Origin of the sequence: Cohnella boryungensis, assembly GCF_042651945.1 — a bacterium.
GTDB classification, from domain to species: domain Bacteria; phylum Bacillota; class Bacilli; order Paenibacillales; family Paenibacillaceae; genus Cohnella; species Cohnella boryungensis.
This window is the reverse complement of the sequence record NZ_JBHSED010000074.1, coordinates 130,444-245,786: the sequence shown is the minus strand read 5'-3', so window position 1 is coordinate 245,786 and position 115,343 is coordinate 130,444. Positions and strand designations below refer to the sequence as shown.

At 55.0% G+C, this 115,343-nt stretch carries 114 protein-coding genes (1 of these 114 running past the window's edge); 103 read left to right on the top strand and 11 right to left on the bottom strand.

The features are described 5' to 3' along the window. The 71 genes from fliR to ACFO1S_RS28160 all read left to right on the top strand — a co-directional run. Positions 1–348, top strand: the end of a protein-coding gene (gene fliR / locus ACFO1S_RS28510; RefSeq protein WP_204603135.1) for a flagellar biosynthetic protein FliR. It extends 444 nt beyond the left edge of the window; the window shows 348 of its 792 coding nt (coding positions 445–792); its start codon lies off the left edge, out of view; the stop codon is at positions 346–348. Between the two features lie 47 nt (positions 349–395). Next, a complete protein-coding gene (gene flhB, locus ACFO1S_RS28505) occupies positions 396–1,463 on the top strand; it encodes a flagellar biosynthesis protein FlhB (protein ID WP_204603186.1) in 1,068 nt (355 codons plus the stop codon). A 141-nt stretch (positions 1,464–1,604) separates the two neighbouring features. Next, positions 1,605–3,638: a flagellar biosynthesis protein FlhA gene (flhA, locus tag ACFO1S_RS28500; protein ID WP_204603134.1), complete on the top strand. Its 2,034-nt coding sequence runs from the start codon at positions 1,605–1,607 to the stop codon at positions 3,636–3,638. Further along, the gene (flhF, locus tag ACFO1S_RS28495) at positions 3,635–5,065 is read left to right on the top strand and encodes a flagellar biosynthesis protein FlhF (RefSeq protein WP_204603133.1); all 1,431 of its coding nucleotides are present in this window, start codon (positions 3,635–3,637) and stop codon (positions 5,063–5,065) included. Before flhA ends, flhF begins: the two co-directional genes overlap by 4 nt. Beyond that, positions 5,058–5,924 carry a MinD/ParA family protein gene (locus tag ACFO1S_RS28490; protein WP_204603132.1) on the top strand — a complete coding sequence of 289 codons (867 nt, stop codon included), beginning with the start codon at positions 5,058–5,060 and terminating at the stop codon, positions 5,922–5,924. The genes flhF and ACFO1S_RS28490 overlap by 8 nt, the downstream gene beginning before the upstream one ends. 45 nt (positions 5,925–5,969) lie before the next feature. Continuing rightward, positions 5,970–7,442 carry a protein-glutamate methylesterase/protein-glutamine glutaminase gene (locus ACFO1S_RS28485; RefSeq protein WP_204603131.1) on the top strand — a complete coding sequence of 491 codons (1,473 nt, stop codon included), beginning with the start codon at positions 5,970–5,972 and terminating at the stop codon, positions 7,440–7,442. Positions 7,443–7,483: 41 nt separating this feature from the next. Continuing rightward, positions 7,484–9,559 carry a chemotaxis protein CheA gene (locus ACFO1S_RS28480; RefSeq protein WP_204603130.1) on the top strand — a complete coding sequence of 692 codons (2,076 nt, stop codon included), beginning with the start codon at positions 7,484–7,486 and terminating at the stop codon, positions 9,557–9,559. A 29-nt stretch (positions 9,560–9,588) separates the two neighbouring features. Further along, positions 9,589–10,050 (top strand): chemotaxis protein CheW, encoded by a 462-nt coding sequence (locus ACFO1S_RS28475; protein ID WP_204603129.1) that lies wholly within the window; start codon positions 9,589–9,591, stop codon positions 10,048–10,050. A gap of 3 nt (positions 10,051–10,053) precedes the next feature. Further along, positions 10,054–10,671, top strand: a complete 618-nt coding sequence (locus tag ACFO1S_RS28470; protein WP_204603128.1) for a chemotaxis protein CheC — start codon at positions 10,054–10,056, stop codon at positions 10,669–10,671. Further along, positions 10,671–11,165, top strand: a complete 495-nt coding sequence (locus ACFO1S_RS28465; protein WP_204603127.1) for a chemotaxis protein CheD — start codon at positions 10,671–10,673, stop codon at positions 11,163–11,165. Before ACFO1S_RS28470 ends, ACFO1S_RS28465 begins: the two co-directional genes overlap by 1 nt. A gap of 1 nt (position 11,166) precedes the next feature. Next, entirely contained in the window at positions 11,167–11,580 is a 414-nt protein-coding gene (locus tag ACFO1S_RS28460) for a hypothetical protein (RefSeq protein ID WP_204603126.1), read from the top strand. Positions 11,581–11,596: 16 nt separating this feature from the next. Then, complete coding sequence (locus ACFO1S_RS28455) at positions 11,597–12,385, top strand: FliA/WhiG family RNA polymerase sigma factor (protein ID WP_204603125.1); 789 nt, start codon at positions 11,597–11,599, stop codon at positions 12,383–12,385. Positions 12,386–12,400: 15 nt separating this feature from the next. Next, positions 12,401–13,816 carry a DUF342 domain-containing protein gene (locus ACFO1S_RS28450; RefSeq protein WP_204603124.1) on the top strand — a complete coding sequence of 472 codons (1,416 nt, stop codon included), beginning with the start codon at positions 12,401–12,403 and terminating at the stop codon, positions 13,814–13,816. A gap of 25 nt (positions 13,817–13,841) precedes the next feature. Beyond that, entirely contained in the window at positions 13,842–14,159 is a 318-nt protein-coding gene (locus tag ACFO1S_RS28445; protein ID WP_204603123.1) for a hypothetical protein, read from the top strand. A 35-nt stretch (positions 14,160–14,194) separates the two neighbouring features. Beyond that, positions 14,195–14,818, top strand: a complete 624-nt coding sequence (locus ACFO1S_RS28440) for a DUF6115 domain-containing protein (protein WP_204603122.1) — start codon at positions 14,195–14,197, stop codon at positions 14,816–14,818. Further along, entirely contained in the window at positions 14,811–15,389 is a 579-nt protein-coding gene (locus ACFO1S_RS28435; RefSeq protein ID WP_204603121.1) for a hypothetical protein, read from the top strand. Before ACFO1S_RS28440 ends, ACFO1S_RS28435 begins: the two co-directional genes overlap by 8 nt. Before the next feature lie 205 nt (positions 15,390–15,594). Further along, positions 15,595–16,293: a 30S ribosomal protein S2 gene (gene rpsB / locus ACFO1S_RS28430; protein ID WP_204603120.1), complete on the top strand. Its 699-nt coding sequence runs from the start codon at positions 15,595–15,597 to the stop codon at positions 16,291–16,293. Positions 16,294–16,434: 141 nt separating this feature from the next. Continuing rightward, entirely contained in the window at positions 16,435–17,085 is a 651-nt protein-coding gene (gene tsf, locus ACFO1S_RS28425) for a translation elongation factor Ts (RefSeq protein WP_204603119.1), read from the top strand. A 253-nt stretch (positions 17,086–17,338) separates the two neighbouring features. Next, complete coding sequence (gene pyrH, locus ACFO1S_RS28420) at positions 17,339–18,067, top strand: UMP kinase (protein WP_204603118.1); 729 nt, start codon at positions 17,339–17,341, stop codon at positions 18,065–18,067. Next, positions 18,067–18,621 (top strand): ribosome recycling factor, encoded by a 555-nt coding sequence (frr, locus tag ACFO1S_RS28415; protein ID WP_204603117.1) that lies wholly within the window; start codon positions 18,067–18,069, stop codon positions 18,619–18,621. Before pyrH ends, frr begins: the two co-directional genes overlap by 1 nt. 162 nt (positions 18,622–18,783) lie before the next feature. Beyond that, positions 18,784–19,512 carry an isoprenyl transferase gene (locus tag ACFO1S_RS28410; protein WP_204603185.1) on the top strand — a complete coding sequence of 243 codons (729 nt, stop codon included), beginning with the start codon at positions 18,784–18,786 and terminating at the stop codon, positions 19,510–19,512. 4 nt (positions 19,513–19,516) lie between these two features. Next, complete coding sequence (locus ACFO1S_RS28405; protein WP_204603116.1) at positions 19,517–20,308, top strand: phosphatidate cytidylyltransferase; 792 nt, start codon at positions 19,517–19,519, stop codon at positions 20,306–20,308. 45 nt (positions 20,309–20,353) lie between these two features. Continuing rightward, positions 20,354–21,496: a 1-deoxy-D-xylulose-5-phosphate reductoisomerase gene (locus ACFO1S_RS28400; RefSeq protein WP_204603115.1), complete on the top strand. Its 1,143-nt coding sequence runs from the start codon at positions 20,354–20,356 to the stop codon at positions 21,494–21,496. A gap of 109 nt (positions 21,497–21,605) precedes the next feature. Continuing rightward, entirely contained in the window at positions 21,606–22,871 is a 1,266-nt protein-coding gene (gene rseP, locus ACFO1S_RS28395; RefSeq protein WP_204603114.1) for an RIP metalloprotease RseP, read from the top strand. A gap of 65 nt (positions 22,872–22,936) precedes the next feature. Next, on the top strand, positions 22,937–24,385 hold the full coding sequence (proS, locus tag ACFO1S_RS28390) for a proline--tRNA ligase (RefSeq protein WP_204603113.1): 1,449 nt from the start codon (positions 22,937–22,939) through the stop codon (positions 24,383–24,385). Between the two features lie 259 nt (positions 24,386–24,644). After that, the gene (locus ACFO1S_RS28385; protein ID WP_204603112.1) at positions 24,645–28,955 is read left to right on the top strand and encodes a PolC-type DNA polymerase III; all 4,311 of its coding nucleotides are present in this window, start codon (positions 24,645–24,647) and stop codon (positions 28,953–28,955) included. Positions 28,956–29,149: 194 nt separating this feature from the next. Beyond that, positions 29,150–29,611 (top strand): ribosome maturation factor RimP, encoded by a 462-nt coding sequence (gene rimP / locus ACFO1S_RS28380; RefSeq protein ID WP_204603111.1) that lies wholly within the window; start codon positions 29,150–29,152, stop codon positions 29,609–29,611. 76 nt (positions 29,612–29,687) lie between these two features. Next, a complete protein-coding gene (nusA, locus tag ACFO1S_RS28375; protein WP_204603110.1) occupies positions 29,688–30,785 on the top strand; it encodes a transcription termination factor NusA in 1,098 nt (365 codons plus the stop codon). A gap of 11 nt (positions 30,786–30,796) precedes the next feature. Continuing rightward, positions 30,797–31,114 (top strand): RNase P modulator RnpM, encoded by a 318-nt coding sequence (gene rnpM, locus ACFO1S_RS28370; RefSeq protein ID WP_204603109.1) that lies wholly within the window; start codon positions 30,797–30,799, stop codon positions 31,112–31,114. After that, a complete protein-coding gene (locus ACFO1S_RS28365) occupies positions 31,098–31,430 on the top strand; it encodes a L7Ae/L30e/S12e/Gadd45 family ribosomal protein (protein WP_204603108.1) in 333 nt (110 codons plus the stop codon). The genes rnpM and ACFO1S_RS28365 overlap by 17 nt, the downstream gene beginning before the upstream one ends. Beyond that, positions 31,423–34,533: a translation initiation factor IF-2 gene (gene infB, locus ACFO1S_RS28360; protein ID WP_204603107.1), complete on the top strand. Its 3,111-nt coding sequence runs from the start codon at positions 31,423–31,425 to the stop codon at positions 34,531–34,533. Before ACFO1S_RS28365 ends, infB begins: the two co-directional genes overlap by 8 nt. A 29-nt stretch (positions 34,534–34,562) precedes the next feature. Further along, positions 34,563–34,919, top strand: coding sequence for a 30S ribosome-binding factor RbfA (rbfA, locus tag ACFO1S_RS28355; protein ID WP_204603106.1), 357 nt, complete (start codon positions 34,563–34,565; stop codon positions 34,917–34,919). Between the two features lie 22 nt (positions 34,920–34,941). Next, positions 34,942–35,928, top strand: a complete 987-nt coding sequence (locus ACFO1S_RS28350) for a DHH family phosphoesterase (protein WP_204603105.1) — start codon at positions 34,942–34,944, stop codon at positions 35,926–35,928. Next, positions 35,925–36,884 carry a tRNA pseudouridine(55) synthase TruB gene (gene truB / locus ACFO1S_RS28345; protein ID WP_204603104.1) on the top strand — a complete coding sequence of 320 codons (960 nt, stop codon included), beginning with the start codon at positions 35,925–35,927 and terminating at the stop codon, positions 36,882–36,884. The genes ACFO1S_RS28350 and truB overlap by 4 nt, the downstream gene beginning before the upstream one ends. Before the next feature lie 15 nt (positions 36,885–36,899). Continuing rightward, on the top strand, positions 36,900–37,880 hold the full coding sequence (locus ACFO1S_RS28340) for a bifunctional riboflavin kinase/FAD synthetase (protein ID WP_204603103.1): 981 nt from the start codon (positions 36,900–36,902) through the stop codon (positions 37,878–37,880). A gap of 197 nt (positions 37,881–38,077) precedes the next feature. Continuing rightward, positions 38,078–38,347, top strand: coding sequence for a 30S ribosomal protein S15 (rpsO, locus tag ACFO1S_RS28335; RefSeq protein ID WP_120976316.1), 270 nt, complete (start codon positions 38,078–38,080; stop codon positions 38,345–38,347). Between the two features lie 199 nt (positions 38,348–38,546). Further along, positions 38,547–40,628, top strand: coding sequence for a polyribonucleotide nucleotidyltransferase (gene pnp, locus ACFO1S_RS28330; protein ID WP_378128065.1), 2,082 nt, complete (start codon positions 38,547–38,549; stop codon positions 40,626–40,628). Positions 40,629–40,800: 172 nt separating this feature from the next. Beyond that, positions 40,801–41,796, top strand: coding sequence for a polysaccharide deacetylase family protein (locus ACFO1S_RS28325; protein WP_204603101.1), 996 nt, complete (start codon positions 40,801–40,803; stop codon positions 41,794–41,796). A 65-nt stretch (positions 41,797–41,861) separates the two neighbouring features. Further along, positions 41,862–43,139 (top strand): M16 family metallopeptidase, encoded by a 1,278-nt coding sequence (locus ACFO1S_RS28320; RefSeq protein WP_204603100.1) that lies wholly within the window; start codon positions 41,862–41,864, stop codon positions 43,137–43,139. 7 nt (positions 43,140–43,146) lie between these two features. Next, a complete protein-coding gene (gene dut, locus ACFO1S_RS28315; protein ID WP_378128063.1) occupies positions 43,147–43,548 on the top strand; it encodes a dUTP diphosphatase in 402 nt (133 codons plus the stop codon). Between the two features lie 239 nt (positions 43,549–43,787). Further along, positions 43,788–44,687, top strand: a complete 900-nt coding sequence (dpsA, locus tag ACFO1S_RS28310; RefSeq protein ID WP_204603184.1) for a dipicolinate synthase subunit DpsA — start codon at positions 43,788–43,790, stop codon at positions 44,685–44,687. Further along, positions 44,684–45,280, top strand: a complete 597-nt coding sequence (locus ACFO1S_RS28305) for a dipicolinate synthase subunit B (RefSeq protein WP_204603098.1) — start codon at positions 44,684–44,686, stop codon at positions 45,278–45,280. The genes dpsA and ACFO1S_RS28305 overlap by 4 nt, the downstream gene beginning before the upstream one ends. Before the next feature lie 36 nt (positions 45,281–45,316). Continuing rightward, the gene (locus ACFO1S_RS28300) at positions 45,317–46,357 is read left to right on the top strand and encodes an aspartate-semialdehyde dehydrogenase (RefSeq protein ID WP_204603097.1); all 1,041 of its coding nucleotides are present in this window, start codon (positions 45,317–45,319) and stop codon (positions 46,355–46,357) included. A gap of 80 nt (positions 46,358–46,437) precedes the next feature. After that, positions 46,438–47,670, top strand: coding sequence for an aspartate kinase (gene dapG, locus ACFO1S_RS28295; RefSeq protein WP_204603096.1), 1,233 nt, complete (start codon positions 46,438–46,440; stop codon positions 47,668–47,670). Between the two features lie 14 nt (positions 47,671–47,684). After that, on the top strand, positions 47,685–48,569 hold the full coding sequence (gene dapA, locus ACFO1S_RS28290) for a 4-hydroxy-tetrahydrodipicolinate synthase (RefSeq protein ID WP_204603095.1): 885 nt from the start codon (positions 47,685–47,687) through the stop codon (positions 48,567–48,569). Positions 48,570–48,768: 199 nt separating this feature from the next. Beyond that, complete coding sequence (locus ACFO1S_RS28285) at positions 48,769–50,448, top strand: ribonuclease J (protein WP_204603094.1); 1,680 nt, start codon at positions 48,769–48,771, stop codon at positions 50,446–50,448. 118 nt (positions 50,449–50,566) lie between these two features. Then, entirely contained in the window at positions 50,567–51,313 is a 747-nt protein-coding gene (locus tag ACFO1S_RS28280) for a ClpP family protease (RefSeq protein WP_204603093.1), read from the top strand. Further along, complete coding sequence (locus ACFO1S_RS28275) at positions 51,310–51,558, top strand: YlzJ-like family protein (protein ID WP_204603092.1); 249 nt, start codon at positions 51,310–51,312, stop codon at positions 51,556–51,558. Before ACFO1S_RS28280 ends, ACFO1S_RS28275 begins: the two co-directional genes overlap by 4 nt. 64 nt (positions 51,559–51,622) lie before the next feature. Beyond that, positions 51,623–54,355 carry an FtsK/SpoIIIE family DNA translocase gene (locus ACFO1S_RS28270; RefSeq protein WP_378128024.1) on the top strand — a complete coding sequence of 911 codons (2,733 nt, stop codon included), beginning with the start codon at positions 51,623–51,625 and terminating at the stop codon, positions 54,353–54,355. A 149-nt stretch (positions 54,356–54,504) separates the two neighbouring features. Continuing rightward, positions 54,505–55,290, top strand: a complete 786-nt coding sequence (gene sleB, locus ACFO1S_RS28265) for a spore cortex-lytic enzyme (protein ID WP_204603090.1) — start codon at positions 54,505–54,507, stop codon at positions 55,288–55,290. A gap of 197 nt (positions 55,291–55,487) precedes the next feature. Beyond that, positions 55,488–56,771: an EF-P 5-aminopentanol modification-associated protein YfmF gene (yfmF, locus tag ACFO1S_RS28260; protein ID WP_204603089.1), complete on the top strand. Its 1,284-nt coding sequence runs from the start codon at positions 55,488–55,490 to the stop codon at positions 56,769–56,771. A gap of 1 nt (position 56,772) precedes the next feature. After that, positions 56,773–58,053: an EF-P 5-aminopentanol modification-associated protein YfmH gene (gene yfmH, locus ACFO1S_RS28255; protein ID WP_204603088.1), complete on the top strand. Its 1,281-nt coding sequence runs from the start codon at positions 56,773–56,775 to the stop codon at positions 58,051–58,053. After that, positions 58,050–58,784 (top strand): elongation factor P 5-aminopentanone reductase, encoded by a 735-nt coding sequence (gene ymfI / locus ACFO1S_RS28250; RefSeq protein WP_378128021.1) that lies wholly within the window; start codon positions 58,050–58,052, stop codon positions 58,782–58,784. The genes yfmH and ymfI overlap by 4 nt, the downstream gene beginning before the upstream one ends. Before the next feature lie 110 nt (positions 58,785–58,894). Next, positions 58,895–59,149 carry a DUF3243 domain-containing protein gene (locus ACFO1S_RS28245; RefSeq protein WP_204603087.1) on the top strand — a complete coding sequence of 85 codons (255 nt, stop codon included), beginning with the start codon at positions 58,895–58,897 and terminating at the stop codon, positions 59,147–59,149. A 229-nt stretch (positions 59,150–59,378) separates the two neighbouring features. Next, complete coding sequence (locus ACFO1S_RS28240) at positions 59,379–60,149, top strand: DUF3388 domain-containing protein (protein WP_204603086.1); 771 nt, start codon at positions 59,379–59,381, stop codon at positions 60,147–60,149. A 53-nt stretch (positions 60,150–60,202) separates the two neighbouring features. Continuing rightward, complete coding sequence (locus ACFO1S_RS28235; protein WP_204603085.1) at positions 60,203–61,048, top strand: helix-turn-helix domain-containing protein; 846 nt, start codon at positions 60,203–60,205, stop codon at positions 61,046–61,048. 116 nt (positions 61,049–61,164) lie between these two features. Next, positions 61,165–61,656, top strand: coding sequence for a YajQ family cyclic di-GMP-binding protein (locus ACFO1S_RS28230; protein ID WP_204603084.1), 492 nt, complete (start codon positions 61,165–61,167; stop codon positions 61,654–61,656). An 84-nt stretch (positions 61,657–61,740) separates the two neighbouring features. Beyond that, positions 61,741–63,069: a 30S ribosomal protein S12 methylthiotransferase RimO gene (gene rimO / locus ACFO1S_RS28225; protein WP_204603083.1), complete on the top strand. Its 1,329-nt coding sequence runs from the start codon at positions 61,741–61,743 to the stop codon at positions 63,067–63,069. Continuing rightward, positions 63,066–63,644, top strand: coding sequence for a CDP-diacylglycerol--glycerol-3-phosphate 3-phosphatidyltransferase (gene pgsA / locus ACFO1S_RS28220; protein ID WP_204603082.1), 579 nt, complete (start codon positions 63,066–63,068; stop codon positions 63,642–63,644). The genes rimO and pgsA overlap by 4 nt, the downstream gene beginning before the upstream one ends. A 41-nt stretch (positions 63,645–63,685) precedes the next feature. Then, a complete protein-coding gene (locus ACFO1S_RS28215; RefSeq protein ID WP_204603081.1) occupies positions 63,686–64,945 on the top strand; it encodes a competence/damage-inducible protein A in 1,260 nt (419 codons plus the stop codon). A gap of 481 nt (positions 64,946–65,426) precedes the next feature. Further along, positions 65,427–66,488, top strand: coding sequence for a recombinase RecA (gene recA, locus ACFO1S_RS28210; protein ID WP_204603080.1), 1,062 nt, complete (start codon positions 65,427–65,429; stop codon positions 66,486–66,488). 87 nt (positions 66,489–66,575) lie between these two features. Continuing rightward, entirely contained in the window at positions 66,576–67,427 is an 852-nt protein-coding gene (locus ACFO1S_RS28205) for a regulatory protein RecX (RefSeq protein WP_204603079.1), read from the top strand. Positions 67,428–67,680: 253 nt separating this feature from the next. Further along, positions 67,681–69,225 (top strand): ribonuclease Y, encoded by a 1,545-nt coding sequence (rny, locus tag ACFO1S_RS28200; protein ID WP_378128016.1) that lies wholly within the window; start codon positions 67,681–67,683, stop codon positions 69,223–69,225. Positions 69,226–69,314: 89 nt separating this feature from the next. Further along, positions 69,315–70,109 carry a TIGR00282 family metallophosphoesterase gene (locus ACFO1S_RS28195; protein ID WP_204603078.1) on the top strand — a complete coding sequence of 265 codons (795 nt, stop codon included), beginning with the start codon at positions 69,315–69,317 and terminating at the stop codon, positions 70,107–70,109. Between the two features lie 170 nt (positions 70,110–70,279). Next, a complete protein-coding gene (gene spoVS, locus ACFO1S_RS28190; RefSeq protein ID WP_027084382.1) occupies positions 70,280–70,540 on the top strand; it encodes a stage V sporulation protein SpoVS in 261 nt (86 codons plus the stop codon). 169 nt (positions 70,541–70,709) lie between these two features. Further along, positions 70,710–71,645, top strand: coding sequence for a dipeptidase (locus ACFO1S_RS28185; protein WP_378128014.1), 936 nt, complete (start codon positions 70,710–70,712; stop codon positions 71,643–71,645). A 190-nt stretch (positions 71,646–71,835) separates the two neighbouring features. Continuing rightward, positions 71,836–73,572: a 2-oxoacid:acceptor oxidoreductase subunit alpha gene (locus ACFO1S_RS28180; RefSeq protein WP_204603076.1), complete on the top strand. Its 1,737-nt coding sequence runs from the start codon at positions 71,836–71,838 to the stop codon at positions 73,570–73,572. A gap of 2 nt (positions 73,573–73,574) precedes the next feature. Next, positions 73,575–74,441 carry a 2-oxoacid:ferredoxin oxidoreductase subunit beta gene (locus ACFO1S_RS28175; protein WP_204603075.1) on the top strand — a complete coding sequence of 289 codons (867 nt, stop codon included), beginning with the start codon at positions 73,575–73,577 and terminating at the stop codon, positions 74,439–74,441. A 99-nt stretch (positions 74,442–74,540) separates the two neighbouring features. Continuing rightward, positions 74,541–75,125, top strand: coding sequence for a phosphate propanoyltransferase (gene pduL, locus ACFO1S_RS28170; protein WP_204603074.1), 585 nt, complete (start codon positions 74,541–74,543; stop codon positions 75,123–75,125). A gap of 246 nt (positions 75,126–75,371) precedes the next feature. Further along, complete coding sequence (gene miaB, locus ACFO1S_RS28165; protein WP_204603073.1) at positions 75,372–76,934, top strand: tRNA (N6-isopentenyl adenosine(37)-C2)-methylthiotransferase MiaB; 1,563 nt, start codon at positions 75,372–75,374, stop codon at positions 76,932–76,934. Between the two features lie 40 nt (positions 76,935–76,974). Beyond that, on the top strand, positions 76,975–77,463 hold the full coding sequence (locus ACFO1S_RS28160) for a YlbF family regulator (RefSeq protein ID WP_204603072.1): 489 nt from the start codon (positions 76,975–76,977) through the stop codon (positions 77,461–77,463). A 117-nt stretch (positions 77,464–77,580) separates the two neighbouring features. Here ACFO1S_RS28160 and ACFO1S_RS28155 read toward each other — a convergent pair whose 3' ends face one another. Both ACFO1S_RS28155 and ACFO1S_RS28150 read right to left on the bottom strand, forming a co-directional pair. Continuing rightward, positions 77,581–78,186 carry a hypothetical protein gene (locus tag ACFO1S_RS28155; RefSeq protein WP_204603071.1) on the bottom strand — a complete coding sequence of 202 codons (606 nt, stop codon included), beginning with the start codon at positions 78,184–78,186 and terminating at the stop codon, positions 77,581–77,583. A gap of 147 nt (positions 78,187–78,333) precedes the next feature. Further along, positions 78,334–78,966 (bottom strand): biotin transporter BioY, encoded by a 633-nt coding sequence (locus tag ACFO1S_RS28150; RefSeq protein WP_204603070.1) that lies wholly within the window; start codon positions 78,964–78,966, stop codon positions 78,334–78,336. A 100-nt stretch (positions 78,967–79,066) separates the two neighbouring features. On the opposite strand from ACFO1S_RS28150, the gene ACFO1S_RS28145 reads away from it, so the two are divergent. The 3 genes from ACFO1S_RS28145 (at position 79,067) to ACFO1S_RS28135 (ending at position 83,026) form a co-directional block, all read left to right on the top strand. Next, positions 79,067–79,960, top strand: a complete 894-nt coding sequence (locus ACFO1S_RS28145; protein WP_204603069.1) for an energy-coupling factor ABC transporter ATP-binding protein — start codon at positions 79,067–79,069, stop codon at positions 79,958–79,960. Further along, positions 79,932–81,644, top strand: a complete 1,713-nt coding sequence (locus tag ACFO1S_RS28140; protein ID WP_204603068.1) for an ATP-binding cassette domain-containing protein — start codon at positions 79,932–79,934, stop codon at positions 81,642–81,644. Before ACFO1S_RS28145 ends, ACFO1S_RS28140 begins: the two co-directional genes overlap by 29 nt. 173 nt (positions 81,645–81,817) lie before the next feature. Next, positions 81,818–83,026 carry a TerD family protein gene (locus ACFO1S_RS28135; protein ID WP_204603067.1) on the top strand — a complete coding sequence of 403 codons (1,209 nt, stop codon included), beginning with the start codon at positions 81,818–81,820 and terminating at the stop codon, positions 83,024–83,026. A 57-nt stretch (positions 83,027–83,083) separates the two neighbouring features. Here the strand turns inward: ACFO1S_RS28135 and ACFO1S_RS28130 are convergent, their stop codons facing one another. After that, the gene (locus ACFO1S_RS28130) at positions 83,084–84,322 is read right to left on the bottom strand and encodes an MFS transporter (RefSeq protein ID WP_204603066.1); all 1,239 of its coding nucleotides are present in this window, start codon (positions 84,320–84,322) and stop codon (positions 83,084–83,086) included. Between the two features lie 239 nt (positions 84,323–84,561). On the opposite strand from ACFO1S_RS28130, the gene ACFO1S_RS28125 reads away from it, so the two are divergent. From ACFO1S_RS28125 to ACFO1S_RS28105, 5 genes are all read left to right on the top strand, one after another. Next, a complete protein-coding gene (locus tag ACFO1S_RS28125) occupies positions 84,562–85,032 on the top strand; it encodes a WapI family immunity protein (protein ID WP_204603065.1) in 471 nt (156 codons plus the stop codon). After that, positions 85,014–85,874, top strand: coding sequence for an aminoglycoside phosphotransferase family protein (locus tag ACFO1S_RS28120; protein ID WP_204603064.1), 861 nt, complete (start codon positions 85,014–85,016; stop codon positions 85,872–85,874). Before ACFO1S_RS28125 ends, ACFO1S_RS28120 begins: the two co-directional genes overlap by 19 nt. Positions 85,875–85,908: 34 nt before the next feature. Then, positions 85,909–86,529 carry a LysE family translocator gene (locus tag ACFO1S_RS28115; protein WP_204603063.1) on the top strand — a complete coding sequence of 207 codons (621 nt, stop codon included), beginning with the start codon at positions 85,909–85,911 and terminating at the stop codon, positions 86,527–86,529. Positions 86,530–86,617: 88 nt separating this feature from the next. Beyond that, positions 86,618–87,424, top strand: a complete 807-nt coding sequence (locus ACFO1S_RS28110) for a phosphotransferase family protein (protein WP_378128008.1) — start codon at positions 86,618–86,620, stop codon at positions 87,422–87,424. Positions 87,425–87,454: 30 nt separating this feature from the next. After that, the gene (locus ACFO1S_RS28105) at positions 87,455–87,916 is read left to right on the top strand and encodes a GNAT family N-acetyltransferase (RefSeq protein WP_204603061.1); all 462 of its coding nucleotides are present in this window, start codon (positions 87,455–87,457) and stop codon (positions 87,914–87,916) included. A 44-nt stretch (positions 87,917–87,960) separates the two neighbouring features. Here the strand turns inward: ACFO1S_RS28105 and ACFO1S_RS28100 are convergent, their stop codons facing one another. Then, on the bottom strand, positions 87,961–88,311 hold the full coding sequence (locus ACFO1S_RS28100; RefSeq protein WP_204603060.1) for a ribosomal protein L7/L12: 351 nt from the start codon (positions 88,309–88,311) through the stop codon (positions 87,961–87,963). A gap of 177 nt (positions 88,312–88,488) precedes the next feature. Between ACFO1S_RS28100 and ACFO1S_RS28095 the strand changes: the two genes are divergently transcribed. The 11 genes from ACFO1S_RS28095 to ACFO1S_RS28045 all read left to right on the top strand — a co-directional run bounded on the left by ACFO1S_RS28095 (position 88,489) and on the right by ACFO1S_RS28045 (position 98,625). After that, positions 88,489–91,593 (top strand): efflux RND transporter permease subunit, encoded by a 3,105-nt coding sequence (locus ACFO1S_RS28095; protein ID WP_204603059.1) that lies wholly within the window; start codon positions 88,489–88,491, stop codon positions 91,591–91,593. 78 nt (positions 91,594–91,671) lie between these two features. After that, positions 91,672–91,860: a hypothetical protein gene (locus ACFO1S_RS28090; protein WP_204603058.1), complete on the top strand. Its 189-nt coding sequence runs from the start codon at positions 91,672–91,674 to the stop codon at positions 91,858–91,860. Positions 91,861–91,887: 27 nt separating this feature from the next. Further along, complete coding sequence (locus tag ACFO1S_RS28085) at positions 91,888–92,571, top strand: response regulator transcription factor (RefSeq protein ID WP_204603057.1); 684 nt, start codon at positions 91,888–91,890, stop codon at positions 92,569–92,571. After that, the gene (locus ACFO1S_RS28080) at positions 92,564–93,922 is read left to right on the top strand and encodes a sensor histidine kinase (RefSeq protein ID WP_204603056.1); all 1,359 of its coding nucleotides are present in this window, start codon (positions 92,564–92,566) and stop codon (positions 93,920–93,922) included. Before ACFO1S_RS28085 ends, ACFO1S_RS28080 begins: the two co-directional genes overlap by 8 nt. Before the next feature lie 12 nt (positions 93,923–93,934). After that, complete coding sequence (locus ACFO1S_RS28075; protein WP_204603055.1) at positions 93,935–94,390, top strand: hypothetical protein; 456 nt, start codon at positions 93,935–93,937, stop codon at positions 94,388–94,390. 622 nt (positions 94,391–95,012) lie between these two features. Beyond that, the gene (locus tag ACFO1S_RS28070; protein WP_204603053.1) at positions 95,013–95,468 is read left to right on the top strand and encodes an NlpC/P60 family protein; all 456 of its coding nucleotides are present in this window, start codon (positions 95,013–95,015) and stop codon (positions 95,466–95,468) included. Positions 95,469–95,647: 179 nt separating this feature from the next. Continuing rightward, positions 95,648–96,199: a nucleotidyltransferase family protein gene (locus ACFO1S_RS28065; protein WP_204603052.1), complete on the top strand. Its 552-nt coding sequence runs from the start codon at positions 95,648–95,650 to the stop codon at positions 96,197–96,199. A gap of 32 nt (positions 96,200–96,231) precedes the next feature. Then, positions 96,232–96,657, top strand: a complete 426-nt coding sequence (locus tag ACFO1S_RS28060; RefSeq protein ID WP_204603051.1) for a GNAT family N-acetyltransferase — start codon at positions 96,232–96,234, stop codon at positions 96,655–96,657. Positions 96,658–96,697: 40 nt separating this feature from the next. Next, positions 96,698–97,153: a GNAT family N-acetyltransferase gene (locus tag ACFO1S_RS28055; RefSeq protein WP_204603050.1), complete on the top strand. Its 456-nt coding sequence runs from the start codon at positions 96,698–96,700 to the stop codon at positions 97,151–97,153. A 69-nt stretch (positions 97,154–97,222) separates the two neighbouring features. Further along, positions 97,223–97,675, top strand: coding sequence for an SRPBCC family protein (locus ACFO1S_RS28050; RefSeq protein ID WP_204603049.1), 453 nt, complete (start codon positions 97,223–97,225; stop codon positions 97,673–97,675). Positions 97,676–97,689: 14 nt separating this feature from the next. After that, entirely contained in the window at positions 97,690–98,625 is a 936-nt protein-coding gene (locus tag ACFO1S_RS28045) for an ADP-ribosylglycohydrolase family protein (RefSeq protein ID WP_204603048.1), read from the top strand. Positions 98,626–98,830: 205 nt separating this feature from the next. Here ACFO1S_RS28045 and ACFO1S_RS28040 read toward each other — a convergent pair whose 3' ends face one another. From ACFO1S_RS28040 to ACFO1S_RS28025, 4 genes are read right to left on the bottom strand one after another with little or no spacing between them, the layout of a single operon-like run. Continuing rightward, entirely contained in the window at positions 98,831–99,130 is a 300-nt protein-coding gene (locus ACFO1S_RS28040; RefSeq protein WP_204603047.1) for a metal-sulfur cluster assembly factor, read from the bottom strand. A 31-nt stretch (positions 99,131–99,161) separates the two neighbouring features. Beyond that, positions 99,162–100,394 carry a hypothetical protein gene (locus tag ACFO1S_RS28035; protein WP_204603046.1) on the bottom strand — a complete coding sequence of 411 codons (1,233 nt, stop codon included), beginning with the start codon at positions 100,392–100,394 and terminating at the stop codon, positions 99,162–99,164. Between the two features lie 13 nt (positions 100,395–100,407). Then, positions 100,408–100,959, bottom strand: a complete 552-nt coding sequence (locus ACFO1S_RS28030; protein WP_204603045.1) for a DUF2249 domain-containing protein — start codon at positions 100,957–100,959, stop codon at positions 100,408–100,410. 38 nt (positions 100,960–100,997) lie between these two features. Beyond that, positions 100,998–101,231 carry a DUF2249 domain-containing protein gene (locus ACFO1S_RS28025; RefSeq protein WP_204603044.1) on the bottom strand — a complete coding sequence of 78 codons (234 nt, stop codon included), beginning with the start codon at positions 101,229–101,231 and terminating at the stop codon, positions 100,998–101,000. A gap of 335 nt (positions 101,232–101,566) precedes the next feature. Between ACFO1S_RS28025 and ric the strand changes: the two genes are divergently transcribed. Further along, on the top strand, positions 101,567–102,283 hold the full coding sequence (gene ric, locus ACFO1S_RS28020; protein WP_204603043.1) for an iron-sulfur cluster repair di-iron protein: 717 nt from the start codon (positions 101,567–101,569) through the stop codon (positions 102,281–102,283). Between the two features lie 20 nt (positions 102,284–102,303). On the opposite strand, the gene ACFO1S_RS28015 is transcribed toward ric, so the two are convergent. Beyond that, a complete protein-coding gene (locus ACFO1S_RS28015; RefSeq protein ID WP_204603042.1) occupies positions 102,304–102,999 on the bottom strand; it encodes a Crp/Fnr family transcriptional regulator in 696 nt (231 codons plus the stop codon). A gap of 159 nt (positions 103,000–103,158) precedes the next feature. Here ACFO1S_RS28015 and ACFO1S_RS28010 point away from each other — a divergent pair, with 159 nt between their 5' ends. Beyond that, on the top strand, positions 103,159–103,899 hold the full coding sequence (locus tag ACFO1S_RS28010; RefSeq protein WP_204603041.1) for a YwiC-like family protein: 741 nt from the start codon (positions 103,159–103,161) through the stop codon (positions 103,897–103,899). 85 nt (positions 103,900–103,984) lie between these two features. Here the strand turns inward: ACFO1S_RS28010 and nrdD are convergent, their stop codons facing one another. Beyond that, positions 103,985–105,916: an anaerobic ribonucleoside-triphosphate reductase gene (gene nrdD, locus ACFO1S_RS28005; RefSeq protein ID WP_204603040.1), complete on the bottom strand. Its 1,932-nt coding sequence runs from the start codon at positions 105,914–105,916 to the stop codon at positions 103,985–103,987. A gap of 21 nt (positions 105,917–105,937) precedes the next feature. Further along, positions 105,938–106,612, bottom strand: coding sequence for a radical SAM protein (locus ACFO1S_RS28000; protein ID WP_204603039.1), 675 nt, complete (start codon positions 106,610–106,612; stop codon positions 105,938–105,940). Positions 106,613–106,969: 357 nt separating this feature from the next. Here ACFO1S_RS28000 and ACFO1S_RS27995 point away from each other — a divergent pair, with 357 nt between their 5' ends. The 11 genes from ACFO1S_RS27995 to ACFO1S_RS27945 all read left to right on the top strand — a co-directional run. Next, the gene (locus ACFO1S_RS27995) at positions 106,970–107,740 is read left to right on the top strand and encodes an alpha/beta fold hydrolase (RefSeq protein ID WP_204603038.1); all 771 of its coding nucleotides are present in this window, start codon (positions 106,970–106,972) and stop codon (positions 107,738–107,740) included. 211 nt (positions 107,741–107,951) lie between these two features. Further along, a complete protein-coding gene (locus tag ACFO1S_RS27990; protein WP_204603037.1) occupies positions 107,952–108,449 on the top strand; it encodes a hypothetical protein in 498 nt (165 codons plus the stop codon). Positions 108,450–108,615: 166 nt separating this feature from the next. Then, positions 108,616–108,855: a helix-hairpin-helix domain-containing protein gene (locus ACFO1S_RS27985; RefSeq protein ID WP_204603036.1), complete on the top strand. Its 240-nt coding sequence runs from the start codon at positions 108,616–108,618 to the stop codon at positions 108,853–108,855. Then, entirely contained in the window at positions 108,845–109,402 is a 558-nt protein-coding gene (locus ACFO1S_RS27980; protein ID WP_204603035.1) for a GNAT family N-acetyltransferase, read from the top strand. The genes ACFO1S_RS27985 and ACFO1S_RS27980 overlap by 11 nt, the downstream gene beginning before the upstream one ends. A gap of 39 nt (positions 109,403–109,441) precedes the next feature. After that, a complete protein-coding gene (locus ACFO1S_RS27975) occupies positions 109,442–109,828 on the top strand; it encodes a hypothetical protein (RefSeq protein ID WP_204603034.1) in 387 nt (128 codons plus the stop codon). Positions 109,829–110,025: 197 nt separating this feature from the next. Then, complete coding sequence (locus ACFO1S_RS27970) at positions 110,026–110,451, top strand: GNAT family N-acetyltransferase (protein ID WP_204603033.1); 426 nt, start codon at positions 110,026–110,028, stop codon at positions 110,449–110,451. 190 nt (positions 110,452–110,641) lie between these two features. Beyond that, on the top strand, positions 110,642–111,436 hold the full coding sequence (locus ACFO1S_RS27965; protein WP_204603032.1) for an ABC transporter ATP-binding protein: 795 nt from the start codon (positions 110,642–110,644) through the stop codon (positions 111,434–111,436). Between the two features lie 138 nt (positions 111,437–111,574). After that, positions 111,575–111,886, top strand: coding sequence for a DUF4870 domain-containing protein (locus ACFO1S_RS27960; protein WP_204603031.1), 312 nt, complete (start codon positions 111,575–111,577; stop codon positions 111,884–111,886). 103 nt (positions 111,887–111,989) lie between these two features. Next, positions 111,990–112,805 (top strand): GNAT family N-acetyltransferase, encoded by an 816-nt coding sequence (locus tag ACFO1S_RS27955; RefSeq protein WP_204603030.1) that lies wholly within the window; start codon positions 111,990–111,992, stop codon positions 112,803–112,805. Positions 112,806–113,028: 223 nt separating this feature from the next. Further along, a complete protein-coding gene (locus ACFO1S_RS27950) occupies positions 113,029–113,541 on the top strand; it encodes a hypothetical protein (RefSeq protein WP_378127997.1) in 513 nt (170 codons plus the stop codon). Between the two features lie 283 nt (positions 113,542–113,824). Next, positions 113,825–115,343, top strand: a 1,519-nt coding sequence (locus ACFO1S_RS27945) for a family 10 glycosylhydrolase (RefSeq protein WP_378127995.1), incomplete at its 3' end; no start/stop codon positions are given.

Sequence of the window (115,343 nt, the reverse complement as noted above, 5' to 3'; positions counted from 1 at the left end):
TATAAGTGGTTGCCTTTGGACAACCAGCTTTTCCAGGTGTATTACAGCGGGAATGTGACGGAGTTTCTGACCCGGACATTCGCGGATACGTTTCTGCTGGCATTGCAGATATCCGCTCCGATCGTCGTAGCCATGTTCCTGACGGACTTCGGTCTGGCCCTGCTGGCTCGCGCGGCGCCGCAGTATAACGTATTTGTCATAGGCTTGCCGCTAAAAATTATAGTCGGTCTGGTGTTGCTCATTTTATTGATTCCGGGATTCGGAACGTTGTTTCAAATCGTGTTCGACCGCATGTTCGAGGCGCTGGAGCATTTGTTCTCGATTCTCCAAAGGTCTTCCACAGCCTAGTCGGCGCAGTTCTGGGAGGTGGCGTTGTGCCTCATAATCGGTTAATCATGGACCTGCAGCTGTTTTCGGGCGAGAAAACCGAGAAGGCCACCCCGAAGAAGCGCCAGGACAGTCGTCAGAAGGGGCAGGTATCCAAAAGCGCGGAAATTCCCAGCTCGCTGATTCTTCTTTCGTGTATTTGTTTCCTGGTCATGCTGGGGCCTTTCATGGAGAAGCAATTGATGGCGCTGGTGGGAGACGCATTTCTTCATCGCTTGACCATGGACGTGACGGACAGCAGCATCCTTGCCTTGTTTAACCATTATCTCATTCAAATCATGATTTTGCTGGCGCCGATCTTCCTGATCGTTGTGGTTGTCGCTTTCGCCAGCACTTACGTGCAGATCGGATGGCTGTTTACGCTAAAGCCGCTGGAGCCCAAATTCTCGAAGCTGAATCCGCTAAGCGGAGCCAAAAGCATATTCGGGCCGCGAGCCATCGTCGAGTTTCTCAAGAGCGGATTAAAGCTTCTCGTTATCGGTTTGATCGTGTATTCGGTGTTATGGTCGGAGAAGGAGCGCCTGATGGATTTGGCGCACCTGTCCATTCCGGACATTTTTTCTTTCGTTACGAGCATTACCGTGCGTCTGGGCATTCTGATCGCCGTCGTACTGTTTGTTCTAGCGATAGGCGATTTCATGTACCAACGCTATGAATACGAAAAAAAATTGCGGATGAGCAAGCAAGACATTAAGGACGAGCACAAGAACTCCGAAGGCGATCCGCTGATCAAAGGAAAAATCAAAGAACGCCAGCGCAGGATGGCGCTCATGCGAATGATGCAGGAGGTGCCGAGCGCGGACGTCGTCATTACGAACCCGACGCACTTCGCGGTAGCACTGAAGTACGATTCGACCAAGATGGACGCTCCCACGGTCGTCGCAAAGGGACAGGATTATTTGGCTCTCCGAATTCGCGAGATCGCCAAACAGAATGACGTCATTACGATGGAAAACAAGCCGCTCGCCCGCGCCCTGTTCGACAAGACGGAGGTGGGACACAGCGTTCCCGCCGATCTCTTCCAGGCAGTCGCGGAAGTACTGGCATATGTATATCGGCTCAAGGGCCGGAGGTAACCGATTGTAGTGTAACAACCGGATGGTGCAAGCGATAGAGGAAAGGGGATCGCTGCGGAGAGGTCAGCACGCCGGAGCGGAGAGTCTTTTCCGTCGCAAGCAGACACATAAGAGGATGTATGGAGAGGGGAGGAACGGGTCATGAAAATTCGGGACTTAAGCATTCTTGTTGGCGTCATCGGCATCGTCCTGATGATGGTCGTTCCAATTCCCCCAGGGCTATTGGACGTCTTGCTTATTATCAATATTTCCATAGCTATTATGATTTTGCTGATTGCGATGAATACCCAGGACGCGTTGCATTTCTCGATTTTTCCTACGCTGTTGCTGATCACCACGGTATTCCGACTCGCGCTTAACGTATCGACAACGAGACTGGTTCTTTCCGAAGCCGAAGCCGGACACGTCGTGGAGACGTTCGGCCGTTTCGTGGCCGGAGGGGAAATCGCGATCGGCTTTGTCGTCTTCCTGATACTCGTCGTCGTGCAATTTATCGTTATTACGAAAGGCTCCGAACGGGTAGCGGAAGTCGGCGCAAGATTTACGCTCGATGCCATGCCCGGAAAGCAGATGAGTATCGACGCGGATTTGAATGCCGGACTCATCAACGAGCAGCAAGCGCGCGAGCGCCGTGAGAAAATCGAGAAGGAAGCCGACTTCTACGGCGCGATGGACGGTGCCAGCAAATTCGTTAAAGGGGATGCTATTGCATCCATTATCATCGTTCTGATCAACCTGATCGCCGGCTTTGTCGTCGGGATGGTTTTCCACGGAATGGACGCGATGACCTCGCTGGAGACGTATTCGATTCTGACGATCGGTGACGGTCTCGTCAGCCAAATTCCGGCCCTTCTCATCAGTACCGCAGCGGGTATCATCGTCACGAGAGCGGCGTCGGATGGCAATATGGCCGACGATCTGAGCAAGCAGCTTCTTCGCTATCCGCGCCTTCTATACATTGTGGCAGGCACAGTCGCTCTTCTGGGAATCGCCACTCCTATTCCACTGCTGTCCACTTTCCCTTATGCGATCATTCTGGCCGTTGCCGGTTATCGCTTGCAAATGAACATGAATCGCAAGCAGCAAGAAGAGGAGCTTCTTGTCGAAGAGAAGCAGATCGAGGAAGTTCGAAGTCCGGAAAGCGTCATCAGCTTATTGCAGGTCGATCCGATCGAGTTCGAGTTCGGGTACGGGCTGATTCCGCTTGCGGATACCCAGCAGGGCGGCGATTTGCTCGACAGAATCATCATGATTCGACGCCAATGCGCCCTGGAAATGGGGTTAATCGTCCCTGTTATCCGAATTCGCGACAATATTCAACTAAAACCGAACGAATATGTCATTAAGATGAAAGGAAATACCGTAGCTCGCGGCGAATTGTTAATACACCATTATTTGGCCATGAGCCCTGGTTTTGACGACGACTCCGTAACAGGGATCGAAACTCAGGAACCGGCGTTCGGGCTGCCGGCGCTCTGGATCGACGAAGCGACGAAGGAACGGGCCGAAATGGCCGGTTACACGGTCGTCGATCCTCCGTCTGTAGTGGCGACTCATCTCACGGAAGTCATCAAGAAGTATGCCCACGAGCTGATCGGACGCCAAGAAACGAAGGCTCTCGTGGACAGCGTCAAAGAAACGTATCCAGCGTTGGTCGAAGAGCTCATTCCGTCGATCGTCGGCGTCGGAGACGTGCAGAAGGTATTGTCCAAGCTGTTGAAGGAGAAAATCTCGATTCGCGACCTGGTGACGATTTTCGAGACACTGGCCGACTACGGCAAGTATACGAAGGACCCGGAGGTGTTGACCGAATACGTGCGTCAAAGCTTGTCCAGGCAAATTACGCAGCAGTATGCGAGCCCCTCCGAGCCGCTGAAGGTCATTACGGTCAGCCCGGCGGTGGAAAAGAAGATTGCGGATGCGGTTCAGCAATCCGATCAAGGAAGTTACCTCGCTCTCGATCCCGCTTCCTCTCAAGCGATCTATCAGCGTCTGACGGAGCAGGTGAACCGGTTGGTTCAGACAGGCCAGCAGCCGATTATTCTGGCGTCGCCGACGATTCGGATGTATTTGCGGCAGCTGCTCGAAAGAAGCTTGCAGGACATTCCCGTTATTTCTTACAGCGAGCTGGAGCCTAGCATAGAAGTGCAAAGCGTTGGGGTGGTGAGTGCATGAAGGTGAAACGGTACATAGTAGACGACTTGCCCGATGCGGTACAGCAGATTCGCGCGGAGCTCGGCTCCGATGCTGTCATTTTGAATACGAAAGAAATCCGCGTAGGCGGATTTCTTGGTATGTTCTCCAAAAAACGTATGGAGGTCATTGCCGCAGTCGACGAGGCCTCCAGAAAGCCGCCTCCACGCGCATCTATGCCGGTACGGCCGACTGAGACCAAACCGCCGGTCCTTCTTATGGAAGAGCCGGATGCGCCAGCTGTGTCGGTAAGCTCCAGCACAGTGAGGGCGAGATATACGCAGGCGCCTTTTGCGGACAGTGGAAGGAGCTCGGCCGCGCCGACGCCGACGGTAGCTGCCGCCGTTCAGGCAGCGGAGCCGGAGGAACCCGGTAGCGGCGGGCTTGCGCGAGGGGCCGTAGAGACTGCGATACCGCAGGAAGAGGAACGGCTTGACCGTTTTCGAACCAGCCTGGCGGAGCGGCTGAAGACGGACGCGCTTGCCGCCGGGATGGCAAAGCCTGCAGGTCTGGTCGATAGCTCTTCCTCAACGGATGAAACGGCGGACTTATTGAAGGAACTGCGTTCACTAAAAGATATGATGGCGAAAATGACGAAGCAGCAAACGTACAGATCGATGCCCGAAGCGATTCTGATGTGGAGCAAGCGACTTGCGGAGCAGGGCGTGGAGCCCGCTTACGTCGAGCAGTTCGCCGAAGCCGTGAACGGACGACTGGGCGACGAACAGGCAGACGGCGGCAAGGTATACGAGGAAGCGCGCGACGTTCTGCTGACTTGGCTCCGGGGAGCCAAGGGAAACGGGATTTCGGAAGCCACGCGCCTCGTCAATTTCGTCGGACCGACCGGAGTCGGCAAGACGACAACAATCGCCAAGCTGGCGGCAGATCAGGCCTTCAGCGAGCGGCGCAATGTAGGATTTATTACGGCCGACACTTACCGGATCGCCGCAGTCGACCAACTGAGGACCTACGCGGATATCTTAAACGTTCCTCTGGAGGTCGTGTTCTCGCCGGGAGAGCTGACGAGAGCTTACAAGAAAATGGACGATCGCGATCTGCTGTTCATGGATACGGCCGGGCGAAATTATCGCAACGAGCTTTTCGTCTCGGAGGTAAACAGCCTGCTGTCGCCCGGAGAGCAGTCGGAAACGATTCTCGTACTGAGCATGACCAGTAAATACGGAGACATGAAGGCGGTAGCCGCCCAATTCGCGAAATACGGAGTTCGGCAGCTGCTGCTGACGAAGTTCGACGAGACGGATTCCTTCGGGGCCGTCGTCAATCTGGTCAAGCAGTTCGATTTTCAAATTTCCTACGTCACATGCGGCCAGACGGTTCCGGACGATCTTAGGCCCTTCGATCCGGAAGAACTGGTAGGACGTCTGCTGGGGGAACCCGCCGATGCTTGATCAAGCGCAAGCGCTTAGGCATTTGGTGCATTCGAAGGATGAAGGATCCGCGAAGACGACGAGGGTCATTACCGTAACGAGCGGCAAGGGCGGCGTCGGAAAATCGAATTTCAGCCTGAACTTCGCAATGGCGCTGCAAAATCGGGGCTACAGCGTACTGATCTTCGATGCGGATATCAGCTTCGCCAACATCGATATCCTTATGGGCACGCCGGCCAAGTACAATCTGATTCACCTTCTGAAGGGCGAGAAGTCGATCTGGGAGATCATTCAGGTGGGACCCAGCGGACTTCAATTCATCGCCGGGGGCTCGGGCTTTCAAGATCTGGTTCAGCTTAGCGATCGCGAGCTTGACTACTTCGCGGAGCAGATCGGCAAGCTGCACGGACATCTGGATTTTATTCTGTTCGATACGGGAGCCGGGCTGTCGAAGGAAACGGTTAAGTTCATTACGGCAGCCGAAGAAACGATAGTCGTAACGACGCCTGAACCGACTTCCATTACCGATGCGTACGCCCTGATCAAAATGATAAATGGAATGGGTCATTCGGCTTCGTTTCGGCTTGTGGTCAACCGCGTCGTGGACGATCGCGAAGGCCATCAGACGGCGGATAACATTCGTCAGGTAGCGAGCAAGTATTTGAACATGGATATTCCCGTTCTCGGTTTTGTGCCGGATGACACCAGCGTCACCAAAGCCGTCAGGCGTCAGACGCCTTTATCCATAGCGTTTCCGAACAGCGAGGCGATGCGAGGCATCGATCGCATCGCCTCTCGTTTTCTGCTGGAGGAGCGCTCCTTATCCAGCTCCCGCGGATTTACCGGGTTTATGCAGCGGATGAAGAGACTGTGGAGTTAAGCTCATACAGAGTCGAACAACTAGAATAGCGAGGAGGGCCGCCAAATGACGGGATTAAAAGTATTAATCGTAGATGATTCCCCATTTATGCGCAAGGTGTTCAGCGACGTTATCGACGCTGACGCCGCCTTCAAAGTATTGGCGACCGCTTGCGACGGCGAAGAGGCGGTCAGCCTGGCGCTTGAACTTAAGCCCGATATCATCACGATGGACTTGGAAATGCCAAGAATGAATGGACTTGAGGCTTTGCAGAAGATCATGAAGGTTAAACCGACACCCGTCATCATGCTGTCCGCCGTAACGGATAACGGGACAAGAGATACGATTCGGGCGCTTCAGTACGGGGCCATCGATTTTATTCGCAAGCCCGACGGAGCCGTGAAGCTGGACATCCGCCAGGTCGGCGAGCAATTGCTGGAGAAGCTTCATATCGCGATGGAGTCGATGAACAGCGGGTTGCTTCGGATGCTGCCCGCAGTTGAGGACAAAGCGATAGAATCGCCCTCGCCAGAGCTTCGGCCGCCTGCCGCGAAAGAAGCTCCGCCTCCGAAAGCTGAGCAGGAGCAGACGACGCCGAGCGAGCCGGACGTGCGCCGAACGTTGCCGGGGACAGGGATAACGTCGGCAGCCGCAGCGAAACCGGCCATTTTGCCTAAGCCGCAGAAGCCCAAACGCGAGACGGAGCTTCGCAAACCGACAGCTGCTCTTCCGCCCAGACCGAATATCGGAAAGCTCGGGGAGCGAAAGCCAATCGAGGCTTCCGGCCTGAGGGACAGTCGGGATAAGGACAGCAAACCGCCGATTCGGGAAGAAGGCGTTTCGAAGGAGAGCCGGAAAGAGACCAAGCCGGGCAAACAGCCGGCAAATCCGATCACGGCCGCAGCTCCGATTGTTCCTCCGCCGGCGGTCGAACCGAAAGTGACGGCAAGCTTCACAGACCTCGTTGCGATCGGAACCTCTACGGGCGGGCCGCGAGCGCTTCACGAGGTGCTTACGGGAATCCCTTCGGATTTTCCCGCTCCGATCCTGGTCGTCCAGCATATGCCGCCCAAATTCACGAATTCCCTGGCTCAGCGTCTGGACTCCTTCTGCAGCATTCACGTTCGCGAAGCAAAGGACGGAGAGCTCGTGGAGACGGCGACTGCGTACATCGCGCCAGGAGGCAGACAGATGTCGCTATCCAAGGATACGGGGGGCAAGTATCGCATCAAGCTGTCCGATGAAGGTCCGCGCAGCGGTCACATGCCTTCGGTTGACTTTATGTTCGAGTCGTTAATCGGCCAACGGCAATTGAAGAGACATGCCGTGCTGATGACCGGGATGGGAAGCGACGGAGCGAAGGGCATGCTGGCGCTTCGGCAGGACGGCGCCCAAACGACGATCGCCGAAGCCGAGCAGACCTGTGTCGTATACGGCATGCCGCGCTCCGCAGTCGAGCTCGGCGCCGCTACGCATCAACTGCCGCTTCAAGGAATCGCTCCCGCGCTCGTACAGGAAGTGAAGTTCCGCAAGAGCTAGATTTGCCACTGTAAGCTCAGCCAACCAGGAGGTGTCCGGCCATGGAAATGAATCAGTACATGTCCATGTTTATCGATGAGTCCAATGATCACTTGCAGGCGTTAAACGAAAATATGCTTCGGCTGGAGCAACAGCCGGAGGATATCGGTATCGTTCAGGTCATATTCCGTTCCGCGCATACGCTGAAAGGGATGTCCGCGACGATGGGCTTTGAGGATCTTGCCTCGCTGACCCACGAAATGGAAAACGTTCTGGATCTCGTTCGCAATGAAAAGCTGACGATGAACGGAGTTATTTTCGACACGCTGTTCAAGTGCTTGGACGCGCTCGAAGCTATGGTTCAAGACATCATCAACGGGGGAACGGGCAAGGGCGAGGTCGACGATCTGGTCCAGCGCCTCAAAGGCATTGTGAAAGGCGACGTTGGCGCCGAGTCCTCCTCCTCTTCCTCCAGCCCGGCGGCACAGCAATTGCCGGCCTCGCTTGTGCTCGACCAGTTCCAGCTCTCCATACTCGGGCAGTCGATCGAAAGCGGACATAGCGCGTATTACATCGAAGTCAAAGTCCGCGACGATTGTTTGCTGAAAGCCGCACGCGCTTATATGGTTTTCGACGTTCTGGAAAGAAACGGAGAGGTCATCAAGTCGCATCCTTCCGTGCAGGAGATCGAGCAGGAGCAATTTGACCGCAGCTTCTCCGTCTATTACATAACTCAATCTGAACAACAAGCGCTGTACGATCAGCTCTCGAAGGTATCCGAGATCGAAACGGTAACGATGAACGCCGTGGATCGCGCATCTCTTGCCGAGATGGAAACGGGCTCGAAGGCTGCCGACGAGAAGGAGACGGCCGTCAAGGAGGTTGCCGCAGCAAGCGTTCGCCCGGCGCCGGCCGCCGAGCCGGCCGCTTCGACAGCGGAGAAAAGCGCTGCTCCCCGGCCGGCCGCTGCTGCAGGAAGCGCCGCGCCGCGCACCATCAGAGTCGACATTGAGCGACTGGATTCGTTGATGAATCTGTTCAGCGAAATGTTGATCGACCGGGTACGCCTGGAGCAGCTTGCTTCGGAAATCCGTCGCAACGATCTCACCGAGACGGTGGAGCATATGGCTCGTGTCAGCGCCGATTTGCAAAATATCGTGCTCAAGCTGCGAATGGTGCCCGTGGACAGCGTCTTTAACCGCTTCCCGAGAATGGTGCGGGATTTGGCCAAGTCATTGGACAAGAAGGTCGATCTTGTCATCGTCGGCGCGGAGACAGAGCTTGATCGGACCGTCATTGACGAGATCGGCGATCCTCTCGTTCACCTGATTCGCAATTCGGTCGATCATGGCGTGGAGTCGATTGCCGATCGGATCGGACAGGGCAAATCGGAGGTCGGCACCGTCGTCCTGCGCGCCTTCCACAGCGGCAATCACGTATTCATTGAGATTGAGGACGATGGCAAAGGGATTAATCGGCCGAAGGTGCTGGAGACCGCGATCAAGCGCGGGGTCGTCACTCCTGACGAGGCGAAGACGCTTAGCGACGAGGAAGTGAACATGCTGCTGTTCGCGCCGGGCTTCAGTACGGCGGACAAAGTATCGGATATCTCCGGTCGCGGCGTCGGACTGGATGTCGTAAAATCCAAGATTACGTCCTTGGGCGGCAACGTAACGGTACATTCGACGTTGGGCAAAGGCACGAAATTCTCGATCCAGCTTCCGCTGACGCTGTCCATCATCGCGGCCATGCTCATCAAGCTCGGTTCCGAGAAGTTTGCCTTCCCGCTTTCCTCGATTGTAGAGACGGGAGCCGTCAAGAGATCCGAGATCAAATCGCTGCATGGCAATCGGATCATCGACTATCGTCAATCGATTATTCCGGTCATCTCGCTTGCTCAATTGGTAGACTCCCCGGATTACCGCGACGACGACGAGACGGAGACGGAAATGCTGGTCGTCCGCAAGGGAGACAAGCTGGCCGCGATTCTCGTAGACGAATTCATTGGACAAAGCGAGATCGTTCTGAAGCCGCTGGGCAAATACTTGGCCGGCAACCAAGGCGTCGTATCCGGAGCGACGATACTTGGCGACGGGCAAGTCGCCTTGATTGTAGATCCTAACGCGATTATCAAATAATTGACCGCAACCCAAGGGAGGAATCATTCATGGCAGAGGAAATGAAAGTCATCGTCTTCACGCTCGCGCACGAGGAATACGGAATCGAGGTAGACAAAGTAAGAACGATTGAACGCATGGTGCCGATTACTCGAGTGCCGAAGACGCCTGCATTCGTCAAGGGTGTTATTAATCTCAGAGGCGTTGTTATCCCGGTTATCGATCTTCGCGGACGATTCAACCTTCCGGAGACGGAGTATACGGAAAATTCCCGTATCGTGATCGTGGCAGCCCACGATCTGGAAGTCGGCTTCATCGTAGATTCGGCCAACGACGTAATGGATGTAATGAGCGACGCGATCGAGAACCCTCCGGAAGTCGTCGGCGGCATCAAGGCGAAATATTTGAGCGGTGTGGCCAAGATCAGCGAAAGCCGCCTTCTGATCTTGCTGAACCTGGCAGAGGTGCTGAACCGGAACGAGATTATTCAATTGGAACAGTTCGGGGAATAAGCCGTGAATCTGTTCAGGAATAACGCGGATTTCAAGCTGGACGTGCTGCGGGAAGTGGGGAATATAGGCGCGGGGAATGCGGCTACCGCCCTGTCGACGCTTCTCAACAAGCCGGTAGACATGGCGGTGCCTACCGTAAACCTGCTTCCGTTCGAAGAAATCGCCGAACGGGTGGGCGGCTCCGAGGCGGTAGTGGTCGCCATCTTCCTTCGCGTGGAGGGGGATGCGCCGGGTAATATGTTCTTTATTATCAACCGCGAGCCGGCTCGACGCATCCTGCAAGGCTTGCTAGGCTTCCATGCTGCGGAGAATGACGATTACAGCGAGCTGGAGTTGTCGGCGCTGAACGAGATCGGCAACATCCTTGCGGGCTCCTATCTGTCCTCTCTCGCCGATTTCACGGGCTTGCGGATGTCGCCGACGGTTCCTTCTTTGGCGGTAGATATGGCCGGAGCGATATTAAGCTATGGACTACTTCAATTCGGCACTATGGGCGACGACGCTCTGCTGATCGACACGACTTTCCTTGAGGGGCACCAGGATGCGGACGGACACTTCTTCCTCATTCCGGACCCTGAATCGTTCGAGAAGCTCTTCGGTGCGTTAGGAGTGCCGTTCTGATGATCGAAGGCACGATGATTAAAGTCGGTATGGCAGACTTGAACGTGGCGGACGGCGGAGCCGTTCTGAAGACGACGGGACTGGGCTCATGCGTAGGCTTGACCTTGTTCGATCCCGGCATCAGGATCGGAGGCATGGCGCATATCATGCTGCCGTCTTCCGAGATTGCCCGCGAAGGACAATTAAATATTGCGAAATATGCCGATACGGCTGTCCCCGAGCTTGTGAAAAGGCTCACTTCCAAAGGGGCCTCCATCGACCGCCTGGTGGCCAAGATGGCTGGAGGAGCCCAGATGTTCGCTTTCATGGGAGGATCGGACTCCATGCGTATCGGGCCGCGAAATGTCGATGCGACAAAGCTGGCCTTGGCGATGTTCTCCATTCGTCTTCTTTCCGAGGATACCGGCGGCAATTACGGTCGCACGGTTGAACTCAACAGCCAGACGGGCATATTTCTCATTCGCAGCGTGCAGTACGGAGTAAAGGAGATTTAAGATGACGGCTTCCTGGCGCTTTAAAGTCGGATTCGGAGGATTCGGCGCGGTCTTGACTCTATTGTTTTCTCTATCGAACAACCCTCTGGGAACGACGTTGCTAAGAAGCTTGTACGCTTTCCTGGCATTTACGGCTCTTGCATTTGTCGTCAGCTTCCTTCTGTCGCAACTGCTTAGACCCGGAAGCGCGGCCGCAAATCTGGATGTTGCCGAGCCGGAACGGGGCGCCGTTCTCGATCTGACGACTCCGGAGGAAGACGAAGCGCTTACCGAAATGATGAAGGATCAATGGGCGGACGGCAAGGGAGAGCCCGTCAAGGGCTTCCAGCCGTTGCAGCCTACGCGCTTGGTGTCGCTCGATAATCCGAATCCGGAGGAAGTGGTTCAGGCGATACGGCGCTTGACGGACGAATAAGGATGGTGAGGCTAGAATGGTCGATCAAACACGTTCCCGGCTGTCTCATCAGGATTTATGGCAGCGTTGGAAGGAGCAAGAGGACCCGGATGCGAGAAAGCGACTGATCGAGCACTATTTGCCGCTTGTGGATTATGTTTCGAGCCGGATGGCTGTAGGTTTGCCCAAAAACGTAACGAAGGACGACCTGGCGAGCAATGGCGCCATGGGCTTGATCGACGCGATCGAGAAGTTTGATTATCGGCGAGGCCTGCAATTCGAAACCTATGCCTCTTGGAGAATCCGGGGGGCCATTATCGACGGGCTCCGCCAGGGGGATTGGGTGCCGCGCTCGGTTCGTGACAAAGCGAAAAAAATCGAGGACGCCTATGCGGTGCTGGAGCAGAAGCATTTACGGTCTGCCTCCGACGACGAGATATGCGACTATTTGAATATTAGCAGCAAGGATTTTCAGCAAATGCTTCAGGAGGTCGCGGTGGCGGCCGTTTTCTCTCTCGAAGATCCTATTCGCGAAGAGGAATCCGAGACGCGGCTTTCGCTGCTCGTTGACGAGAAGGCCGTTAGCCCGGAATCGAAAGTACATGAAACTTATTTGAAGGACTCCCTGAAATTCGGCATCGAGAAGCTTACGGAAAAGGAACGCACGGTCATCTCTTTGTTCTATTACGAGGATTTGTCGCTTAGCGAGATTGCGGAAGTGATGTGTTTATCACCATCCCGAATCTCCCAGTTGCATTCCAAAGCCATACTTAGACTTCGGGGAGCACTTGCCAAGCATAAGGAGCAATTGCTTCAAAACGGATAATAGGGGGCGCTAACGATGCCTGACAATGGGACCTTGCCATTGGAGGAAAGTCTGCAGGTAACGATTTCTGATGATAAGATGCAGGCCTATTTGGTCTTCAAACGAGTAGAAGGAGAGCTTAAGTTTACTTCTCGCGAATTGGAGCAATTTTTGCTTACGGAAGGCATCACGTCCGGATTGCAAACGGATACGATCTATCTCATCTCGCAGAGGCCGCAGGATTTCTACTTTGCGCAGAACATCGTTGCCGTCGGGACTCCGCCAATAGCCGGTAAAGACGGGTATATTAACGTTCTCTTTGGCGAATCCGAGAGGCAGGATCGCCGTCCCGTCGAACGCGAGGACGGCAGCGTCGATTACAAGGAAGTTACGCAGCTGGCGAATGTGAAAGCGGGTCAGCTGATCGCCGAAAGAGTTCCGGCGGAACCGGGAGCTCCGGGCAAGTCCGTAACCGGAGACGAGATCGCGCCCCGAGACGGCAAGGACGTTCATTTCAAGATTGGCAAAAACGTCGTGGTCAATCCCGAGAAGGTGGCTATGTATGCGGCCATTGACGGACTGGTAACGAAAACGGACAAGGACAAGCTTAACGTATTTCCGGTATACGAGGTCAACGGCGACGTGGACTATAATATCGGAAATATCGATTTCGTCGGCACCGTGGTCATTCGCGGCAACATTCTGACAGGCTTCCGGGTGAAGGCGTCGGGAGATATTCGGGTAACCGGGGGAATTGAAGGCGCGGAGGTCGAATCCGACGGCTCGGTGGAAATTTCAGGCGGGATAATCGGCAGCAACAAAGGCTTTGTCAAAGCAGGCTGCAATGTCCGTTGTTCCTTTATCCAAGAAGGCAATGTCATTGCCGGCGAGGACGTTCTCGTGACCCAAAGCATTATGCACTCGAACGTCCGCGCGGGCAAATCGGTCAAATGCGCCGGCGCGAAAGGCCTGATTGTCGGAGGAACCATTCAGGCGGGAGACCGCGTGACGGCTAGAATGATCGGCAACTCCATGTCGACCGCGACCGTAATCGAGGTAGGCGTACGTCCCGAGCTTCGCCAGGAGCTTGGCGACCTGCGGACGACGATGAGGCAATTGGCGGAGAGCCTGGACAAGACCGAGAAGGCACTGGTTCTTCTGGATCAGATGGCAGCTATCGGTCAATTGTCCGGAGACAAGCTTGCGCTTCGTGTCAAGCTGACTGCGACCAAAAGGCAAACGGCCGAGGAATTACAGACAGCCAAGGAACGCGTACTGGAAATCGAGAAGACGCTGGAGGACGCAACGACGGCCCGCGTGGATGCGGTGCATACCCTCTGGGGAGGGACGAAGATCGTCATCGGCCGCTATACCCGCTTCGTGAAAGACGGGGCGCAGCGGGTATCCTTCCGCTTCTCTGACGGGGATATCGTCATGGTTCCGTTCCATTGATCACAATGAAACGAGGGGATTCGGAATGAGCTACAAATCGATCGATCTGCAAGTTTCCATGCCACGGGCAGTAGAGATGACGCCATTGCAGCAGCATCAGCAGCAGCGTTCGGCTACGGAGCAGTCTTTGCTCGCTCAACAGGCGATGAAGACCGCGGAGCAGAACGCGACAAGAAGCGCGAAGACCGAATCCGCCTCGAACGAGACGATATCGGAACGCCAGCCGCGACAACGGAACAAGCAGAACTCCTCTTCATCCAAGTCGTCCCAAGAGCAGACCGAGGAAGAGCGCAAGCTGTCCGAGCATCCCTATAAAGGGAAACATATCGATTTTATGGGCTGATTGCGTTTAGGCTCGGCAGGAGAGGAGAATGAGGTGTGGGACCTTGGCTTTACATCGTAATGTTCGGCGCGGCTATCTTCGGATTGGCCTGGATGATGCCGAAGACGGCAGCAGGGGGTCCGAAGCAGGAATTTGTCAGCGAAGAGGCTTACAATCAGCTATTGGAGGATTTGGAAGCCGAGAATCGCGAATTGTTCGATGCCGTTGCGAAATTCAAGCGAGAGCATGACGAGACGGTTGAGAAGCTGGGCGATCGCATTGTCGATATGGAAAGGCAAATGAAGAAGTGGTCGGAGCAGTCCGCGAGTTCGACGATGTCTGCAGAGCCCCGATCGGAGAATGCGATCCCCCTAATAAAGTCTGCCCCGGAAAGCGAAATGCCCCATGCAGCGCAGCCAATGCTAAGCGATAACCTTTCGAATCCGCAGGAGACAGCCCCGAACGGCTTGAACGCAGCGGCAGAGGCTTCTGCCGAGCCGGAGTCTGTCGATCAGCCCGCGCATCCGCCGACTACGATCCGCGCTCGTTACTCCGAATTGCTCGGCCTGCATGACAAAGGCAGGTCCATCGAGCAAATCGCGAAAGCGTTGGGTTTGAACAAGGGCGAGGTGCAATTGATCTTGCAGTTGGCCCGTCGAGAGGAGCGGCATCATGCGTAAATATCGTAGCTGGCTGATGGGCTTGGGCATAGGCATGGTTGTTGGCGCATCTATGCTGCAGGTCATACTGTTCGCTCAGGATCAGGAGCGGGCAGTGGCGATAGAGCCGTTCTCGACGGAGCAGCTGAGCGCCGAAGCGAAGAGATCGGGGCTGCTCCTGTTGTCGGAGGACGAGCTGAACGCCCGCATTGAGGAAGCAGTCGCGCAGAATCGTCCGCAGCAAGGGGAGGAAGACGGCCAGAACGGGGAGAGCGAGTCGGCTCAGCCTGATCCGGCGCCATCGCCGGCGTCCGGAACGGATTCTCCGCCTGAATCGACCGATCGGCAGGAGCCGGAAGCCTCGCCGGCAGCCGAAGCGCCGGAGCCTAAAACCGTTCAGTTGTACGTGAAGTATCGAATGACGTTGACCGAGGTAGGCGATGAGCTGGAGAAGCTGGGGCTCGTGGAAGACTCCAAGGACTTTGTGAACCGGGCGAAGTCGATCTCCAAGAAGCTTAAGGTAGGCATGGCCGTTTTCCCGGACAACGCTACCTACCAGGAAATTATGGACGAGCTGGTCCGCAAGAAGTAGCAGCAAGCAAGCCTAAGCGTCGTTTCTGAAGAATATAATCAATGAGCATTGCATCATGCTTGTCGATATGGTATAGTATTTTTCGGTGTAAAAAACACACGCTTTTCAATTTCGGCAAGGGTGCTCTTCATCAGTTGGGAGAGTTTTGACGAAAAAGGCGAGAAGCGGCGGAGATTCACCAAAAACCACTAGGAGGTGCAGGAAGATGGCAGTCATTTCCATGAAGCAGCTGCTTGAAGCAGGGGTGCATTTCGGTCACCAAACACGTCGTTGGAACCCGAAAATGGATAAGTACATCTTTACTGAACGTAACGGCATTTACATTATCGATTTGCAAAAAACGGTTAAAAAGGTTGACGAGGCATACAATTTCGTGCGTCAACTCGGCGAGAACGGCGGAACAATGCTGTTCGTAGGAACGAAGAAGCAAGCTCAAGATTCCGTTAAAGAAGAAGCGGAGCGCAGCGGTCAATATTACATCAACCAACGCTGGCTCGGCGGTACGCTTACGAACTTCTCCACGATTCAGAAGCGTACGGACCGTCTGCACCAGCTTGAGAAGTGGGAACAAGACGGCACGTTTGAAGTGCTGCCTAAGAAAGAAGTTATCATCCTTCGCAAAGAAAAAGAGCGCCTTGAGAAGTTCCTTGGCGGCATTAAAAATATGCGCAGACTGCCTGACGCGCTGTTCATCATCGATCCTCGCAAGGAGCGTATTGCGGTTGCGGAAGCACGCAAGCTGGGTATTCCAATCGTGGGCATCGTTGACACGAACTGCGATCCGGACGAGATCGATTACGTAATCCCTGGTAACGATGACGCTATCCGCGCTGTCAAATTGCTGACGGCAAAAATGGCTGACGCGATTATCGAAGCTCGCCAAGGCGAAGAAACAACCGCCTAATCGGCTAATTGAACGACCTTCATACACACAACCAAAGGGGGGTCAGAAGTAAATCTTCTCACCGCCCTTTTTTTCCAAAAAAACAAGACGGCATCCCTTGCGCTTGAAGGCGTCGGGAGCGCATATTCAGGAGGAGTCCCCATGGCTATAAATGCAGCAGACGTTAAAACGCTTCGCGAAAGAACCGGAGCAGGCATGTTGGATTGTAAAAAAGCGTTGGAGGAAGCGAACGGCGACTTGACGAAAGCGGGCGAGCTGCTCCGCGAGAAAGGTCTTGCGGCGGCTGCCAAGAAAGGCGATCGCGTTGCGACTGAAGGCGTTGTCGAATCTTACATCCACGCAGGCGGACGGATCGGCGTTCTCGTCGAAGTCAACTGCGAAACGGACTTCGTAGGCAAAACCGAGCAATTCCGCGCTTTCGTTAAAGACATCGCAATGCAAATCGCAGCTGCTAATCCTAAGTTCCTGTCCCGCGAAGAGGTTTCCCAAGCTGAGCTGGACAAGGAGAAGGAAATTCTCCGCAATCAGGCGCTTAACGAAGGCAAGCCGGAGAAAATCGTCGACAAAATGGTCGAAGGCCGCATGAACAAGTACTATGAGGAAAACTGCCTCATGGAGCAAGTGTTCGTGAAGGATCAAGATAAAACGATCACAACGCTTCTGAACGAAAAAATCGCCGCTATCGGCGAAAAAATCTCCATCCGCAGATTCGCTCGCTTCGAGCTTGGCGAAGGCTTGGAGAAAAAAGTGGACAACTTCGTTGAAGAGGTTATGGCGCAAGTCAACCAATAAGCTTTACCCTTTCGGGAACACGGCGTGTTCCCTCTTTTTTAAGGATTTAGCGAGTTCCGGGGTCCCCGCAAAGTACAAGAGTCGGCAGTAAAGCCAGGACGTCGCTTTGTGGGGCTATTTTAACCGATCAGAAAGTATAAGCTGCGGACATCCTTATACATATCTGATAGCACGGTACGAAACGTGTGCCGCCGCACCAATGGACGGCGAAGCCGTTTTTATTTGACTATAAGCATGCTGGAGGTACAAAACGTTGGAACGTCCCGTTTATAAACGCGTGGTATTAAAGGTGAGCGGCGAGTCGCTGTCTGGCAATAATGGTTACGGAATCGATGCGACGACGATCCTGTCGATTGCCGAGCAGATCAAGGAAGTGATCGAGCTGGGCGTCGAGGTAGCGATCGTATGCGGAGGCGGCAACATCTGGCGCGGAATCGCAGGCAGTCAGAAGGGGATCGATCGCGCGACAGCGGACTACATGGGGATGCTGGCTACGGTTATGAACTCCTTGGCCCTGCAGGATGCGCTGGAGCAGATGGACGTTCCCAGCCGGGTGCAGACGTCGATCGCCATGCAGCAGATTGCCGAGCCCTATATTCGCAGGCGCGCGATTCGGCATCTGGAGAAGGGACGCGTCGTGATCTTCGCGGCGGGAACGGGCAATCCATTCTTCTCCACGGATACGACTGCGGCGCTTCGAGCGGCTGAGATCGAAGCAGAAGTGATTCTGATGGCCAAGAACAAGGTCGACGGCGTATATAGCGCGGATCCTTTCAAAGATGCCAGTGCAGAGAAATACGAACAGCTTACTTATATGGACGTGCTAAACAAAAACCTCGGAGTGATGGATTCGACCGCATCATCGCTATGTATGGATAACAACATCCCGCTTCTCGTATTCGCTATTACGGAGAAGGGAAATATTAAACGTGCCGTCATGGGCGAGAAAATCGGCACGATTGTAAAGGGGAGCATGGACTAATGCCGCAAGGAATCAAGAAGGACGCCGAAGAACGCATGGAAAAAGCTTTGGGCGCGCTAAGACGCGACCTCCTCACGCTGAGAGCCGGCCGCGCTTCTGCTGCGATGCTGGACCGTGTACAGGCCGAATACTATGGCACGGCTACGCCGATTAATCAGATGGGGGCCATCAATACCCCGGATTCTCGCACGATTATTATTACGCCTTGGGACAAAACGGCATTGTCCGCGATCGAAAAAGCGATTCAGAAGTCCGACCTGGGGCTGACTCCAGCGAACGACGGCTCGATTATCCGCTTGAACATTCCGCCTCTGACTGAGGAGCGCCGCTCGGAACTGGCCAAATCGACGAAGAAATTCGGAGAAGAGGCGAAGGTGGCGATTCGCAACATTCGCCGCGACGCGAATGATGAAATCAAGAAAAAAGAAAAAGGCGAAATTTCCGAGGACGAGTCTCGTCGCCACCAGGACGACGTTCAGAAGCTGACAGATCGTTATGTCGTTGAAGTGGATAAAATTTTGGCGGCCAAGGAAAAAGAAATCATGGAAGTCTAAAGCGTAAGCGCATGACCCCTCCGCAAGGTGGGGTTTATTCTCTTTTGACTAGCTACAGGGTGAGCGTTGCCGCTACTAGGGGGAAGAACGATGGGGTTGTTCGATAAGTGGCTCCGTAAGCCGCGCTCCGAAGGGAAAGCGGAAGAGGGCAGACGACAAACGATGTCCGGGGGGGACGAAATCCCGTCGGGAGACAATATTCCGAGGCACGTGGCTATCATTATGGATGGCAACGGCCGGTGGGCCAAGGAGAGGGGACTTCCTCGCATAGCCGGTCATCATAACGGCATGAAGGCCGTCAAGCGGATCACGAAAGCCGCCGACCGGATCGGGGTCGAGGTGCTGACGCTCTATGCCTTCTCTACGGAAAACTGGAAGCGTCCCAAGGCGGAGGTCGACTTCTTGATGAAGCTTCCGCAGGAGTTTCTGTCGCTGGAGCTGCAGGAATTGATCGAAAACAACGTTCAGGTCAAAATGATGGGCATTCGCGACCATCTGCCCGCTCATACGGTGTCCGCAGTGGAAGCGGCCGTTCGTCAGACTGCGAATAATACCGGACTTATCTTGAACTTCGCACTCAATTATGGAAGCAGACACGAGATGATGGAAGCGGTCAAGGAGCTGGCTAGACAATCCGCTGCCGGCAAGCTGGACCCGAATACGCTGCAGGAGAGCGATTTCGAGCGGCTGCTGCTGTCCAGCGGCTTGCCGGACCCGGATTTGCTTATTCGCACGAGCGGCGAACTGAGGCTGAGCAACTTCATGTTATGGCAGCTTGCATACAGCGAATTCTGCTTCACGGATGTGTATTGGCCGGAATTCAGCGACCGGCATTTCTATGATGCCATAAGAGAATATCAGCGGCGAGCGCGCCGTTATGGGGGGCTGTGACAGCGTGGGTCAGAGAATTGTAACCGGCGTCGTTGCGGGCGCAGCCTTCGTGGGCTTGCTGGCGGCGGGAGGCTGGTATTATTCCGGTCTTCTCCTGCTGCTGGCGCTTATCGGGTACTGGGAGTTTGCCAGATTGAATGGACAGGCATGGACGCGTCTTGATGTACTTATCGGGTTTGCCGCCGTTCTTCTGATCGCCCTGCCGCAGCTGCCTTTCGACTGGAAGCTGCCTTCCTTCGAGGCGACGGCATGGCTATTGATGTTTATTCTGCTTAGCGGAACCGTTCTTAGTAAGAATCGTATACAGCTTGAGCATGCCAGCGTCATGTTTCTCGGCGCGATCTACGTGGGAACCGGCTTTCACTACATGGCGGTTACGCGGGAGCTGGAGCATGGCATCTTCTGGTCCGCTCTCACGTTCGCCTGCATCTGGGCTTCGGATGCCGGCGCTTATTTCGTGGGCAAAGCGATCGGCAAAACCAAGCTGTGGCCGTCGATCAGCCCGAACAAGACGATCGAAGGCGCGCTCGGTGGGCTGCTGATCGCCGTCGGAGTCGGTCTGATCTTTGCCTCTGTCCGGCCGGAATGGCTTGGCTATGGACAAGCCGCCCTGATCGGACTGACGGCCGCAGTAGCCGGGCAATTGGGCGATCTTATCCAATCCGCCTACAAGCGCTTCAGGGGAGTTAAAGACTCCGGAAACCTGCTGCCGGGCCACGGCGGCGTGCTTGACCGAATGGACAGCTGGCTGATCGTATTTCCGATTGTGCATTTGCTTGGCCTGCTTGCAGGATAATCTTGCCCGTTACGACATAAAGATAAGAGCAAGCGGAGGTTGACTATGAAGAAGATTGCCGTACTCGGAAGCACGGGTTCAATCGGCACCCAGACGTTGGATGTCGTCTCCCGCCGCCCGGAGGAGTACGAGGTCGTCGGGCTGGCCGCAGGGAACAATATTCCCCTGCTGCTGGAGCAGGTTCGGCAATTCCGGCCGAAATGGGTGTCCGCCGGCAATGCCGAGCTGGCGAGCCGGGTTCGGGCAGAGGTGCCTGCGGACATTTCGGTCGTACACGGCGAAGAGGGGCTTAAGCAAATCGCGGGCGAATCCGGGGCGAATTATGTCGTCTGCGCCCTGGTTGGAAGCCTGGGACTGACATCGACGCTGGCGGCCATTGAGGCGGGCGCGAACATTGGTCTGGCAAACAAGGAGACGCTCGTAACGGCAGGGCATCTTGTCATGCGGCGCGCGAAGGAAAAGGGAGTCTCGATTCTGCCCGTGGACAGCGAGCACTCGGCGATCTTTCAATGCCTGAACGGCGAAAGTGCGAAAACGATTAAGCGGATCATGCTCACCGCTTCAGGCGGCAGCTTCCGTCATCTCGGTCGCGAGCAGCTTCGCAACGTCACGGTGGAGGATGCCTTGAAGCATCCCAATTGGAGCATGGGGGCCAAGATCACAATTGATTCCGCGACCATGGCGAATAAGGGCCTGGAGGTTATTGAAGCCCACTGGCTGTTCGACCTTGCTTACGAGCAGATTGATGTCATCCTGCATCCCGAAAGCATCGTGCATTCCATGGTCGAATTCGTGGATACAAGCGTCATGGCCCAATTGGGCAATCCGGATATGCGGGTTCCGATCCAATATGCGCTGACTTACCCCGAGCGGACCGCGTCGCCGGCCTCTGCGCTGGACTTGCTTCAGCACGGGAGCCTGAATTTCAAGCCGATGAGCTTTGAGCGGTATCCTTGCTTGAGATTGGCCTACGAGGCCGGTCGCATGGGCGGCACGGCGACGACCGTGTACAACGCGGCCAATGAGGTCGCGGTCGCACGGTTCCTCAAGGGCGATATTCCCTTCCTTGCGATCGAAGAGACGATTGAGCGTGTGCTGGGCAAGCATCAACGGGTTGCCGCGCCAAGCCTTGAAGCGATTCTGGAGACGGATGCCTGGGCGCGCATGGAAGCGGAAGCCTTCCGTTAACCCCCGCAGAGGTATTCTCTTGTAACGGCTCGGAGAATAATGTTAATCTAAGATCAGTCTTGCCGGGCCAAGCCCGGGACTGTCGCTGATTCGCAAAGGGGTTGGAAGGATGGAAAATTTACAGATAGCGCTGCTGATCATACTGATGTTCTTTCTGCTGGTCTCCTTGCATGAGTGGGGGCACTTCTATTTCGCTCGACGGGCGGGCATTCTCGTGCGCGAGTTCGCGATCGGCTTCGGGCCGAAGCTGTTCTCGATCAAGCGGGGGGAAACCCGCTATACGCTGCGGCTGCTTCCGATAGGGGGCTTCGTGAGAATGGCCGGCGAGGACCCCGAGATCGTCGAGGTGCAGCCGGGGCAGACGCTTGCGTTGCGCATCAACAAGGAGGACAAGGTTTCCCGGCTTTACCTGGATCGGCTGGATGAACGCTCCGGAGTGCTGCGCGGGGAAGTGAAGTCTCTCGATCTGGAGAGAGAGCTGTATATCACGATCGACGTGGACGGGGAAATTGAACGGTATTCCGTTCATCCGCAGGCCCAGATAGTGGCGAGGGGAAGAGAGACGCAAATCGCCCCGTCAGATCGCCAGTTCGGGAATAAAACCGTCGGTCAGCGGGCGCTGTCGATCTTCGCGGGACCGTTCATGAATTTCCTGCTCGCGTTTGTCCTGTTCGCGACGTTCCTGGTTCTTCAAGGCGTTCCGGTGGAGAATTCGACCAAGGTGCTTATCTCGGATGTCGTCGCCGATGCGCCGGCAGACGAGGCCGGCTTGCAGAAAGGCGACTGGGTCAAGTCGATCAACGGGGAGACCATGACCGGCGATCTGAACGCGTTCGTCGACAAGATTAACGCTTCCGCCGGCAAAAGCCTGAATCTCATCGTGGATCGCAATGGGGTCGAGCTCCCGATTAAAGTTACGCCTGATGCGAAAACCGGGAAGATCGGCATCTATCCTTCCGGCGAAATGCGGCAGCCAGGGGTCGGGGAAACGATTCGCTATGCCGGAAGCACGATGGTTCAGATGACAGAGCGCATATTCGAAGGCTTCCGCAAGCTGATCTTCGGGGAATTCAAGCTGGACGATCTGGCCGGGCCGGTCAAAACGACCCAGGTAACCGTGGAGATCGCCAAGCAAGGATTGCCGCAGCTCACGCTGTGGGCGGGCATCTTAAGTCTCTACCTCGGGATATTCAACTTGCTCCCGATACCTGCGCTGGATGGCAGCCGACTGCTCTTTCTCGGTCTTGAGGCGATCCGCGGCAAGCCGATCGATCCGAGCCGCGAAAGCATGGTGCACTTAGTCGGCTTCGCGATGCTTATGCTGTTAATGGTTGTCGTTACTTATAACGATATTGTAGGATTGGTTAGAAATTAAGTCGGTTACAAGCGTTTCTTATGAAACGCGCTTCGTAAGCCTATGCTGGGAGTTGGAGGATCATCATGTCGAAGGATAAAGGATTCGTAACGGAGATTACGCCTCAGGGCGAGGATTTCTCCCGTTGGTATATCGATGTCATTAAAAAAGCGGAGCTGATGGACTATTCGCCGGTTCGCGGCTGCATCGTGTTCCGGCCTGACGGCTACGAGCTATGGGAGAACATGCAGAGGGAGCTGGATCGTCGCTTTAAGGACACGGGCCACCGTAACGCTTATTTCCCGCTGTTCATCCCCGAGAGCTTCTTCACGAAGGAGAAGGAGCACGTTGAAGGCTTTAATCCCGAATTGCCTTTCGTCACCGAAGCGGGCGGCGAGCAGCTGGAAGAGAAGCTGGCGATCCGCCCGACGTCGGAGACGATGTTCGGTCATATGTATGCCAAATGGATTAATTCTTACCGCGATCTTCCTTTGCTGATCAACCAATGGGCGAACGTCGTTCGCTGGGAGAAAAGGACGCTTCCTTTCCTGAGAACAAGCGAATTTTTGTGGCAGGAAGGGCACACGGCGCATGAGGATGAGGCGGATGCCCGCAAGGAAACGATGCAGATGCTGAACGTCTATACGGATTTCGTAGAGAACGTTCTGGCCATTCCGGTCATCCAGGGGCAGAAGACGCCTTCGGAGCGCTTCGCCGGCGCGGTCGACACCTTCTCCATCGAAGCGATGATGAAGGACGGACGCGCGGTTCAAGCGGGCACGTCGCATTATCTCGGCACGAAATTCGCGGTCGCCTTCGATATCAAGTATCTGGATCGCGAGAATACGCAGCAATATTGCCATACGACTTCCTGGGGCGTGAGCACGCGATTGATCGGCGCCCTCATTATGGTCCACGGCGACGATCGCGGCCTTGTGATGCCGCCTAAGGTTGCGCCGACTCAAGTCGTGATGATTCCGATCGGTCCGCCGAAAACCCGCGAGGTCGTCATCGGCAAGACGGACGAGCTCTACGCGCAATTGAAGGCCGCAGGCATTCGCGTTCGCGTCGACGACCGTGCCGACGTATCTCCGGGCTGGAAGTTTAACGAGTACGAGATGCGCGGCATTCCCGTACGTCTTGAGCTTGGGCCCCGCGATCTGGAGAACGGCCAATGCGTGCTTGTCTCCCGCGTGAGCGGCGAGAAAAAATCGGTGGCTCTCGATAACCTGGTCGCGGAGGTGCAGGCGCTGCTGGAGCAAATCCACGCGGATATGTATGAGCGCGCGCTCTCCTTCCAGAAGGATAACTTTTTTTCCGTGGAGACGCTGGACGAGTACAAAGCGGCCATGGAGGAGAAGAGAGGCTTCGCCTTGGCCGGCTGGTGCGGGTCGGACGCTTGCGAGAAGCAAGTGAAGGAAGAGACGGGAGCAACGAGCCGCAACATTCCGTTCGAGCCGGCGGAGAAGAAAACGAAATGCCTCGTTTGCGGAGATGCGGCTGAGCATACGGTCGTATTCGCGAGAGCCTATTAGGCAATTCAAGCTTGTGCAAGAGCCGCGGGCGGCGGCAGGATGCCGCTCGCGGCTTTTTTGCGCCTTCGGCGGGCGGAAGGGGTCGCTTTTTCCAATGCGGATTCTATTGCTGGTTCGGTAGCGTTCAGGTAGAATAATAGAAAGCGCAACGTCAGCTTCTGATTGAAGACGGTGTCCGGACGCGGCTTAACTCCGTGCCGGCCTTATTCACGGAAGCTTTTGTATTTCAAGGCAACGATGCGAGGAAAGGGATGTGGGGATGCAGCCGACGGAAGAGCAACGCAAACGGTTCGAGGTGCTGCTTCAGCAGGCCGAGCTGCCTACCGAATGGCTGGGGCAGCATTTTCGGGACGGCCATATCGAGAAAGTGGAAGTCAGCCGCACTCGCAAGCAGTGGACGATCTATATCGGCAAAAGCCTTTTGCTTCCAAGAGCGATTTACATAGGTTTAAACGAGCGGGTAAAGGCTAAGCTCGGTCATGTCGCGGAGATTGGCTTGATTGTGAATTACGGACCTGAGGTGTCGACGGACAGCATCGTCAAAGAGTACTGGCAGTCCTTCGTGGAGCGCATGCAGCAGGAGGTTGCTTCCGTGAACGGTTGGTTGGCCAAAGCGGACGTCGCGGCGGATGGAGACCTGTTGACCGTCGCTCTGCTGAACGAGACGAATCTGGGGCTGGCCCGCAAAAAAGAGATCGACGTGCAGGCGGCCAAATATTTTGAGGAGCGCTTCTTGCGCTCCTGCCGAGTTAAGCTGGCGGTAGGCGAGTCCAAGCCCGATACGTACAATGAATTTACGCAAAAGATCGAAGAGGAAAACCGCGCCGCGATTGAGCTGATGATGGCAAGCGCAAGGGAAGAGGCTCCGGCGGAGCAGGGCGAAGCGCCCCAAGTGCTTCAGCACGGCTATGAGATCAAGGAGCCGCCGGTGCCGATTCAGGAAATTGTCGAGGAGGAGAAGAAGATTACCGTGCAAGGGGTGATCTTCGGGCTGGAGACGAAGGAGCTGCGAACGGGCAGCACGTTGTTCACATGCTCTATTACGGACTTTACCGACTCGCTGTCGATCAAGATTTTCGGCAAGAACAAAGAGGATGTCAAGATGCTGAGCTTGCTGGCGAACGGCAAATGGGTGAAGATGCGGGGCAAAGTCGAGTACGATCGCTTCCTCAATCCGCCGGAGCTGGTCATGTTTCCGAACGACATTCGCGAGGTGGTCTCTCCTCCGGAGCCGAAGGACACGGCGGAGGAGAAGCGGGTGGAGTTCCACCTGCACACGACGATGAGCACGATGGATGCGATCGCTCCGGTGGACGCTTACATCAAGACGGCGGCAAAGTGGGGCCACAAGGCTGTTGCGGTCACCGACCACGGGAATGTCCAATGCTACCCCGATGCGGCGAAAGCGGCGAAGAAGCATGGCATCAAGGTGCTGTATGGCGTCGAAGCCAACGTGGTCAACGATGGGGTCGGCATGGTCATTCAGCCGAGGGAGCAGACATTGTCCGATGCCGAATATGTCGTGTTCGATATCGAGACTACCGGACTGTCGGTCACCGATAACAAGATCATCGAGCTTGCGGGCATCAAGATGCGAGACGGCCAAGAGATCGGCCGGTTCGAGACATTCGTCAATCCGCATGAGCCGATTCCCTATAACATTCAGCAATTGACGAACATTACCGACGATATGGTGCGAGATGCGCCGGAGCTGGAGCCGAAGCTTAAGGAGTTTATCGAGTTTGTCGGAGATGCGGTGCTAGTCGCGCACAACGCCCGCTTCGATGTCGGCTTTATCCAGCACTCCTGCAAGCAGCTGGGCCTTCCGCCGGTCGAAAATCCGGCGCTGGATACGCTTGAATTGGCACGGTTCCTGCATCCGACGATGAAAAACCATCGTTTGAATACGCTGGCGGCCTTGTATAAGGTCTCTCTGGAAAACCATCACCGGGCGATCGACGATACGATCGCGCTCGGGGGCATTCTGGTCGGCCTGCTCAAGGAGACGCAAGCCCGCGGAATTAACGAGCTGCACGCGCTGAACGGATTGAACGACAAAAGCTGGAAAACGACCCGGCCGTTTCACTGCTGTATCTATGCGCTTAACGCCGTCGGCAAAAAAAACCTGTTCAAGCTCATTTCCTTGTCGCACACCGAATATTTCCACCGGGTCGCCTGCATTCCGAAGAGCAAGCTGATCGAGCATCGGGAAGGGCTGCTTATCGTATCCGGCTGCGAGAAGGGAGAACTGTTCGAGACTGTGCTGAACAAGTCGATAGAGGAAGCGGAGGAGATCGCCGCCTTCTACGACGTGCTGGAGATTCAGCCGCTCGACTTCTACATGCATCTGCTGGATAAGGGCTTGGTGGCCAGCCGCAGCGCGCTGGAGGAAGCCTTAAGGCGGATCGTCAGACTTGGGGAGAAGCTGGTCAAGCCGGTCATTGCGACAGGGAATGTTCATTATCTTCAGCCGCGAGAGAAAATCTTCCGCGACATCACGATTCACGGCATCACCGGATTTAGCCCGCTGAAGGATCAGAAAAAGCCCGACGCCCACTTTCGCACGACGTCGGAAATGCTGGAGGCTTTTCAGTTCCTCGGAAGCGAGAAGGCCTACGAGGTCGTCGTGACCCAAACATCGGCGCTGGCCGATCGCTTCGAGGAATTCAAGATGTTCCCGGACGAGTTGTATACGCCGATCATCGAAGGGGCCGACGAGGAAATTCGCAATACCTGTTACGCCACGGCGCGCGGGATGTATGGGGAGGAACTGCCGGAGGTTGTCACGGCCCGGCTGGAGAAGGAGCTCGTGCCGATTATCAAATACGGATTTTCGGCGAACTACCTGATCTCGGAACGGCTCGTCAAGAAGTCCAATCAGGACGGCTATCTCGTCGGCTCGCGGGGCTCGGTCGGTTCCTCGGTCGTGGCTACGTTCCTGGGAATATCCGAAGTCAACCCGCTTCCTGCGCATTACTTGTGCCGCAATCCGGAGTGCAAGCACAGCGAATGGTTTCTCGACGGCAGCGTGCCGAGCGGCTTCGACTTGCCGGACAAGCGCTGTCCGCATTGCGATTCGAACATGCGGGGAGAGGGGCAGGATATTCCGTTCGAGACGTTCCTCGGATTTAAGGGAGATAAGGTTCCCGATATCGACTTGAACTTCTCGGGCGAATACCAGCCTCATGCGCACAACTATACGAAGGTGCTGTTCGGAGAGAAAAGCGTGTTTCGCGCCGGTACGATCGGTACGGTAGCGGAGAAAACCGCTTACGGCTTCACCAAGAAATATGAGGAAGAGCATGGCAAGTCCTGGCGCGGGGCGGAGCTGAATCGGCTTGCTGCCGGCTGCACGGGCGTGAAGCGCAGCACCGGCCAGCATCCCGGAGGCATTGTCGTCGTGCCGGATTATATTGAGGTGGAGGACATCACGCCGGTTCAATATCCCGCCGACGATGTGAACGCCGAGTGGAAAACGACCCATTTTGACTACCATGCCTTCGACGCCAACCTGCTCAAGCTCGATATTCTGGGACACGACGACCCGACGATGATGCGCATGCTGCAAGACTTGACCGGCGTTGATCCGACCACGATTCCGATGAACGATCCGAAGGTCATGAGCTTGTTCAACTCCGTGGAGGCGCTCAGCGTAACGCCGCAGCAGATCCGCTCGCCCGTGGCGACCTTCGGGGTGCCGGAGATGGGAACGCGGTTCGTCCGCCAGATGCTGGAGGAAACGAAGCCGTCGACCTTCGCCGATCTGCTGCAAATCTCAGGCTTGTCGCACGGAACGGGCGTATGGCTTGGCAACGCGCAGGAGCTGATCAAGAACAATACCTGTACGATCAAGACGGTAATCGGCTGCCGCGACGATATTATGCTATTCCTTATTTACAAGGCGGGCATGGACGCTTCGCTGGCGTTCAAGATTACGGAGAGCGTTCGTAAGGGCAAGGGCTTGACCCCGGAATGGATCGACGAAATGAAGCGCTGCAAGGTGCCCCAGTGGTACATTGATTCCTGCCTGCGCATCGAGTACATGTTCCCGAAAGCTCACGCGGCCGCCTACGTCATCTCGGCTGTCCGGACTGCATTTTTCAAGCTTTATTATCCGATCCATTATTATGCGACATACTATACGGTACGCGCCGGAGACTTCGATGTCGAATTGTTCTGCCAGGGCTATGACGCGATTCTCAAGATGCTGATCGAGATCGAAGGGAAAGGCTTCCAGGCCACGACGAAGGAGAAGAACATGATCTCCATTCTGGAGATGGGGCTGGAGATGACCGCACGGGGCTTCAAATTCAAGTCGATCGATCTCTATCGTTCGGAAGCGACCCGCTTCATTGTGGACGGAGACAGCCTGATACCGCCTTTCGGCGCGATCGCGGGCGTCGGGGAGAATGCGGCGCGCAATATCGCGGCTTCGCGAGAAGAGGGAGATTTCCTGTCGATCGAGGACTTCCAGCAGCGCTCTCGGGCGAGCAAGACGATCGTGGAGGTGCTGTCTGGACTCGGCACTTTCCGGGGGCTGCCGGAATCCAATCAGCTTATGCTGTTCTAGGCGAGTGCGGCCGTCAGACATGGAAAGTAGTAGTTGCCAGCGGCTGTAAGGTTATGTTATATTAGTTTTGGTAATCATGTGGATAACACTGTCTGCAGAAGAGTGGGGAAACCCACTCTTTCCGTTTTGTCTGCGGGTCTTTGCGGTTGCGAAGGCTGCGGCCATCCATTTGGAACATCGGGAGGTATACCTTATTGAATTCACCGCAAATCAAATCCATCGTGGAAAACTGCGCGACCTCTTTCCTGGAGGAGAACGGGTTGGAACTGGTGGACGTGGAATACGTAAAAGAGGGCAGCAACTGGTTTTTGCGTATTTACGTAGATAAGGAAGGCGGCATCGATATTGACGATTGCGGCCGTTTTTCCGAATTCATCAGCGTTAAGCTCGATGAGCTGGACCCGATCGAGGACGCGTATTTTCTGGAAGTCAGCTCTCCGGGCGCGGAACGCCCGCTCAAGCGGCCGGAAGATGTCGCGAAGTCTGTCGGCAAGCATGTATTCGTAACCACTTACGAGAAGATCGGCGGGGCTAAAGAGTTTGAAGGACGGCTGGACGAATTCGACGGAACGACGATGATCGTAACGATCGGACGCCGCAAGCAGGCCATCCCTTACGATAAAGTGGCCACCGCCAGGTTGGCCATTGTTTTCTAATCCATTTGAGAACGGTGACGTTTTCGGCGCCCGAGGCTGCCGGCTATGTCGCACATTGAGGAGGAATTAGGTAGCTATGAGCATGGAGTTTATCGAGGCGCTGTCCGAAATCGAGCGAGAAAAGGGCATCAGCAAGGATGTTCTGATCGAAGCTATCGAAGCGGCACTTATCTCCAGCTACAAACGTAACTTTAATACGGCGCAGAACGTTCGCGTTGACATCAATCGGACAACGGGCCTTATTAAAGTCTACGCTCGCAAAACGATCGTGGAAGAGGTTCTGGATCCGCGGCTGGAGATTTCCCTGGAAGCGGCCAGGGCGATTAATCCGCACTACCAGATCGACGACATTGCCGAGATCGAGGTTACTCCTCGCGACTTCGGACGCATCGCGGCCCAGACGGCCAAGCAGGTCGTGACGCAGCGTATCCGCGAAGCGGAGCGCGGGCTCATCTACCATGCTTTCGTAGACAAGGAGCAAGACATCGTAACGGGCATCATTCAACGGATGGATCTGCGCAATCTGTACGTCGATCTCGGCAAGGTGGAAGCGGCATTGCCCTTAACGGAGCTGATGCCGACCGACAAGTTCAAGCAGGGAGATCGCGTCAAGGCCTTCATCACGAAGGTCGAGAATACGAGCAAAGGCCCGCAAATCATCCTGTCCCGTACGCATCCGGGCTTGTTGAAGCGATTGTTCGAGCTGGAGGTTCCGGAAATATTCGACGGCACCGTGGAAATTCGCTCGGTTGCGCGCGAGGCGGGCTTTCGTTCGAAGATTGCCGTATACTCCCGCAACGAGGAAGTCGATCCGGTCGGCTCCTGCGTCGGGCAGAGGGGAACCCGCGTGCAATCGATCGTCACGGAGCTTAAAGGCGAGAAGATCGATATCGTGCGCTGGTCGGAGGCCATTGACGAGTATGTCGCGAATGCGCTCAGCCCGTCCAAGGTGCTGGAAGTCATCGTATTTGAAGCCGAGAAGATGGCGCGCGTGATCGTGCCGGATTACCAGCTTTCCCTCGCGATCGGCATCAAGGGCCAGAACGCTCGTTTGGCTGCCAAGCTGACAGGGTGGAAAATCGATATCAAGAGCGAGACGCAGGCGGAGCAAGAGTACGGTCGTCCGAAATCGACCGGGGCGACGATGCACCAGGACAGCGTATCCATCGATTGAGGGGGATCGCCGTGAGAACAAGGAAAATCCCGCAGCGCAAGTGCGTAGCATGCCAGGAAATGATGCCGAAGAAGGAGCTTATTCGCATCGTTCGTTCCCCGTCAGGAGACATCCAGATCGATCTCGGCGGCAAGAAGCCCGGACGCGGGGCCTATCTGTGCGGCAAGGTTTCCTGCTTTAAGCTGGCGAAGAAGTCCAAGGCTTTCGAACGGGCCTTGAAGACGCCGGTCGACGCGGAAATCTATGATCGTCTGGAGTCCGATTTCATTCAAGTGGAAGAGGAATTCCAGGCAAACAAGGAGCTGCAAGCCGATGACGACGAGCAATAAGGCGTTGTCCCGCCTAGGTCTTGCCATGAGGGCGGGCAAGCTGATCAGCGGCGAAGAGATCGTGCTGAAGGCGGTGAGATCCGGCGAAGCCAAGCTTGTCTTGCTCGCTGGAGACGCTTCGGACAATACGAAGAAGAAGATTACGGATAAATGCAATAGTTACGGAATACCTTTGTTAGTCGGTTTTACGCGATTCGAACTGGGATCAGCGGTAGGCAAGCCTGAACGCGTATTATTCGCGGTAACGGAACGAGGATTCGCCGATATGCTGGCCGCCGGTTGGAATCATCACTCGGAGGTGGACAATATTGAGTAAGCAAGATCAAACGGATAACAAGGATAAGCTTAGAGTTTACGAATATGCAAAGCATCTTAATATGAGCAGCAAGGAAGTCATCACGATTCTTAAGAGAATGAACATGCCCGTCAACAACCACATGAGCGTCATGGAAGACGGGATGACAGGCGCGGTAGAGAAATTCTTCCGCGATGTGAAAGCGAACGCGGCGGCGAAAATGGCCCAAGCTTCCGCTAAGCCGTCCGCGCCGTCCGCACCAGAGCGTCGTCCGCAATCCGGCGGCGCCAGCGAGCAGCAGTCGCCGCCGTCGCAGCAGTCGCGTCCAGCGCCGCAAGCTCCTGCCCAGCAGGCGCCTCGCGTCGAGGCTCCGGCCGCAAGCGAAGCGCCGTCGGCGCCGTCCGCTCCTGCGGCACAGCCAGCGGCTTCGAGCCCGGCTCCTCAAGCTTCGTCGCAGACGAATGCTTCGCCTCGCCCGCAAGGCGGTCAAGGCGGATACGGCAACCGCGATGGCGGCAGCCGTCCGCAAGGCGGTCAAGGCGGATACGGCAACCGCGATGGCGGCAACCGTCCGCAAGGCGGCCAAGGCGGATACGGCAACCGCGATGGCGGCAACCGTCCGCAAGGCGGTCAAGGTGGAGGCGGCCAAGGCGGATACAATCGTCCGCAAGGCGGCCAAGGCGGAGGCGGCCAAGGCGGATACAATCGTCCGCAAGGCGGCCAAGGCGGAGGCGGCCAGGGCGGATACAATCGTCCGCAGGGCGGTCAAGGCGGAGGCGGCCAGGGCGGATACAATCGTCCGCAGGGCGGCCAAGGCGGAGGCGGTCAAGGCGGATACGGCAACCGTCCGCAAGGCGGAGGCGGCCAAGGCGGATACAATCGTCCGCAGGGCGGTCAAGGCGGAGGCGGCCAGGGCGGATACAATCGTCCGCAGGGCGGTCAAGGCGGAGGCGGTCAAGGCGGATACGGCAACCGTCCGCAAGGCGGAGGCGGTCAAGGCGGATACGGCAACCGTCCGCAAGGCGGAAGCGGTCAAGGCGGATACGGCAACCGTCCGCAAGGCGGAGGCGGTCAAGGCGGATACGGCAACCGTCCGCAGAGCGGACCAAGTCCAAGCAGCAGCGCGGCAAGCCGTCCGGGTCAAGGCTTGGGCGCAGGACGCAGTCCGTCGCCTTCCGCAGCGGCCAACCGCGGCGGTCGCGACACGAAAGGTCGCGACGATTTCAACCGGAACGGCCCGCAAGGCGCTGCAGGCAAGCGCAAGGATCAGGGCGGTCGGTTCGATGATAGAAACAATTACAGAAGCGCGAAGGGCAAGGGCGGAAAGAACGCCCGCAAGAGCAATATGCCGCCGCGCGAGAAGATCGATAATACGCCTAAGAAGGTTATCGTACGGGGCAGCATGACCGTCGGCGAGCTGGCGAAGCTGCTGCATAAGGACGCTTCTGAGGTCATCAAGAAGCTTCTCATGATGGGCGTTATGGCAACCATCAACCAAGAGCTTGATCTGGATACGGTTCTTCTCGTCGTTTCCGAGTACGGCGTCGAGGTTGAAGTGAAGATTGTCGTTGAAGATACACAATTTGAGACGATTGAAGAAAACGACGATCCGGATGCATTGCTTTCTCGTCCTCCGGTCGTGACGATCATGGGTCACGTTGACCACGGTAAAACCACGCTTCTGGACGCGATCCGCGAAACGAAAGTCGCGATCGGCGAAGCAGGGGGCATTACGCAGCATATCGGAGCGTACCAGGTCGAAATCAACAACAAGAAGATTACTTTCTTGGATACGCCGGGCCATGAAGCGTTCACGACTATGCGTGCCCGCGGCGCTCAAGTTACAGACATTACCATTCTCGTTGTGGCCGCCGATGACGGCGTCATGCCGCAAACCGTAGAAGCGATCGCGCATGCGAAGGCGGCTAACGTACCGATTATCGTCGCCGTGAACAAGATCGATAAGCCTGGAGCGAACCCGGACAAAGTCAAACAGGAGCTGACCGAGTACGGTCTCGTACAGGAAGCGTGGGGCGGAGACACGATTTTCGTCGAAGTGTCTGCCAAGCAGCGGCTGAACCTGGACGGCTTGCTGGAGATGATTCTGCTTGTCGCCGAAGTGAACGACTACAAGGCGAACCCGGACAAACGCGCTCGCGGTACGGTTATGGAAGCCGAGCTCGACAAGGGCAAAGGGCCAGTCGCTCGTATTCTTGTACAGAATGGTACGCTTAAAGTCGGCGATGCCTTCGTTGCAGGGGATTGCTTCGGCCGGATTCGGGCGATGACCAACGATCGGGGCCGCCGGATCAAAGAAGCGGGACCGTCGACGCCTGTGGAAATTACGGGCTTGACCGAAGTGCCGCAAGCGGGCGATCCGTTCATGGTGTTCGAAGACGAACGCAAAGCGCGCGAGATTTCGGATAAGCGTTCCATCAAGACGCGCCAATCGCAGATGAAGGCGAACCAGACGGTGACGCTGGAGGATCTGTTCAGCAAGATCAAGGAAGGCGATATTAAAGAGCTTAACGTCATCCTTAAAGCGGACGTTCAAGGCTCCCTGGAAGCCCTCAAGGGCTCGCTGGAGAAGATTGAAGTCGAAGGCGTGCGCGTGCGCACGATCTATAACGGCGTAGGCGCGATTACGGAATCCGATATTATTCTGGCATCGGCTTCGTCCGCGATCGTGATCGGCTTTAACGTACGTCCGGAGCCGAGAGCGCAAGGCATTGCCGAGCAGGAGAAGGTCGATGTACGCCTGCATTCGATTATCTATAAAGTAATCGAAGAGATCGAGCATGCGATGAAGGGCATGCTGGATCCTGTATTCAAAGAGAAGGTCATCGGACACGCAGAGGTGCGCGAGACGTTCAAGGTGACCAAGGTCGGCACGATTGCCGGTTGTATGGTTACGGACGGCAAGATTGCGCGCAATGCGGAAGCGCGTCTTACGCGCGGCGGCATCGTCGTCTATACGGGTAAGATCGATTCCCTCAAGCGCTTCAAGGATGACGCGAAGGAAGTATCGGAAGGCTATGAATGCGGAATTACGCTCGATAAGTTCAATGATCTCCAGCAAGGCGATGTTATCGAAGCCTTCATTATGGAGTCTGTCGAGCGGTAATGACAGCATGACAAGAAGGTGGGATCTGAATGGCCAAATTTCGAGTCGGACGGGTCGGAGAGCAAATTAAGAAAGAAATCAGCACGGTCATTCAAACGGAGCTGAAGGACCCGCGAATCGGTTTTATAACGGTGACCGGCGTAGACTTGACCAATGATCTATCGCTTGCCAGGGTGTATCTGAGCATCCTGGGAAGCGAGGAGCAGAAGGAAGAGACGCTGAAGGCGCTCGGTCGGGCGAACGGCTTTCTGCGTTCGGAGATCGGCCGAAGAGTAAAGCTTCGCCACACGCCGGCGATCGAATTCCGCTTCGACAGCTCGATTTCGTACGGCAGCCACATTGAAGCGCTGCTGCAGCAGATTAACGAGCAAGCTCTAGAGTCTTAAATTTCGCAGGGAGGGGAGCGGCATGTGGACCGAAGAGTTGAAGGAAGCGGCCGCGTTCATTCGCGAAAGGGACGATTTCCTCGTTGTTTCACACGTCCAGCCTGACGGCGACGCCATCAGCTCTACGGTCGTCGTAGGCTGGCTGTTGGAGAAGCTGGGGAAGAAGTATACGATGCTGAACGAGGGGGCTGTACCTTCCCGGCTGCACTTTCTGTGGAAGAGCTCCGAGATTCTCTCCTTGGAGGATTTGGAAGGCGAGCCGCCGAAGAAATTCCGCAATGTCATCTGCGTAGATTGCGCGGATTACGCGCGAGTGGGCCGGACAGAGCAATGGTTCGCGCCGGCCGCCGAGTTGTTGAATATCGACCATCATCCTACGAACGACGGTTTCGGTCTCGTGAATTTGATGAAATTCAATGCGGCCGCCACAGCGGAAATTTTGTTCGAATTGCTGGATACCATGGAGTTGGAGCCCGACACGTCAGCAGCCACCGCGATCTATACGGGATTGCTGACGGATACGGGGGGCTTTCGCTATGCGAATACGACGCCTCTCGTCATGTCCATGGCCTCGCGGCTGCTGCAGGCCGGCGTGAACGGACCCGAGCTGGCGGAAAATTTACTGGAGCGGATGTCGGCAGGCCAGCTGCGGATTTTGCAGCGCGGCTTGTCTCGTCTGGAGCTTAGCTCCGACCAGCGAATTGCCTGGCTATGGGTTACTTCCGAGGATCTGGAAGAGACCGGAGCGACCAACGAGGATTTGGAAGGACTCGTCAACTATCCTCGCAATATCGAGGGAGTCGAGGTAGGGCTGTTATTTAAGCAAAACGGGGAAAAGTCCGTTAAGATCAGCATGCGCTCCTCGGGAACGGTGAGCGTGGCGGCCGTCGCCCAGGCGTTCGGAGGGGGCGGCCATGTCCGCGCCGCCGGCTGTCGTTTGACGGACCCGCTTCCGGAAGTCATCGCGAAGGTGGTCGGCGAAGTGCAGAAAACGCTGGACAGCTTATGAACCGGAACGAAACGATACGCGAGGGCGTTCTTGCAATATGGAAGCCTGCCGGCTGGACTTCGCACGACGTCGTGGCCAAAGCGCGGCGCTTGCTTCGCGAGCGGCGCATCGGGCATACCGGAACGCTTGATCCGGCGGTGACGGGCGTTCTGCCGCTGTGCATCGGACGGGCTACCCGCCTGGTGGAATATTTGCAGGAATCGCCTAAAACCTATGTTGCGAAGCTGAGATTCGGAATTTCGACGGACACGGAAGATTTGACCGGCGAGGTGACCGAGCGCAAGGATGCTTCTTTCTTGACGGAAACGATGATTCGGGAGGCGGCATTGTCGTTTGTTGGAGAAATAGATCAGGTTCCCCCTATGGTTTCTGCAGTCAAGATCAACGGAAAACGTCTGTATGAGCTGGCCAGAGAAGGCGTAACGGTGGAAAGGCCGTCCCGGCGCGTCACGATTTACAGCCTGGACGTACGGAGCGTCGCTGCGGGCGGCGCGCAACCGGAACTGACTTTCGCGGTTACATGCTCCAAAGGCACGTATATTCGAACGCTGTGCGTCGACATCGGGCGCAAGCTGGGCGTACCTGCGGTCATGGCCGAGCTTGTGCGCACAGAAAGCGCGGGCATCCGCCAGGAGCAATGCGTGACTTTGGAGCAAATTCCCGAGCTGCTGACTGAGGGAGCGTTGGACGAGAAGCTGCTTGCCGCAGACAAGCTGCTTGGCAATATTCCCGAAGCAATCGCCTCTCATCCAGAGTCGGTGCATGCCCTTCAGGGCAAGGGAATTAGAGCGGCCAGATTGCAGCCGCCTCCGGACCGCGAAGGTCTATGGCGGATTTACCGGGAAGACGGGGTTTTCCTCGGCTTGTTCTCTATTGACGAGAGCAAAAGCCATGCCCGGCCGGTTAAAGTCTTTCATCCTTCCGAGGCACATCCCGACGGTAGTCAGTCCGATTAAGCAGGAGGGCATCACGTGGAACGGTATGATTTAACAGTTGATAATGTCAGAGGAGAGCTTCCCGAAGGAGCGCGCAAGCAGGGACTGTCTCTGGCGATTGGCTTTTTCGACGGCGTTCATCTGGGACATCGGGAGGTCATCCGCCAAGCGGTCGCCCTCGCTCGCGAACAGGGCATCGTTCCCGCTGTCATGACCTTCGATCCGCACCCGAAGGTTGTTCTCGGTCACGGCTCCCAGTATCATACGGTGCTGACTCCGCTTGCGGACAAGCTCTTCCTGTTCGCCGAACTGGGCGTAGAGGCCGCATATATTATCCGCTTCGACCGCGAATTCTCGGAGGTGACCGCGGAGCAATTTATCCGTACGTTAATCGTTCCGCTCGGCGTGAAGTCGATCACGGTCGGCTTCGATTTCTCCTTCGGACATCGCGGCCAAGGAACTGCGGACACCCTTAAGCAGCATGGCGACGGGCAGATCGACGTGCAGGTCGTCTCTCCGGTCTATCTGGACGACGCGAAGGTAAGCAGCACGCGAATTCGCGAGCGGCTGGAGGAAGGGGAATGCGATTCCGCTTCCGAGCTGCTGGGAAGACCGTATGCCTTGAAGGGGAGGGTTGTGCACGGAGATGCCAGAGGCCGTCTGCTAGGCTATCCGACGGCCAATCTGGAGCCGGAGCAGCCTTACGTCATTCCGAGATCGGGCGTCTACGTGATCGGAATCGATATTCTGTCCGATTCCGGCGAGATAGAGGCCAGCTATAACGGGGTGCTGAATGTGGGCTATCGTCCGACCTTCGACGCTCCCGGAGGCGCCTTAAAGCTGGAGGCGCACCTGTTTGATTTCGACGGAGATTTGTACGGACGCCGTCTTGCTTTGCGCTTGCATACCTTTCTGCGGGCCGAGAAGAAGTTTGAATCGATCGATCAGCTCGTCGGACAGATTTCCAGCGACGCCGAGCGGGCGAAAGAGATTTTCGCGGTCAAAATACGCGATTGATTTATAAGCAGCCTACGCGCCAAGAACGATATTATGTTCTCGTTGTATATGAGCTGCGAGATATGCTATACTATATAACGTTGTCATCGACAGGCGAATCAGCCTATCTCATGGCGAACAGGAACCTTAGCTTGGCGAAGCGTTCTCACCGACGCGAGCTCGGCTAACGGCGATTCTAACGAAGGAGGTGAACAAGGATGGCATTGACTCAAGAGCGCAAACAAGAACTGATCGAAGAGCATAAGACGCATGCTACGGACACGGGTTCCCCGGAGGTCCAGATCGCTATCCTTACGCAGAACATCAACAATCTGACGACACACTTCAGGGAGCACAAGAAGGATCATCACTCCCGTCGCGGTCTGTTGAAGATGGTTGGTCAACGTCGTAAGCTGCTGGCATATTTGAAGAACAAAGATGTTAGCCGTTATAGCGCCCTGATTGCAAAATTGGGACTGCGTCGCTAATTGGTACACGCATGAAAGCAACCTGGCCATGTCGAACAGGGCTTATCGCCCTAGAAGGCGTTCAGGTTGCTTTTTCCCTATATAGGCTTGTCCGTCGCTATAGACTTCAGGTCGGAAGGAAATACTGGGAACAGTGTCGAAGCTACATAAAGCAATATTTTGCCGAAGAGGAGGAGTTAACTTGGAACATAACGTAGCCATGGAGCTTGGCGGACGCCCGTTCTCGCTGGAAACCGGTCGATTGGCAAAGCAGGCGAACGGCGCGATCGTCGTAAAATACGGAGATACAGTGGTGCTGTCAACCGTAACGGCTTCCAATGAGCCCAAGGATCTTGATTTTTTCCCGTTAACCGTCAATTATGAAGAACGATTGTATGCAGTAGGTAAAATACCGGGGGGATTCATCAAGCGGGAAGGACGTCCAAGCGAGAAGGCGATCTTGGCGAGCCGTTTGACAGACCGCCCAATCCGTCCGCTCTTTCCGGAGGGCTTCCGCAACGATGTGCAGATCGTAAACCTGGTGCTTAGCGTAGATCAGGATTGTTCGCCTGAAATTGCCGCGATGATCGGGACGTCGGCTGCTCTTTCGATCTCCAACGTGCCGTTTAGCGGCCCAGTCGGCGGTGTGATCATCGGTCGGATCGATGGCAAGTTTATCGTCAACCCGACACAGGAGCAGGAAGCGATCAGCGATATGTATGTCGTCGTAGCGGGCACGCGCGACGCGATCATGATGGTTGAAGCGGAAGCCAACGAAGTGTCCGAGGCGGATATGCTCGAAGCGATTATGTTCGGTCACGACGAAATCAGAAAAATCGTGGACACGATCGATCGTTTGGTTGCCGTCGCCGGCAATCCGAAAATGGAAGTGAAGCTCCATAGCGTAGACTCCTCTGTTGAAGCGGAAGTTAAGGCTTATGCGCAGGAGCGTCTCGTTGAGGCGGTTCGCATCTCCGAGAAGCATGCTCGTCAGGAAGCGATCGATGCGATCAACGGCGAGACCGTAGAGCGCTTCGCAGAGCTCTATGCAGAGACGCCCAGCAAGCTGGGAGATGTCAAGGAAGTGCTGTACGATATCGTCAAGAACGAAGTTCGCCGCCTGATTACCCACGACAAGGTCCGTCCGGACGGTCGCGGCCTGGCGGAGATTCGTCCGATTTCCTCAGATATCTCGATTCTTCCGCGCACGCACGGCTCCGGCCTGTTTACTCGCGGCCAGACTCAAGCGCTCAGCATCTGTACGCTCGGCCCGCTTGGCGAGGTGCAAATCCTGGACGGCATCAGCCCGCAGGAATCGAAGCGCTTCATGCACCATTATAATTTCCCGCCGTTTTCCGTCGGGGAAGCCCGTCCGCTTCGTCCGCCTGGACGCCGCGAGATCGGTCACGGCGCTCTGGGCGAGCGCGCATTGCTGAAGGTTCTTCCATCGGAAGCGGAATTTCCTTACACCATTCGTCTCGTATCCGAGGTGCTTGAGTCCAACGGCTCTACATCCCAGGCGAGCATTTGCGCCAGTACGCTGGCGATGATGGATGCGGGCGTACCGATTAAAGCTCCCGTCGCTGGAGTGGCCATGGGCTTGATTAAGGATGGCGACCACACCTCGATTCTGACGGATATTCAAGGGATGGAAGACCATCTCGGAGATATGGATTTCAAGGTCGCGGGAACGTCCGCCGGAATTACGGCGATTCAAATGGACATCAAGATCGATGGAATCGATCGTCAGATCCTCACGGAAGCGTTGCAGCAGGCGAAGGAAGGCCGTATGCATATCCTCGGCAAGATGCTGGAGACGATTCAACAGCCGCGCCAGCAACTGAGCAAATATGCGCCTAAGATTTTGTCCTTGAAAATCAATCCGGACAAAATCCGCGACGTCATCGGCTCCGGCGGCAAAATCATCAACAAGATTATCGAGGACACCGGCGTTAAGATCGATATCGAGCAAGACGGAACCGTCTATATCGCTTCAACCGACGAGGCGGCGAACCAACGGGCTCGGGCGATTATCGAAGGGATTGTCAAAGAGGTCGTCGTAGGCGAGGTTTATACCGGAACCGTTAAGCGTATCGAGAAATTCGGCTGCTTCGTAGAAATTCTGCCGAACAAGGACGGGCTGATTCATATTAGCCAGCTTGCCAACGAACGGGTGGCGAAGGTGGAAGATGTCGTCAATATCGGAGACCAGATCGAAGTCAAGGTAACCGAGATCGACAATATGGGACGCATCAACCTGTCCCGTAAAGCGCTGCTGAGCTCCGAGCAGGTATCGGTGTAAGCAAGCCGCGCGAGAAAGGCCTTAACGAAATAGGCAAGACATAAAGAGACTCCTTTGCGAAGGTCTCTTTTTGTTTGCATAAATGCCCCGTTACTTAGAGATGCTCACTCATAAAGGCGGTTCCCAAGGCATAGGATGAAGGCAGGGAATCGGACAAGACGGGGTGAGCGAAATGGGAAAAACTCAGCGGATCAGAATCGTAGCGGCAATGGCGATCGGTCTGACGGCAGTTCTGATCGCAGGTATATACGGACCGATCAAGCCTTTCTTACAGGCCGTCAAGCCACATGAGGCATCCATGTTGGCCCGGATGGAGGACAAATCGGAAGACCCGCTGTTGAACTGGATTCAAGCGGAAGCGTCCAAACGCAGTCAGCCTCCGATCAATGCGGTCATCGATCGGGTATGGAAGGCCATTCCCGGATACGAGGGACGCATTGTCGATGTCCAAGCTACTTATTTAAAAGCGAAGCTGATCGGCTCCTCGCCGGGCTCCGGCAACGGATTTCCTTGGGTGTATCGTACGATAAAGCCGGACGTTTCGCTGGAGGATTTGCCGACAAATCCGATCTATCGGGGCAATGGAGCCAAGCCTATGGTGGGGCTGATGATCAATGTGGCTTGGGGAAACGAATACTTGCCGCCGATACTGGACATTTTGAAAAAATCGAATGTGAAGGCGACCTTCTTCTTTGACGGGTCTTGGCTGTCGAAAAATATGGAGACGGCCCAAAGGATCATCGCCGAAGGACATGAAGCCTCCAATCATGCTTATACGCACCCGGATATGAGCAAGCTCGGCATTGAGCGCCAGCGGCAGGAGATCGGGAAGACCGAAGCGCTGCTGAAAAAGCTCGGCGTGCGCAATGTGTGGTTTGCGCCGCCGTCCGGCTATTACAATTCGGCAACGGTCAAAGCATCTTCCGAATTCGGCCTGCGAACGGTGTTATGGACGCTGGACACGGTGGATTGGAGGAATCCCGAGCCGTCCGCCGTCATCGGCAAAATCGGCAGGAAGGTAGAACCAGGCAGTCTCATCCTCATGCATCCGACATCCTCGTCGGCGAAAGCGCTGCAGGGGATGATCAACGCCATCCGGGCGAAGGGATACTTGCCGGGCACGGTATCGGAGACGCTGTCTCCCGAGAGAGTGGAGGATCGGTTGTGACGGTTGTCGGAATTTGATATAGTGGTATCACTGTTCATTTAGCCATTCGCAAAGGGGGAAATCCGATGAACAAGTACAAGCTTAAGAACGGGCTTCGCGTCATGATCGAAACGATTCCGACCTGTCGTTCGGTTTCGTTCGGAATATGGGTCAAGACCGGCTCCCGGTATGAGGATATCGGAAATAACGGCATTTCCCACTTTATCGAGCACATGCTGTTTAAAGGAACGAACCGGCACAGCGCGAAGGATATCGCCGATCGGTTCGACGGGATCGGCGGGAATGTCAATGCCTTCACGTCCAAGGAATATACGTGTTATTACGCCAAGGTGCTGGATCAGCATCTGCCGATAGCGGTCGATATTTTGTCGGATATGTTTTTCGAATCGCAGATGGCCGAGGCTGAATTGGCCAAAGAAAAGAATGTCATTCTTGAAGAAATCTCCATGTACGAGGACACGCCCGACGATACGGTTCACGATCTGGCCTCGCGAGCTGCGCATCATGATCACCCGCTGGCCTATTCGATACTCGGAACGGCGGAGCGGCTTAATCCTATGGGGCCGGACAATCTTCGTCAATATATGAAGGAACGCTATCGGATCGACAACACGGTAATCAGTCTGGCTGGCAACGTCGGGGAGGAAGCGCTGGAACTGCTGGAGCAGCATTTCGGCAGATTCGACGTCATCGGCGAGGATCGGGTGTTGGAGGTGCCGACCTTTCATTCCCGAGCGTTGTTTCATCGCAAGAAAACCGAGCAAAATCATCTTTGCCTGACCTTTCCGGGCTTATCGATCCAAGCGCCTAACCTGTATGCGATGATTCTGCTGAACAATACGATCGGCGGAGGGATGAGCTCTCGGCTGTTCCAGGAAATTCGGGAGAAGCGCGGTCTTGCCTACTCTGTGTATTCCTATCACACCTCTTATGCAGACAGCGGATTGTTTACCGTATATGCGGGGACCACTTCCAAGCAAACCAAGGAGGTGTATGAGATTACGATGGATTTGCTCGGCGAAATCGCCGCCAACGGTTTAAGCGAAGCCGAATTGTCGAGAGGCAAGGAGCAGCTGAAGGGTAATCTGATTCTCAGCCTGGAGAGCACGAGCAGCCGGATGAACCGCTTGGGCAAAAACGAGCTGATGCTCGGACGTCACTATACCTTGGACCAGATGCTTGAGCGCATTGAACAGGTTCAATTGTCGGATCTTAACGACATCATGGTCTCTATGCTGGAGAAGCCTTGTGCAGTCGCTCTGGTCGGATCCAATAAAAAAGTATTATCGGGAATCGGGAGGGACTTTATTGTATCCAATTCAACTGAAGAGACTGCCGGGTAATGAGGATATGCAATTGCCCCGCCAGATGTCGGAGTGGGCGGCCGGCTTCGATCTTCATGCCGCTGTAGAAGCCCCCGTCGTGCTATCGCCGGGAGAACGAGCGTTGATACCGACGGGGTTTGCCATGGCGATGCCCAAGGAGCTGGAAGCGCAGATACGGCCGCGCAGCGGTCTGGCCTATAAGCACGGCATTACTTGCTTGAACTCCCCGGGAACGATCGACGCCGATTACCGCGGGGAAGTGAAGGTTCTTCTGATTAATCTCGGACAAGAGCCCTTCACGATCGAGCGCGGAGAGCGGATTGCCCAGATGGTATTTCAACGGGTGCCGCAGGTCGTGCTCGAAGAAGTGTCGGAGCTTACCGACACATTGCGCGGCGAAGGCGGCTTCGGCCACACGGGCAAATAAGTCCTTCATTCGTAGCTTATCGTCTGTTCGACGAATTCGTTTGCGCATGGGCGCATCGGCCAACCAAGTCCTAGCGGACGCATGGTTGGCTTTTTTTCATGCAAAGCCGTACCGAAGGCCGGAGCCCTGAGCAGATGGAAGACGGAGCGATCTCGGACCTATAGCGGATTGATCGGCACCCCGCGCTGGGCGTATGCATACGATGTGCTATGCATGAATGCCGAGAGGAGGGGGCAGCGATACTTACGGGAGTTCAGGTCGTACTTGCGGGCGGAGACGCCCGGCAGTTGGAAGTGATTCGCCGGCTTACGGAGATGGATGCCGGGGTAACGATCGCCGGCTTCGACAGACTGGATACGCCCTTTAGCGGCGCCGTAAAGGCGGAGTGGAGCCCTGATATTTTGACGGAGGCGGATGCCCTGGTATTGCCGGCGGTCGGTACGGACGACGAAGGGGTCATACCGACGCTGTTCACGGATTCCGAGCTTAAGCTGACGGATGATCATCTTGCCGTACTGCCCAAAACATGCAAGGTCATTACAGGGATGGCTAAGCCTTATTTGCGCAAGCTGTGCGAGAAGCACGGCCTGGAAATCGTGGAATTGTTCGAGAGGGATGACGTGGCGATCTACAATTCGATCCCTACCGCAGAGGGCGCGTTGATGATTGCTATTCAGAATACGGATATTACGATTCACGACTCGAAATGCATCGTTCTTGGAATCGGCAGAACGGGTCTTACGATGGCCCGCACCTTGCAGGCTCTGGGTGCCCGTGTGAAGGTCGGAGTGCGCCGGGACGAAGCTTACGCACGGGGGTTCGAAATGGGCTTCGAGCCTTTCTATATGCCCGATTTAGCGCGTCAGGCGGGGAATATCGACTTGATTTTTAATACAATTCCGACTATGATAGTCACAGCGCAAGTGATCGCCCAACTTCCCCAACGCGCATGTATTATCGACCTGGCCTCCAAGCCTGGCGGCACCGATTTTCGCTTCGCCGAGAAGCGCGGAATCAAGGCGCTGCTGGCACCGGGCTTGCCCGGAATCGTGGCACCGAAAACAGCCGGTCGAATCATCGCGAATTGTCTGATCCAGATTATTCTGGCAGACAACCGACTACGGGGGAATCAACCATGAACTGGCAGGGAATCACGGTTGGCTATGCGTTATCAGGCTCGCATTGCACACTTGAAGAAATCTTGCCGCAGATCCAACGTTTCGTCGATGCGGGGGCCAAGGTTGTTCCCATCGTATCGTCCACGATCATGACGACGGACACGCGGTTCGGAACTTCGAGCCATTGGCAGCAATCTTTGCGTCAAATTACGGGCAACGAGATCATATCTTCTATAGTAGACGCGGAGCCCCTGGGGCCCTCCAAGCTCCTTGACGTATTGACGATCGCGCCGTGCACCGGAAATACGACCAGCAAGCTGGCCAATGCCATGACCGACGGACCAGTGCTTATGGCCGCGAAGGCACAAATGCGCAATCAACGTCCGCTGGTGCTTGCGATATCTACGAACGATGGCCTGGGTCTTAATGCGGCGAACATCGCCAAGCTGCTCATCATGAAGAACGTATATTTCGTTCCGTTCGGACAGGACAATCCGGTTGCCAAGCCGAATTCGCTTGTCGCCAGAATGGATCTTGTGATGGAAACGTGCGAAGCCGCGCTGCAAGGCAAACAATTGCAACCTTTGCTCATAGAGCGTTTCTTACACGCTTGAGATAGACTTGCCGTAACCGAGGGGAGAAAATACCAAATGTCGACACAACCGTTGTTTAACGTCGCCGTCGTGGGAGCGACCGGCGCTGTCGGAGTACAAATCCGCAGATTACTAGAAGAACGCAACTTCCCGATCAAAAGCCTGAAGCTGCTTTCTTCGGCGCGTTCCGCAGGCACTTCCGTTACTTTCAAGGGACAGCCGATTACGATTGAAGAGGCGACTCCGGAAAGCTTCCGCGGCGTGGAGATCGCTTTGTTCAGCGCGGGAGGAGACGTCAGCAAAGCTTTGATTCCGCATGCCGTCGAGCATGGAGCCGTATGTATAGACAATACGAACGCTTACCGCATGGACCCGGATACTCCGTTGGTCGTGCCGGAAGTGAATATCGATAAGATCAGCGAGCACAAGGGAATCATTGCCAATCCGAACTGTTCGACGATTCAGATGGTTGCGGCTTTGAAGCCGCTTTACGATCGTTATGGCATTTCCCGGATTATCGTGTCTACTTACCAAGCCGTATCCGGCGCAGGAGCTTCGGCCGTTACCGAGATGCTGAGACAATCCTCCGAGGTGCTGGCGGGCAAGGATGCCAATCCGGCCATTCTTCCGGTTTCGTCTTTGCCGGTGAAGCATCAGATTGCATTCAACGTAATTCCGCAGATCGACAAGTTCCAGGACAATGGATTTACCCTGGAAGAGATGAAGATGATTCGCGAAACGAAGAAGATCATGGGCGACGATGCCCTGGAGGTAACGGCTACCTGCGTACGGGTGCCCGTCACTTACGGCCACTCGGAATCGGTCTATGTGGAGCTCAAAAGCGATTTCGAAGTCGAAGAGGTTAAATCGCTGCTGTCGGATGCGCCGGGAGTTGCGCTCGTTGACGATCCTGCGGGGCAGCAGTACCCGCTGGCGACGGATGCGGCCGGCAAGAACGAGGTGTTCGTCGGACGCGTTCGCAGAGATCTCTCGAACGCCCGCGGCCTGAATATGTGGATTGTATCGGATAACTTGCTGAAAGGCGCCGCCTGGAATGCGGTGCAGATCGCTGAATATATCGCTATTCCGAAAGCATAACCTGATTTCTACCTTCAAGCAGATCTCCTTTCTTTTCTTTCCCTCACTGTCTCAACATCCCCGGAGCGGAGGAAAACGAGATGGAACTGATCGTACAGAAATTCGGCGGGACGTCGCTGTCCGACGCGCAAAGTCGGGGCTACGTCCTCCGTCATATCATCCGCGAGTTTAAGCTCGGCAAGCGCGTCGTTGTGGTCGTATCGGCTATGGGACGAAGCGGGGAGCCGTATGCGACGGATTCGTTGCTGGAGCTTGTCCGTAGCAACGGCAATGCGCTTCCCGGCCGCGAACGGGATATGCTGTTGTCTTGCGGAGAGCTGATCTCGGCCACCGTGCTCTGCAGTCTTCTGCACGCGGAAGGGATATCCGCCGTCGCCCTGACGGGAGGACAGGCCGGCATTCTGACGGACGATCATTACGGCTCCGCGCGGATTTTGGAAATTCAATGCGAACGTATGCTGAGGCACTTGGCCGAGCATCAGGTCGTTATCGTGACCGGTTTCCAAGGCATGACGAGGAGCGGAGAAATAACGACGCTCGGGCGAGGGGGAAGCGACACAAGCGCGACCGCTCTTGGCGCGGCATTAAAGGCGGGAGTTGTCGACATTTACACGGATGTGGACGGCATTCTCACCGCCGATCCGCGCTGGGTCAGCAATGCGCGTCCTCTTAAGACCGTCAGCTACGAAGAAATAAGCAACATGGCGCATAACGGAGCTAAAGTCATTCACCCTCGCGCGGTCGAGGTTGCAATGAAAGCCGGCATTCCGGTACGCGTTCGATCCACCTTCTCGGAAGGGGAGGGGACGTTGGTCACGCATGCGGAGCTATTAAAGAGCCAAGGGGTATGGTATGACAAAACGGTGACCGGACTCGCGCATGTCAGGGATGTCACGCAGCTGGCCGTGACCCAGGTGGAAGGGCCCGCCGATTTGCAATTACGGATCTTTCGGGCGATGGCCTCCCACGCGATCAGCGTCGATTTTATTAACGTGATGCCTACGGGCGTTCATTATACGGTGTCAGGTCACGATGCTTCCAAGGCTGTGGCTCTGCTCCGCGAGTTGGGCTTCGAACCCCGTGTCAGGGAAAGGTGCGCCAAGGTATCTGTCATTGGCGGCGGGATGAACGGCGAGCCGGGCGTCATGGCCGTGATCGTAGAGGCCTTGACGAATTCCGGCATTCCGATATTGCAATCCGCAGACTCCAATACGACAATCTGGGTGCTGATTTCCGAGGAAGGCCTGGCGACGGCCTTGCAGGCGCTGCATACGGCGTTCGGACTTCATCTTGCGCCGGACAGGGGACATTAGAGGAGGAAATGGGTATGAGTTTCGGTCGTTTAATTACAGCAATGGTTACGCCTTTTGACGAGCAGTTGAACATTGATTGGGACACGACGGCGAAATTAATCGATTACTTGATCGAGGAGCAGAAATCCGAAAGTCTGGTCGTTTCCGGAACGACCGGAGAGTCTCCCACGCTGACGGATGACGAGAAGGTGGAGCTGTTCCGCTTCGCCGTCAAGCATGCCGCCGGACGGTGCAAAATCATCGCGGGCACGGGCAGCAACGAGACGGCCCATTCCGTCCATCTGACGAGAAAAGCGGAAGCCGTTGGCGTAGACGGCATTTTGCTGGTTGCGCCTTATTACAACAAACCTAGCCAGGAAGGCATATACCAGCATTTTCGCACCATTGCCGAAGCGACGACGCTGCCGGTCATTCTCTATAATGTGCCGTCCCGTACGGTGGTCAGCATGTCTGTCGAAACCACGCTGAGATTGGCGCAAATTCCGAATATCGTCGCGACGAAGGAGTGCGCTTCGCTGGAGCAGATGACCGAGATCGTCAGCAACGCTCCGGAAGGCTTCGTGCTTTACAGCGGAGACGATGCAGTGACGCTGCCCTCTCTGGCGGTCGGCGGTCATGGCATTATCAGCGTAGCAAGCCATGTCGTCGGCGCGCAGATGAAAGAGCTGGTCGCGGCTTATCTTGACGGCCGGGTGAAGGAAGCGCAAGCTCTGAACGCCAAGCTGTTCCCGGTATTCAAAGGCCTGTTCAACTGTCCGAATCCGGTTCCGAATCCCGTTGCCGTCAAGCACATGCTGGGCCTTCGGGGACTGTCCGTCGGAGGCGTGCGCCTGCCGCTTGTTCCGGCTACTGAGGCGGAAGCGGCATTTCTTCAGCGACTGCTGGACGAATACGTTTGAGGCTCTTCGGTCGCTTTGGAACTTTTCCGTAAAAACCGATGTCCTCCGGGCATCGGTTTTTCGGTACATATCGGTTCTTGTTTTTCCTAATTTGCATCATGTATAATGGTTGAGAGTGATTGGGTGCGGCAAATATATTAAGCAAATTGAAAATTTCATATCGATCGGGAGCGTCGAAATGATCTAGGAGGTACTAGTAGTGTCAAAGAAGAACAACCAGGACAAATTACTGATTTTCGCGCTCGGTGGAGTCGGCGAAATCGGCAAAAACATGTATTGCATCCAGTATGGCAACGACATCGTCGTCGTTGATGCAGGATTGAAATTCCCGGAAGAAGAGATGCTCGGCATCGACGTCGTCATCCCTGACATCGCCTATTTGCTGGAGAACCGCGACAAGGTGCGCGCAATCCTGCTTACGCATGGTCACGAGGATCACATCGGCGGCTTGCCTTACGTGTTGAAGCAGCTCAACGTCCCGATCTACGGAACGAAGCTTACGCTCGGCTTGGTGGAAAACAAGCTGAAGGAAGCGGGTCTGCTGGGCGATACGAAGCGTCATTTGATTAACGAAGCGTCTGAGCTGACCTTCGGAACGATCAAAGCCAGCTTTTTCCGTACGAACCACAGCATCCCGGATTCCGTGGGGGTATGCTTGGAAACGCCGGAAGGCAATGTCGTCCATACAGGGGACTTCAAGTTCGATCATACGCCGGTGAACGATCAGTTCGCGGATCTGCAAAAGATGGCCGAAATCGGCAGCCGGGGCGTACTGGCGCTTCTCTCCGACAGCACGAACGCGGAGCGCGCCGGGTATACCCCTTCGGAGAGCAACATCGGCAAGGAATTCGAATCGTTGTTCCGCAGCGCGAAGCAACGCGTCGTCGTTGCGACGTTCGCCTCGAACGTGCATCGTATTCAGCAGGTCATTAATGCGGCAGCGGAAACTCGCCGCAAGATGACGGTAATCGGCCGAAGCATGGTCAACGTAGTGAGCATTGCTTCCGAGCTCGGTTATTTGAACATTCCGGAGGGCATGCTTATCGAACCGGAAGAAGTGAACAAGCTGCCTGCGGATCGCGTAGTCATTCTGTCGACCGGCAGCCAGGGAGAGCCGATGTCCGCTTTGACGCGGATGGCTCGCTCTACTCATCGCAAAGTCGACATTTTGCCTGGCGACACGGTTATCATCGCGGCTACGCCGATTCCGGGCAATGAGAAATACGTCGGAAGAACGGTAGACGAGCTGATGCGGTTGGGGGCAAGCGTCATTTACGGACCGGGCTCCGTATCGGGCGTACACGTATCGGGACACGGCAGCCAGGAAGAATTGAAGCTTATGCTGAACCTGATGAGACCGGAATATTTCATTCCGATTCACGGGGAGTACAGAATGCTTCGTCACCACGGCTTGCTCGGCGAGCAGGTGGGCATTCCCAAGGAAAATATCTTCTTGCTCGATAACGGGGATACCGTCGAGATTCAAAACGGCGCTGCTCGCAAAGGCGGCAAAATTCAGGCCGGTAACGTCTTGATCGACGGACTGGGCGTCGGAGACGTAGGCAATATCGTGCTTCGCGATCGCAAGCTGCTGTCGCAAGACGGAATTCTGGTCGTTGTCGTAACGTTGAGCAAGCAAGACGGCACGATCATGTCCGGCCCGGATATCATTTCCCGCGGATTCGTCTATGTTCGCGAATCCGAAGGTTTGCTCGAAGAAGCGAACCGGATTGTGACAAACACGCTGCATAAGCTGATGAACGACAACGTGAACGAATGGGCATCGTTGAAAACAAACGTCAAGGACGCGCTGGGTCGTTTCCTCTACGAACAAACGAGAAGAAGGCCGATGATTCTGCCCATCATCATGGAAGTATAGAAAGACAATACCCACACTCAGATAAAACCGTTTCCTGCGCCTGCGGCGTCGGGGGACGGTTTTTTTTAGCCGTTTCGCTCATACTATGTCCAGCCTTTAACAAACAGGGGGCTTGAGTATGAGCAACGATAAAGCAAATCCGGGCGAGTCGACCGAGCAGCCCGGGCCCTCCGAGGAGAGCCGCAAATCAGCTGTAACGGAAACGATCGTACAGCTCGGTCAGACGTCCGTGCCTGCGTCGGAGAGCAATGTTTTCTGCCTGACGATTATCGGACAAATCGAGGGACATCTCATTCTCCCTCCGCAAAACAAAACAACGAAATATGAGCACGTCATCCCTCAGCTAATTGCGGCCGAACAGAACGCCAAAATCGAGGGGCTGCTTATCGTGCTCAATACGGTAGGCGGGGACGTGGAGGCGGGACTGGCGATTGCCGAGATGATCTCCTCGCTGACGAAGCCGACGGTTACGCTCGTGCTTGGGGGAGGGCATTCCATCGGCGTGCCGATCGCAGTGTCGGCCAATCGTTCGTTCATCGCGGAGACGGCGACGATGACCATTCATCCGATTCGGATGAACGGTCTGGTCATTGGGGTGCCGCAGACGTTCGATTATCTGGAGAAGATGCAGGAGAGAGTAACCCGCTTCGTCACGAGGCATTCCAGCATTACGGAAGAAACCTTCAAGCAATTGATGTTCAAGACGGGAGAGCTGACAAGGGACATCGGTACGACAGTCATCGGGCAGGATGCGGTGAGGCACGGTCTGATCGATGCCGTGGGCGGCGTCGGAGAAGCGCTTCACGAGCTGAACCGCCGAATTCTGGAGCGCAAGCTGGGCGGGGAAGGAGCGGAGGGATCGTGACTATCTATACGGCAATGCCGTTGGAGCTGGTACTGGAGGGAATGCAGAACCAGCCGGGCCCGTTCGTGGAGGCGAGCGTGCAGGGCATGACGGTTCAGCTTGTCCCGGTCGCTCCCGGAATCGGGAGAATCGTCCGGCTGGTCGCTGCCCCGCTGGACTGCTACCTGAAGGCGGAATATGCTCCAGGCCAATTGCTGGGCTATCTCCCTGCCACCGACGCTGTCGAATTCCGAAACGCCACGTAGGTCATGGCGTTCATGCCAACCTCCCGTCAACTGTGTTATAATGTTGAACCGGGAGGTGGCAATTTTGGCCAAGCGCAAAAAGAAGCGGGCTTCATTCGGCGCAAGCTTGAAATATGAAATATACGGCATCGTCTTAATTACTTTATCTGTGATTGCCATCTCCGGAGAAGCGGCGGTCGGTCGATCTCTCTCCAAGCTGTTCGGCTTTCTCTTGGGCAAGCATTATTATTTACTCGCACTTGCCGGCATCTGGGTCGGCTTATACGTGATGGTCAAGCGGGCTTGGCCGAGAGGCTGGACATCCAGGCGTTCAGGCTTTGTGCTTGTTTCATTGGTGATGACGCTGTGGAGCGCCATGGCGCATATCGACAACAGCCTTGGCGTAATGGATTCGGTGTCGCCTTCAAGCATCGTTAACCAGACGACAGGGCAATTGAAGGAGCTGCTCTGGCAGACGCCCGATGCAGGAAATCTGAAAGTATTCAACGCAGACGTAGGCGGGGGAATGGCCGGCGCGCTGCAGTATTCGGTTCTCTATTGGCTATTCGGCTATTATGGCGCCAAATTCGTGCTGTTAATTGAAATCGCGATTGCGATTATGCTCGTCACGAACCGCTCCTACGTAGAGATCGGACGTTCCGTGCGTTTGTTCATCCTGCGCGTCATGCCGCTGCTAGCCGCCAGATTCGCTTCCGGACGGAAGCTGCTGTCGGTGAAGGCGATCCCCGTCAAGGGCGCCGGCCGCAGAGCCTCCTCGCCGAATCCGGTCGAGCCCCCGATTGAGGCCATAAGGGACGATGGGATGGACGAGCCGTCCGAGATTCCGCCGCTGCGGAAAACGCCGTTGTTTTTTCAGCTCTTTCATGGCAAGCAGGATCGCGAGGAGGCGAGCCCTCAAGAGGAGCATTGGGATGAGGAGCCGGCCCCTTATTCGGCCAGGAAGGGGTTCTCCCGCAACAAGGCGCAGCAGTCGCAGCAATTGGACGGGAATCTGCGAGAGCCGTTGGAGCCGCATGGGGAATCAGAGGAAGACGCCTTGGCGCCAATCCTTGGACAGCCTCCTTCGGAGCATGAGCCCTTGGAAGAGGTCGAAGAAGAGAGCTATACCCCCAGATTTACGGATTTTACCGCGCAGACGTATCCCGATGCCGGAATTTCGTCGGAGGCTGAGGATTCACTGTCTTCCTATGACGAGCCGGGAGAAGATGCGATAGAGGGTCATGAGGCAGCCGTTGATCGCCTGGCGGATATCCCGAAGGACCTCGATGACTTCGCGGAGGAACCGTTAGCATCCGGACAAAAGGCGGACAGCCTGTCCTCCGAAGAGCCTGCCGCCGTTCCTCCCGCGCCTGCGCGCAAAATTCCGAAGCCGTACCGGCTGCCGACAGTTCAACTGCTGGACAAGCCTGCGGGCGGCGGCAAATCGGGCAATCCTGCGGATTACATGAACACGGCGCGGAAGCTTGAAGCTACGCTGGAAAGCTTCGGCGTGCGGGCCAAGGTTCTCGATGTGGCGAGAGGCCCTGCCGTTACGCGTTATGAGCTGCAGCCGGACGTAGGCGTTAAGGTCAGCCGCATCGTCAGCCTGACGGACGATATCGCCTTGGCGCTCGCCGCCAAGGACATTCGCATGGAGGCTCCGATTCCCGGCAAGTCGGCCATCGGCATTGAAGTGCCGAACAACGAGGTCAGCGTGGTAACGTTGAGAGAGGTGCTGGAGACCCAGCCCTTCCAGGAATCCTCCGCCAAGCTGACGATTGCCTTCGGCCGGGACATCTCCGGTCAGCCGATCGTGGGAAATCTGGCGCGTATGCCGCATTTGCTCGTAGCCGGTGCGACGGGATCGGGCAAGTCCGTGTGCATCAACGGGATTATTACGAGTCTCCTGTACAAAGCGAAGCCCGAGGAAGTCAAGTTTCTGATGATCGACCCGAAGATGGTCGAGCTGAACGTCTACAACGGCATTCCGCATCTGCTGGCGCCGGTTGTGACAGATCCGAGAAGAGCCTCCCTCGCGCTGAAAAAAATCGTTGTGGAGATGGAAAAGCGCTACGAGAAGTTTTCCAAATCGGCTACGCGGAATATCGAGGGCTATAATGCGCTGATGTTGAGCGGCAACAACCCCGACGCCGTGCTGCCTTACATCGTTGTCATCGTGGACGAGCTGGCCGATTTGATGATGGTGGCGGCCGGGGATGTCGAGGATGCCATCTGCCGTCTGGCGCAGATGGCGCGGGCATCGGGCATTCACCTTATCATTGCCACTCAGCGCCCTTCGGTAGATGTCATCACCGGGGTCATCAAGGCCAATATCCCGAGCCGGATTGCATTCGGCGTCTCCTCACAGGTCGATTCGCGGACGATTCTGGACATGGTCGGGGCGGAGAAGCTGCTTGGCCGGGGCGATATGCTCTTCCTGCCGATGGGAGCCTCCAAGCCGATTCGCGTACAGGGAGCATTCCTGTCCGACGGAGAGGTGGAAAGCGTCGTGGGCTTCTGCCGCGGGCAAGCGGAGGCGGAATACAACGAGGAGCTCGTGCCCGAGATCGACGACAGCGCCAGCGATCCGTCGAACGAACTGCTCGACGAGCTGTTCGACCAAGCGGTGCAGATTGTGCTGGAAGCGAAGCAAGCGTCCGTATCGCTGCTCCAGAGACGAATGCGGATCGGGTATACGCGTGCGGCAAGGCTGATCGATACGATGGAAGCCAAGGGCGTTGTCGGCCCTTACGAGGGCAGCAAGCCTCGGGAAGTATTAATGACAATGGAGCAATACCAGCAGCGAATCCCTTCCTAGATTGGCGCAGCGCTCGTCCCTCCTTGCCGGAGGGGCGGGCTTTTTTCGTATTCACGGACAGAATGCAAACAATAATGGGTATAAGAGGCTGATGCCTATCGAATACTAACGCCGAAGACTAACCTGGAATTAGAAAGGCGTGACCCTGAATGAGTTACCGTCTCGTGATTTTAACGGTATGCGTCGTATTCGGCTTGCTTGGGTTATATACGCTGCAGCATCATTCCCAATCGAGGGAAACGTTCAGCAACGCGATCCTGAAGCAGGGCTCCTCTGGAAAGGACATCTATGAGCTGCAGGGACGGTTGAAGGCGCTGGGCTATTACAACGGCAAGGTGGACGGCGATTTTGGAGCCAAGACGAAAAACGCCGTGACATGGTTCCAGTGGAAATTCGGCATGAAGTCGGACGGAATCGTCGGCGCGAAGACGAAGCTGAAATTGTGGCAGGCGACCAAGGATTGGAAGCCGACCGCAGCGGATCTGCCGCAAACCTCGGGCGGAAACGCCGGTGCGGGCAAAGGCGGCGGGAATGCGGGAGAGAGCGGCAACAATCTTCCCGCCTCCAACAATCTCGGCTTTACCGAAAAGGATCTGAAAATGATGGCGAACGCCGTGTACGGCGAGTCGAGAGGAGAGCCCTACGAGGGACAGGTCGCCGTAGCTGCGGTGATCATCAACCGCGTGAAATCCTCCGAGTTTCCCAATACGGCTACGGGCGTTATTTTTCAGCCGGGCGCGTTCACTGCGGTAGCCGACGGCCAAATCTGGCTTACGCCCAACGATAAGGCGGTCAAAGCGGTCAAGGACGCGATCAGCGGCTGGGACCCGAGCGATGGCTGCCTCTATTACTTCAATCCCGAGACGGCCACCTCCAAATGGATATGGACGCGGCCGCAATACAAGACGATAGGCAAGCATATTTTTTGCAGATAAGGCGGGGTTCCGGACCTGGCAACCAACTTGCGTCCCGTGAGGCGTCGCGGTTGGTTGTTCTTTTTTAAAGCGGTCGGCTTCCATCATTTGCTTCCTGTTTGTCCTATCGGTTAGAATGGGGCTGAAATGTTGCGCATGAGCTTAAGCCAAAGGCAAGAGCAATCTTGAGATGCGAATTCGACTTAAAGGAGCTTGAGATGATGTCCGAACAGTTCCAAAGAGGCGTGCTTGGACGGTTGCGACTGCACGTTCTGCCTACGAAACGCTTCAAGACGTTCGCCCTGTCCCTGTTCGCGGGCGTTCCCTTATCGGAAGATCGGGTGAGTTCCGTTGCCTTGCTGCCATTCGTGCTGCGCCGCGGCACGCAAAGCTACCCGGAAACGCTGTCGTTCCGGGAGCGTCTGGACGACTTGTACGGCGCGGGCTTCGGCTTCGATCTGTACAAGAGGGGCGATCGCCAGATCGTTCAGTTTCGCCTGGATATGATTAACGACCGTTTCGTCTCGGCCACGGATTCGCTTCTCGGAGAAGCGATGTCCTTCCTGGGAGAGGTACTGACCGCTCCTGCTCTGGAGGAGGGACGGTTCAAGAGCAAATTCGTGGAGGCGGAGAAAACGACGGTCCGCAAACGGATCGACGCGATCATTAACGATAAAATCCGCTATGCGGCCGAACGCTGCGTCGAGGAGATGTGCAAGGAGGAGCCCTATCGTCTGCTCGCGCTCGGCCAGAAGGAAAAGCTTGCGGAGCTGGATTCCGGACAGCTATACGAAGCTTACGGACAGTGGCTCCAGGAGGCCTCGTTCGACCTGTATGTATCGGGCGATACGACGCTGGAGGAGGTGCGGGAGCTGGCGGCGAAGGCGTTCCGGCTGCCGAAGGGCGAGCCTTCCGTATACGGCAAACCCGAGCTCAGAGCGGCCCGTCCCGAGGTGCAGACGATCGTCGAGCGTCTGGATGTCGGCCAAGGCAAGCTCAACATGGGCTTGCGCGTAGGGGATACCTACGGCAGCGACCGGTACGCGTCGTTGCTTGTCTATAACGGGCTCCTTGGCGGCTTTCCGCATTCCAAGCTGTTCGTGAACGTACGGGAGAAAGCGAGCCTTGCGTATTATGCTTCGTCTCGGCTGGATGGACACAAGGGTATTATGACGCTGCAGTCCGGCATTGAGACAGCGAATTACGAGAAAGCGGTACGGATCATTCGCGAGCAGCTTGAGGCGATGCGGGCGGGGGATTTCGCGGCCGAGGACTTGCAGAGAACCCGGGCGATGATTATCGGGCAGCTGCGCGAGCTGCAGGATTCGGCCTTCGAGAGAATCGCCTTCGATTTCAGCAATGTCATTTCCGGCGCGGAGCGCACGGGTGAAAGCTTTATCGCGGAAATCCAGGCGGTTACGGCCGAGATGGCGACCGAAGCGGCGCAAAGCGTCGAGCTCGATACGATCTACTTCCTGCGGGATCGGAAGGAGGAGGAGTAAGGTGGCGAAGACAGCATACCCAAAGCTTCAGGAAACGCTGTGGCACGAGACGCTGGATAACGGATTAGAGGTATTCGTTCTCCCGAAGCCGGGCTTCACGAAAACCTACGCGACATTCACAACGCGTTACGGCTCGGTAGATAATCATTTTACAAGACCGGACGGAGAGACGATTAAAGTGCCGGACGGCATCGCCCACTTTCTGGAGCATAAGATGTTCGAAGAGCCCGAAGGTGATATTTTCTCCAAGTTCGCTTCACAGGGCGCTTCGGCGAACGCCTATACGAGCTTCGACCGTACCGTATATCTCTTCACCGCTACCGGCGAGGTGGAGGCCAATCTGGACACGCTGCTTCACTTCGTCCAGAATCCGTACTTCACGGATGAGAACGTGGAGAAGGAGAAGGGCATTATCGTCCAAGAGATCGAGATGTATCGCGACAATCCCGATTGGCGCGTATACTTCGGCCTGATCGAAGCGATGTACTCGCACCATCCGGTTCATATCGATATTGCAGGCACCGCCGAATCTGTCCGATCGATTACAAAGGAAATGCTGTATGACTGCTACCGCACGTTCTACCACCCTTCGAACATGACGCTATTCGTGGTCGGCGGCATCGATCCGGAGGAGACGCTTGCGCGAATCCGCAAGGACCAATCGGGCAAGAAGTTCCCGCAGGGCGGAGAAATTACACGGCTGTTTGAGCCTGAGCCGCCGCAGGTGAACCGGGAGAGGCAGGAGCTGACGCTCCCCGTTTCGTTGCCCAAGTGCCTGTTCGGCTTTAAGGAAGAGCCTGCTGGAGGCAGCGATGCCGTTCGCCGGGAGCTGGCGAGCAAGCTGATGCTTGAGGCGGTGCTGGGCTCAAGCTCACCGCTGTACCAGCGATTGTACGACGACAATCTGATCTCGGACGGCTTCGGGCACGAGTATAATACGGGACCAGGCTACGCCTTCTCTATGATCGGAGGAGAAACGCGCGACCCGGACGAATTGGTCTCGCGAGTCACTCAAGAACTGTACGAAGCGGCCCGAACGGGAATTTCCAGGGACATCTTCGAACGTACGCGCCGCAAGAAGATCGGGGCGTTCCTCAGGATGATGAACAGCCCTGAATCGATCGCAAGCGAGTTTACCCGATATCGGCATAAGGGCGGCGATCTGTTCAAGGTCGTGGAGCTTTACGAAAGCTTAACGCTGGAGGAGATCAACGAGCGGCTGAAGCAGCACGCCGATCCGAAGCGCCTGGCCGTATCTGTCGTGCGGAGCGGGACGGCGTGAAGCGCGTTGCCCTCGTAACCGGCGCTTCGCGCGGCATCGGGGCTGCGGTCGCCCGCTGTCTGGCTGCGGACGGCATCGATGTTGCCATGCAGTTCCGCGAGTCGGCCGAAGCTGCGGAAGCGGTGGCGGAGCAGTGCAGAAGCCTTGGGGCGAATGCCGTGACGCTTCAGGCGGATCTGGGCTCGAAGCTCTCTTGCGCGGCGCTGAAGGAGCAGCTCGATCGGCTGCAGTGGACGCCCAATCTGATCGTTCATTGCGCCGGGCTGGCCCATTACAGCCTTCTGGAGGACACGGACGAGCAAGCTTGGGACGATCTGATGAACGTCAACCTGAAGGGAGCCTATTACTTGGCTCGGGAATTCGGGTCCGGGATGAGATGGCAGCGCTGGGGCAGATTTATTCTGATGTCGAGCCTGTGGGGCGAGACGGGGGCTTCCGGGGAGGCGGCATATGCCGCCTCCAAGGGCGGAGTCAACGCGCTGGCGAAATCGCTGGCCCGCGAGTGGGCTTCTTCCGGAGTTACAGTTAATGTTGTCAGCCCGGGAGCCGTCGACACGGACATGCTGGCGGCGCTGGACGAGGACGACCGGGCGCGGCTATGCCGAGAGATTCCCGCGGGACGTATCGGCAAGCCGGAGGAGGTCGCGCAGCTGGTACGGTATTTGGCGTCGGAGGAGTCGGGCTATGTCACCGGACAGCTCCTCGGATTAAACGGAGGATGGCATATGTGAGTCTGCGGGGGCTTCTTCCTCGAAGGGGTTTTCGGATCTGAATACAATTGCGCGATTACGGACACATTAGCGTTGGGCTACTTTACTCTAACGTTGAAGGAGGCTGCTCAATGTCAACCGTACTCAGTAATTTCGATACCTGGAAGAAGTTTTTGGGCAATCGCGTGGAAGCGGCCAAGAAGCTGGGCATCAATGAAGAGGCGATTTCGAAGCTGGCTTATGAAATCGGAGAATTTCTGGATCAGAAGGTCGAGCCGAAAAACGACGAGGAACGCGTATTGAAGGAGCTATGGGATGTCGGCGACGAGGCGGATCGCAAGACGATGGCGCGTCTCATGGTAAAATTGGCGGACAGCAGCACTTAAGCAGCGTTCATAGCTAGGGAGAGCCTCCGCATGGAGGCTTTCTGTCCATCCGCTCGGCTTTTCGTATAATTTGATGATTTATAGGACTTTTGGAGTAATAATCTGTTTTATTTTGCAGGATAATGAGGACCGTTGTAGAATAACAAAGAGAAAGGTTTGGGATGCGAACAAATCGTCAACGGCGATGATCATATTCGGCGTTATTTTTCGTAATCGAACGAGGTGCAGGATGGAACCGAAACAATGGTACATGGAGTACAAAATACACAAAAACCGGCCAGGCTTGCTCGGCGATATCGCTTCCTTGCTCGGGATGCTGGAGGTTAACATTCTTACGATCAACGGGGTGGAGGATCGCACGCGGGGAATGCTGCTCCAAACCGACGACGAGGAAAAAATCGAGCTGTTAGGCAAGATGCTTCGCAAAGTCGAGAATATTACCGTGAATACGCTAAGGCCTCCGCGATTGACGGATATATTGGCGGTGCGCCATGGACGCTACATCGAGCGGGATTCCGACGATCGCAAAACCTTCCGTTTCACCCGCGACGAATTAGGCCTTCTTGTCGATTTTCTGGGCGAGTTGTTCAAGCGGGACGGCAATCAGACGATCGGTCTGCGCGGCATGCCCAGAGTAGGGAAGACGGAGTCGATCATTGCGGGGAGCGTATGCTCGAATAAGCGATGGGCGTTCGTCTCGTCGACGCTGCTCAGACAAACGGTCAGAAGCCAGCTGTCTGAAGAAGAGATGAATCCGAATAATGTGTTCATTATCGATGGGATCGTCAGTACGATTCGTTCCAATGAGAAGCATTATTCCCTCCTGCAGGAGATTATGGCGATGCCTTCCACGAAGGTCATCGAGCACCCGGATATTTTTGTTCGGGAGTCCCAGTTCGACTACGACGTTTTCGATTGCATCGTGGAGCTGCGCAATACGCCGGACGAAGAAATTACGTATGAGAAATTCACGACCGCGGGATTAAGCGACGACTTCTAGACGGAATCCCTGTCCTACATAAGAGAAAACTACGGAAACGGGAGGTGAAAAGCATGTCCGACTTGGGCGCCCTGCTTCGCAAAGCGCGCGAGCAGCGAGGGTACAGCCTCGATGACATTCAAGAATATACGAAAATCCGCAAGCGTTACCTCGAAGCGATTGAAACCGGCGATTACAAGGTGCTGCCCGGTTCATTTTATGTGCGCGCCTTCGTGAAAACGTATGCGGAGACGGTCGGTCTGGACGCGGAGGAGGTGCTGCGCCTTTATCAGAAGGAGCTTCCGCAGGCTCCAGCCGCAGAGACGGTCGTTCCCGAGCCTATGATCAAGCCTAGACGCAGAAGCATTCAGCATAACGACAGGTGGGGCAAAGTCGCGGTGTCGCTGCTGATGTGGGCTTTTCCGATATTGATCGCGGCAGTCATCTATGTTTATTGGACCAACAACAAGGAGCCCGATACGAAGGAATTGAATTCGAATCCTCCAATCTCTACGGATACGGCTGCGCCGAGTCCTTCAGGCAGCGCGCCGAGCGTTACGCCTTCCGTAACGGTGACGCCGCCGCCTTCTGCTTCTCCCGTGACTCTGACCTTTAAGGAGAAGAAGGACAGCATTAATTATTACGATGTTTCTCCAGGCAGCGGGAAAAAATTGAAGCTGGAAGTCACGGGCAGGGCCTGGATTGAGGTGCGGGAGAACAATCGAAAAGGGAAAACGTTGTTTTCCCAGAACGTTTCCAAGCCGCAGACGTTAACCTTTGACCTGACGACGCCGCTGTACGTCAACGTAGGCCGCACCGATCTGGTTACCTTCTACGTGGACGAAGCGACGTTCGACGATGGCAACGCATCCGGCTCCACGAAATACATCTTTACGCCAATTGCCGAAACGGCTCAATAAGGCGTGCTTAACGGGGGCCCTTCCCAGTCGGAGGGCTTTTTGTTTTAATCCCGGGGCGCACTCATGCTATAATAAATCCAAAAGTGGGCAATAGCTGAAAGGAAGAGGATCAAATCATGGCATCCGAATACTCGTTCGACGTCGTCTCGAAAGTAGACATGCAGGAAATGAACAATGCAGTGCAGCAAGCGTTGAAGGAAATCGAAACGCGCTTTGACTTCAAGGGGAGCAAGAGCGACATCAAGCTGGAGAACGATCAGCTTCTGGTTCTCTCCGACAGCGATTTCAAGCTGCAAAGCGTCGTTGACATTCTGCAGTCCAAGATGATCAAGCGGGGCGTTCCGATTCTTAACCTGGACTACGGGAAAATCGAGCCGGCGTCCGGAGGCACGGTGCGTCAGGTCATTAAGCTGAGACAGGGAATCGATCAGGAGCACGCCAAGAAGATCAACGTGCTGATTCGGGATTCCAAGCTGAAGGTGAAAAGCCAAATTCAGGGCGATCAGCTGCGCGTGACAGGCAAAAGCAAGGACGACCTGCAATCGATCATGTCCTTGCTCAAGGGCGCCGGCTTGCCGATGGAGCTGCAGTTTACGAACTATCGTTAATCCGACGCGGTTTTTGACACCGTTCGTCGGGTTCGTTTATACTGTTGTGGATAACAACGGACGAACGTTTGGGGGAAGTCATTCATGATAGAGAAAGTCAGCGTCGTTACGCTGGGCTGCGAGAAGAATTTGGTTGACTCGGAGATTATGTCGGGACTCATTCATCAGAGAGGTTTCTCGCTGGTAGAGAAGCCGGAAGATGCGACGGTCGTGATCGTGAATACATGCGGATTCATCGATGCGGCGAAGGAGGAGTCGGTCAACACGATTCTAAATCTGGCGGAGTTGAAGGAATCCGCCCGTCTCAAGGCGTTAATCGTATCGGGCTGCTTAACCCAGCGATACAAGAAGGAATTGATGGACGAGATGCCCGAGATCGACGGCATCGTCGGTACGGGAGACTTCCATCGGATCAACGACATTATTGACGAGGCGCTCGGCGGACGGAAACCGGTCTATGTGGGCAACCCCGTTTTCAATTATGAAGAGGCCATGCCGAGATTGTTAAGCACTGCGAAACATACGGCGTATGTCAAAATCGCCGAAGGCTGCGATAACGCCTGCACGTTCTGCAGCATTCCGATTATGCGCGGGAAGTTCCGCAGCCGCTCGGTGGAGTCGATATTGGCCGAGGTGAAGAATCTGGCCGATCAGGGAGTCAAGGAAATCAGCCTGATCGCTCAGGATTCCACGAATTACGGTACGGATTTGTACGAAGGCTTCAAGCTGCCGGAGCTGCTTGAGCGCGTCAGCGAAGTGCCGGGCATCGAATGGGTGCGGCTGCATTATGCGTATCCCGGATTTTTTACGGACGAGCTGATCGAGACGATCGCGAGCAACCCCAAGGTGTGCAATTATATCGATATGCCTCTGCAGCATAGCGAGGATTCCATTTTGAAACGGATGCGCAGACCTGGACGCCAACGCGATGTACGCGAGTTGATCGGCAAAATTCGCTCCCGCATTCCGGAGGTGGCCCTTCGCACTTCCATGATCGTCGGATTCCCAGGCGAGACGGAAGAAGACTTCGAGAAGCTGTGCGAGTTTGTCCGCGAGATGAAATTCGACCGTCTGGGCGTATTCGCTTATTCCCAGGAGGAGGATACGCCTGCGAATCGTCTGCCGGATCATCTGCCCGACGAGGTTAAGCAATTCCGCGCCAACACGCTGATGGAAATTCAACGCGAGGTTGCGAAGGAGAACGCGGCCAAATACGTCGGTCGCACGATTGACGTTCTGGTGGAGCGCTACGACGGCCGCAGCGACGTCTATATCGGCCGCAGCCAGTATGACGCGCCTGAGGTCGACGGTGAAGTGTTCATTACGAATTGCCCGGTGCAGATCGGCGAGATGAGCCGTGTTCGGATTACCCATGCGTACGAGTATGATTTGTCAGGGGAGGGAATTGCGTGAACCTTGCCAATCGGATCACGCTTGCCAGAATTTTTCTCGTTCCGATCGTGACGATCTTCTTGCTCGTGCGGCTTGATCTTGGGCAGCTTACGATTGGCGAATATTCCATCTCTTACAATCAAGTGTGCGCATTACTGCTCTTTATTATAGCGGCAAGCACAGATGGCCTTGACGGATATATCGCGCGGAAGAGGAAGATCGTAACGAATCTCGGAAAGCTGTTGGATCCGCTGGCCGACAAGCTGCTCATGGCCGCTGTGCTGATTGCATTGGTAGAGATGGGCAAGCTGGGAGCCTGGGTCGCGATCATTATCATCAGCCGCGAATGGGCCGTAACGGGCCTGCGGCAAGTCGCGCTGCTCGAAGGCGCCGTTCTGGCCGCGAGCAAATGGGGAAAATGGAAAACCGCCGTACAGATCACAATGATTATCGTGTTGCTTCTGAACAATTTCCCGTTTAACTTTATCGATCTGCGAATCGATCTTGTCGTCGTGTGGGCGGCCGTGTTAATCACCGTCTATTCGGGCGTCGATTATTTCTTGAAGAACAAAAATCTTATTCCGGTTTCCAAATAAGCGGCTATGCCGCTGACGGAGATCAAACGAGGTGCGGTTGCATGAGAGCAGAGATTATCGCCGTTGGCACGGAACTGCTCCTCGGTCAAATCGTAAACACGAACGCCCAGTATCTGTCGCGCGGTTTGGCAGAGCTGGGCATTGATGTTTATTACCAGACCGTGGTGGGAGACAACAAGGACAGACTGATTCAGGCGATCGGCATCGCGCGGGGAAGAGCGGACCTGCTCGTGTTTACGGGAGGCTTGGGACCCACGCTGGACGATCTCACGAGGGACGCGCTCGCCGAATATCTCGGTAGAGATATCGGTCTGCACGAGCCGACGATGGCCAAGATTATGGATATGTTCTCAAGCCGGGGAGGAGCGTTCATCGAAAGCAACCGGCGGCAAGCTCTCCTCATCGAGGGGGCCGTGCCGTTGCGCAACGATACGGGACTCGCGGTCGGCAATGCTTTGAACGTAGACGGAACGTGTTACTTGCTGTTGCCCGGTCCGCCGAGAGAGATGAAGCCGATGTTCGACAACGACGGCTCCTCTTGGTTGAAGGAGCAACTGGGTCCTGCATTTACGCTTCATTCCGTCATGCTGAAGTTCGCCGGGATTGGAGAATCGAAGCTGGAGGACGTGCTGCTCGATCTTATACAGGCGCAGCAGGACCCCACAATCGCCCCCTATGCGAAGGAGGGCGAGGTCGCGGTTCGCGTGTCCACGAAAGCTGCCGACGCCGGGGAGGCGGCGAGCAAGCTTGAGGCGACGCTGACGGAGATTCGCGGGCGGACGCGGGAGCACCTGTACGCAGAGGAGGATGTTCCTCTTGAAGCGACTGTCGTGCGCCTGCTGACGCAGCAGCAGCGGACGCTCGCACTGGCCGAAAGCTGTACCGGAGGACTGGTGTCGCAGCTCGTGACGACGATTCCGGGAAGCGCGGTAGTCTACAAGGGCGGCGTCGTGTCATACAGCAATGAAGTGAAGATCGGGCAGCTCGGCGTGCCGCAGGCGCTGCTGGAGGGCGCGGAGGCGCCCGGCGCGATCAGCGCCGAGACGGCGATGGCGATGGCGGAGGGCATGCGCGCTGCGGCCGACGCGGACTTTGCCTTGTCGGTGACCGGCAATGCGGGCCCGGCGGCCGCGGAAGACAAGCCCGTAGGCCTCGTCTACGTAGGCTTGGCCGAGCGGGGCCGGGACACTCGCGTAGAGAAGCTGCAGCTTGCGGGCGATCGCGAGGGCATCCGGCTGCGCGCGGCCAAGAGAGCGCTGTATATGCTCTGGCAGTCGCTTTCCGGCCAAGGGCAGCTTTAAGAGGCGCGAGGCGGACGGATAGGGGGAGCCAAGGGGCGGTCGAGTGCGAGCGGGATCGGGAGTTGCCGCGCTCCGTGCGATAGACTTGCTCGCTATCCCGTCTGCTCAGGAGGCTTGGGCGGGGCGTCAGAACGTGCCTGTTCGTCTGTCGCGCATCAATCGCGCCTTCAGTTGCAAGAGCTTTTTGCCACTATCCCCTATGCTCAGGAAACGGCCCAGAGCGCAAGGGTGAACAAGGACAGAGCTTGGGCAAATAGCATAAGGGATACGGATTTGAGAATGTGACAAAAGGTTGTCGAGACTTGTCAATTTGTACGGGCTGTGTTAAAGTTTACTAGAAAGTTGCGGAAGAACCGTAGCGAAGACTACTTTGCTGCGGTTCTTTTTTAATAAAAAAATCGAACAAATGTTCTCAAAATGCTTGGCAAACGCTTGGAAAAACGGTATGATAAAACTATCAAAAGATAAGGATGTGGGTGTGTTGTCGGATCGTCGCGCCGCATTGGACATGGCCTTGCGCCAGATCGAGAAGCAGTTCGGTAAGGGCTCAGTTATGAAATTGGGAGAGAGCGCCTCGCGTGCCGTCGAGTCGGTTTCCAGCGGAGTTCTGGCGCTGGATATCGCCCTTGGCATAGGCGGTTATCCGCGCGGGCGGATTATAGAGGTTTACGGACCGGAGTCTTCCGGTAAAACGACGGTGTCGCTTCATGCCATCGCGGAAGTGCAGCGCGGCGGCGGGACGGCGGCGTTTATCGATGCGGAGCATGCGCTGGATCCGACTTACGCAAGAAGTCTGGGCGTGAACATCGACGAATTGCTGCTCTCCCAGCCGGATACGGGAGAACAGGCGCTGGAGATTGCGGAAGCGCTCGTGCGCAGCGGCGCGGTCGATATTATCGTCGTGGACTCCGTTGCCGCCCTTGTGCCGAAAGCGGAGATCGAGGGCGACATGGGTGATTCCTTCGTCGGCCTTCAGGCGCGTCTGATGTCGCAGGCGATGCGCAAGCTGTCCGGGGCGATCAGCAAGTCGAAGTGTCTGGCGGTGTTCATCAACCAGTTGCGTGAGAAGGTCGGCGTCATGTTTGGCAATCCGGAGGTTACGCCGGGCGGCCGGGCGTTGAAGTTCTATGCGAGCGTGCGTCTGGACGTGCGGCGCGTGGAAGCGATCAAGCAAGGCAACGACGTTGTCGGCAACCGTACCAAGATCAAGGTCGTGAAGAATAAGGTGGCTCCGCCGTTCAAGCAGGCGGAGGTAGACATCATGTACGGAGAGGGAATCTCCAGATTCGGGAGCATCATCGACATCGGCGCGGAACAGGATATCGTTCAGAAGAGCGGCGCGTGGTTCTCCTACAACAGCGAGCGTCTGGGTCAAGGGCGCGAGAACGCGAAGCAGTACTTGAAGGACAACCCGGAAATTGCCGACAAGATCGAAAACCAAATTCGCGAAGCGCTGCTGAATTCGTCCGTCGTAGCAAGCCAAACGGCTTCCTTTTCCGCAGAAGAGGACGAGGATGACGAGGAGTTCACTGAAGAGGATTAATCGTCGGTTACGACATCATATCGCAGGAAACGCGGAAGGCGGCAGATGATGCCGCCTTTCTCGTTTTTGTACTGGAGGGACTTGCAGGTGGATCATGCCAAAGTGGATAAGCTTCTTGGCATTCCGGCAGGAGGTGCTGTTGTTGTAGGGATAGAAGCGCATCCGAAAAAACCGCATATGTACAAAATTGCCTTGCGGTTCAATGCTCGGGAGGAGAACGGCAGTAGCTGTTCTGATCCGGGGGGCGAGGGCGAGAACTGGAATGCGGAAGTGGATGCCTTGATCTCCGGGGCAAAGTCGGCCAAGGAAGCTGAGGAAACGGTGCTCACCGTGCACGAGGATACGCTGGTGAGCGGTCGTTTGCTGAAGGGGAAGCTTCTTTCGGCGGAAGAAGTAGAGGTGTTGCGGCAGGATGAGCTGAAGGAGGATGCCTATCGGTCCGCTCTGCTGATGCTGGAGCGCAGGGCAAGGACAAAGGCGGAGCTCGTGCAAGCGCTCAAGCGCAAAGGCTACGCGGAGGAGATTGCGTCAGCGTGCGTGGCGCGTTTGCAACAGCGGCGGCTGGTCGACGATTCGGCTTTCGCCAGACGGTTCGCCGAGCAGCGAGCGACCGGCCAGCGCAAGGGACGCCTGCTAATTCGACAGGAGCTCCTGCAAAGAGGCGTGGAGCGTCACGATGTGGATCGCGCGCTGAACGAGCTCGACGCAGGGACAGAGCGGGAATCGGCTCTCGCAATGGCGCGCAAGCGCTGGCCGAGTCTTAAAGGGAATGACAGGGAACGCAAGCATAAGCTGATGGGGGCGTTGCTGCGCAGGGGGTTCCCGTCGGAAGTCGTGAGAGCGGCGGTACAGCAGGCCGCGGCGGATTCCGGGAGACGGGATTTGGACGAGGATGACGACGGAGATTCCTTCCACGATTCGTATGCCATGGACGATTAAGGAAATCTAATGACGGGGAATATAAGATCGATCTGGACGTTGCTTGACAATCTAATTTGGCAAAAGATAAAATGATTTTGTATTCTATCTTCGCATTCCGACCGCTTTTCCTTCCAAGAAGCGATTCGGAGCCTATTTTTTCGACTCTTTTTGTTTTGTTCACACGTTATCAAACGGTTTGGAGACCGGAAAGTCAATTGAATAAGTATCCCCAAGCGGTTGCCTTGGTGATGCAACGAGGAGGTGAAAGACCATGATGGCTGCATGGATCTGGATCTTGATCATTCTCGTTGTTGGCGTCCTTTGCTTTGGGATCGGTTATGTCGTACGCAAATCCATTGCGGAAGCCAAAATCTCTAGTGCCGAAGCTGCCGCCGTTCAGATTGTTGAAGCTGCCAAGAAGGAAGCGGAAGCCGTACGCAAAGAAACGGTGCTGGAAGCCAAAGACGAGGTGCACAAGCTCCGTAACGAAGCGGAACGCGATATTCGCGAGCGCCGCAACGAAATTCAACGCCTAGAAAGGCGGTTGCTGCAGAAGGAAGAGTCGCTGGACCGCAAGCTTGAAGCGTTGGAACGCAAAGAGGAGCAAGTCGCCAACAAAGAGAAGCGGATCGAGGAAGTCCAGGATCAGATTGAATTGCTGCATAAGCAACAAATCAATGAGTTGGAGCGAATCTCCAATTTGACGACAGAAGATGCGAAGCAGCTCATTCTGTCGAGCGTTGAACAGGAAGTGCGCCATGAAACGGCGCAAATGATTAAGGAAATCGAGCATCAGGCAAAAGAAGAGGGCGACAAGAAAGCGCGCGACATCATCTCTCTTGCCATTCAGCGTTGCGCCGCGGATCACGTTGCGGAAACGACGGTATCCGTCGTGGCGTTGCCTAATGAGGAAATGAAGGGCCGCATTATCGGTCGCGAAGGCCGGAATATCCGTGCGCTTGAGACGTTAACGGGAATTGATCTCATTATCGATGATACGCCGGAAGCGGTCATTCTGTCGGGCTTCGATCCGATTCGTCGGGAGATTGCCCGTACTTCTCTGGAGAAGCTCGTAGCGGACGGGCGCATTCACCCGGCTCGTATCGAGGAAATGGTCGAGAAGTCCCGCAAGGAAGTCGACGAAAGAATTCGCGAATACGGCGAGCAAGCGACCTTCGAGGTCGGCGTGCACGGCCTGCATCCGGATTTGATCAAAATTCTTGGCCGTCTGAAATTCCGGACGAGCTATGGACAGAACGTATTGAAGCATTCGATGGAAGTCGCCTACTTGACCGGCTTGATGGCCGGAGAGCTGGGAGAGGACATCACGCTTGCCAAACGAGCGGGCTTGCTTCATGACATCGGCAAAGCGCTCGACCACGAAGTGGAAGGCTCACATGTTGAGATCGGCGTGGAATTGGGCAAGAAATACAAGGAACATCCCGTTGTTATCAACAGTATTGCGTCCCACCACGGCGACGTGGAGGCGACATCGGTTATCGCAATGCTCGTAGGCGCGGCGGATGCGCTAAGCGCAGCCCGTCCGGGCGCTCGCCGCGAAACTCTGGAGACCTATATTCGCCGGCTGGAGAAGCTGGAAGCCATCTCCGAGTCCTTCGAAGGCGTCGAGAAGTCTTACGCGATTCAAGCCGGACGCGAGGTTCGCGTCATGGTTCAACCGGAGAAGATCGACGATACGGAGGCGTTCCGCCTCGCTCGGGATATTACGAAGAAAATCGAGGGTGAGCTGGACTATCCAGGCCACATCAAGGTTACGGTCATTCGTGAAACCCGCGCGGTCGAATACGCCAAATAATCGACGGATTGCAGGGAAGGCTGAGAAGTGGCTGCGACATTATGCAGCCGCTTCTTCTGTTTTATAAAGGAAAGCGAGCGTGAAGAGCAATGAAAGTTGTCTTTATCGGCGATATCGTCGGCAATCTGGGCAGGGATACGGTTAAGCGGCTGCTGCCCTGGATCAAGGATAAGTATCAGCCCCATCTTATCATTGCGAACGGAGAGAACGCCGCAGGCGGACGCGGCATTAATGCGGCGATTACGCGCGAGCTGTTCGAATGGGGCGTTCACGGCATAACGATGGGCAACCACACGTGGGACAACCGGGAAATTTTCGAATTTATCGACGATGAGCCGCGTATGATAAGACCTTCCAATCTCCCGCCAGGGACGCCCGGGCGAGGGAGCATGATCGTGAAGGGCAACGGCAAGACGCTGGGCGTTGTGAACCTGATCGGTCGTACGTTCCTGCCTCCGGCGGAATGCCCGTTTCGAACGGCGGAGGAGGAGATCGAGGAGCTGCGCAAGCAAACCAAGTGCATTCTGGTCGATTTCCATGCGGAAGCGACAAGCGAGAAAATCGCGATGGGCTGGCATCTGGACGGCTACGCCTCGCTCGTCGTCGGGACGCATACCCATGTACAGACCAACGATGCCCGAGTATTGCCGGGAGGAACGGCGTACTTGACGGACGCCGGCATGACGGGACCGCGAGACGGCGTGCTGGGGATGGAGAAGGAAACGGTGCTAAGACGCTTCATTACCGGCATGCCTGGCCGCTTTACCGTGGCGGAGGGGAAATGGACGTTGAACGGCGTCTTCGTGGACATTGACGAAGCGACGGGGAAAGCGGTAAAGGTGCAAAATATTAGCGTTGACGAGGACTCCTGGATCGCCGTGTAGCGGCATTCGGAACGGCAGATCAGCTTCATGACCGTACCTTGGGAGAAAGCAGGAATTATCGGGCGGGTTACCGAATAAGTATGCCTTAGTGGGCCCATCCTTTGATTTCCGATGAATTCCCGATGCAATCGGAGCATACAGTCCGGTTGTCATAAGAGGAGGTACTGGTCATGGAGGTATTAAAGGTTTCCGCAAAGTCCAATCCAAATTCCGTAGCAGGCGCACTGGCAGGCGTGCTTCGCGAGCGCGGCGCCGCCGAATTGCAAGCGATCGGCGCAGGGGCGCTTAATCAAGCGGTCAAAGCGGTCGCAATCGCCCGCGGGTTCGTAGCTCCGAGCGGGGTAGACCTGATCTGCATCCCGGCGTTTACGGATATTGTGATCGACGGAGAAGATCGGACGGCAATCAAACTCATTGTCGAGCCTAGGTAAAACCGCTGGAAGGAAAGATGTTGACCTGTTTTCTCGATCCTGTACGCGAAGGCGCAAATTAGCCGGAGCCCGACAAGATCGATACGACAGGTTTTTTTGTGCCCTGGAAGGCGCAGGGAAGCAAGAATGCAGAGGTTAAACCGATAAAGAAATCGAGGAGGAAATGACAATGAGGATCGCGGATTTGCATGCGGATGTGCTGTGCCAGCTGCTGGAGCGCAGCGGCGAGCGCTGGATGAATTCCGACGGGAGCCCCGGATTCGATGCGACTCCAACGCGAATAAAGCAAGCCGATATCGGCCTGCAGGTGTTCCCGATCTTTCTTCCGGATACGGTGTCGCCGACTCCGGAAAGTCTATTCCAAGCGGCGGAGCTGTTCTGGAGCGAGATTCTCGCCGTAAAGGGGTTTGTCCCGATTCGCAATGGCGCCGAGCTGAAAAAGGCATGGGAAGGCGGGAAAACCGGAGCGCTGCTGGCGCTGGAAAGCGCGGAAGGGCTTCAGGGACGCCTCTGGGCGTTGCGCCTGCTGCATCGCTTAGGCTTGCGCCTTCTCGGACCGACGTGGAACTATGCCAATTGGGCGTGCGACGGAGCGATGGAACCAAGGGGAGCCGGATTTACGGAAGCGGGGACACAATTGATTGAAGAGTGTGAAAATTTGGGTATCCTTATAGATGTGTCCCATCTCTCGGATCGGGGCTTCTGGGAGCTTGCGGAACGGGCCAAGAGACCCTTTTTTGCCTCGCATTCCAATGCCCGTTCGCTGCTAGACAACCCACGGAACCTGACGGACGAGCAGATTCGAACGATTATCGCGGCGAAAGGAATTGTCGGCCTAACCTTCGTGCCCTGGTTCGCAGCTTGGCCGGAGCCGGTCCGAATCGAGGACGTGCTCCGTCATGTAGAGCATGTGTGCAGCCTGGGAGGAGAGAGGCACCTTGCCTTCGGCTCCGACTTCGACGGGATATCCCGACACGTGCAAGGATTGGAGCACCCGGGCCGTTATCCCGACTTAATCAATGAGCTGCTGAAGCGTTATCCCGAAGGGCTCGTCAGGGATATGGCGGGAGAAAATGCGGTTCGATTTTTGATTGAAAATCTGTAAAAATGAATGGTTCGAGGAAAATCATTCTCTTAATGGCAACGGTTTCATCGCAAACTGTTATGCGTCGCATATGCGAATATGTCTTGCATTTTACGTTGGTAAAACATAAGATTTATACGGGCAATAAAAAATATTATAGGGTAATTCTGTCGAAAATGGACGAACCGGAGATTAAGAGGAGATGGGCACTGTGATCAGTCAACTGTCATGGAAAATTGGCGGCCAGCAAGGGGAAGGCGTGGAAAGTACGGACCGGATTTTCTCCACCGCATTGAACCGCCTTGGCTACTACCTGTACGGGTACCGTCATTTTTCCTCGCGGATTAAAGGCGGACACACGAACAACAAAATCCGCATCAGCACGAAGCCGATTCGAGCGATTTCCGATGACCTGGACATTCTTGTTGCATTTGACCAGGAAAGCATCGATCTGAACGCAGGCGAACTTCGTCCGGGCGGAGTCGTGGTAGCCGACGCGAAGTTCTCGCCAACGATCCCTGAAGGCGTGCAAGCGCGATTATTCGCAGTTCCGATAACGGCCATCGCAGAAGAGTTAGGCACCTCCCTCATGAAAAATATGGTCGCTTCCGGAGCTTCCTGGGGGCTTCTCGGCCTGCCGATGGAAGTATTCAATAAAGCGGTGGAAGAAGAGTTCGGACGCAAAGGTCCGGCTATCGTCGAGAAGAACGTCGAGGCGGTTCGCCGGGGAGCGGAGTTCATTCTGGAGCAAGCGGGCGGTCCGCTCGACGAGTTCAAGCTGGAGGATGCGGACGGCAAGCAGAAGCTGTTCATGATCGGCAACGAAGCGCTGGCGCTGGGCACTCTTGCAGCGGGCTGTCGCTTGATGTCGGCTTATCCGATTACGCCGGCCTCGGAAATTATGGAATATTTGATCAAAAAGCTGCCCAAGTTCGGCGGTACGGTCGTGCAAACCGAGGATGAGATTGCCGCCGTTACGATGGCGATCGGGGCGAACTATGCCGGGGTGAGAACGATGACCGCCTCTGCGGGCCCGGGTCTATCTCTGATGATGGAAGCCATCGGCTTGTCGGGCATGACGGAAACGCCGCTCGTTATCGTGGATACGCAGCGCGGGGGACCGTCCACGGGCTTGCCGACCAAGCAGGAGCAGTCCGATATTAATGCGCTTATCTACGGCACGCATGGCGAAATTCCAAAGCTTGTCGTGGCTCCCAGCACGATTGAGGAATGCTTCTATGACATGATTGAAGGCTTTAATCTATCCGAGGAATATCAAATTCCGGTCATTATCGCAACGGATCTCCAGCTGTCGCTCGGCAAACAGACGGCCGAGGCGCTGGATTACGATAAAATCGTCATTAATCGCGGGAAGCTGCTTACGGAAGAGCTGCCGCCGAACGAAGACAACCGCTTGTTCAAGCGCTACGAATTCACGGAGGACGGCGTATCTCCGCGTGTCATCCCGGGGATGAAGCATGGCATCCACCATGTGACGGGGGTAGAGCACGATCAGGAGGGCCGCCCTTCGGAAAATGCGCTTAACCGCGAGAAAATGATGGACAAACGGTTAGGCAAGATCAGCAAGCTGCGCGTTACGAACGCGGTCAAAGCGGATGTGCCCCACGAGACGCCGGATCTGTTGATCATAGCTATGGGCTCGACAGGCGGCACGATCGAAGAAGCGCGCGCGCGCATGACGGAGGAAGGTCTGACCACGAATCAGATTATGGTTCGCCAGATGCACCCGTTCCCGTCCGAGCTGCTGCAGCCGCATCTCGAATCCGCGAAGCAGGTGGTCGTTCTGGAGAACAACGCGACTGGCCAACTGGCCAACCTGATCAAGATGAACGTCGGATATCACGATAAAATTCGCAGTCTCCTGAAATATGACGGAACGCCGTTCCTGCCTTCGGAAATTCACAAAGCCTGCAAGGAGCTGAACTAAGAGTGGCTACTTTCAAAGAGTTTCGCAATAATGTCAAACCCAACTGGTGTCCCGGCTGCGGCGATTTCTCCGTTCAAGCGGCCATTCAGCGCGCGGCAGCCAACGTTGGCCTGGAGCCGGAGCAGCTTGCGGTCATCTCGGGAATCGGATGCTCGGGGCGGATATCCGGATATATTAACGCTTACGGACTGCACGGCATTCACGGACGCTCTCTCCCGATCGCGCAGGGCGTGAAGCTGGCGAACCGCGAGCTTACGGTCATTGCCTCCGGCGGTGACGGAGACGGCTTCGCAATCGGTATGGGGCATACGGTTCATGCCATTCGCCGGAATTTGGATATTACCTACATCGTCATGGACAACCAGATTTACGGACTGACGAAGGGCCAGACGTCGCCGCGGAGCGCGGAAGGCTTCAAGACGAAATCGACGCCGGAGGGCTCGATCGAAACAACGCTGTCTCCTCTCGAAATCGCGTTGTCGGCCGGGGCCACCTTCGTCGCCCAATCGTTCTCCAGCGATCTTAAGCAGCTGACGTCGATGATCGAGCAGGGCTTAAGCCACAAGGGCTTCTCGCTAATTAACGTGTTCAGCCCCTGCGTCACCTTCAACAAGGTGAACACCTACGACTGGTTTAAGGAGAATGTCGTCAATCTGGAGCAATTCCCGGATTACGATCCTTCGAACCGAGTCGCGGCGATGACGAAGATCATGGAGACGAACGGCATGCTGACAGGGCTGATCTATCAGAACAAGCAGCGTCAATCCTATGAGGATCTGGCCGTCGGTTTCAGGTCTGAGGCGCTGGCGAAGCAGGACATCAAATTGTCCCGCGAAGAGTTTGACAAACTGTTGACGGAATTCAAATAACCCCCTTTTTGCCAAGGGATGAGAGGCGCGCGGGCTTTGTCCCGTGCGCCTCTTGCGTTATACTAGCATTAGGCATTTATAGGAAGGCAGGTTGACTTTATGAGTGAAGCAGAGGTCAAAAAAGTTCCGATCGGCGTATCCGCTCGCCATATTCATCTGACGCAAGAGCACGTGGAGATTCTGTTCGGAGCGGGAGCAGAGCTGACGGAGTTCAAGCCGTTGTCCCAGCCGGGACAATTCGCCGCGAACGAAACGGTTGCCGTGTTCGGACCGAAAGGCTCCTTTTCTAAAGTACGCATTCTGGGCCCTGCTCGTCCGGCGACTCAGCTAGAGGTGTCCCGCACGGACGCATTTGCGTTGGGACTCAAGCCGCCCGTACGCGAATCGGGCAGCATTGAGGATACGCCAGGCATAAGGATCGTGGGTCCTGCAGGCGAAGTCACCGTGAATAAGGGCGTCATCGTCGCTGCCCGCCACATTCACTTCCATACTGCGGATGCCGAGCGTTGGAACATCAAGGACAAGCAAATGCTGAAGGTGCGCGTAGGCGGAGAACGAGGCGTTGTATTCGAGCAGGTGCTCGCCCGGGTATCCGACCAATTTGCCCTGGATATGCATATTGATACCGACGAAGGCAATGCCGCAGGCATCGGCACGGGCGACTTCGGAGAGATCATCGATTAGTACGATCACGGCATAAGACAACCGTTTCCGCTCCCGCAGCAGCGGGGGCGGTTTTTACATAAGGCGCTGCCATCGAATGCGGAAATGCCCTCTCACAGGGGAACAGCATTAATCAAAAGCTCTGTCCGTTGTCGTTATTTTCCTGAGGGGAAGTGCAACCGCAAGCATGTTCATGATATAATACGAAGGATGGACATGAAGCGGAAAACGATAGAGCTTCTCCGCGTGATAGGGGAGGATCAAGGAATGGCCAAAGAGACTAAGGATTTCAGCAAATACTTCGATTTCTCCGGGGCCAAAGTCATCTCCGAGGACCAGAACGGCAAAACGATTCGTCTTAACGGACGAGATATTCATATCGTCTCCCAGCCCGATTATCGGCAGGAGAAGCAGCGTGGCAAAGAAGAAATTCAAGTCCACTACGAGAATGCCGTTCCGAACGAGCTGAGGAACATGGGCGTCGGGAAAAAGTATCTCATCTACACCTACGGCTGCCAGATGAATGAGCATGACACCGAGGTCATGCGCGGGCTGTTTGAGGAGATGGGCTACGTCGCGACGGAGGATCGGATGGATGCCGATATTATTCTGCTCAATACCTGCGCAGTGAGGGAGAATGCAGAGGATAAGGTATTCGGAGAGCTGGGCCACCTGAAGGTGCTGAAGCAGCAGCGTCCGGAGCTGGTTCTGGGGGTCTGCGGATGCATGTCGCAGGAAGCGGCTGTCGTCAACCGATTAATGCAGAAGCACGCTCACGTCGATCTGATCTTCGGAACGCACAATATTCACCGGCTGCCGTATTTGCTTCAGGAAGCGTATTTCGGCAAGGAGATGGTGATCGATGTCTGGTCCAAGGAAGGCGACATCATCGAGAATTTGCCGAAGAAGCGTACCGAAGGGCTGCGCGCATGGGTGAACATTATGTACGGCTGCGATAAGTTCTGTACGTATTGCATCGTGCCGTATACCCGAGGCAAGGAACGGAGCCGGCTGCCGGAGGATGTCATTGCGGAGGTGCGGGATCTGGCTCGCCAGGGGTTCAAGGAAATTACGCTGCTGGGTCAGAATGTCAACGCTTACGGCAAAGATTTTACCGATCGCAGCTACCGCTTCGGCGATCTTATGGACGACATTCGCAAGATTGATATTCCTCGCGTCCGGTTCACGACTTCCCATCCCCGCGACTTCGACGACCATCTGATCGAGGTGCTGGCGAAAGGCGGAAACCTGGTCGAGCATATTCATCTGCCGATGCAATCCGGCAGCACAGAGATTCTGAAGCGAATGAGCCGCAAGTATACGCGAGAACGGTTTATGGAGCTCGCTGCCCGAATTCGCAATGAAATTCCGAATGCCGTGTTGACGACCGACATTATCGTTGGATTTCCGGGAGAAACGGAAGAGCAATTCGAGGAAACGATATCGCTCGTGCGCGAATCCGGCATCACCTCCGCCTATACGTATATTTATTCCCCGCGCGCGGGGACGCCGGCGTTCGATATGACGGACGACATTCCCGAAGAGGTGAAGAAGAGCCGACTGAGCCGGTTAAACCAAACGATCCGCGAGCTGTCGTACGCGCATCACAAGCAGCTAATCGGACAAGTGATTGAAGTGCTTGTGGAAGGCGAAAGCAAGAATAATGCGAATGTGCTGTCCGGCCGAAGCCGCTCGAACAAGCTGATCCACTTCGAGGGGAAGAAGGAATGGATCGGACAATTCGTGCAGGTGCGGGTAACGGACGCGCAATCGTGGTACGTGAAGGCGGAGGTAGTCGGAGAACTGGCGCGGCCGAGCTATGCGGGTTAAACGCCGACAGGCGGATATTTGAATCGGGAGGAAACAGAGAATGTCTTCACACGTACACGACCATGATCATGATCACGACCATCACCACCACGGGGGCGGATGCTCCTCGATGCCGTCGTTCGATAATCGCGAGCTGATCGTTCGCGAGGATATACTGGCCAGAGCGAAGGAACTGGCTAATCTCATTACAACGACCGAGGAAGTCGCGCTATACCAGCAGTCCGAGAAACAGATTCAGGCCCATGAGCGGGTTCAGGGACTGATCACTACGATCAAGAAGAAGCAAAAAGAGCTTGTGGCCTTTCAGAATACGTTCAAAAATCCGGCAATGGTGGAGAAAATCGAAGCGGAAATCGATGCCATCCAGGATGAGCTGGACAATATTCCCGTCGTGCAGCAGTTTCAGCAAAGCCAAGTGGACGTCAACTACATGCTGCAATCGATTATTTCGATTATTCGGGACACGGTGGCCGATAAGGTGGACGTTGAAGCGGCCACGCCTGCCGAAGCTCCTGAACAGTGCGACTAAGCTTGTTTCTGGCGGCGAGCGGGACTTCATGCCGGAATAATCGATAGGGAAGCTTAAACAAGGACCACGCGTTAGTAGCGTGGTCCTTGCTGCTTCAATATTGGCGTGGCGGTTGTGTTAACGGCCGGGAACCGCGGGTGTCACGCTTAGCGTAAAGGTGCGTTGATCGAATTGCAGGAGATGGCTTTGGTTGGCTCCGAGCTTCCACCTCTGCAGCAAAGGAGAGGATAGACGCAGTCGATTATCCGATAGATTGGCGGGCACGTGAAGTCGGAGCCTGGCGAGATTTTTACCGCTCCGAACTTTAATAATAGCGCCCTGTCTTTCGGGGATGCCGAGCCTTGATAACAGCTCAAAGCCGACGGACAGCGTATCCGAACCGTTCGCTCCGGGAGAGATGAGCGCAAGGCTCTCGCTTAACGGGGATGGACTAATGGCCAGCGTTCGATCTTCAGCGTGATAAGCAAGCGAATATCTGCGCAGCGCCGTGAGTTGAAACTGGCGGGCCAGGGCGTAATTCATCTCCATGAAATCGGCGAAGCATTCACGGCCCTCCAGCACTTCGAGCTGGACGGCCTGCTTAATGCTGCCTTTTCTCATTATGATTTTCGTATTGCGGGGAATGGCCAGCAGCCCGGACGGCGAGTCCCAGCAATTCAGGGTAAGCACGATGTGATTAACGGGCAGCTTGGCGATAAACAAATCCAGTCGACCGCTTGCCATAGAAATCGGACACACTCCTTTAAGACAAGGGAACTATCGAACCTTTCTACTGTATGCGAGGGGAGAGGGAACGGTTTGTACACTCGTCATGCCGGCATGCAAAAGGACTCCCCATTGATAGGGAGTCCTTGTATTTGGATCTTTCGGCTATTTTCCGCGAGGACGAATGATCGGCAGAACGGGCTTGAGCGCGATAATGACCAATGTGGCTGCGACGGCCTTAAGGGCATCCCCCGGAAGATAGGGATACATGCCGGCGCGAAGCGCTCCGCTGAAGGTATCGTATTTCTCGCTGTCGACTACGTGTGCAAGCCACGGGACGCCGGATGCGTAAAGCAAGAGTGAGCCGAAGGCAAAGATGGCAATCAGCAGCCATACCTGGCGAATTCGGCTGATTGTTCGCGATCCCGCATAGATTCGATCGGTGATCCAGCCGACAAGGAAAGCGGAGACCGGAAACATCCAGATAAAGCCGGCCGTCGGACCGGTGATCTGGGCGATGCCTCCAGAGCCGTTCATGAGCGGAAGCCCAAGGGCAGTCAAGGCAACGACAATAAAGATGCTCCAGAAGCCGTAGACGGCGCCGAGCAATCCGCCGGCCAGCATGATGGTAAAGCCTTGCAGCGAGATGGGCACGGGGGTGAAGCCCAGATTGATTTTCACAAAGCTTCCGGCGATGAACAGCGCTCCGAACAGGGCGGTGAAGACAACGCCTCTAATCCATTGGTTCGTTGCACGAGATGCTTGCCCGGATGATGCGGGTGTGACGGAATTGGACATTGTCAAGAAGCCTCCTAAATGTTAACCTGTATGTATTGTGTTGGTTAACAATTGAGATTGTAGCACGAGAAAGTCCGGTTGAAAAGAGGGAGAATGCAAAATGTTTCCGCTGACGTCAGATGAGCCCTTGCTTCTGGAAGAGGTATCCGTATACGGAGGAAATGAGGGGAACGAGGATTCCGCTGCCCGGCTTCGCGGGGCTTCTCTGGCTCTGGCCAAAGGAGAATGGCTTGCCGTCGTGGGGATAAACGGGAGCGGGAAATCGACGCTTGCCCGTCTGCTGGCGGGCTTTTCAGTGGAACGAATGAGCGGTTTCGTTCAGCGGGGATTCGCCGGGGAGGAGATAAGCTCCATTGTGCTGCAGCAGCCGAGAGCCCAGCTCTTCGGCGAGACGCCTCGCGAGGAGGTCGCATTCGCGCTCGAATGGCGCGGGATTGATGCGGAGCGGCGAGAAGAGCTGACGGAACGGGCGCTGGAGCGGGTAGGACTTAGCCTGTCTGCCGATCAACCGTGGCATAGGCTGTCCGGCGGACAGCAGCAGCTTGCGGCGATTGCAGCGGCAACGGCATGCGGAATGAAGCTGTTGGTTATGGACGAGGCGACTTCGATGCTCGATGAAGAGAACCGGGACTTGGTGATTCAGGTTGTCCGTGAAATCCATAGAGAGGGGACGGCAGTCCTGTGGGTCACGCAGCGGCTGGACGAGCTGGAGGCGGAAGATCGTGTCGTTGCGATCGATTCGGGCCGTATCGCCTATGACGGCGGAGCCCGTGCTTTTCTGTACGGAGAACCGGGCTCGGCAGGAAGGGACGCTCCTCCAGAAGCCGTATCTCCTTGCCTCAGAGCAGGTCTGAGATTGCCCTATTTGATGGAGCTTGCGCTGGAACTAAGACGTCTTGGAAAGCTGAACGACCCGCTGCCGATGACGGAGCGGGAGTGGCAGAGGGTATGGGGGAACATAGGAAATGATGAAACGGCCAGAGGAGAACGCTAATTCGGATGCGGGGGTTCCGCTGCGGCTGGACGGTATCAAGTGGCGGCACGGAGAGGAAGGGGAGCAGGCCTTCCGCACAGGGGGGCTTGTGCTTCAACCGGGAAAAATTGTTGTGCTGATGGGAGTCAACGGAGCGGGGAAATCCACGTTGCTGGAAAAGATAGCAGGCTTGCGACCTCCCGAAGGGCTGCAAGTGTCGTTCGGCCCGGATGCGCTCTGGCGACCGAAGCGGTGGAGAAGAAGCCGCGTTCGCCTTAACGAGCGTGCTCTTCTGCATTATAGCTACGCCAGTCAAGCTCCGGAGGACGCGCTGTTCGCAAGAAGCGTAGGGGAAGAGCTCGATTACTCTCTGCGGCCCTATCGTCTGAATGCCAAGCAGAAGGAGGAGCGCAGGAAGGCGGCGCTAGAATCGGCGGGATGGGAGAGCGCCGAATGGCTTATGCGCGATCCTTATCCGATGAGCGGCGGAGAGCGGCGGAGGACGGCGCTGGCCGCGACTTTCGCGGCTCCGGCCTCTTGGTATCTGCTGGATGAACCGACGGCCGGCTTAGACGGAGCCGGTCACCGGACGCTGTCCCGGCAGTTGACGAAGCTTCGGGAGGAGGGACGAGGGATTATCCTCATCTCGCATGACTCGGATTGGGCGCTGCCGCTGGCAGACGAAGCGCTTCTGCTGGATGCGTCAGGGACGTTGAGACGATGCAGCAGAGAGCATTTGGTTCGTTGCCCTGAATGGCTGGAGGACATCGGACTGCGCGTACCGCTCTGGATCCGCACGGTTCATCGGCTTTGGCGAAACGGCGTTCCGATGGAGGGGTTATGGAAGCCGCGAGATGCGGCCGCATCCTGGACGGGAGAGCCTCTGAGCACGAATGAAGACCGTACAGGTAGACCTGCGGCGAAGCAGTTCCGTTCAAACCTGGCGAAGAAGCGGGAGGAAGAGACAAAGGGCCATCGCTTGGGGGGCTTCGATCCCCGGTCGATATGGTTGGCTTACGCCCTTGTCTCCTTCGGGCTGTTCGTACTCAAGGATTGGATGGGACTTCTTCTCGGAGCAACGGTTGTCGCGGCGTTGTTGATTGCGGGCAACGTCTCGCTGCTTCGCTGGAGAGGAGTGATCGTCAACTATGCGATCTTCTCCGTCATTGCGACGGTTCTCTTCGCGGCAGGGGCCGGCTCCGGCTGGGCGGCTCGCGGAGAAGCGTTTCTGGATACGATCATGCCGTTTGCCCGTACGATGCAGATCTTGCTGCTGGGGTTGGCCATTCCGCTCGTGATGTCGCCGTTATCCTTGAGAAAAGCGCTGGAACAGGTGGCGACCATCCGAGGGCGGGTACCCGGTTGGGCGCAAAGGGCGATTCTGACTGTGACCCTAATTATGAGATTCGTACCGGTGCTTCTGGAATTATGGGAGCGTTTCGTGAAGATTTTCCTGGCGCGGGGCAAATCCGTCTCACGAAATCCGGCGGCCTTGAGCAGGAGACTGCGGGATGTCGCGATTCCCTTTCTATTGGCGTTGTTTCGACTTGGCGATGAAGTCGCGCTTGCGCTGGAAAGCCGCGGAGTCGGAGGGCGCGACAGCGTCGTTCTGCCGGTCCGTTCGAGGTGGAGGAAGCGAGATTACGCCATGGCCGGGGGCGGCTTGCTGCTGGTAATTGCGTTATGGAGCTTTGCTCATCGCTGAGGAGACGCGCGGGCTGCTTGGTATCTGCCGTTTGCGCAAAGAAGATATTCGCCGCCATGGCTCGCGAGCTTGCGAGCGTGGCGGTTTTTGCTTGTGCATCAGATCTTTCCAGTCCGATGTGATATAATCTGGAAGTCAAGCTATGATTAACCGGATGGGAGAGAGAGAATCGAATGAGGATAGCTAAAGGGCAGAAGGTGGATCTGACTAGAGGAAAGAATATAAAAACAATACATATAGGCCTAAGCTGGCAATCGTCAGATTCGGACATCGATATCAATGCTTCGGCTTTTCTTCTCGGGGCCGAAGGAAGCTGCGCCAGAGATGAAGATTTTATCTTCTATGGACAACAGGAAAGCCGCAATAAGGCGGTTGTTCATTCCCAACAGCCGGGCAGCGGCCGGGAGGCCGTCCGAGTGATCGTGAATGCGGTTCCTGGCGATATCGAGAAAATCGCGATTACGCTGACCATCCATGATGGAGAGCTGATCGGGAAGGCTTTCGGTCTGGTAACCGATGCGGTATGCACGATTACGGATGCCGATAGCGGCGAGGAACTGGCACGTTATCCTTTCGGAGAAGACCTCCGATTGGAGACGGCGATCGTGGTCGGAGAGCTGTATTTGCATAAAGGCGAATGGAAATTCAATGCGGTCGGAAGCGGATTTAACGGCGGATTGCCTAAATTAGTCACCAACTTCGGACTTGAGGTCGAGGACGAATCGGCCGCAGTCGCCGATGCGTACAAAGAAACGGCTGCAGCATCGGTTGCGGAGCCTGCGAAGCCCGTCGAGATAGCTTCGACCAAGCAGCCTCCAACGGTTCAGCTCGGCAAGGTAAGCCTGGAAAAGAACGGAAGCGTAAATATTAAGAAGGCCAATAAAGTGACTGCGATGCTCGAATGGGAATCGGCGAAGGACTTGGATCTCTATTGCTTCTATGTAACCAAGAATAACAAAATAGGCAAAATCTATTATCGGAATCTGGGCTCGTACCAGAAGTCGCCGTTCATCGAATTGGACGGGGATTCCAAAGGAAAAGGAAAGGAAACGATTACGATTCATCGCACGGAGGAACTGAAATATGTGTTGTTCGCGGCCTACAGTGCGATTAGTAACGGGGTCGGAAGCTTCTATTCCATGAAAGCCCGCGCCGTCGTAGATAACCATCAGGGGCAGCAAGTCGTATCCTCGTTATACGAGAAGAACAATTATGCCTACTGGGTTGCGATTGCGCATATCGACTTTACGCACGCTTTCGAGATGAAGGTCAGCCATGTCGAGCAATATTCCAGACGGTTTACAGAGAAAAGTCCGCTTCTCTATGAGGACGGAACCTTCAAGATGAATGTGGGCAAGCCGGAATTTAAAGGATGGCGGTAGCCGCAAGGATCGCCGAAAGCAAAACAGACCGTCAGCGCTGACGGTCTGTTTTGCTGTTCAGGATTCAAGCCGTTTATTGCATAGGACAATGACGAAGGCAAATAGACCGAGAGAAGAGCCGAAAAGAAAACCGGCCTTAAGCCCCCCGAAGGCGTTTAAACCTCCGGCGATATAAGGACCGAGAAACATGCCCAGCGAGTATACGGATTGGTAGAGACCCATCGCGGTTGCCCGCTCTGCCGGAATGAATCGGCGAATCGCAAGGCTGAGCAGCAGCGGGAAATAGAGCGCTTGCGCTATCCCGTTCAGAGCCTGGGTTGCGGCCAGCCAGCCGAGGCTCGCGCTGTACGGGATGACCGCGGTGAATAGGGCGGCCAGCACGAATCCGATGATGACGACACGGCGAGTTCCGAAGCGGGGAGCAAGATAACGTCCCGTCCACAGAGAGACGAGCGCGTGCGGAACCATAAAGGCGACGACGATGCCTGTCAATTGCGCTTCGCTAGCTCCCAGCTCCACAGCCTGAAGCGGTGTGAAGCCGAACATCGTAATGAACAAAATGCCGTGCGCCAGAACGGACAAGACCGATACCGTCCAGAGAACGGGAGAGCGAAGAACGCGAGCGACCATTGCACGGTCAAGGGTTCGGCGCCCGCTGGGCTCCTGCGGCGATCGAAGGCTCGCCGCAGGCTGTCCCGGCTCATACACGAACATGGCGACGACGGTGCCCACCGCAGCAACGAAGATGCCGCAGAGGAAGGCGTAATGCCAGCCGCCGACAGAAGCCAGCCAGCCGCTCGCGCTCATGCCGATCAGTTGACCGGTAACGGTCAGAAAGCTGAGCGTTCCCATCGCTTGATGGGTCTGATTGGCCGGATAATAAGAGGCATACAGCACCGAGAACGGAACCCACGCTGCGGCGCAGATACCGGCCATCAGTCGTCCGGCGAGCGGTCCGCCCCACGTTCCGGGCAGCAGGAAGAAGATGCAGCTGATCAGTCCGGCCAGCATTCCCGCGATGAGGAACGGCCTGCGCTTAGCCATCAGATCAGAGTACATGCCAAGCGGCAGTCGGGTGATGATCTGCGTTAACCCGTAGCTGCCAAGAATGAAGCCGATCCAGCTCATCGATAGTCCTCGATCCTGCAAATAAGGACTAAGAATCGGCACATAAATGTATAAAGTCGTCCAATAGAGTATAGTCGTAGCCGCGAAAATCAGATGGCGGGATCGGAAGGACGGCTCGGTCTTTTGCTGCGGATGGACAGATTGCAACTCAGGTGTAGGGTGAGGCATCGCTGTAGAAGTCCTCCTGGAAGAGCCTTTATTTTTCGGGAAGCCGGAATGCTCGGGGTAGTAGGTACTTCTCTACTGTATAGGATCGGAATGGGAAAGGGAAGACGGGGAATGTTCCTATCTGCCGACTGCAGCCGGAATGTGTCATTTGGTCATTATTTTTGATAGAATGAGTGGGAGAGTCTGGGAAAACAGGCAGTCTATATGGGTAATGAGGTGTTTTGAAGGCAGGTGACAAGATGTACGTTAGAATTAAGGGCCTCGAAGGCGAATTAATCAGCATACAAGTAATTGGCTACTCGTACCCTCATTCGGATGAGTACTGGGATGCGAACTGGTTGACTTGCGATGTTAACGCAAAAATTCCAGGGTTCGTTGCACAATTTTCAGCAAGCCTTCGAACGGAGGAACTTACCTCCTTCTATTACGATTTAATAGAGATGTATGATCGAATGACAGGTTCATCTTCAATGGTCGGATTGGAAAGCAATGTTGACATAAAAGTTCGGATGGATAAGCTAGGTAAGCTTGAATGGCAGGTTAAACTCATGTATCCAGTAGGTAATGGAGCCACCCTAGAATTTGAGTTTTCTTCAGATCAATCCTATATGGTAGAACTTATTGATGAACTAAAAGCTATAAATATGCATTTTCCGATAAAGAGAACGACCTTCGATAGGAGATCGGAATTATGTATCAAGAACTTATGAGCAGCATCCTCTGGAAGGAGATTTCGGATGAGCTGGCTACGGCAATCGAACAGAATCGCTTCTTGCATGGGGCTCCCATGGAAGCCGGACTTGAAGCCGAGGTCTTCAAGGTCGGAACTGCGGAATCCGCCTACGTATTGAAGGTGTGGAATCGGGCCTCCAAGCCGGATGTCGGCTTTCAATACCATTTATTAAAAGCTCTGCATCACCGAGGAATCGCCGTGTCCAGACCGCTCGGCTGGGGCTTTGACGGGAAGGACAACCCGGTTCTGTTAACCGCCTACAGCGGCGTTGCGATCGGGAAGGTGAACAAGAAGAAATTAATCGAGATTGCGGGGCTATTAGCCGGAATACACCTACTACCGAAGGAATCTTGGCCTATCGAGCTTCCGAGGTATGATTTTGTCGATTATTTCTTTCCCGGAATAGAGGAGCACCCAGACCTGGAAGAACGGCTGCTCCCGCTCGTCAGAAGCACGAATATGGAACAAAGCTGCCTTATCCATGGGGATTACAATCTGGGCAATCTTCTCGAAGCTGGCGGCGAGTATTCGATTATCGATTGGACAAACGGTCAGCTCGGCGATCCGAGATATGATGCGGCATGGTCTATAATTCTTATCGGGATATACCTAAACGAAAGATATTGTTCAATATACCGGTCTGTGTTCTTGGCGGCCTCTCTCTACTCGCAGGAGGAGTTGGAAAAATTCGAGGCCATGGCCTTCATCCGATGGATTCTATTAAACAGAACGACTAATCTTCCCAGGCAGAAAAATACGGCTGAGAATGTCAGAGATTTGCTCTTGAAGAACAAATATTTGAGTATAGAGCTGGTTTGAAGCGAGCTTGCAGAAGCAGAGGGCGGGATAAAGGATGGAATCGTTAATAAAAGGGATCATACTCGGGTTTTCCATTGCGGCGCCGGTTGGTCCCATCGGATTGCTATGCATCCGCACAACCCTAAGTCAAGGAAGAGCCTTCGGTTTTGTTTCAGGCTTGGGGGCGGCAACCGCAGATGCGATGTACGGTACGCTTGCGGCGCTTGGACTGACCGTAATTTCGCATTTTTTAATCCAGCAATCGGCGTGGATTAATCTAGTGGGCGCATTATTCCTGATCTATCTGGCCTACAGGACATTCGGAGCCCCTGCGGCAAGCGCCGATGAGCAGAAGGATGCCGGAATAAAAGGAAGCTATTTAAGGACATTCGGAACGACATTGCTCTTAACGCTGACCAATCCGCTCACGATTGTATCGTTTGCAGGAATTTTCGCCGGAATGAATATCGGTCCCGCATCGGAATCGTCCGTACAGCTCGTCTTGGGCGTATTCCTGGGCTCGGCTCTATGGTGGTTATTCTTAAGCGGTACAGTCGGTTTACTGCAAAGAATGATCAGCTCCCGGCTGATGAAACGGATCAATACGTTATCCGCTCTGGTTTTGTTGGGCTTTGGCGTCTATAGCCTATACAGAACCTTTAAGGGACTGTATTGAAGCGTACCTTCATTGAAAAGAAAGGGGCGTGACGGTATCATGGAGGCGATGGTGAGCGGTTCCAACATTCTTGAGGCAGGTGAAAGAGATGCGTAAGCACGAGGTTGTGGCGTTCGGCAGAACTGCCGAGATTCTGGCCTATACCCCTCGGCAAATTCTTAAGCTCTTTAAGGCGGATTTGCCCGAGGATTTGATTGAAGCCGAGTACAGGATCGGTAAAGAAGTGCACGCATTGGGCGTGCCGTGCCCGGAGCCGAGCGAAATTCTGGCTTATGGAGAGCGCAGGGGCATTGTATACGACAGGCTGGATGGCATCACGATGTTCCGATCAATCTATCAGCAGCCTTTAACGCTGGAGGACAAGGCCCGCAAATTCGCTACCCTGCATTTAGACCTTCATCGGCGATCTGCCAAGAACCTGCCCGAACAAAAGGAAAGATTAGCCGATCACATTGAGCAAGCTCCGCTGCTTACGAGGACAGAGAAGGAGGCAATATTGAAGCATTTAGCGAGCTTGCCGGGGGGCAGTAAGCTTTGTCATGGAGATTATCACCCTGATAATATCCTTCTCGGCCGGCAGGCCGAGTGGGTTATCGATTGGATGACAGGCACGCAGGGCAATCCTGCGGGCGATGTTGCCCGGACGTACTTATTGCTTAAGCTGGGTCGTCTGCCCGAGGAGACGCCGCAGGATGTAAAGCAATGGATTTCACGAATCAGAATTCAACTGCTGGATACGTATCTCCGGAAGTACATGGACGGCTCGGAGGTTTCAATGGAAGACGTAAACGACTGGCTTCTTCCCTATGCGGCTGCTCGGCTGTGCGAGTGGATTCCTGAGGAAGAGAAGCGGGATTTATTGAAGATCATCAGAGCGAAACTCAGAACGCAATAACCCAAGGAATTATGGAAGGACGAACAGATTATGATCCGTATCGTGGATGTCAGAGAAGTGCCGGATCTGTTAGCGGATGCTGTAAATTACTTTTGGGAGCAGTGGGGCTCGGATACGAACCTCAATTTCTATAGAGATTGCATTGAAAACTCCTGTGCGACGGAGAGCGATATTCCGAGATTCTATCTCGCTCTTGAAGATCAGAAAGTGATCGGGTCCTATGCGTTGCTCAGAAGCGATCTGAATAGTCGGCAAGATCTTTTCCCTTGGTTCGCTTGTCTTTATATAGATCCCGAGCACAGGGGACACAAGCTTGGCGCGATGCTTCAGGATCACGCCATTCAACAAGCCGGCCTCAAGGGATACGATCGGCTTTACCTGTGTACGGATCTAACGGAGTATTATGAAAGGAATCATTGGAGATACATAGGCGGGGGATACTCGATCGGCGGCGAAGAAATGCGCATCTATGAATACCGAATGAGGGATTAAAGCTTAAGCGTACTGGAGCGAGATATGCTGCGGGCTGCCCCATATCAGCCGCTCCGGTCCAAGCTGTCCACATAATCCTTCGCTTCCTTGAGGCCTACGCCTCTTGCCTCTCTATACTCCTTGATGGCTTGAATTTTCTTTCCCTCAGCAACCAGTATACGCAGCCTGTCCTGAAGCTTTGCGACCGGGTCATGCCGCTCTTCGGCGTTGCTCGCGTCCGGCGAGGAGGCGCTTGCTGCGATGGGCGGGTAGAAGCCGGAGCGTTCGGGCCGGTTACGCAGCCATTCCAGATCCAGCTTGACCTCGTCCAGCTGGCGTTGGAGACTGAAGACTTTAATCAGGAGCAGAAGAACGAGCCCTATCGCGGCAACCCCTACAATTTCCCAAGCTTGCAATCGAACGTTCCCCTTTCATGCTGCGGAATGAAAATCTGAAATTATTATAGCACAAGCGGGATCTCCCGATGAATGCCAGGCTGCCGTGCTTACGGCGGCTTATTCGGCATTCCCGTACACACAGAGTACAAATTAGGGCTGTATAATTCGTCTCAGATAAAGGGAGGGAGAATATCAGTGAACTGGATAACCCGAGTAAGCTTAAAGAATGGCACGGCAGTAGTGATATTATGTTTAATGGTATTGGGGTATGGGCTGTATTCCGCCACACAGATCAAGCAGCAAACCTTCCCCGATTTGGAGTTTCCGGCTGTGTTCGTTCAAGCCGTGCAGCCTGGCGCCTCGACGGAGGAGATGGAGACGGCGGTAACGAAGCCGGTAGAGGACAGCTTAAAGGCGATTAAAGGCTATGATTCGCTGACGAGCACTTCATCGGAGAATGCCGCCAGCATCGTCATTCAATTTCCATTCGGAGCGGATATGGACAAGCTGGCCGGCGAGGTAGAAACGACGGTAAGCAAGCTGAAGCTGCCGGCTAACGCAACGTTAACCGTTCAGCGGCTATCGGCGAATGCGCAGCCGATCTATCAGGCGGCGGTCTTTACGAAGAACGAAGCAGCGCAAGCGCTGGCCGATAAGCTGGCCGGAGAAGTCGTACCCGATCTCCAGAAGCTGGCCGGCGTGAGCTCCGTCGCCTTGAAGGGCATGAAGTCCGAGCAACTGAGTATTGTCGTGGACAGGGAGAAGGCGGCGCAGAGGGGGATTAGTCTCAGCGCCATCCAAAGCGCGCTGCAATCGCTGGATTATGCGCTTCCGCTAGGCACGGTCACGCGGGACGAGACCGCCATTCCAATCCGTCTGACCGGCAAAGTCGGAACGCTGCAGCAGATTAAGGACTTGAAGCTGGGCGCTTCGGCCGCTCAAGGGATGGGAACGGCTCAGCAACCGCCGCGGCAACAGCCTGCTGCAGGAGCTGAAGGTTCGGCGGATGGAGGCGTTCTGCTATCGGATATTGCCGAGATCAAGACGGTGAGCTCCTATAACGAGATCACTCGATATAACGGAGAACCAAGCTATGTCGTCGAGGTGGTGAAGAGCCAAGAGGCCAACACGGCAGATGTATCCGATGCTGTCAAAGCCCTGCTGGCGTCTTATGAGGACAAAGGCGATCTGAACGTGCATGTCATTATGGATCAGGGGGAAGAAATCAAAAGCTCCGTCGCCGATCTTGTTCGAGAAGGCTTGTTCGGGACCGTATTCTGCGTCCTTATCATTTTCCTGTTTCTAAGAAACATTCGAGCGACAATCATTTCTATCTTATCGCTGCCCATATCCATTTTTGCCACCATTGCGTTGATGGACCAGATGGGGTATACGCTCAACATTATGACGCTGGGAGGGATAGCGGTCTCCGTTGGGCGAATCGTGGACGACAGCATCGTCGTCATCGAGAATATTTACAGATGGCGCCAGCAGAAAGGCGATGAGCTGAAGGGCAAGGAGCTTGCCTTCCAGGCTACCCGGGAAGTGATCGGAGCGGTGACGTCATCCACCTTGGCGACAGTGGTCGTATTCGCGCCTCTGGCTTTCGTCAGCGGAATCATCGGCGAGTTTTTCCGGCCTTTCTCGCTTGCGGTGGTTATCTCTATCGTGACGTCGCTGCTTGTGGCCATGATGCTCATTCCCGTGCTGGGCAGCCGATTTTTCCGCAACGTGAAGCCGCACAAGGAAGAAAGCTGGCTGGCTAACCGTTTTGAGAAAATGATACGAGGCGCATTAAAGCGCAAGGCGCTTGTCATCGGCGCGGCTGTGCTGCTCCTGATCGGATCGCTGGGTCTCGTTCCTCTCTTGGGAGTAGCTTTCCTGCCGGCTGGCTCGGTGCCGACGGCGTCCATCCAGCTTACGCTGCCGGTCAAAAGCAGTCTTGAGCAAACCGATCAGGTCAGCGGCAGGGTGGAAAGCTACGTGCAAGCCCTAAGCGGAATCGCAAGTTATGAGGTGACGATCGGCGGCTCCGGGGGCAATCGGTTTATATCCTCCCCGGGCAAGAACAAGGCAACTGTAACCGCACAGTTTGAAGAAGGCACGGACATGGATCGCGTCGTCGAGCAGATTAACGCCGAGCTTCCCGATATCGTGAATGCGGTCGTGACGGATACCCGGCTGAATGTTCGGGCAGGCGAGCAGCAAGGTCCGCCCACGGGCAACAATATCGATGTGAGCGTCTATTCCGACAATCCCGACGATTTGGCCGCAGCAGCCGAACAAATTGAGGATTTGATGAAGCAGAGCAGCGATCTGAAGGACATATCGAACAACATGAACGATGTGACCCCCAAATGGGTGCTGACGCTGAACGAGCAGGGCATCGCAGCGAACGTAAGTCCTTACTTGATCATGCAGACGGTTGGCGAGCTGCTGCGTCCGGTAGAAGCGGGAACCTACAGCATCGACAACGAAGAGCGGACGATCTCGCTAACTTATCGGCAACAGATTACGTCGAAGGAGCAATTGGAGAACGTCCTGGTGGCCACTTCCTTAGGCATGCAGAAGCTGGGGGATATCGCGAGCATCGCGGAGGAGAACGCATGGGTCAAGGTCAATCACGATGAGGGCAAGATGTATGCGCAAATCAGCGGAACTGTGAAGGATGCCGACCGGGTATCCGCCGTGACGAAAAAGGTGGAGGCGGATATCGGCGCCCTGTCGCTTCCGGATAACGTGGAGCTGAAGCTCGGCGGCGGGCTGCAAATGATTAATGAGGGCTTCGCCAGCATCGGCATTGCCATGGGGGCGGCCATCGGGCTTGTTTTTCTCGTGATGAGCATGACCTTCGGGGGGCTGCTTACTCCGCTCATCATCCTGTGCTCGCTGGTCTTCATTCCGGTCGGCTCCCTTGGCGCATTGCTGGTTACGGGCCAGGCGTTGTCAATGAGCGCAATGATCGGTATGCTGATGCTTGTAGGCATTGTGGTAACCAACGCGGTCGTGCTGCTGGATCGGGTGGAGAAAAATCGGAAATCCGGCATACCGCTGACAGAAGCTATCGTGGAGGCTTCCAAAACCCGTCTTCGTCCGATTCTGATGACGGCTTTGGCCACCATGCTGGCTCTCGTACCGCTTGCCTTATCCGGTTCCTCCACAAGCCTGATCTCGGGCGGCTTGGCGATCACAGTCATCGGAGGGCTGTTTACTTCCACCATTCTTACCCTGATTGTAGTTCCGGTTATATATGAGCTGGCTTGGAAACGGAGAAAAATAAAAGAAGCGGAATCGTTCTAGCAAGTCAAATTCGCGCAAGCGCCGGGGGCTCTTCGCTACGAAGCTCCTCCGGCCTTGCAACTGACAGGAGAGATCGGAATGGAAAAGCATACGAAGATTGCACTTAGGACAATGATCACAAGCGTGCTGGTTGCGTTGATTGCCGGGGCGATCTGCTCGAACGTGCTGGAGCGCCAGGGCAGCGATGCGATGCTGATGCCGTTTATTCTCATTATTCTGTCCGTGATCGTCATGCGCGGATTTCGGGCTGCCAAACGAGAATCATAAAGCGGATAGAGGGGCGATGCTGAAGGTATGACGGTCGTAATGGTTGTAGACGATGAAGCGCATATTCGCGAGCTTGTCCGGCTGTATCTGGAGGACGAAGGCATGGAGGTCGTGGAGCAAACCCACGGGGAAGAAGCCTGGCAGTATTACAATAGCCATACAGTCGACCTGGTTGTTCTGGATGTGATGATGCCTCGTATGGACGGCTGGGAGCTGTGCCGCAGATTGCGCGAAGCGGGAGATAAACCGATCCTGATGATTACGGCCAAGGGAGAACCGACGGACAGAATCAAAGGATTTCAGCTGGGAACCGACGATTATTTGGTCAAGCCCTTCGAGCCGATGGAGCTGGTACTGAGAGTGAAGGCCTTGCTGAAACGGTACCGGATATCGATCTCGCAGCTTGTCCGGCTCGGCAACGTAACGCTGGACAAGACAAGCTACCAGATTCGCTACAAGGATACGGGTCAGGGAGAGTCGATTCCGTTAAAGGAATTTGAGCTTCTTTTCAAGCTGGCGAGCCAGCCGGGCAAGCTGTTTACGCGGGATACGCTGATCGAGCAAATCTGGGGCTACGAATACGATGGAGACGAGCGCACGGTCGATACCCACGTTAAGCGGCTCCGGGAGCGCTTCTCCCGATACGAGCGGGATTTCAAGATCGTGACGCTCCGCGGGCTTGGCTACCGACTGGAGGTATACCGTGATTAAGTCTCTCTATGTGAGGATGGTGTTCGCTTTTCTGGGCTCCGTCCTCATTAGCGTGGTTGTGAGCTTTATCGTGAACGGCCGAATCTATAGCGACGAGCTTCGCACCTATATGATGGAGAGCATGGTCGCCAACGGGAAAACGATAATTCAATCCTACGAGCAATCCTATCCTCATAATCTGGACGCTCTGGTCAAGGGATGGACGGCTTTCCCGATCTACTCCGCCCGACTGTTCGACAAGGGGGGGAAGCCGCTTCATGAGTCCGAGGCGTCAGGCAGCCGATTTGAGGTAAGCTCCGACCAGTTGAACCTCGTCCTGCTAGGCGGAGTCTATAAGAATACCAAGAAGCATGGATTTAATCATATGATGGTCGGGCTTCCGTTCCGGATTAACGGGGAGCCGTACGCGTTGTTTATGAAATCGGACATCAGCGAGTTTGCGCTGCTGTTATCGGGTTTCTTTCGCAACCAACTGCTCATTGTATTATTCTTCGGCAGCATATTCATCATGATCTCGGCCCGATATATCGTGAGGCCACTGCAACATTTGACGAGAGCGACTCGTAAAATGTCTAAAGGCGATTTCAGCATTCGTTTGAATACGAAGCGCAGAGACGAGATAGGCCAGCTGACGGAGAGCTTTAATCATATGGCGCACGAGCTGGGTGCGCTGGAGCAAATCAGAAAGCAATTCGTATCGGATGTTTCCCACGAAATCCAGTCGCCGCTAACGTCGATCAAAGGATTTACCCAAGCGTTAAAGCATAAGAAAATGGACGAGTCTGCGCGGCTGCACCTGCTTGATATTATTGAAGAAGAGAGCAACCGCCTTTCCCGTCTGAGTGAAGATCTGCTTCAATTGTCCTCCCTTGAGTATGAGAACCTCTCGTTAAATGTGCGGCAATATCGCTTGGACGAACAAATTCGCCACGTCATAATCGCTTTAGAGCCGCAGTGGGCGAGCAAAAGACTGGACATCGAGCTTGATCTTGCAGAGACGACGATTGCGGCGGATGAGGATAAGCTTAATCAGCTATGGACGAATTTGCTGAGCAACAGCGTCAAATTTACGAGCGAGCTTGGTCATATTGCAGTCAAGGCGAGCAAGGTCGACGGCGGGATCGAGGTTGCGATCGCCGACAGCGGCCAGGGCATCCCCGAAGAGGAGATCGGCAGCATTTTCAAGCCCTTTTATAAGGTGGACAAATCCAGAGATCGGACGATCCACGGAAACGGGATTGGCCTATCCATCGTCAAACGCGTTGTCGACTTGCATCAGGGCGATATTCGAGTTACCAGCCAACCTGGCCAAGGGACAACGTTTCGGATTTATTTGCCGCAGTCTGAGTGAGGGGCGATATAGATGAAAAGAATATCGATTCTGCTTCTATTCACCTTGCTAGCCGCTTGTCGAAACGAGGAGGAGCCGGTGTACAGATCAACGGAAGGCTGTCCTTATCAAGGAGCGATTGCCGAGCTTGCTTATCCGACGGCGGTTCCTTATGAAGCCGTTACGGACATCTGGCGGGCAAATAATTGGCAAACGGCGAATCCCGATGCGAGGAAGGGTACTTCTCTGACGGGCTTCATTGAAGGCGCTTTTGAACAATCCGGCTGGGTTGTGACGGAGGTCGCGGCAGCGGATAACAGAACGACCATACGCGTATGGGTCAATCAGGAATCCGATGAAGCGAAGCATAAGCAGCAGATGAGAAAGGCGGTAAAGCTGCTTGACGTCATGCGAATCCCTATCGAAGAAGCGTATGGGATATCGGGCACACGGCAAGAAAAGATGAATTTAGGCTGTATCGAGGATTAGAATTGAATTTACAAGAATCGGCCGATCAGAAGAGACTCGAATACGATATTCGGGTCTCTTGTCGTTTACGCGCAAAGGATAGCTGAGCACCCGCCCATTTGGTATTATGTGTATATCCAGCTACCAAGATGGAGAGGGTGACGTCTGATTGCTGTTTCCTTTTTGTTAGGCCTATTTTTTACCGGGTAACGATCCCGCCATTTAGCGAGGAGGAAGCCGCCCAATTTGATCAATTGTATGACCAAGCTATAAGGCAGCGCGGCTTGATCGAGTACGACAGTTCCTATCCGAAATTCCGCTTTTTACAATATCTATCCCTTCTCCAACAGACATTGTTTCACGGCTCCAACAATAACGAAATCGACGAATTCGAACCCCGACGGCAGACGCTGTATAATGGCCGATATGTGGATGCCGTGTTTGCCACGAACGACGGAATCCGGCCTTTTTTCTACGCTATCCTCAACAAAAGCAAGCTGATGGGAGACTTCAGGAACGACTGCTTGGCATTGAGCAAGAAGAAGCATCGCTATTATTTCTTTTCCTGTTACCTTTGACGAATGGATCTGCGAAGAACCGGTGTTCCCAAAAACGGAAAAAACAATAACCAAGGGGAAATGATATGACAGATAATTTGGATGCTTATATCGAACGCGCGATAGAATGGGCTAGCCGCAAACTGGATTCGACAGACTATAGGCTGCTCTGCCTGGCTTTTGTCGAGGATGCCTATGAGCAGGCCAACGGAATCGAAATGTTCGGCGGCAGCTCTGCCCAGGAATCGGCCGATCTGTATGGCGCAAGCCTGAACCGCGCTTCTCCGCCCAAAGGCTCGTTTGTCTTCTACAGCAGCTCCGGGGAAGTGGACGGCGAGATGAAATATTGGGGACACGTTGGATTATGCATCGGGAATGGCGAAGTCATCCACGCTTGGGATCGGGTCAGGATCAACCCTTATTTGGAGGTTGAGGAGCTAACGCCAGCGCCAGGATGGACGAAGCCTCAATATATAGGGTGGTCCCCGGTGGAGAGAATACTGGAAGGCTATCGCGTGAAGGATTGGAACGTCGAAGGCTAGCGGTTCTACGAATAGTTGGTACTATATGATTTCAGGAATACTCGTTTATCCTGCTTGTCGTGAAAGAGAAGAAAAAATTGCTCGTGTACACCCTTATTGCATTATTGACTGTAGTCTTGGTAACCATTCATCGGACTAGCTGTTCGCTGGCTGGTCAAAAGAAATCGAGAGGTAAGCAGATGAACTTAGAGGACGAGCTGCTCCGCATATTATCCAGTCGTCGGTCGCTTACAAGAGATTTAGAGCTTGTTCAATCGCTGCATTTGCCCAATTGGTGCATTGCCGCCGGTTATGTGAGGAATGCGGTTTGGGATGATCTGCACCATTACTCGGCAACAACTCCGTTAAACGACGTTGATGTTCTCTATTATGATACGTCCGATTCTACGGAAGAGCATGAAAAACGCTATGAAAGCCTTTTGAAAAAGCATCTGCACGAATACGATTGGTCTGTCAAAAATCAAGCAAGAATGCATCTCAGAAACGGCGAGAAGCAGTATGAGTCCGTAGAGGATGCGATGCGACGATGGCCTGAGACTGCAACGGCAGTAGGAGTAACGCTGGATAAGCAGGGTCTCGTCAGGGTCATCGCCCCTTGCGGGCTTGAAGATCTTTTTGGCTTGGCCGTTAGGCGGAGTCCATTGTTCAATGAATATGAGAAGTATAGACAAAGAGTGAGTCATAAAGACTGGATGAGAATATGGCCGCTGTTGACTCTTATCGACACTTGATCAAGAAGGAATTCCTTGCCCTGGAGGGAAATATGTCGAATTCTACAATTGTAATAAGCACCGAAGACGAAAGTCAGTATGTTCGCAGCAAGCTGAAAGAGTATAATGCGCAACATGTGCCTGACGAGATCAGAAGCCGATACGAAAGGATTAATCTTCATATTGCCAATGAGGAAGGCGACATTATCGCCGGTTTGATGAGCGTATTATGCTGGAATTGGGTTGAGGTCGAGATTTTATGGGTGGACGCGCAGCATCGTATTCATGGGTACGGATCCAAGCTATTGCAGGAAATTGAGCGAATCGCGCGAGCAAAGCAATGCTCCTTCCTGAAGCTGAATACGTTCAGCTTCCAAGCGCCAGATTTCTATAGGAAGCATGGCTTCGAGCTAATTGGGTTGTTCGACAATGCGCCTACGGGGCACAAGCATTATTATTTTAAGAAGGACCTGACGTAGAGAGACAAATACACCGACGGATAGGAGAAAGAACGCACATATGAAGCAGCTGCAAATCGTACAGGTAGCCTATGACCATACGGACCTAAGCCTCCTAATTCGTCAACTGGATGAGTATTTGTTGGAGAGGTATCCGGCGGACGAAGTGTTCGGTATAGACGATCCGAGCCAGGAGGACATTACCTTCCTCGTAGCCTATTCGGGCGGTCGGCCTGCAGGCTGCGGGGCAATACGGGAAATAGATCGTGATAGTACTGAGCTGAAGCGGTTTTTCGTGCATCATGACTATAGAAATCAAGGGATTGCCGAGGCAATCTTGTTGGAGCTCGAGTTCAAGGCGCGTAATCAAGGATATAAATGCATTAAGCTGGAAGCGGGGGAAGCCCAGCCGGAAGCGCTCAATTTCTATCGCAAGCATGGCTACTATCCTATCGATCGATTCGGCAAATACGCAGAATGCGCATCAAGCGTGTGCTTTGAGAAGCAACTCGGATAAGCGCCTACGCAACATGGGTTTTTCTGGAATCGATAGGCAAAACTGCTGTGAACGAGGAGGGGAGAGTCAATGGTCGTCATAAGGACGGAAGTCCACATTGCCGCTCCTATTGGGCTGTGCTTTCAGTTGGCGAGAAATTTGAAGGTCCATGCCGCAACGGTATGGGAGCGTACTCGCGAGTCGGCTTATTCGACAGGCCCTGTCGGGCTCGGTGAGAGGGTGACCTTCGAGGCGACGCATTTCTTCATTCGTCAGAAGCTCGTCTCGGTAGTTACGGAGTATAACGAGCCTTACAGCTTTACGGACGAGATGGAATCGGGAGCCTTCAAGCGCCTGAGGCACACACATGAATTCGAGGAATCCGGCGGCGGCACGATCATGAGGGATACGTTAGCCTTTCAAGCGCCATTCGGCTTGCTGGGACGTTTGGCCGAGAAGCTTGTATTAAGGAGGTACATGACTCGATTTCTGGAGCATAGAAACAACGAACTGAAAAAAATTATAGAGCGATACGAGACTTGAGGGGGAGGGAAAGAATGAGTGCAGTACAAGCTGCAATATTAGGTTTATGTGTCGGCGATGCGTTAGGGGTTCCCGTTGAATTCCGCAGCAGAGAGGCGCTTCAGTTAAACCCGGTAACCGAGATGCTTGGATATGGCTCGCACTCACAACCTATCGGCACTTGGTCGGATGACAGCTCCTTAACCTTTTGTCTTATGGAAAGCTTAATCGAGTGTAAGGATATCAACTTGTTTGATATAGCGGGGAAGTTTACGGAGTGGCTTTGGCGGGGCTATTGGACGCCTCACGGGAAGGTTTTTGATGTTGGAGCCGCTACTGCTAGAACGATAGAGCGAGTGAATGATGAGTTTATTAGACCGGATTTGGCTGGAGGCAAGGATGAGTACAGCAACGGCAATGGATCTTTAATGAGAATTTTGCCGTTGGCCTTTTACCTATTCGATAAGCCTCTAGAGGCTAGAGTGAGAACGGTTACGGAAGTATCATCGATTACCCATGGACATCGGACTTCCATAATCTCTTGCATGATCTATGTTGAGGTCGCCATTTGTATGCTGCAAGGAATCAGCCTTCCGGAGGCTCTCCTTAGAGTAGGGAAAACCATGGGTCAATTGCATTTCCCATCGCGGGATTTAATTCGATTTAACCGAATATTTTCTAGGGATTTTTCTTCGTCGAGTAAAGAGGAAATCCATTCCTCGGGCTACGTCGTTCATACGTTAGAAGCGAGTATTTGGAGTCTGCTGACTTCGGAGAGCTATGCCGAGGCCGTGCTGAAAGCTGTCAATCTGGGGGAAGACACCGACACCACCGGGGCTGTAACTGGAGGTCTGGCAGGCCTGCAATATGGCTTAGGACAGATTCCCGCCGACTGGATGGAGCAGTTAGTCAGATTGAGCGATGTCATGGAGCTGTGTTCCAAATTCGAACGACAGTTTTACTATTCCTGAAAGGATAAGGAGAAACGCAAATGAGCCATCCGTATTCGTTCGTGCGAGGAGGCGGCCTGGTCTATCTGGGACCCCCAAGATACGATGAAAGAGTCTTTTGTCGAGAGCTAGGAGCCGAGAGACAACAACGCGCCCGATGAAATGTCGGAGCGCGTTGTTGCTGTTTGCCTTACCTGATTGTTGCTGCTCCATCGCTATATGGCGACTAGAAGTAACCCAGTGAGCTCCTGGCCGCCTCGGACATTCGTTCAGGCGTCCACTTGGGCTCCCAGACGAGATCGACGTCAACCTTGGCTTTGTCGGTATTTTCGATCAGCGTCCATTTCACTGCGCCTACAATTGTATCGTGGAGGGGACAGCCAGGCGTCGTTAACGTCATGACGACGCGAATGCGATCCGGCTCTTCATACACCTCGTACACCAGTCCGAGATCTACGATATTTACGCCGAGCTCGGGATCGTAGACGTCCTTTAACAGCTCGCGAAGCTGCTGCGATTGAGCCATAACCCGTTTCACTCCTTCTTGAGAGATTGGACTATCGAGTAAATACAAGGCCGATTATAGCCATGTAAGCGATAGAGAACAGCGATAAGATCGTACCGGACAGGGAGATCAGCGTTGACGAGCCGATGGCTAAGCCCGCGAGAAGAGCAAGGCTTGCGAGCCCAATGGCGGCCAGTCCGATGCGCACCTTTTTCTCATCCAGAAGATGCGCCATAAGCGGAGTTCCCGGCTTTCCCGCCTGCTTGCCGTACTTGTGCGTCCACCAGAGAAAAGGAACAATTTTGGATGCGTAGCTGAGGATAGTGAACGAAACCCAACCGCCCAAATACAGCCAGCCGGCAACTGTGATGGGGCCGGAGTTCAGCATTCGATCCGGGTACAGACATGCATAGACCAGCATAAGCGTCAGCATGCAGGCGAAGGCCTGGTTCGCGTACACAGACGCTTGAATTCCTGATCCGGGATGGCGCTTATGCCGCTTCCTCTTAATTTGCAGCAGATGAACATTGTAGAGCAGGACGGCAGCGACAAGCATAAGCAGGGCTAGCCTCAGAAGAATTGCGTTGCTGTCGATGAAGAACGAGAGCGCTCCTGCAAGAACGGATGCGTTCCATAACAGAAGCACGACGGTTTGCAGCTTCTCCGGATAGTCGTGCGCAAGATAGAACATCGGCAGCATCTTGTAGCTGAAGCCGGTAATCAGCAAGCCGAACCACCCGATCGTCCCCATCCAGATGTGCGCCCCGAACAAGCTCTCGTGAGCGTCCAGCATCCATCCGCCAGCGAAGTTAAGCCCCATGCCCATCCCGGTGAGTCCGGTCAGTACCAGGTAAAGCACCGAGCATGCGGCGCTAATCGTGACCGGATTCCAAGCGCGTGCCCGGATTAAGGTGACGCCGATATTCCAGCCGAACAGCAGGATTCCGATGAGTAAGAGCCCAGCCGAGCCGGCAATCCAATAGATCTCCCCGTCCATGAAGCCGTACAGCAGACCGCACAGGCCGATAGTAAAGCAGACATAATTGACGTAGCCCAGCCGTTCGCTATAGATAGCGGATTGCGTAATTACGTTAATTAGTTGATAGACGGCCCCCATAGCCAGGGAGGTTGCCCATCCGAGAACGAACAAATGGGCATGGAACCAGCCGCCGGGGCTGCGCAGCTCCTCTCCGAGCCATCCGGTCAAGGACGACAGGGAGGCGATCTGGAACAGCACGAATCCGATAATCCCCGTAAGGATAAAGAAAAAGGGGAGACGGGACATCGTTCTCGCCTCCTTACGTCTTTTGAATTTTGACCTTTGCCGAACCGTCCGGCTGTTCCTCTACCGCGTAAGCGTATCCCAGACTATGAAGCTCTTCAATAAGGAACATGGGCACGCGATCGTTATGGATGTGCACTTCGTCCCCCGACCGGCAGCGCTCCAATGCGGCCAACGTCCGTATCATCGGTTTGGGAGGCTCCAGTCCGCGGTTGTCCAAGACGACGGTTTTTGCTTCTTCAGTGTCCGAAGAGAGAGCCGGTTCGGCCGGCTCCTCCAAGACCGTTGCCTCCTCCTCGATGGAGGGCGCATTAAGCCAATGCTTGTTCTTCTTGTTGACGAAGGTGGATACCCAGTGATCGGCGCTGATCTGCTCCGCTTTGCCTGCGAAGCCTTTAAGCTTAAGCACGCCGAACAGCGGCGTCGGCTTGAAGGTAGCATGAAGGACGAACAGATCGTCCTTGCCCAACCCCTTCACCGCATCCATAATTAATTGAAAGGGCTCCAGCTTCTTGCGAAGATGGGGTCTGACGTCCAGCTCGACGACGTGAGCGGCTTTCTCGTTCATCCTGCATCATCTCCTTGCTCTCCTGCTTCGCCCGCACGTTATACCTTCCCGATTCTCACCTGAAAAAAGAGAGGGCCTTGCTCGATGTAGTCCCAAGTGAACTTGCCGGGATGTACGGAATCGAACTGGTACCTCAGCGGCACGGGATCGTGGTCGTTCTGCAGAAGCATCGCTTCGTTCGGCTTTAAGGCTTCGAAGGTTTCGAAGATGACCTTGTGCTTCAGCTGAGGCGGATATTCGGTGGCATTAACGGTAGCTGCGAATGTGCTCATCGTTCCTTCCTCCTAGGAGTGAAGTGCTTACAACTTCGATTATAGAGGAGCACAAGCGCAAGGTTTGTGACAGAAATCACAATCATCCCGGTTTTCAAAGAGAGAGGTCATCATCCTGTTGTCTGCGGAATATGTCCATTTTATGAAATGGACGAGTATTAAAGCATAAATATCGGGATCGAGTGATCAGCGTCACAGGACGGTTCCTCAATAGCGGTTAGATTCAGCATAAGCCATTCCGAATAAGACCGGGGCTTCACGAGCGATATTCATTCGAGACAGCGAAGACTCCGGTAGACTGCCAAGATCGAATCTAACCCAGGAGGTTGATCAAGATGGTACAACGGTTCAGCGGAGAAGAGAAGATAGGCGCAATCGTCGCCGAGTATCCGGGAGCGAGCAATTTGTTCAAGGAAGTGCGAATCGATTTCTGTTGCGGAGGGGATCGCAGCCTTGCGGAGGCCGTCCATCTGAAAAAGCTGGATGAGCAAGACATCCTGAAGCGGCTCAATGACGGTTATCAAGAGATGAAAAAACGGGCGGAGCAGGAGGAGACAGACTGGCGGGAAGTGCCGATTGCCGAACTGGTCGATTACATCGTACATCGTCACCATGGCTATTTGCGTCAGGAGCTGCCGCTGCTTAGCGAATTTGTCACGAAGATATTGCGGGTTCACGGAGAGGGACACGCCGAGCTGGCGGAATTGCACAGATTGTTTCATCAAATGAAAATCGAGCTGGACCAGCATCTGATCGAGGAGGAAGAAAGACTGTTCCCGCTGCTGAAGCAATGGGAAGAGGAGCCTTCGGCAGAGCAGAGGGAACGAATGGTCAAGGCGCTTGACGGCCTGGAGGACGATCATAGCGCGGTAGGGGAGCTGCTCAAGGATATGAGAGCCGCCACGAACGGTTATGCGCTGCCCGCTGAAGCCTGTCGGACGTACACGATCGCCTTCCGCAAGCTGGACGAGCTGGAATCGGATCTCTTCCAGCACATTCATCTCGAGAATAACATCCTGTTCCCGCGCGTCTTAAAGCTGTCCGCGTCCTGAGCCATTGCGCGGTTATCGCCTTATTTCGTTTCCCGCTGCCGCTTCAAGGCTTCAAGATCGATAATTACGATGCGATTACGGTCTACCTTAAGCAAATTCTCCTTGCTTAGCTGGTTCAACACCCGGTTGATCGTTTCGCGGGTGGTGCCGACCGAGTTGGCGAACTCCTGGTGGGTCATCGGCAGGTTGATCGTAATAATGCTTTCCGTCATTTTGCCATGCTGCTCGGCCAATTGAAGCAGGAACGACAGCACGCGATGCCGCGCATCCTGGCCGGACAACACCTGGAGCTTCTCCTGAAGCTCGCGGATTTTATCTCCCATCACGCGCATCATCTTGATCGCGATGGACGGATGACTCATCATCAGGCGCTCGAACAAGCGGACCGGAATCGCCAATAGACGGGAGTTCACGATCGTTTCGGCCGTCGCCGGATAGGGGTTCTGATTGAAAAAGCCGGTATGCGGAAACATGTCGCCGCTCTTGAGGAAGGAAACGATCTGCTCGTGCCCGTGTTCATCCGTCTTGTAGGTTTTGACCAATCCGTCCTGAATGAAGTAGACGGCTTCCTTCTCGCTTCCTTCGGCAAAAACAATCGTTTTTTTGGGAGCGGGACGAGATAAGCAGATTTCTTCCACTCGTGCCAGCTCCTGATCGTTAAGATCGTGGAATAGGGGCACCTGACGCAGAAAGACAAGCGTTTTTTCCCTGTTCATTGAATTCCTCCTTGCGTTAGTGATGGCTTGGAGAGTATCGCTGCGCTAATTTCTATTTTACTTGATTTCGCCGTGCATTTGGCTGCGAAGCGACAAGCTTTTCAACAGAATGATGAATCCTTGTCGCCCTAGAATTGCGAAGGAAAGGCTGAGACGGCGATGAAAAGGAGAAGCGTTGTCATCCCTCATGAGCATGGCGGCTGGGCGATGATCAGCGTGCCGTATGCGTTCGGAATGATGGCCGGAACCCCGCAGTGGGCGCATGCCTGGTTGTTCCTGGCCTGGCTGTTCTTTTACTTATCTTCCTATCCGTTGCTTCAATCGTTTAAGAGATCGGCAAGCCGGGGGCATCTGCTTCGTTGGAGCGCGATCTACGGAATGGCTGCATTAGGCTGCTTAATTCCGGCGCTGCTTGTGCGGCCGGAGCTGATCTGGTTCGGAATTCCGCTCCTGGCGCTGCTGCCGATCAATCTGGCGTATGCCAGACGCAGAGCGGAGAGAGCCATTGCGAACGACCTTTGCGCCATCCTGATCTTCTCTCTGGGCGGAGCGGCGGCTTACTTGCTCGGCGGCGGGGCGTGGGACGGTACGATGGCCGTAGTTGTTTTGTTCAGCCTTATGCATTTTACAGGCAGCGCATTTTTCGTCAAAACCGTATTTCGCGAGAGAATGAGTCCCCGGTGGTTGGCGTCAGCCCGCATCTATCATATTGTTATTCTGGCGGTGCCGGCTCTGATCGGCTATCCGTGGATGACGTTGGCTTTTGTTTATTCAACGACGCGGACATTCCTGTATGGGGGCAAGATGATCCGTCCCTGGAAGGCGGGAATCATCGAGATTGCAGGCGCGCTGCAATTTCTGCTGCTGGCGATCGGCCTGCTGCAATTTCATCCGTCCTAGGCACGGAAGGCAGACGGATTGGGTAAGGGGCTCATCGCTCATCCGATTAAGCGGAATGAGCGAGAGCCCCTTCTTTGCGATGCGGTTATTCGGACAGCGATTCCTCTTTAAGCCGCTTGCGGGTGCTCCAATCGAACCTTCTTGCTTTGCTCCAGAAATTGAACTCGCCCGTATAATAGCCGTCGGAGTCGACTTGCAGCTTTTTGCGGGCAATCATCTTGACGTAGCCGATGACTCTGCTGAAAGTCGCGATATCGTCGCTGTCGCAGACCGGACAGGTCGTGACATTGCGGCCGTCCTCGGCCAAGAGCTGCTGGCCGCAGCACAGACAGCTCGTCAACGTCGGCGTAAGGGTAATATATTGAATCGGTTTGTCGAAAATGCTCCTTAAGTACTTCGCCAGCCGCTCGGGAGGAAGCTTGCTCTCCAGAAAGTGATGCAGGATGCTGCCGGAGGTGGCATAGGCCTGAAACTCCGCGCTGTTCTCGACTTGCCGGAGGAAATCCTCCTCGCTGAAGGGCAGCATGCAGCCGGATGTCAGATAGACGTTCTCCCCGGAGCCCTGGACATAGATGTCGCGATTGCGGCCTTTCGCCCATTTGATATCGTGTCGGGCCAGCTTGATGGCGGCATTCTCGCCCGGAGCGTATTCAATTCCGCAAGCAACCCGGTCCCGGACGATGAAGGCGTTGATCTTCTCCGTCATCCATTGCATGATTTTGTGGGCGAATTGCTTGCCCGCCGCGTTGTTCATGCCGCCGGGATAGCCGCAATTGATCAGGCCCTCGTGCATGCCGGCAACGCCGAAGACGTTAAAATAGTTGGACAAATCCCGGTTCAACGCGAAGAAGGTCGGGTAGAGCTCCTTGTTCCGTTCAATCCACTGGCGCTTGGCCATATGGCCCTCCTGCATGACATCCAACAATTGTTCGAGCTTGGCGAAAAGCAACTCCTCGTCGTGGGCGTATTCCATCAACACGCGATTCATGTTCAGATTCAGCACTTGCACGGCTCCGGTGGACCCGGTGGAGCTGCCGAATATTCCGCTGCCTACCCGCGACAGCACGGTAAGATCGATTTGCAGCCGGCAGCACAGACTGCGGCTTACTTCCGGATCACGCGGCTTCAGGTAGGGATTGAGCTTGCGATACCGCTCGTTCAGGAACGGCTCCGTTCGGAAGTTTTCGAAGTATACGCCTCCCCAGCGGTACATCCCGTCCAGAAGCTCCAGGAACAGAGGGTTATCGTAGTCGAAGCCGTCGTCGATCGGTACGGTCATCAGCGGGAAGGTAAACGGAATTCCCGTTCCGGTGCCCTTCTTCATCACCTCGATAATGGCGTGATTAATGCGGTCGAAATAAGCGGCAGGAATGTCGCGGTAACGCAGCTCTAGCGGTTTGCCGCCGATAATGACCAGCTCGTCCTTGATTTCGTCAGAGGGCTTGCCGAACTCCAGCGTGATGTTCGTAAAAGCAGACTGCGAGCCGCCGCGAAGCGGCATATTCATCTCCCATATCAAGCTTTGAAACCATTGCTCCAGCTCCTCGTCATCGATCAGGCGGCTATGGAGCGTTTCCTCCGCATAGAGGTAGGAAGCGGCGATCGTTGTCAATTGCGAGAGCATTACGGCGCCGGACACCTGCTGAGAGAGGAGCACGACGATGTTGCTGAAATGGCGCAGCAGCGTTTCGAGCTTGCGGGTCGGCCGGGAGGACATCATGTTTTTGGCCAACGTTGGAATGCCTTCGGCAGCAATGTCCTTGCAGGCCACGCTCATGCAGTAGGGGCTGAGCTGTTTGTCGTGAATATAGATGACGCCTTCTCTGTACAGCTCATGCAGGCGAGAGGGCAATACCGTTTCCAGCAAGTACTTTTCTTCCGAGAAGTTGGTCAGATTATGTCTCAGCAGAGGCAGCGAGAAGACGAAGTTGCTGTTTTCCCGTTTCAGATAGTCGGCTTGCTTCGTCTCCGAAGCGGAAGTGAAGGTGCGAATAATTTCCATGGCGTCGCGAAACATGACATTCCTCCGTTCAATAGGTTAAGCGTTGGCTGGCTGTGGCGGATAATAGGGATTCAGATAATAGGGGACCGTGCTGCCGTGTCTGATGTTCAATTCGTTGACGTACAGTCGAATGTGCTCGAAATATTCCTCGCTTAACAACGGATACCGTACCGTCCGGATCTGGCTGACCTTGCTGTCGTGCCGAATTACCGCCTCTACGGATTCCAGCATGGCCTGACGGTATTTCCGGGAGGGAGCAATGCCGATAATCGCGCGATACACCTCGGCATCCTCCACCGGATCAAGACAATGGTAGGGCAGCTTCATGTCCAGATGAACGCCGTCAATCAGCCCTTCGTCGAGCAAGCATTGCATTTTGCGCGGAAAGGTGCCGTTTGTATACACGATGATCGGTCCGGCGAACAACGCTTTGACGCGCTTGAGGAAAGAGCGGATTTCCGTCATATCGTTCATCAGAAACTCGCCGCCGCTCAGCAGCAAGGCGTCGAACAGCTGATGCCCCTCCCGAAGGCGCTCCAGCACTTGCGCGGCGGTGAGATGACGGCCGTCCGGCTTGGCGTCGATCAATTCCGACGCATTGTGGCAGCCGAAGCACCGCATGTTGCATCCGCTCCAGCAATGAATAAGCAAGGAGACATAACCGGGCAAATCATCGAAGGTCCGAATGAAGCGCGGATAAAATACGAGCATACCAACCTCCTTGCAGCCCAAGCGATCAGGCCTTTCAAAGATAGAAGTACTACATTTAGACGACAAAATGAATATTAATACAATATATTGTTTCTATGCTGTGATAGAAATCACAAACTAAACAAGATTGCCAAACGAATACGCACTTATGAACATCAGAGGGGGAGGGATGACTTTACTACGAGGGGTCTTTTCCCTCTCGGTAAGGAGTAGGAAGCGGTGAAGGACTTATACCTCCGGTCAATGAGCCCAGAACCAGAGGAAGACTTGAACAATCCTGCGGTAAATGAGATCATTTAAACATCATTCGCAGGCTTGTTCGCTGCTTAATTCAAGGTGGGGATATCGATAGAACCGATGATCAGAGAGTCGGGCAACCCGGATGCTCCGCTGCTTGTGTTTGTGCACGGTGGGGGCGTGGCCAGCTGGATGTGGGAAAGGCAGCTGGCCTACTTTAACCATTATCATTGCTTAGCGCTCGATCTGCCCGGCCACGGACAGAGGATCGGCGAGTCCTTCTCGATCAGGGACAGCGCATGCGAGCTTCTCGAACTTATTCAAGCGAAGGGCAAGGGCAAGAAGATTATTTTGACGGGCTTTTCTTTAGGCGCCCAGGTCGCCATTCAAATGCTGGGACAGGATAGCGAAACGATTGATTATGCGGTCATTAACAGCGCGCTGACGAAGCCCCTTCCCGCCGCAAGCAGAATGATTGGACCGACGGTCAAGCTAACCTCATGGCTGGCGAGAAAGCGTTGGTTCTCGAAGCTGCAGGCCAATCAGTTGTACATCGGAGACGAGCTGTTCGCGCGATACTACGAGCATTCCCTCGGTATGGAGCCGGATACCTTGGTTCAAGTTCTGCAAGAGAACATGTCCTTTGCGATTCCCGAAGGTTATCGGCATTCGAAAGCCCGCATTCTGGTTACCGTCGGGGAGAAGGAAAGGAAAATCATGAGAGAATCGGCCTTCGATCTTGTAAGAGCGCGACCGGATAGCAGGGGGATCGTCATCCCCGGCGTCGGGCATGGCTTGTCGCTTTCCCGGCCGGATTTGTTCAATCGCATTCTGGAGGCGTGGTGCACAGAAGAGGAGCTGCCGGATGGGTTGCCCCAGATTCAGGGCTGAACTGTGAAGACATGCGTCATCCACCGATTTTCCGCGACCAGAAGAATTTGGAGCATCCGACATTAACGTATGAAATCGCTAATGCGGAGGCGAGCTATGCGCGATAGCTGCAGGTCGGTCCGGTTCCGAAGGGGACTAAACTCGTGAAGGAACGAAATACGGTATACTGGGTGGAGTTTCGGATGAAGCAGGATGAGCGGAGGACTTTCCCATGTTCGAGAAGAAGCGCCATATCCATATCGATGCGGAGGGCTGGATAGACGATTTTGAGGATGCCCAGGTATGCGCCGTCGTTACCTTTCCCGACTCCACACGCTGGTTATCCAATTTCTACACGGCGAAGTGCATCGAGTCGATCCGGCAGGATTACCGGAGGACCGGGAGCTGCCTGAACGGAGCCTATTGGTGCGGTTCGTCTCCGGTCATCATCGTGGACAAGGTCAGCCGCGAGCGGGTCGAGCAGGTCGTGGACGAATTAATCGAGAAGGACGAATTCCGCTACCTGTTCGAATATTTCGGTGAAGTGGAGGAGCGGGAACGGGAGCGTTACCCGTCGGATTTTTTCCGCCAGGAAGCCTTCATCGATCCGTCCTACGTGTATCGTCACGCCAATCTTCTGAAGCAGATGCTGGACCGTGCGGACGACGAGGTCAAGGCGACGATCAGGAGAGAGGGGTTAGGTGAGGCGGCAAACCGAGAAGACATATAGAACATGCCGCAGCGGCGCTTTCGTGTACGAACGCGAAGGCGCTTTTTCCGTATTCTTCGCGAAACAACTGGATAAACAGCTCTGTACAGTGTAATTTAGAAGAGATGAAGCGGACCAATGACAGATGGATCATAAGCGAATATCGCAACGAAAGGAAGGGATCGCCATGAGTCCGAGCAAGCTGCACCACGGCGAGTTTCCAGCGGGTTTGTCGCAGCCCTCTCTTCGGGCGCTGGCCGGCGCCGGAATTGTAAGCCTGGAGCAGGTCGCCAAGCTGGGTGAAGCGAAGCTGCTGCAAATGCACGGCGTCGGCCCCAAGACGATCAGGCAGCTTAGGGAGGCGCTGGAAGCCCGAGGCTTATCCTTCTCCGGCCAGCGTGAAGGTGAGGCATTCGATGAAACCTAAAGAATACATGACGGACAGGCTGAGATTAAGCGTCGCAGACGAGAGCGACGAGAATCGGATCACGGAGTACGTCGTGCGTAATCGCGCCTTTCTGGCCGCGTGGGAGCCGAGCAGATCGCCCGACTACTATACGCCGAACAGACAGAAGGAACTGATCCAGTTCGATCAGGAATGCATGGAGCAAGGTCAACTGTTTAAAGTCTGGCTGTCGCCCTTGCTGCAGCCGGAGCTGATCATCGGCTCCGTAGCCTTGAGCAACATCGTCAGGGGTGCTTTCTTATCCTGCCATATGGGTTATCGTCTGGATGAAAAATGGCTGAACAAAGGATATATGACGGAGGCGCTTGAGAAGGTCGTGTCTGTGGCCTGGCATGAGCTGGGCCTGCATCGCATTGAAGCGAATATCATGCCCCGGAACGCGGCTTCCTTGCGATTGACAGAGAAGCTGGGCTTTCAACGGGAAGGCCTGGCTCGACAATACTTGAAAATCAACGGCAAGTGGGAGGACCACGTTCATATGACGATTCTTAACGAAGACATGGACTAGTTCTTCGGCGGATTGCCGAGTTACGCAGGAGGAGAAACGATGCTCCGAAACGGGAGAACCATTGTCAGCAAGCTGCTTGGCGGCTTTGCCGCATCCGCCATTTTTGCTCTGTACCTCATAGCCTCATTCGAGGTTGACGGCGAGCTGTTTCTCTATTTTCCCGCTCTTTTTATCGTGTTCGCTGTTGTCTTATTTGTCGCGTTTCCGATTTCCTTGCTGACGGATAAGGTCGCGGCTTCAAGCGCCAACGGAATCTTAGCCTTCCTGATTTATGTGCTGCTGGGAGCCGCGGCATACGGAGCGGCGGTCTTTGCCCTGAGGATAAACGCTGGACTGGCGGGTTACGGTCTGGCTCTTCATTATCTCTTCTGCGCGCTGGATTATGTTTTTTCGCGTCTAGAGCGCAAGAAGCTGTTGGGGCTTTGAGCACGGAACGGAGCCGGGCCGATTTCAATTCGGAAGGGTGAGATGATCACCAAATCCGAAGGCTCGACACGCGAAGTGATCGTCGTGTTCAAGAGACGGCGCGACTGACCGGAGCGGGGTTCAATGGCAGGGTCGGATTGGCGAAGCTGTCTGATTTGCGGACGGTTGTTAGATTACAAGAAATGGAAGTGTTGGGCATGTTCATAGAGATGACGAATAGATGGGATGATCCGTTGCTGAGGGATTTGCTGCAATACAGCATCTACTCGGACGCGGAGAACGTAGAGGATACAATTGCAGCCTACATGGCCGGGAACGGACGGAGCCTTTACGGTTATGAAGAGGAGGGGGAGTTGATCGGCATTGTGGGATTCGCCATGAACGGGACCGGCGAATTGAAGATCGAGCATCTTGCCGTCGAACCCGATTTTCGGGGCTTAGGGTACGGGAGAGGGCTCGTGCTGGAAGCGCTCGACAAGAAAAAGCCGGCTCTCTTGACCGCCGAAACGGATGAAGACGCCGTAAACTTCTATCGCAGCATCGGCTTCGAGATCGAAAGCCTCGGCGAGCTTTGTCCGGGAGTGGAACGATTTAAGTGCATCTACACGGTTGATTCGGAGTAACGGCTGATGCGGGTATTTCTATCGCTGCGGCACTGCCGGGCCAGAAGCGCGAAGCTTGCGAAAGCCGCCTTCCGGCCCGTTTCTGTGCAGAAGCAGGGATTGCCGCGCCGCTTCTGCCCATGGTATGATACGAATCATTAAACATCAGATGATATGACCTTAGATCAAACCGGATGGAGGAGCGGCGAGGATGTCTTCGCAAGTGATTAAGCTGCAAGAAATAAGCTGGAAGCGGGAAGGAAAACCCATTATCGAGCGCATGGAGTGGAGTGTAACGAAAGGGGAGCACTGGGCGTTGCTGGGCTTGAACGGCTCCGGCAAGACGACGCTTCTCAACATGATTAACGGATATATCTGGCCCACTTCCGGACAGGTAGAGGTGCTGGGGGAAACGTTCGGAAGCACGGACCTGAGAGAGCTGCGCAAAAAAATCGGATGGGTCAGCTCTTCTCTTCAGGAGAAGCTCTATGCGACGGATAAAACCCAATACGTCGTCATTAGCGGCAAGCATGCCTCTATCGGCCTCTATGAGACGCCGACAGAAGAAGACTTCCGTCAGGCGGCTTCGCTGATGGAGCAGCTGTCATGCTCGCATTTGTACGACAGGGCTTATCAAACCTGCTCTCAGGGAGAGAAGCAGAAGCTGCTGATCGCGCGCGCCTTGATGGCCTCCCCGGAGCTGCTGATTCTGGATGAAGCGACGAACGGACTGGATTTCCTATCCAGAGAGAGCCTGCTGGCGAGTATCAGCGAGCTGGCGAAGCGGTCGAATGCGCCCACGATGCTGTTCGTCACGCATCATATCGAGGAGATTCTTCCCGTGTTCTCCAGATCGCTGCTCATCCGACGGGGTCAGATATTCGCTCAGGGCTTGTCCCGAGAGGTGCTGACCAGCGAGCATCTGTCGGAATTTTTCGAGACGGCCGTGCAGGTCGATTGGCGCAGCGAGCGGGCATGGCTTTCGTTGAACGACCGGAAAGCCTAACCTGTTGACCTTTTGGGCACATGGACAGTGAAAAATCAGGCGCGCAGGACCAAAAATGTGACTTTAGCCACTAGCGGCATGTCATAATTTGGATTAGTTTAAGAACAGGAAAAATTAATTTAATGAGGTGTTAGTCGAATGCATTCCAGCGAATCCGACATTCAACAGAATAAGGGCATGGCCATTGTCGCTTATATTTTATTTTTCGTTCCGTTGCTGGCCGCCAAGGAGTCGCCGTATGCGCAATATCATGCGAGGCAGGGATTGAATCTCTTCCTGCTGGCGCTGGCGGTCAATATTGTTCTCGGAATTCTTCCGTTTATCGGATGGATTTTGCTGCCTTTCGCCAATCTTGGCGTACTCGGGCTTATGATTATCGGAATCCTTGCCGCAGTCAACGGTCAGACGAAGCCGTTGCCATTGATCGGGAACTATCAAATTTTGAAATAGGTCCAGGAAAAATCAGCTCTCAACTCCGACTGGAGGATGGGGGCTTTTCTTTATTATTAGGCTACAATTAATCTTGGAAAGCGATGAGGGAGGTTGAGTGACGATGCGGCGAGCGGCGACTTCGTTGGCTCTGGTCGATGAGCTTGAACGTTGCGAGATCGAGAGCATGGCGGATCGAATGACCGCGATTCAGGAGAGAACGGGGAATCCCGAAGGCGTCGAAATCGCCAAAGTTGGCGGAGTCACCTGCTTCTACAGCCAGACGATGCCCTGGCCTGCCTTCAACACGGTCAAAGGTCTTAGAAACGAGGGCGAGGCCGAGCTTGCGGCAATCGTCGACTTCTATCGCGAAAGAGAAAGAAAACCGCAATTCGAGCTGGTCCCCGGACTGGCCGATCCGCTGCTCATGCGGCGGCTGTCCGGACTGGGCTTCGGGCAGACAGGTTTTCACGCTACCCTGTACGCGGATCTGTCCGAAGCCTTCGAAGAATCGAATGCGCCGGGTTCGATCTACATTCGCGAGCTTGACGAGGACGAGTACACGTTGTACGGAACTCTGCATTGCAGAGGAAGCGGCCTACCGGACAACGGAATTGCGCCTGTCGCCGCGAACAATCGCGTATTGCACGGAAGAGCGGGCTGGAAGCTCTATCTGGCCTTATGGGAAGACGAGCCGGCGGGCGTGGGGGTAATGCGAAGCGATGGCCGAAGCGCGGTGTTTACTTTTGCCGCGACCTTGCCCGAACATCGCGGCAAAGGCATTCATCGGGAGCTGCTGCTGCACAGAATGCGCCAGGCAAAGCTGCAGGGCTGCCGATTCGCGGTCAGCCAGTGCGCGTTTCAATCGCAAAGTCATCGCAACATGGAGCAGACAGGGATGAGGATCGGATACGTCCGGGCGTCCTGGGGCGAGTTATGAAGACGGAAGTGTACAATCCAAAGAGAATTTTCATAAACGCAGACAAGCTATCCCAGACTAAAAGCGCGGGGTCTGCAATACCTTGACATAAGAGAAGTATTTTCTATGAGAAAATTTTAATTTTCGGGCGGGAAAGCTGTAACTTTCCGTTTCGTTCAAACGTCTAATGGCTATAGGAAAGTAAAGGCTGCGGTTACGGGCCCCTGAAGGAGAGATTGCGATTATGGTCAACAAAATGCTTATCAGCTTAGTCGCCGTGCTGTTCGGAATGATGTCATTCGGCTTTATATCGGCGAACGACGGCGATTATACGCCCGTTCCGCAAAGCCCGGACACACGAGTCGCTTATCTCGGTCAAATCGTTCAGGAGAACGGCAGCCTTATGCTGGATGCGGATTTTATCGAGTGGTACGAAGGGGAAGCCGCCGATCGGGTATTTCGCGAACAGGAGCAGGATCCTGAAATGACGGAAGCTCCGGATGGCTATTATATTGTAAATCCGGACAACACGATCGAGAAGCTGCCGGTAGCCGCGGACGCGAAGGTGTTCATGCAGCTATACAACCGCACGGGCGACCCTGCGGAAGCGGACATTCGATGGAACGAACAGATCAGTCTGGATAAATTCAGAGCTCTTCTCGCAGAGGACGGAGAGCTGGATATCAAGCAGTTCCCCTATCATCTGACGATGGAGAACGGCGTCATTACGAAGATCGTTCAGCAATACGTGCCTTGACGGGCGAGTGCTGAAGGGATGATCGAAGAGCAGAGAGGGCCGGCTTCCGGGCGATCGGGAGCGGCCCTTTTTGCGTGGACTGAAGGGGATTTGCTAATCTTCGGGGCAGTTGTCGAGCAGCGATCAGGCAGGCTGCAGCTCGCATTTGCAGACGAAGCTCCCGTATTGATTGGCGGTCTGAAACGAGGTTTGCATCTCACATGCAACTCTTGGCAATTGTTCACGTCTAACTATATACAATGTTCTAAGCGACATGAGTCTAGCTTATCCGGAGGATGAAAGAATGCTTTCTCGTTTTTATCGCAGCGCGCTCTTCTTGCTCAGCCTGCTGCTGCTCGTTCCGCTTGCCGGTCATTCCGCGTCTGCGGCTCCTGCAACGGCCATCAGCATCTATCTGAACGGCAACAAACTGATTACCGACGTTCCGCCCTACATCATTCCCAAGCTTAATGTAACGATGGTTCCGCTAAGCGTCATCAGCAAGAACCTTGGAGCGAACGTATCCTGGTCGCAGAAGGACAAGACGGCTACGATCCGTCACGAAGGCCTGGTGCTCAGCATGACGATCGGCCAGAAGTACGCGCTGTCTGGCGGTCAGCGCGTCGAGCTGGAGACAAGCGTACAGGCGATCAACGGGCGCGTTATGGTTCCGCTCCGGTTCGTCGGCAATCAGATGAGCCTGGATGTAAGCTGGCATCAATCCGCGCAGACCATTATGCTTCAGACAAAGGATGGAAACGCCGACACTTCCTTGAAGGGCGTATGGGTATCCAGCGTCTACAATTTGGACTGGCCGTCGAAAGCCTCCAACGGTAAAGCCGAAGTCCAGAGGCAAGAATATGCGCAAATGCTGGACGAGCTGCAGGGAATGGGGCTGAACGCCGTCTTCGTGCAGGTGCGGCCTTCCGCCGACGCTCTGTACCCTTCGCAGCTTGTGCCTTGGTCCAGCTACCTGACAGGCAAGCAGGGGGGCGATCCCGGCTACGACCCGCTGGCCTTCATGATCGAGGAGACGCACAGGCGAGGCATGGAATTTCACGCCTGGTTCAACCCGTTCCGGGCGACGGTGGACGCGAAGACGGACGGTCTCGCCGCGAATCACGTCGCGAAGACCCATCCGGAATGGATTGTGGATTCCGGCGGCAAGAAGTATATCAATCCGGGCATACCGGAGGCTCGCCAGCATATCGTGGATGCCGTGCTCGAAGTCGTCCGGGGCTATGACATCGACGGCGTGCATCTCGACGATTACTTCTATCCGTCGGGCGGGGTCTTCCCGGACGATGCCGCGTTCGCCGCCTATAATCCGTCCCAAATCGGCAATAAAGCGGATTGGCGAAGGGACAACATCGACCAGTTCGTCAAGCTGCTGGGAGAGTCCATTCACCGAGAGAAACCGCAATTGCAATTTGGAATCAGTCCGTTCGGCGTATGGCGCAATCAGTCGGTCGATCCGACGGGCTCGGATACGCAAGCAGGCGTGACTGCGTACGACAGCATGTACGCCGATGTGCGCACCTGGATCAAGCAGGAATGGATTGACTATGTGGCGCCGCAGATCTACTGGAGCCTGTCGTTCAAGGTCGCACAGTACGACAAGCTGGTGGAATGGTGGGCCGGCGAGGTGCGAGGAACGAACGTGAAGCTGCTGATCGGCCATGCTCCTTACAAGCTGGGCACGAAGGAAGCCGGCTGGAGTACTGCGCAGGAAATCATCGATCAGTTGAACTACAATGTGAACGTATTGGAAGTCAAAGGAGACATCTTCTTCAGCGCCAAGGATTTGCGGAAAAATCCGCTCG

What these genes read in the sequence shown, in the direction of transcription:
- flhB (WP_204603186.1), top strand. Translation starts at nt 396, where the DNA reads ATGGACCTGCAGCTGTTTTCGGGCGAGAAAACCGAGAAGGCCACCCCG.
- flhA (WP_204603134.1), top strand. Translation starts at nt 1,605, where the DNA reads ATGAAAATTCGGGACTTAAGCATTCTTGTTGGCGTCATCGGCATCGTC.
- flhF (WP_204603133.1), top strand. Translation starts at nt 3,635, where the DNA reads ATGAAGGTGAAACGGTACATAGTAGACGACTTGCCCGATGCGGTACAG.
- ACFO1S_RS28490 (WP_204603132.1), top strand. Translation starts at nt 5,058, where the DNA reads ATGCTTGATCAAGCGCAAGCGCTTAGGCATTTGGTGCATTCGAAGGAT.
- ACFO1S_RS28485 (WP_204603131.1), top strand. Translation starts at nt 5,970, where the DNA reads ATGACGGGATTAAAAGTATTAATCGTAGATGATTCCCCATTTATGCGC.
- ACFO1S_RS28480 (WP_204603130.1), top strand. Translation starts at nt 7,484, where the DNA reads ATGGAAATGAATCAGTACATGTCCATGTTTATCGATGAGTCCAATGAT.
- ACFO1S_RS28475 (WP_204603129.1), top strand. Translation starts at nt 9,589, where the DNA reads ATGGCAGAGGAAATGAAAGTCATCGTCTTCACGCTCGCGCACGAGGAA.
- ACFO1S_RS28465 (WP_204603127.1), top strand. Translation starts at nt 10,671, where the DNA reads ATGATCGAAGGCACGATGATTAAAGTCGGTATGGCAGACTTGAACGTG.
- ACFO1S_RS28460 (WP_204603126.1), top strand. Translation starts at nt 11,167, where the DNA reads ATGACGGCTTCCTGGCGCTTTAAAGTCGGATTCGGAGGATTCGGCGCG.
- ACFO1S_RS28455 (WP_204603125.1), top strand. Translation starts at nt 11,597, where the DNA reads ATGGTCGATCAAACACGTTCCCGGCTGTCTCATCAGGATTTATGGCAG.
- ACFO1S_RS28450 (WP_204603124.1), top strand. Translation starts at nt 12,401, where the DNA reads ATGCCTGACAATGGGACCTTGCCATTGGAGGAAAGTCTGCAGGTAACG.
- ACFO1S_RS28445 (WP_204603123.1), top strand. Translation starts at nt 13,842, where the DNA reads ATGAGCTACAAATCGATCGATCTGCAAGTTTCCATGCCACGGGCAGTA.
- ACFO1S_RS28435 (WP_204603121.1), top strand. Translation starts at nt 14,811, where the DNA reads ATGCGTAAATATCGTAGCTGGCTGATGGGCTTGGGCATAGGCATGGTT.
- rpsB (WP_204603120.1), top strand. Translation starts at nt 15,595, where the DNA reads ATGGCAGTCATTTCCATGAAGCAGCTGCTTGAAGCAGGGGTGCATTTC.
- tsf (WP_204603119.1), top strand. Translation starts at nt 16,435, where the DNA reads ATGGCTATAAATGCAGCAGACGTTAAAACGCTTCGCGAAAGAACCGGA.
- frr (WP_204603117.1), top strand. Translation starts at nt 18,067, where the DNA reads ATGCCGCAAGGAATCAAGAAGGACGCCGAAGAACGCATGGAAAAAGCT.
- ACFO1S_RS28410 (WP_204603185.1), top strand. Translation starts at nt 18,784, where the DNA reads ATGTCCGGGGGGGACGAAATCCCGTCGGGAGACAATATTCCGAGGCAC.
- ACFO1S_RS28400 (WP_204603115.1), top strand. Translation starts at nt 20,354, where the DNA reads ATGAAGAAGATTGCCGTACTCGGAAGCACGGGTTCAATCGGCACCCAG.
- rseP (WP_204603114.1), top strand. Translation starts at nt 21,606, where the DNA reads ATGGAAAATTTACAGATAGCGCTGCTGATCATACTGATGTTCTTTCTG.
- proS (WP_204603113.1), top strand. Translation starts at nt 22,937, where the DNA reads ATGTCGAAGGATAAAGGATTCGTAACGGAGATTACGCCTCAGGGCGAG.
- ACFO1S_RS28385 (WP_204603112.1), top strand. Translation starts at nt 24,645, where the DNA reads ATGCAGCCGACGGAAGAGCAACGCAAACGGTTCGAGGTGCTGCTTCAG.
- nusA (WP_204603110.1), top strand. Translation starts at nt 29,688, where the DNA reads ATGAGCATGGAGTTTATCGAGGCGCTGTCCGAAATCGAGCGAGAAAAG.
- ACFO1S_RS28365 (WP_204603108.1), top strand. Translation starts at nt 31,098, where the DNA reads ATGACGACGAGCAATAAGGCGTTGTCCCGCCTAGGTCTTGCCATGAGG.
- rbfA (WP_204603106.1), top strand. Translation starts at nt 34,563, where the DNA reads ATGGCCAAATTTCGAGTCGGACGGGTCGGAGAGCAAATTAAGAAAGAA.
- ACFO1S_RS28350 (WP_204603105.1), top strand. Translation starts at nt 34,942, where the DNA reads ATGTGGACCGAAGAGTTGAAGGAAGCGGCCGCGTTCATTCGCGAAAGG.
- truB (WP_204603104.1), top strand. Translation starts at nt 35,925, where the DNA reads ATGAACCGGAACGAAACGATACGCGAGGGCGTTCTTGCAATATGGAAG.
- rpsO (WP_120976316.1), top strand. Translation starts at nt 38,078, where the DNA reads ATGGCATTGACTCAAGAGCGCAAACAAGAACTGATCGAAGAGCATAAG.
- pnp (WP_378128065.1), top strand. Translation starts at nt 38,547, where the DNA reads ATGGAGCTTGGCGGACGCCCGTTCTCGCTGGAAACCGGTCGATTGGCA.
- ACFO1S_RS28325 (WP_204603101.1), top strand. Translation starts at nt 40,801, where the DNA reads ATGGGAAAAACTCAGCGGATCAGAATCGTAGCGGCAATGGCGATCGGT.
- ACFO1S_RS28320 (WP_204603100.1), top strand. Translation starts at nt 41,862, where the DNA reads ATGAACAAGTACAAGCTTAAGAACGGGCTTCGCGTCATGATCGAAACG.
- dut (WP_378128063.1), top strand. Translation starts at nt 43,147, where the DNA reads ATGCAATTGCCCCGCCAGATGTCGGAGTGGGCGGCCGGCTTCGATCTT.
- ACFO1S_RS28305 (WP_204603098.1), top strand. Translation starts at nt 44,684, where the DNA reads ATGAACTGGCAGGGAATCACGGTTGGCTATGCGTTATCAGGCTCGCAT.
- ACFO1S_RS28300 (WP_204603097.1), top strand. Translation starts at nt 45,317, where the DNA reads ATGTCGACACAACCGTTGTTTAACGTCGCCGTCGTGGGAGCGACCGGC.
- dapG (WP_204603096.1), top strand. Translation starts at nt 46,438, where the DNA reads ATGGAACTGATCGTACAGAAATTCGGCGGGACGTCGCTGTCCGACGCG.
- dapA (WP_204603095.1), top strand. Translation starts at nt 47,685, where the DNA reads ATGAGTTTCGGTCGTTTAATTACAGCAATGGTTACGCCTTTTGACGAG.
- ACFO1S_RS28280 (WP_204603093.1), top strand. Translation starts at nt 50,567, where the DNA reads ATGAGCAACGATAAAGCAAATCCGGGCGAGTCGACCGAGCAGCCCGGG.
- sleB (WP_204603090.1), top strand. Translation starts at nt 54,505, where the DNA reads ATGAGTTACCGTCTCGTGATTTTAACGGTATGCGTCGTATTCGGCTTG.
- yfmF (WP_204603089.1), top strand. Translation starts at nt 55,488, where the DNA reads ATGATGTCCGAACAGTTCCAAAGAGGCGTGCTTGGACGGTTGCGACTG.
- ACFO1S_RS28245 (WP_204603087.1), top strand. Translation starts at nt 58,895, where the DNA reads ATGTCAACCGTACTCAGTAATTTCGATACCTGGAAGAAGTTTTTGGGC.
- ACFO1S_RS28240 (WP_204603086.1), top strand. Translation starts at nt 59,379, where the DNA reads ATGGAACCGAAACAATGGTACATGGAGTACAAAATACACAAAAACCGG.
- ACFO1S_RS28235 (WP_204603085.1), top strand. Translation starts at nt 60,203, where the DNA reads ATGTCCGACTTGGGCGCCCTGCTTCGCAAAGCGCGCGAGCAGCGAGGG.
- ACFO1S_RS28230 (WP_204603084.1), top strand. Translation starts at nt 61,165, where the DNA reads ATGGCATCCGAATACTCGTTCGACGTCGTCTCGAAAGTAGACATGCAG.
- rimO (WP_204603083.1), top strand. Translation starts at nt 61,741, where the DNA reads ATGATAGAGAAAGTCAGCGTCGTTACGCTGGGCTGCGAGAAGAATTTG.
- ACFO1S_RS28215 (WP_204603081.1), top strand. Translation starts at nt 63,686, where the DNA reads ATGAGAGCAGAGATTATCGCCGTTGGCACGGAACTGCTCCTCGGTCAA.
- rny (WP_378128016.1), top strand. Translation starts at nt 67,681, where the DNA reads ATGATGGCTGCATGGATCTGGATCTTGATCATTCTCGTTGTTGGCGTC.
- ACFO1S_RS28195 (WP_204603078.1), top strand. Translation starts at nt 69,315, where the DNA reads ATGAAAGTTGTCTTTATCGGCGATATCGTCGGCAATCTGGGCAGGGAT.
- spoVS (WP_027084382.1), top strand. Translation starts at nt 70,280, where the DNA reads ATGGAGGTATTAAAGGTTTCCGCAAAGTCCAATCCAAATTCCGTAGCA.
- ACFO1S_RS28185 (WP_378128014.1), top strand. Translation starts at nt 70,710, where the DNA reads ATGAGGATCGCGGATTTGCATGCGGATGTGCTGTGCCAGCTGCTGGAG.
- pduL (WP_204603074.1), top strand. Translation starts at nt 74,541, where the DNA reads ATGAGTGAAGCAGAGGTCAAAAAAGTTCCGATCGGCGTATCCGCTCGC.
- miaB (WP_204603073.1), top strand. Translation starts at nt 75,372, where the DNA reads ATGGCCAAAGAGACTAAGGATTTCAGCAAATACTTCGATTTCTCCGGG.
- ACFO1S_RS28160 (WP_204603072.1), top strand. Translation starts at nt 76,975, where the DNA reads ATGTCTTCACACGTACACGACCATGATCATGATCACGACCATCACCAC.
- ACFO1S_RS28155 (WP_204603071.1), bottom strand. Translation starts at nt 78,186, where the DNA reads ATGGCAAGCGGTCGACTGGATTTGTTTATCGCCAAGCTGCCCGTTAAT.
- ACFO1S_RS28150 (WP_204603070.1), bottom strand. Translation starts at nt 78,966, where the DNA reads ATGTCCAATTCCGTCACACCCGCATCATCCGGGCAAGCATCTCGTGCA.
- ACFO1S_RS28145 (WP_204603069.1), top strand. Translation starts at nt 79,067, where the DNA reads ATGTTTCCGCTGACGTCAGATGAGCCCTTGCTTCTGGAAGAGGTATCC.
- ACFO1S_RS28140 (WP_204603068.1), top strand. Translation starts at nt 79,932, where the DNA reads ATGATGAAACGGCCAGAGGAGAACGCTAATTCGGATGCGGGGGTTCCG.
- ACFO1S_RS28135 (WP_204603067.1), top strand. Translation starts at nt 81,818, where the DNA reads ATGAGGATAGCTAAAGGGCAGAAGGTGGATCTGACTAGAGGAAAGAAT.
- ACFO1S_RS28130 (WP_204603066.1), bottom strand. Translation starts at nt 84,322, where the DNA reads ATGCCTCACCCTACACCTGAGTTGCAATCTGTCCATCCGCAGCAAAAG.
- ACFO1S_RS28125 (WP_204603065.1), top strand. Translation starts at nt 84,562, where the DNA reads ATGTACGTTAGAATTAAGGGCCTCGAAGGCGAATTAATCAGCATACAA.
- ACFO1S_RS28120 (WP_204603064.1), top strand. Translation starts at nt 85,014, where the DNA reads ATGTATCAAGAACTTATGAGCAGCATCCTCTGGAAGGAGATTTCGGAT.
- ACFO1S_RS28115 (WP_204603063.1), top strand. Translation starts at nt 85,909, where the DNA reads ATGGAATCGTTAATAAAAGGGATCATACTCGGGTTTTCCATTGCGGCG.
- ACFO1S_RS28110 (WP_378128008.1), top strand. Translation starts at nt 86,618, where the DNA reads ATGCGTAAGCACGAGGTTGTGGCGTTCGGCAGAACTGCCGAGATTCTG.
- ACFO1S_RS28105 (WP_204603061.1), top strand. Translation starts at nt 87,455, where the DNA reads ATGATCCGTATCGTGGATGTCAGAGAAGTGCCGGATCTGTTAGCGGAT.
- ACFO1S_RS28090 (WP_204603058.1), top strand. Translation starts at nt 91,672, where the DNA reads ATGGAAAAGCATACGAAGATTGCACTTAGGACAATGATCACAAGCGTG.
- ACFO1S_RS28085 (WP_204603057.1), top strand. Translation starts at nt 91,888, where the DNA reads ATGACGGTCGTAATGGTTGTAGACGATGAAGCGCATATTCGCGAGCTT.
- ACFO1S_RS28075 (WP_204603055.1), top strand. Translation starts at nt 93,935, where the DNA reads ATGAAAAGAATATCGATTCTGCTTCTATTCACCTTGCTAGCCGCTTGT.
- ACFO1S_RS28070 (WP_204603053.1), top strand. Translation starts at nt 95,013, where the DNA reads ATGACAGATAATTTGGATGCTTATATCGAACGCGCGATAGAATGGGCT.
- ACFO1S_RS28065 (WP_204603052.1), top strand. Translation starts at nt 95,648, where the DNA reads ATGAACTTAGAGGACGAGCTGCTCCGCATATTATCCAGTCGTCGGTCG.
- ACFO1S_RS28060 (WP_204603051.1), top strand. Translation starts at nt 96,232, where the DNA reads ATGTCGAATTCTACAATTGTAATAAGCACCGAAGACGAAAGTCAGTAT.
- ACFO1S_RS28055 (WP_204603050.1), top strand. Translation starts at nt 96,698, where the DNA reads ATGAAGCAGCTGCAAATCGTACAGGTAGCCTATGACCATACGGACCTA.
- ACFO1S_RS28050 (WP_204603049.1), top strand. Translation starts at nt 97,223, where the DNA reads ATGGTCGTCATAAGGACGGAAGTCCACATTGCCGCTCCTATTGGGCTG.
- ACFO1S_RS28045 (WP_204603048.1), top strand. Translation starts at nt 97,690, where the DNA reads ATGAGTGCAGTACAAGCTGCAATATTAGGTTTATGTGTCGGCGATGCG.
- ACFO1S_RS28040 (WP_204603047.1), bottom strand. Translation starts at nt 99,130, where the DNA reads ATGGCTCAATCGCAGCAGCTTCGCGAGCTGTTAAAGGACGTCTACGAT.
- ACFO1S_RS28035 (WP_204603046.1), bottom strand. Translation starts at nt 100,394, where the DNA reads ATGTCCCGTCTCCCCTTTTTCTTTATCCTTACGGGGATTATCGGATTC.
- ACFO1S_RS28030 (WP_204603045.1), bottom strand. Translation starts at nt 100,959, where the DNA reads ATGAACGAGAAAGCCGCTCACGTCGTCGAGCTGGACGTCAGACCCCAT.
- ACFO1S_RS28025 (WP_204603044.1), bottom strand. Translation starts at nt 101,231, where the DNA reads ATGAGCACATTCGCAGCTACCGTTAATGCCACCGAATATCCGCCTCAG.
- ric (WP_204603043.1), top strand. Translation starts at nt 101,567, where the DNA reads ATGGTACAACGGTTCAGCGGAGAAGAGAAGATAGGCGCAATCGTCGCC.
- ACFO1S_RS28015 (WP_204603042.1), bottom strand. Translation starts at nt 102,999, where the DNA reads ATGAACAGGGAAAAAACGCTTGTCTTTCTGCGTCAGGTGCCCCTATTC.
- ACFO1S_RS28010 (WP_204603041.1), top strand. Translation starts at nt 103,159, where the DNA reads ATGAAAAGGAGAAGCGTTGTCATCCCTCATGAGCATGGCGGCTGGGCG.
- nrdD (WP_204603040.1), bottom strand. Translation starts at nt 105,916, where the DNA reads ATGTTTCGCGACGCCATGGAAATTATTCGCACCTTCACTTCCGCTTCG.
- ACFO1S_RS28000 (WP_204603039.1), bottom strand. Translation starts at nt 106,612, where the DNA reads ATGCTCGTATTTTATCCGCGCTTCATTCGGACCTTCGATGATTTGCCC.
- ACFO1S_RS27995 (WP_204603038.1), top strand. Translation starts at nt 106,970, where the DNA reads ATGATCAGAGAGTCGGGCAACCCGGATGCTCCGCTGCTTGTGTTTGTG.
- ACFO1S_RS27990 (WP_204603037.1), top strand. Translation starts at nt 107,952, where the DNA reads ATGTTCGAGAAGAAGCGCCATATCCATATCGATGCGGAGGGCTGGATA.
- ACFO1S_RS27985 (WP_204603036.1), top strand. Translation starts at nt 108,616, where the DNA reads ATGAGTCCGAGCAAGCTGCACCACGGCGAGTTTCCAGCGGGTTTGTCG.
- ACFO1S_RS27980 (WP_204603035.1), top strand. Translation starts at nt 108,845, where the DNA reads ATGAAACCTAAAGAATACATGACGGACAGGCTGAGATTAAGCGTCGCA.
- ACFO1S_RS27975 (WP_204603034.1), top strand. Translation starts at nt 109,442, where the DNA reads ATGCTCCGAAACGGGAGAACCATTGTCAGCAAGCTGCTTGGCGGCTTT.
- ACFO1S_RS27970 (WP_204603033.1), top strand. Translation starts at nt 110,026, where the DNA reads ATGTTCATAGAGATGACGAATAGATGGGATGATCCGTTGCTGAGGGAT.
- ACFO1S_RS27965 (WP_204603032.1), top strand. Translation starts at nt 110,642, where the DNA reads ATGTCTTCGCAAGTGATTAAGCTGCAAGAAATAAGCTGGAAGCGGGAA.
- ACFO1S_RS27960 (WP_204603031.1), top strand. Translation starts at nt 111,575, where the DNA reads ATGCATTCCAGCGAATCCGACATTCAACAGAATAAGGGCATGGCCATT.
- ACFO1S_RS27955 (WP_204603030.1), top strand. Translation starts at nt 111,990, where the DNA reads ATGCGGCGAGCGGCGACTTCGTTGGCTCTGGTCGATGAGCTTGAACGT.
- ACFO1S_RS27950 (WP_378127997.1), top strand. Translation starts at nt 113,029, where the DNA reads ATGGTCAACAAAATGCTTATCAGCTTAGTCGCCGTGCTGTTCGGAATG.